The sequence below is a fragment of the Parahoeflea olei genome (assembly GCF_001703635.1).
Classification (GTDB): Bacteria; Pseudomonadota; Alphaproteobacteria; order Rhizobiales; family Rhizobiaceae; genus Hoeflea; species Hoeflea olei.
The window spans coordinates 96140-209691 of record NZ_LQZT01000049.1; the positions used below are offsets into that span (position 1 = coordinate 96140).

The 113552-nt window shown below is 66.2% G+C and carries 102 protein-coding genes and 1 pseudogene (1 of these 103 cut by a window edge); 51 read left to right on the top strand and 52 right to left on the bottom strand.

Features of this window, described 5'->3' with window-relative positions:
- Positions 1 to 47: 47 nt before the first annotated feature.
- Positions 48 to 455, bottom strand: coding sequence for a hypothetical protein (locus tag AWJ14_RS20310; protein ID WP_139112726.1), 408 nt, complete (start codon positions 453 to 455; stop codon positions 48 to 50).
- Between the two features lie 272 nt (positions 456 to 727).
- On the opposite strand from AWJ14_RS20310, the gene AWJ14_RS20315 reads away from it, so the two are divergent.
- From AWJ14_RS20315 to AWJ14_RS20435, 25 genes and pseudogenes are all read left to right on the top strand, one after another.
- Positions 728 to 1294, top strand: a complete 567-nt coding sequence (locus tag AWJ14_RS20315; RefSeq protein ID WP_066183864.1) for a head-tail connector protein — start codon at positions 728 to 730, stop codon at positions 1292 to 1294.
- A complete protein-coding gene (locus AWJ14_RS20320; protein WP_066183866.1) occupies positions 1294 to 1629 on the top strand; it encodes a phage head closure protein in 336 nt (111 codons plus the stop codon). The genes AWJ14_RS20315 and AWJ14_RS20320 overlap by 1 nt, the downstream gene beginning before the upstream one ends.
- Positions 1626 to 2024: a DUF3168 domain-containing protein gene (locus AWJ14_RS20325; protein ID WP_066183870.1), complete on the top strand. Its 399-nt coding sequence runs from the start codon at positions 1626 to 1628 to the stop codon at positions 2022 to 2024. Before AWJ14_RS20320 ends, AWJ14_RS20325 begins: the two co-directional genes overlap by 4 nt.
- A 44-nt stretch (positions 2025 to 2068) precedes the next feature.
- Entirely contained in the window at positions 2069 to 2476 is a 408-nt protein-coding gene (locus tag AWJ14_RS20330) for a phage major tail protein, TP901-1 family (protein WP_066183875.1), read from the top strand.
- A 7-nt stretch (positions 2477 to 2483) separates the two neighbouring features.
- Positions 2484 to 2897, top strand: a complete 414-nt coding sequence (locus AWJ14_RS20335) for a gene transfer agent family protein (protein WP_083220397.1) — start codon at positions 2484 to 2486, stop codon at positions 2895 to 2897.
- Positions 2894 to 3127 carry a rcc01693 family protein gene (locus AWJ14_RS20340; protein WP_066183878.1) on the top strand — a complete coding sequence of 78 codons (234 nt, stop codon included), beginning with the start codon at positions 2894 to 2896 and terminating at the stop codon, positions 3125 to 3127. Before AWJ14_RS20335 ends, AWJ14_RS20340 begins: the two co-directional genes overlap by 4 nt.
- Positions 3120 to 3704, top strand: a complete 585-nt coding sequence (locus AWJ14_RS20345) for a phage tail tape measure protein (RefSeq protein WP_066183887.1) — start codon at positions 3120 to 3122, stop codon at positions 3702 to 3704. Before AWJ14_RS20340 ends, AWJ14_RS20345 begins: the two co-directional genes overlap by 8 nt.
- A gap of 13 nt (positions 3705 to 3717) precedes the next feature.
- On the top strand, positions 3718 to 4359 hold the full coding sequence (locus AWJ14_RS20350) for a DUF2460 domain-containing protein (protein WP_066183891.1): 642 nt from the start codon (positions 3718 to 3720) through the stop codon (positions 4357 to 4359).
- A complete protein-coding gene (locus tag AWJ14_RS20355; protein ID WP_066183894.1) occupies positions 4356 to 5246 on the top strand; it encodes a DUF2163 domain-containing protein in 891 nt (296 codons plus the stop codon). Before AWJ14_RS20350 ends, AWJ14_RS20355 begins: the two co-directional genes overlap by 4 nt.
- The gene (locus AWJ14_RS20360; RefSeq protein WP_066183897.1) at positions 5243 to 5737 is read left to right on the top strand and encodes an NlpC/P60 family protein; all 495 of its coding nucleotides are present in this window, start codon (positions 5243 to 5245) and stop codon (positions 5735 to 5737) included. Before AWJ14_RS20355 ends, AWJ14_RS20360 begins: the two co-directional genes overlap by 4 nt.
- Before the next feature lie 2 nt (positions 5738 to 5739).
- Positions 5740 to 9588: a baseplate multidomain protein megatron gene (locus AWJ14_RS20365; protein ID WP_066183900.1), complete on the top strand. Its 3849-nt coding sequence runs from the start codon at positions 5740 to 5742 to the stop codon at positions 9586 to 9588.
- A gap of 39 nt (positions 9589 to 9627) precedes the next feature.
- On the top strand, positions 9628 to 9834 hold the full coding sequence (locus AWJ14_RS20370) for a hypothetical protein (RefSeq protein WP_066183903.1): 207 nt from the start codon (positions 9628 to 9630) through the stop codon (positions 9832 to 9834).
- A gap of 108 nt (positions 9835 to 9942) precedes the next feature.
- A complete protein-coding gene (locus AWJ14_RS20375; RefSeq protein ID WP_083220398.1) occupies positions 9943 to 10227 on the top strand; it encodes a hypothetical protein in 285 nt (94 codons plus the stop codon).
- 60 nt (positions 10228 to 10287) lie between these two features.
- The gene (locus AWJ14_RS20380) at positions 10288 to 10983 is read left to right on the top strand and encodes a response regulator transcription factor (RefSeq protein WP_066183906.1); all 696 of its coding nucleotides are present in this window, start codon (positions 10288 to 10290) and stop codon (positions 10981 to 10983) included.
- A complete protein-coding gene (locus tag AWJ14_RS20385; protein WP_066183908.1) occupies positions 10980 to 12362 on the top strand; it encodes a sensor histidine kinase in 1383 nt (460 codons plus the stop codon). The genes AWJ14_RS20380 and AWJ14_RS20385 overlap by 4 nt, the downstream gene beginning before the upstream one ends.
- A gap of 142 nt (positions 12363 to 12504) precedes the next feature.
- Complete coding sequence (locus AWJ14_RS20390; RefSeq protein WP_245304392.1) at positions 12505 to 12948, top strand: hypothetical protein; 444 nt, start codon at positions 12505 to 12507, stop codon at positions 12946 to 12948.
- Positions 12949 to 13111: 163 nt separating this feature from the next.
- Entirely contained in the window at positions 13112 to 14701 is a 1590-nt protein-coding gene (ccmI, locus tag AWJ14_RS20395; RefSeq protein ID WP_066183915.1) for a c-type cytochrome biogenesis protein CcmI, read from the top strand.
- Complete coding sequence (gene ccmE, locus AWJ14_RS20400) at positions 14698 to 15168, top strand: cytochrome c maturation protein CcmE (RefSeq protein ID WP_066183918.1); 471 nt, start codon at positions 14698 to 14700, stop codon at positions 15166 to 15168. The genes ccmI and ccmE overlap by 4 nt, the downstream gene beginning before the upstream one ends.
- A gap of 48 nt (positions 15169 to 15216) precedes the next feature.
- Positions 15217 to 17211, top strand: coding sequence for a heme lyase CcmF/NrfE family subunit (locus AWJ14_RS20405; RefSeq protein WP_066183923.1), 1995 nt, complete (start codon positions 15217 to 15219; stop codon positions 17209 to 17211).
- Positions 17208 to 17696 carry a cytochrome c-type biogenesis protein gene (locus AWJ14_RS20410; protein WP_066183926.1) on the top strand — a complete coding sequence of 163 codons (489 nt, stop codon included), beginning with the start codon at positions 17208 to 17210 and terminating at the stop codon, positions 17694 to 17696. Before AWJ14_RS20405 ends, AWJ14_RS20410 begins: the two co-directional genes overlap by 4 nt.
- 37 nt (positions 17697 to 17733) lie before the next feature.
- The gene (locus AWJ14_RS20415; protein WP_066183929.1) at positions 17734 to 18963 is read left to right on the top strand and encodes a bifunctional alpha/beta hydrolase/OsmC family protein; all 1230 of its coding nucleotides are present in this window, start codon (positions 17734 to 17736) and stop codon (positions 18961 to 18963) included.
- Positions 18964 to 19109: 146 nt separating this feature from the next.
- The gene (locus AWJ14_RS20420; protein ID WP_066183932.1) at positions 19110 to 20672 is read left to right on the top strand and encodes a Do family serine endopeptidase; all 1563 of its coding nucleotides are present in this window, start codon (positions 19110 to 19112) and stop codon (positions 20670 to 20672) included.
- 128 nt (positions 20673 to 20800) lie between these two features.
- Positions 20801 to 21538: a response regulator transcription factor gene (locus AWJ14_RS20425; protein WP_066183935.1), complete on the top strand. Its 738-nt coding sequence runs from the start codon at positions 20801 to 20803 to the stop codon at positions 21536 to 21538.
- 7 nt (positions 21539 to 21545) lie between these two features.
- Positions 21546 to 22981: pseudogene (locus AWJ14_RS20430) on the top strand (sensor histidine kinase).
- Complete coding sequence (locus AWJ14_RS20435) at positions 22978 to 26001, top strand: bifunctional [glutamine synthetase] adenylyltransferase/[glutamine synthetase]-adenylyl-L-tyrosine phosphorylase (protein ID WP_066183938.1); 3024 nt, start codon at positions 22978 to 22980, stop codon at positions 25999 to 26001. Before AWJ14_RS20430 ends, AWJ14_RS20435 begins: the two are co-directional and overlap by 4 nt.
- A gap of 116 nt (positions 26002 to 26117) precedes the next feature.
- On the opposite strand, the gene AWJ14_RS20440 is transcribed toward AWJ14_RS20435, so the two are convergent.
- The 4 genes from AWJ14_RS20440 to AWJ14_RS20455 form a co-directional block, all read right to left on the bottom strand.
- Entirely contained in the window at positions 26118 to 27170 is a 1053-nt protein-coding gene (locus tag AWJ14_RS20440) for a type I restriction endonuclease (RefSeq protein ID WP_066183941.1), read from the bottom strand.
- 469 nt (positions 27171 to 27639) lie between these two features.
- Positions 27640 to 28635 carry a hypothetical protein gene (locus tag AWJ14_RS20445; protein ID WP_139112728.1) on the bottom strand — a complete coding sequence of 332 codons (996 nt, stop codon included), beginning with the start codon at positions 28633 to 28635 and terminating at the stop codon, positions 27640 to 27642.
- A 36-nt stretch (positions 28636 to 28671) separates the two neighbouring features.
- On the bottom strand, positions 28672 to 29508 hold the full coding sequence (locus AWJ14_RS20450) for an esterase/lipase family protein (protein WP_171904915.1): 837 nt from the start codon (positions 29506 to 29508) through the stop codon (positions 28672 to 28674).
- A 433-nt stretch (positions 29509 to 29941) separates the two neighbouring features.
- On the bottom strand, positions 29942 to 30481 hold the full coding sequence (locus tag AWJ14_RS20455) for a cytochrome b (RefSeq protein ID WP_139112729.1): 540 nt from the start codon (positions 30479 to 30481) through the stop codon (positions 29942 to 29944).
- A gap of 181 nt (positions 30482 to 30662) precedes the next feature.
- On the opposite strand from AWJ14_RS20455, the gene AWJ14_RS20460 reads away from it, so the two are divergent.
- Positions 30663 to 31121, top strand: coding sequence for a MarR family winged helix-turn-helix transcriptional regulator (locus tag AWJ14_RS20460; protein WP_066183949.1), 459 nt, complete (start codon positions 30663 to 30665; stop codon positions 31119 to 31121).
- Positions 31122 to 31282: 161 nt separating this feature from the next.
- On the opposite strand, the gene AWJ14_RS20465 is transcribed toward AWJ14_RS20460, so the two are convergent.
- A complete protein-coding gene (locus tag AWJ14_RS20465; RefSeq protein WP_066183954.1) occupies positions 31283 to 33451 on the bottom strand; it encodes a methyl-accepting chemotaxis protein in 2169 nt (722 codons plus the stop codon).
- Between the two features lie 279 nt (positions 33452 to 33730).
- Here AWJ14_RS20465 and AWJ14_RS20470 point away from each other — a divergent pair, with 279 nt between their 5' ends.
- A complete protein-coding gene (locus AWJ14_RS20470) occupies positions 33731 to 34822 on the top strand; it encodes a zinc-binding metallopeptidase family protein (RefSeq protein ID WP_066183958.1) in 1092 nt (363 codons plus the stop codon).
- A 43-nt stretch (positions 34823 to 34865) separates the two neighbouring features.
- Here the strand turns inward: AWJ14_RS20470 and AWJ14_RS20475 are convergent, their stop codons facing one another.
- A complete protein-coding gene (locus AWJ14_RS20475; protein WP_066183964.1) occupies positions 34866 to 37205 on the bottom strand; it encodes a PAS domain-containing sensor histidine kinase in 2340 nt (779 codons plus the stop codon).
- 289 nt (positions 37206 to 37494) lie between these two features.
- Complete coding sequence (gene pepN, locus AWJ14_RS20480) at positions 37495 to 40137, bottom strand: aminopeptidase N (protein ID WP_066183966.1); 2643 nt, start codon at positions 40135 to 40137, stop codon at positions 37495 to 37497.
- A 272-nt stretch (positions 40138 to 40409) separates the two neighbouring features.
- Between pepN and AWJ14_RS20485 the strand changes: the two genes are divergently transcribed.
- Positions 40410 to 42707, top strand: coding sequence for a xanthine dehydrogenase family protein molybdopterin-binding subunit (locus AWJ14_RS20485; RefSeq protein WP_066183972.1), 2298 nt, complete (start codon positions 40410 to 40412; stop codon positions 42705 to 42707).
- Between the two features lie 267 nt (positions 42708 to 42974).
- Positions 42975 to 43886 carry a DMT family transporter gene (locus AWJ14_RS20490; RefSeq protein ID WP_066183975.1) on the top strand — a complete coding sequence of 304 codons (912 nt, stop codon included), beginning with the start codon at positions 42975 to 42977 and terminating at the stop codon, positions 43884 to 43886.
- Positions 43887 to 44002: 116 nt separating this feature from the next.
- Here the strand turns inward: AWJ14_RS20490 and AWJ14_RS20495 are convergent, their stop codons facing one another.
- The 6 genes from AWJ14_RS20495 to rpsF all read right to left on the bottom strand — a co-directional run bounded on the left by AWJ14_RS20495 (position 44003) and on the right by rpsF (position 48959).
- Positions 44003 to 45289 carry an MFS transporter gene (locus tag AWJ14_RS20495; RefSeq protein ID WP_066183978.1) on the bottom strand — a complete coding sequence of 429 codons (1287 nt, stop codon included), beginning with the start codon at positions 45287 to 45289 and terminating at the stop codon, positions 44003 to 44005.
- Positions 45290 to 45478: 189 nt separating this feature from the next.
- Positions 45479 to 46429 carry a uracil-DNA glycosylase gene (locus AWJ14_RS20500; protein ID WP_066183981.1) on the bottom strand — a complete coding sequence of 317 codons (951 nt, stop codon included), beginning with the start codon at positions 46427 to 46429 and terminating at the stop codon, positions 45479 to 45481.
- A 134-nt stretch (positions 46430 to 46563) separates the two neighbouring features.
- The gene (rplI, locus tag AWJ14_RS20505) at positions 46564 to 47154 is read right to left on the bottom strand and encodes a 50S ribosomal protein L9 (protein WP_066183984.1); all 591 of its coding nucleotides are present in this window, start codon (positions 47152 to 47154) and stop codon (positions 46564 to 46566) included.
- A gap of 39 nt (positions 47155 to 47193) precedes the next feature.
- Positions 47194 to 48153 carry a DUF2232 domain-containing protein gene (locus AWJ14_RS20510; RefSeq protein WP_066183987.1) on the bottom strand — a complete coding sequence of 320 codons (960 nt, stop codon included), beginning with the start codon at positions 48151 to 48153 and terminating at the stop codon, positions 47194 to 47196.
- A gap of 131 nt (positions 48154 to 48284) precedes the next feature.
- The gene (gene rpsR / locus AWJ14_RS20515) at positions 48285 to 48533 is read right to left on the bottom strand and encodes a 30S ribosomal protein S18 (protein ID WP_007196805.1); all 249 of its coding nucleotides are present in this window, start codon (positions 48531 to 48533) and stop codon (positions 48285 to 48287) included.
- A 12-nt stretch (positions 48534 to 48545) separates the two neighbouring features.
- On the bottom strand, positions 48546 to 48959 hold the full coding sequence (gene rpsF / locus AWJ14_RS20520) for a 30S ribosomal protein S6 (RefSeq protein ID WP_066184193.1): 414 nt from the start codon (positions 48957 to 48959) through the stop codon (positions 48546 to 48548).
- A gap of 449 nt (positions 48960 to 49408) precedes the next feature.
- Here rpsF and AWJ14_RS20525 point away from each other — a divergent pair, with 449 nt between their 5' ends.
- The 4 genes from AWJ14_RS20525 (at position 49409) to AWJ14_RS20540 (ending at position 53903) form a co-directional block, all read left to right on the top strand.
- Positions 49409 to 49891, top strand: a complete 483-nt coding sequence (locus tag AWJ14_RS20525) for a putative pterin-binding protein (RefSeq protein WP_066183990.1) — start codon at positions 49409 to 49411, stop codon at positions 49889 to 49891.
- A 1-nt stretch (position 49892) separates the two neighbouring features.
- A complete protein-coding gene (locus tag AWJ14_RS20530) occupies positions 49893 to 51923 on the top strand; it encodes a putative bifunctional diguanylate cyclase/phosphodiesterase (protein WP_066183993.1) in 2031 nt (676 codons plus the stop codon).
- A 104-nt stretch (positions 51924 to 52027) separates the two neighbouring features.
- A complete protein-coding gene (locus AWJ14_RS20535) occupies positions 52028 to 52504 on the top strand; it encodes a pyridoxamine 5'-phosphate oxidase family protein (protein ID WP_066183996.1) in 477 nt (158 codons plus the stop codon).
- 247 nt (positions 52505 to 52751) lie between these two features.
- The gene (locus AWJ14_RS20540) at positions 52752 to 53903 is read left to right on the top strand and encodes an MFS transporter (protein WP_210183574.1); all 1152 of its coding nucleotides are present in this window, start codon (positions 52752 to 52754) and stop codon (positions 53901 to 53903) included.
- Positions 53904 to 53942: 39 nt separating this feature from the next.
- Here the strand turns inward: AWJ14_RS20540 and AWJ14_RS20545 are convergent, their stop codons facing one another.
- The 3 genes from AWJ14_RS20545 to AWJ14_RS20555 all read right to left on the bottom strand — a co-directional run bounded on the left by AWJ14_RS20545 (position 53943) and on the right by AWJ14_RS20555 (position 56493).
- Entirely contained in the window at positions 53943 to 54983 is a 1041-nt protein-coding gene (locus tag AWJ14_RS20545) for an aldo/keto reductase (protein WP_066184006.1), read from the bottom strand.
- 108 nt (positions 54984 to 55091) lie between these two features.
- On the bottom strand, positions 55092 to 56018 hold the full coding sequence (locus AWJ14_RS20550; RefSeq protein WP_066184009.1) for a calcium/sodium antiporter: 927 nt from the start codon (positions 56016 to 56018) through the stop codon (positions 55092 to 55094).
- A 193-nt stretch (positions 56019 to 56211) separates the two neighbouring features.
- Positions 56212 to 56493 carry a hypothetical protein gene (locus AWJ14_RS20555; protein ID WP_066184012.1) on the bottom strand — a complete coding sequence of 94 codons (282 nt, stop codon included), beginning with the start codon at positions 56491 to 56493 and terminating at the stop codon, positions 56212 to 56214.
- 230 nt (positions 56494 to 56723) lie between these two features.
- Here AWJ14_RS20555 and fabD point away from each other — a divergent pair, with 230 nt between their 5' ends.
- From fabD to gmk, 7 genes are all read left to right on the top strand, one after another.
- Positions 56724 to 57677 carry an ACP S-malonyltransferase gene (gene fabD, locus AWJ14_RS20560; protein WP_066184015.1) on the top strand — a complete coding sequence of 318 codons (954 nt, stop codon included), beginning with the start codon at positions 56724 to 56726 and terminating at the stop codon, positions 57675 to 57677.
- A 63-nt stretch (positions 57678 to 57740) separates the two neighbouring features.
- Positions 57741 to 58478 (top strand): 3-oxoacyl-[acyl-carrier-protein] reductase, encoded by a 738-nt coding sequence (fabG, locus tag AWJ14_RS20565; protein ID WP_066184018.1) that lies wholly within the window; start codon positions 57741 to 57743, stop codon positions 58476 to 58478.
- Between the two features lie 257 nt (positions 58479 to 58735).
- The gene (locus AWJ14_RS20570) at positions 58736 to 58972 is read left to right on the top strand and encodes an acyl carrier protein (RefSeq protein ID WP_047032512.1); all 237 of its coding nucleotides are present in this window, start codon (positions 58736 to 58738) and stop codon (positions 58970 to 58972) included.
- A gap of 99 nt (positions 58973 to 59071) precedes the next feature.
- Positions 59072 to 60334 (top strand): beta-ketoacyl-ACP synthase II, encoded by a 1263-nt coding sequence (gene fabF, locus AWJ14_RS20575; RefSeq protein ID WP_066184020.1) that lies wholly within the window; start codon positions 59072 to 59074, stop codon positions 60332 to 60334.
- Positions 60335 to 60451: 117 nt separating this feature from the next.
- Positions 60452 to 61672: an endolytic transglycosylase MltG gene (gene mltG, locus AWJ14_RS20580; protein ID WP_066184023.1), complete on the top strand. Its 1221-nt coding sequence runs from the start codon at positions 60452 to 60454 to the stop codon at positions 61670 to 61672.
- A 129-nt stretch (positions 61673 to 61801) separates the two neighbouring features.
- On the top strand, positions 61802 to 62689 hold the full coding sequence (locus AWJ14_RS20585) for a YicC/YloC family endoribonuclease (RefSeq protein WP_066184027.1): 888 nt from the start codon (positions 61802 to 61804) through the stop codon (positions 62687 to 62689).
- Positions 62690 to 62691: 2 nt separating this feature from the next.
- The gene (gene gmk / locus AWJ14_RS20590; RefSeq protein WP_066184029.1) at positions 62692 to 63348 is read left to right on the top strand and encodes a guanylate kinase; all 657 of its coding nucleotides are present in this window, start codon (positions 62692 to 62694) and stop codon (positions 63346 to 63348) included.
- 149 nt (positions 63349 to 63497) lie between these two features.
- On the opposite strand, the gene AWJ14_RS20595 is transcribed toward gmk, so the two are convergent.
- The 7 genes from AWJ14_RS20595 to AWJ14_RS20625 all read right to left on the bottom strand — a co-directional run bounded on the left by AWJ14_RS20595 (position 63498) and on the right by AWJ14_RS20625 (position 72214).
- Positions 63498 to 64466: a threonine dehydratase gene (locus AWJ14_RS20595; protein WP_066184032.1), complete on the bottom strand. Its 969-nt coding sequence runs from the start codon at positions 64464 to 64466 to the stop codon at positions 63498 to 63500.
- A gap of 136 nt (positions 64467 to 64602) precedes the next feature.
- Complete coding sequence (gene rsmA / locus AWJ14_RS20600; RefSeq protein ID WP_066184035.1) at positions 64603 to 65436, bottom strand: 16S rRNA (adenine(1518)-N(6)/adenine(1519)-N(6))-dimethyltransferase RsmA; 834 nt, start codon at positions 65434 to 65436, stop codon at positions 64603 to 64605.
- Positions 65436 to 66479 carry a 4-hydroxythreonine-4-phosphate dehydrogenase PdxA gene (pdxA, locus tag AWJ14_RS20605; RefSeq protein ID WP_066184195.1) on the bottom strand — a complete coding sequence of 348 codons (1044 nt, stop codon included), beginning with the start codon at positions 66477 to 66479 and terminating at the stop codon, positions 65436 to 65438. Before pdxA ends, rsmA begins: the two co-directional genes overlap by 1 nt.
- 13 nt (positions 66480 to 66492) lie before the next feature.
- Positions 66493 to 67434: a SurA N-terminal domain-containing protein gene (locus tag AWJ14_RS20610; RefSeq protein WP_066184038.1), complete on the bottom strand. Its 942-nt coding sequence runs from the start codon at positions 67432 to 67434 to the stop codon at positions 66493 to 66495.
- A 131-nt stretch (positions 67435 to 67565) separates the two neighbouring features.
- Complete coding sequence (locus tag AWJ14_RS20615) at positions 67566 to 69866, bottom strand: LPS-assembly protein LptD (protein ID WP_083220400.1); 2301 nt, start codon at positions 69864 to 69866, stop codon at positions 67566 to 67568.
- Between the two features lie 63 nt (positions 69867 to 69929).
- Positions 69930 to 71018 (bottom strand): LPS export ABC transporter permease LptG, encoded by a 1089-nt coding sequence (gene lptG / locus AWJ14_RS20620; RefSeq protein ID WP_066184044.1) that lies wholly within the window; start codon positions 71016 to 71018, stop codon positions 69930 to 69932.
- Entirely contained in the window at positions 71015 to 72214 is a 1200-nt protein-coding gene (locus AWJ14_RS20625) for an LptF/LptG family permease (protein ID WP_066184047.1), read from the bottom strand. Before AWJ14_RS20625 ends, lptG begins: the two co-directional genes overlap by 4 nt.
- A gap of 349 nt (positions 72215 to 72563) precedes the next feature.
- Here AWJ14_RS20625 and AWJ14_RS20630 point away from each other — a divergent pair, with 349 nt between their 5' ends.
- Positions 72564 to 74054 (top strand): leucyl aminopeptidase, encoded by a 1491-nt coding sequence (locus tag AWJ14_RS20630; protein ID WP_066184050.1) that lies wholly within the window; start codon positions 72564 to 72566, stop codon positions 74052 to 74054.
- A gap of 5 nt (positions 74055 to 74059) precedes the next feature.
- Positions 74060 to 74509 (top strand): DNA polymerase III subunit chi, encoded by a 450-nt coding sequence (locus tag AWJ14_RS20635; protein ID WP_066184053.1) that lies wholly within the window; start codon positions 74060 to 74062, stop codon positions 74507 to 74509.
- 92 nt (positions 74510 to 74601) lie between these two features.
- Here AWJ14_RS20635 and AWJ14_RS20640 read toward each other — a convergent pair whose 3' ends face one another.
- From AWJ14_RS20640 to AWJ14_RS20670, 7 genes are all read right to left on the bottom strand, one after another.
- Positions 74602 to 76422, bottom strand: coding sequence for a methyl-accepting chemotaxis protein (locus AWJ14_RS20640; RefSeq protein WP_066184056.1), 1821 nt, complete (start codon positions 76420 to 76422; stop codon positions 74602 to 74604).
- A 439-nt stretch (positions 76423 to 76861) separates the two neighbouring features.
- Positions 76862 to 78655 (bottom strand): methyl-accepting chemotaxis protein, encoded by a 1794-nt coding sequence (locus tag AWJ14_RS20645; protein WP_066184059.1) that lies wholly within the window; start codon positions 78653 to 78655, stop codon positions 76862 to 76864.
- Positions 78656 to 79154: 499 nt separating this feature from the next.
- Entirely contained in the window at positions 79155 to 80369 is a 1215-nt protein-coding gene (locus AWJ14_RS20650) for an ABC transporter permease (RefSeq protein WP_066184061.1), read from the bottom strand.
- Positions 80359 to 81114 carry an ABC transporter ATP-binding protein gene (locus AWJ14_RS20655; protein ID WP_066184063.1) on the bottom strand — a complete coding sequence of 252 codons (756 nt, stop codon included), beginning with the start codon at positions 81112 to 81114 and terminating at the stop codon, positions 80359 to 80361. The genes AWJ14_RS20650 and AWJ14_RS20655 overlap by 11 nt, the downstream gene beginning before the upstream one ends.
- The gene (locus AWJ14_RS20660) at positions 81111 to 82364 is read right to left on the bottom strand and encodes an efflux RND transporter periplasmic adaptor subunit (RefSeq protein WP_066184066.1); all 1254 of its coding nucleotides are present in this window, start codon (positions 82362 to 82364) and stop codon (positions 81111 to 81113) included. Before AWJ14_RS20660 ends, AWJ14_RS20655 begins: the two co-directional genes overlap by 4 nt.
- Before the next feature lie 97 nt (positions 82365 to 82461).
- Positions 82462 to 84342 (bottom strand): ABC-F family ATP-binding cassette domain-containing protein, encoded by a 1881-nt coding sequence (locus AWJ14_RS20665; protein ID WP_066184198.1) that lies wholly within the window; start codon positions 84340 to 84342, stop codon positions 82462 to 82464.
- 141 nt (positions 84343 to 84483) lie between these two features.
- Positions 84484 to 85050 carry a hypothetical protein gene (locus tag AWJ14_RS20670; RefSeq protein ID WP_083220401.1) on the bottom strand — a complete coding sequence of 189 codons (567 nt, stop codon included), beginning with the start codon at positions 85048 to 85050 and terminating at the stop codon, positions 84484 to 84486.
- Between the two features lie 588 nt (positions 85051 to 85638).
- Between AWJ14_RS20670 and AWJ14_RS20675 the strand changes: the two genes are divergently transcribed.
- Positions 85639 to 86331 carry a glutathione S-transferase family protein gene (locus tag AWJ14_RS20675; protein WP_066184071.1) on the top strand — a complete coding sequence of 231 codons (693 nt, stop codon included), beginning with the start codon at positions 85639 to 85641 and terminating at the stop codon, positions 86329 to 86331.
- Positions 86332 to 86344: 13 nt separating this feature from the next.
- Here the strand turns inward: AWJ14_RS20675 and AWJ14_RS20680 are convergent, their stop codons facing one another.
- Positions 86345 to 86914 (bottom strand): hypothetical protein, encoded by a 570-nt coding sequence (locus AWJ14_RS20680; protein WP_066184073.1) that lies wholly within the window; start codon positions 86912 to 86914, stop codon positions 86345 to 86347.
- Positions 86915 to 87159: 245 nt separating this feature from the next.
- Here AWJ14_RS20680 and ndk point away from each other — a divergent pair, with 245 nt between their 5' ends.
- Positions 87160 to 87582 (top strand): nucleoside-diphosphate kinase, encoded by a 423-nt coding sequence (ndk, locus tag AWJ14_RS20685; RefSeq protein ID WP_066184076.1) that lies wholly within the window; start codon positions 87160 to 87162, stop codon positions 87580 to 87582.
- A 99-nt stretch (positions 87583 to 87681) separates the two neighbouring features.
- Here ndk and AWJ14_RS20690 read toward each other — a convergent pair whose 3' ends face one another.
- On the bottom strand, positions 87682 to 89094 hold the full coding sequence (locus tag AWJ14_RS20690; RefSeq protein ID WP_139112730.1) for a hypothetical protein: 1413 nt from the start codon (positions 89092 to 89094) through the stop codon (positions 87682 to 87684).
- 402 nt (positions 89095 to 89496) lie between these two features.
- The gene (locus AWJ14_RS20695; protein WP_210183575.1) at positions 89497 to 90720 is read right to left on the bottom strand and encodes an alpha/beta hydrolase family protein; all 1224 of its coding nucleotides are present in this window, start codon (positions 90718 to 90720) and stop codon (positions 89497 to 89499) included.
- On the opposite strand from AWJ14_RS20695, the gene AWJ14_RS20700 reads away from it, so the two are divergent.
- Positions 90659 to 91702, top strand: coding sequence for a helix-turn-helix domain-containing protein (locus tag AWJ14_RS20700; protein ID WP_066184084.1), 1044 nt, complete (start codon positions 90659 to 90661; stop codon positions 91700 to 91702). The genes AWJ14_RS20695 and AWJ14_RS20700 overlap by 62 nt on opposite strands.
- A 48-nt stretch (positions 91703 to 91750) precedes the next feature.
- Here the strand turns inward: AWJ14_RS20700 and AWJ14_RS20705 are convergent, their stop codons facing one another.
- The 6 genes from AWJ14_RS20705 to uvrC all read right to left on the bottom strand — a co-directional run bounded on the left by AWJ14_RS20705 (position 91751) and on the right by uvrC (position 96518).
- Positions 91751 to 92209: a GFA family protein gene (locus tag AWJ14_RS20705; protein ID WP_066184086.1), complete on the bottom strand. Its 459-nt coding sequence runs from the start codon at positions 92207 to 92209 to the stop codon at positions 91751 to 91753.
- Between the two features lie 85 nt (positions 92210 to 92294).
- The gene (ung, locus tag AWJ14_RS20710; RefSeq protein WP_066184204.1) at positions 92295 to 92975 is read right to left on the bottom strand and encodes a uracil-DNA glycosylase; all 681 of its coding nucleotides are present in this window, start codon (positions 92973 to 92975) and stop codon (positions 92295 to 92297) included.
- Between the two features lie 5 nt (positions 92976 to 92980).
- Complete coding sequence (locus tag AWJ14_RS20715; RefSeq protein WP_066184202.1) at positions 92981 to 93463, bottom strand: molybdenum cofactor biosynthesis protein MoaE; 483 nt, start codon at positions 93461 to 93463, stop codon at positions 92981 to 92983.
- 19 nt (positions 93464 to 93482) lie between these two features.
- Complete coding sequence (gene moaD / locus AWJ14_RS20720; protein WP_066184090.1) at positions 93483 to 93740, bottom strand: molybdopterin converting factor subunit 1; 258 nt, start codon at positions 93738 to 93740, stop codon at positions 93483 to 93485.
- Complete coding sequence (pgsA, locus tag AWJ14_RS20725; protein ID WP_066184093.1) at positions 93737 to 94321, bottom strand: CDP-diacylglycerol--glycerol-3-phosphate 3-phosphatidyltransferase; 585 nt, start codon at positions 94319 to 94321, stop codon at positions 93737 to 93739. The genes moaD and pgsA overlap by 4 nt, the downstream gene beginning before the upstream one ends.
- 115 nt (positions 94322 to 94436) lie before the next feature.
- Complete coding sequence (gene uvrC, locus AWJ14_RS20730; RefSeq protein ID WP_066184096.1) at positions 94437 to 96518, bottom strand: excinuclease ABC subunit UvrC; 2082 nt, start codon at positions 96516 to 96518, stop codon at positions 94437 to 94439.
- A 226-nt stretch (positions 96519 to 96744) separates the two neighbouring features.
- Here uvrC and AWJ14_RS20735 point away from each other — a divergent pair, with 226 nt between their 5' ends.
- Positions 96745 to 97263 (top strand): cupin domain-containing protein, encoded by a 519-nt coding sequence (locus AWJ14_RS20735; protein ID WP_066184099.1) that lies wholly within the window; start codon positions 96745 to 96747, stop codon positions 97261 to 97263.
- Positions 97264 to 97310: 47 nt separating this feature from the next.
- Here AWJ14_RS20735 and AWJ14_RS20740 read toward each other — a convergent pair whose 3' ends face one another.
- Both AWJ14_RS20740 and AWJ14_RS20745 read right to left on the bottom strand, forming a co-directional pair.
- Positions 97311 to 98075 (bottom strand): SDR family oxidoreductase, encoded by a 765-nt coding sequence (locus AWJ14_RS20740; protein ID WP_066184207.1) that lies wholly within the window; start codon positions 98073 to 98075, stop codon positions 97311 to 97313.
- A gap of 49 nt (positions 98076 to 98124) precedes the next feature.
- Complete coding sequence (locus AWJ14_RS20745; protein ID WP_066184102.1) at positions 98125 to 99063, bottom strand: calcium/sodium antiporter; 939 nt, start codon at positions 99061 to 99063, stop codon at positions 98125 to 98127.
- A 349-nt stretch (positions 99064 to 99412) separates the two neighbouring features.
- Between AWJ14_RS20745 and AWJ14_RS20750 the strand changes: the two genes are divergently transcribed.
- Positions 99413 to 100048 (top strand): outer membrane protein, encoded by a 636-nt coding sequence (locus AWJ14_RS20750; protein ID WP_066184106.1) that lies wholly within the window; start codon positions 99413 to 99415, stop codon positions 100046 to 100048.
- Between the two features lie 57 nt (positions 100049 to 100105).
- Here AWJ14_RS20750 and AWJ14_RS20755 read toward each other — a convergent pair whose 3' ends face one another.
- From AWJ14_RS20755 to AWJ14_RS22060, 4 genes are read right to left on the bottom strand one after another with little or no spacing between them, the layout of a single operon-like run.
- The gene (locus AWJ14_RS20755) at positions 100106 to 100486 is read right to left on the bottom strand and encodes a diacylglycerol kinase (protein WP_066184108.1); all 381 of its coding nucleotides are present in this window, start codon (positions 100484 to 100486) and stop codon (positions 100106 to 100108) included.
- Positions 100486 to 101082, bottom strand: coding sequence for a glutathione S-transferase (locus tag AWJ14_RS20760; protein WP_066184111.1), 597 nt, complete (start codon positions 101080 to 101082; stop codon positions 100486 to 100488). Before AWJ14_RS20760 ends, AWJ14_RS20755 begins: the two co-directional genes overlap by 1 nt.
- A 41-nt stretch (positions 101083 to 101123) precedes the next feature.
- Positions 101124 to 101822: a ribonuclease T2 family protein gene (locus AWJ14_RS20765; protein ID WP_083220402.1), complete on the bottom strand. Its 699-nt coding sequence runs from the start codon at positions 101820 to 101822 to the stop codon at positions 101124 to 101126.
- A 9-nt stretch (positions 101823 to 101831) separates the two neighbouring features.
- Positions 101832 to 102254, bottom strand: coding sequence for a hypothetical protein (locus AWJ14_RS22060; protein WP_066184114.1), 423 nt, complete (start codon positions 102252 to 102254; stop codon positions 101832 to 101834).
- Positions 102255 to 102554: 300 nt separating this feature from the next.
- Here AWJ14_RS22060 and AWJ14_RS20775 point away from each other — a divergent pair, with 300 nt between their 5' ends.
- Positions 102555 to 103952 (top strand): GGDEF domain-containing protein, encoded by a 1398-nt coding sequence (locus AWJ14_RS20775; protein ID WP_066184120.1) that lies wholly within the window; start codon positions 102555 to 102557, stop codon positions 103950 to 103952.
- 77 nt (positions 103953 to 104029) lie between these two features.
- Here AWJ14_RS20775 and AWJ14_RS20780 read toward each other — a convergent pair whose 3' ends face one another.
- The gene (locus tag AWJ14_RS20780) at positions 104030 to 104905 is read right to left on the bottom strand and encodes a 23S rRNA (adenine(2030)-N(6))-methyltransferase RlmJ (protein ID WP_066184123.1); all 876 of its coding nucleotides are present in this window, start codon (positions 104903 to 104905) and stop codon (positions 104030 to 104032) included.
- An 87-nt stretch (positions 104906 to 104992) separates the two neighbouring features.
- Here AWJ14_RS20780 and AWJ14_RS20785 point away from each other — a divergent pair, with 87 nt between their 5' ends.
- On the top strand, positions 104993 to 107143 hold the full coding sequence (locus AWJ14_RS20785) for a molybdopterin-containing oxidoreductase family protein (protein WP_083220405.1): 2151 nt from the start codon (positions 104993 to 104995) through the stop codon (positions 107141 to 107143).
- A gap of 3 nt (positions 107144 to 107146) precedes the next feature.
- Complete coding sequence (locus AWJ14_RS20790; RefSeq protein ID WP_083220406.1) at positions 107147 to 107743, top strand: class IV adenylate cyclase; 597 nt, start codon at positions 107147 to 107149, stop codon at positions 107741 to 107743.
- A gap of 168 nt (positions 107744 to 107911) precedes the next feature.
- Here AWJ14_RS20790 and AWJ14_RS20795 read toward each other — a convergent pair whose 3' ends face one another.
- Together AWJ14_RS20795 and AWJ14_RS20800 are read right to left on the bottom strand one after the other, a co-directional pair.
- Positions 107912 to 108664, bottom strand: a complete 753-nt coding sequence (locus AWJ14_RS20795) for an SDR family oxidoreductase (RefSeq protein ID WP_066184126.1) — start codon at positions 108662 to 108664, stop codon at positions 107912 to 107914.
- 116 nt (positions 108665 to 108780) lie between these two features.
- On the bottom strand, positions 108781 to 109251 hold the full coding sequence (locus AWJ14_RS20800; protein WP_066184129.1) for a MarR family winged helix-turn-helix transcriptional regulator: 471 nt from the start codon (positions 109249 to 109251) through the stop codon (positions 108781 to 108783).
- A gap of 154 nt (positions 109252 to 109405) precedes the next feature.
- On the opposite strand from AWJ14_RS20800, the gene AWJ14_RS20805 reads away from it, so the two are divergent.
- Positions 109406 to 109828, top strand: a complete 423-nt coding sequence (locus tag AWJ14_RS20805) for an organic hydroperoxide resistance protein (RefSeq protein ID WP_066184132.1) — start codon at positions 109406 to 109408, stop codon at positions 109826 to 109828.
- Between the two features lie 81 nt (positions 109829 to 109909).
- On the opposite strand, the gene AWJ14_RS20810 is transcribed toward AWJ14_RS20805, so the two are convergent.
- The 3 genes from AWJ14_RS20810 to AWJ14_RS20820 all read right to left on the bottom strand — a co-directional run.
- A complete protein-coding gene (locus AWJ14_RS20810; RefSeq protein ID WP_066184135.1) occupies positions 109910 to 111181 on the bottom strand; it encodes an SAM-dependent methyltransferase in 1272 nt (423 codons plus the stop codon).
- A gap of 195 nt (positions 111182 to 111376) precedes the next feature.
- Entirely contained in the window at positions 111377 to 112645 is a 1269-nt protein-coding gene (locus AWJ14_RS20815) for an aminotransferase class III-fold pyridoxal phosphate-dependent enzyme (protein ID WP_210183576.1), read from the bottom strand.
- A gap of 2 nt (positions 112646 to 112647) precedes the next feature.
- Positions 112648 to 113552, bottom strand: the 3' portion of a protein-coding gene (locus AWJ14_RS20820) for a cupin-like domain-containing protein (RefSeq protein WP_210183577.1). Its footprint extends 97 nt past the window's final position; only the last 905 of its 1002 coding nucleotides appear in the window; its start codon lies off the right edge, out of view; the stop codon is at positions 112648 to 112650.

The following is a 113552-nucleotide window of genomic DNA, read 5'->3' on the forward strand; positions in this document are numbered from 1 at the left end:
TGTGCGGCATCGAGAGTTCACGGCCCGTGGCCGGGTTGTGGATGCATCTAGGAGGCGAGCAGGCCGATACCCAAACCGATGGCGATGCCCACGACCGGGCCGGCCAGGGTGAGTTGCTTCCTGATCTTTTCGCAGATCAGGCAGCGCTTCGGCTCCTCGTCCTTGTCCTCTTCGAGCGCCTGACCGCCGCCGCCGGGCGCGCCGGCCTGGACGTCGGCCCGTCGGCCGTCGGCTCGCACGCAGGCGAGGACCAGCGAGATGAAGACGACGGCGCCGAAGATGCCGGCGGCGACAAGCGCCAGCGGCAGGGCGGCCGCAACGGCAATGACGTCGCCCGGGCCAGTGACGGCGCCGAGGATCGCGATCGTAACTATTGTGAAAATGAAACTCATGAGCGCCATGCCGAATGCACTTGCAATGGCGCCGCGAAGGCAGTTGCCCAGAAACTCCGACATGCCTTCCTCCATCTATTTCCGGAAACAGTATTTTGGAATTTGGCTTTGTCAACAGAATTTCCATGCTGTTCCATAGTAGAAAATCTATGTGTATTGAAAATACTGGATGAACATGAAGTCTAATCGGTGTTGAAGACTTGTGTCGCGCGCCGATGGCGGTCGGCCTCGGCATCGTTCAGGCCATGCCGGGTCAAACGGCCCATCCCACGGCGTCGCGCCCCGGTCAGCCGGGGCGGGCGCCTGTCCCAGACACCCCATCCCGGGAGATTGCCATGACTTTGATCGAGACGGATCCGCCGTTGGCGGAGCCGGTGACGCTTGCCGAATTGAAAGCGCATCTGCGCATCGATGTGGGCGACGAGGACGAGTTGCTCGAAAGCCTGATCCGCGTCGCCCGCGCGCATCTCGAAGCCGTGACCGGCGTGGCGCTGATGAGCCGCGGTTGCCGGCTGGTGCTCGACGACTGGCCGAAGGCAAACGTGATTCCGCTGATGAGAACGCCGGTGCAAAGCATTGATGCGATTCTGGTTTACGACGCGGAGGGCGAGCCGCAGACGCTTCCGCTCACCGGCATGCTGCTCGACGCGAGCGCGCGGCCTGCGCGGCTGCTGTTGCGCGAGCGGCCCACGCCCGGCCAGCCGATCAACGGCATCGAGATCGAGTTCACCGCGGGCTTTGCCGCGGCCAACGAGATCCCGCCGGAACTCACCCGCGCGGTGCTGCTGCATGCGGCCTATCTCTACGAATTCCGCGGCGCGGTGTCGCCGGACATGCAGCCGGCGGCGATCCCCGCGGGCTATGACCGGCTGATTTCGCCCTGGATGAGGCGGGGGCTGTGATGGGCGCGCTGTTTTTGGATCCGGGCCGGCTCGATGCGCGGCTGGCGCTGGAAGCGCCGCCGGTTACCGCTGACGGGCAGGGTGGGGTTGAAGGCGGCTGGACCGCGGTCGCGGTGCTGTGGGGGCGGATCGAGCCGCTCAGCGCGCGTGCCGAGGAGATCGGCGGCGCGGCGGTCGCGGTGATCAGCCACCGCGTGACCATCCGCCACCGTAGCGGCGTGACCCATGGCATGCGCTTCGTGCACCGGGGCCGGCGGCTCCTGATCCGCGCGCTGAGCGATCCCGACGAAAGCCGCCGCTATCTGATCTGCGACTGCGAGGAGGTGATCCCATGAGCGCCAATTTGCTGCTCAAGGCGGTGGTCGCGCGCCTTGCTGCGGATGCGGAGCTGACCGCGATCACCGGACCGGGACGGATCTTCGACCGGCCCGTGACCCGCGCCGAGCCGCCTTACCTGGTTCTGGGCGAGATGACATCGAGCGATTTCGGAACCGGTGATGGCGCCATGAGCGAGCACCGCTTCGAGATCGATGCCTGGTGCGGGCAGAACGGCCGCAGGCAGGCGGCGGAGCTGGCCGAGGCGGTGCGCGCGGCGCTGCATGACGCTGACATCGCGCTCGAGGGCGCGGTGCTCGTCACTCTCAGACACGAACGCACGCTCACGCGGCGGGTGCCGAAGAGCGGCTTTCACGTCGCGCGGGTCCGGTTCCGCGCGGTGACGGAACCGTAAGCGCATCCGGTTTTGCATTTCCATCGAGAGGAAAGGACACCTCCATGACGGCCCAGAAAGGCAAGGACCTGCTCGTCAAGATCGACGACGGCGGGAATTTCGTGACGATCGCCGGCCTGCGCGCGCGCCGGCTCGCCTTCAATGCGGAAGCGGTCGACATCACCGACGCGGAATCGGCGGGGCGCTGGCGCGAACTCTTGGCGGGCGCGGGCATGCAGCGCGCCTCGCTCTCGGGCGGCGGGCTGTTCAAGGACCAGGCGAGCGATGCGCTGACGCGCGCGGTGTTCTTCGCCGGCGAGATCCGCGCCTGGCAGGTGGCGATCCCCGATTTCGGCACCGTGACCGGCCCGTTCCAGATCACCGCGCTCGAATATGCCGGCCGGCACGACGGCGAAATGACCTTCGAGATCGCGCTGGAATCGGCCGGCGCGCTCAGCTTTGCGGCGCTGTGAGGCGGGCATGCGCACGCACCCGAACCGCCGTCGCGGCGAGATCGCGGCCGTGCTCAACGGCGAACCCCGGCTTTTGTGCCTGACGCTCGGGGCGCTGGCCGAACTCGAAAGCGCCTTCGGCGTCGGCAACCTGGCGGATCTCGCAAGCCGGTTCGAGGCGGGGCGGCTTTCGGCGGGCGACGTGATCCGGATCCTCGGCGCGGGCCTGCGCGGAGCCGGCAACCGGATAAGCGACGAGGACGTGGCCTGCCTGTCGGTTGACGGCGGGGCGGCGGGCTTCGCGCGGATCGCCACAGAACTTTTGTGGGTGAGTTTCGCGGGCGCCGAGCCGCCGGGCAGAAACACACCGGATCCGGATCGGGAGGGCGCCGAGTTGTCTCGGCCGGAAAACCCTTCCGGGCCGCAGGCGGCAGAGAGGTGACGGAGACGGAGCGGACGTTTTTCCCCTGGGCGTCCGTGCTCCGCTTCGGCCTCGGCCGCCTGCGGCTGAACCCTGAAAGCTTCTGGCGGCTGACGCTGGTCGAACTCGCAGCGCTGCTCGATGCCGGCGCCGCGCCGGCGATGACGACCCGCCAGACGCTCGAAACGCTGATGCGCCGGTTTCCCGACCGGGTGAACCGGGATCTTTCAAAGGAGCCCCATGATGGCTGACGAGCCCAATCTCAATGTGAGCGTCGAGCTCGACCTGAACGGCGCCGACCGCGCGCTCGACGAATTGCGCGACAAGGCCGATGCCTTCGGCGGCGCGCTCTCAGGCGCGCTCAAGGCCGCGACCGTGGACGGCCGCTCGCTCGACGACGTGCTGCGCACTCTCGGCACCCGCATGGTCGGCATCGCGCTCGACGCCGGAACGCGACCGCTCGACCGGCTGATCAGCGGCTCGATCGCGGGGCTGACGGGAAGTCTCGCGCGGGCCTTGCCGTTCCGGCAGGGCGGCGTGCCGGGGAGGGTGACGCCCTTTGCCGGCGGTGGCGTGGTCGGCGATCCCTCCTATTTCGCGATGCCGGGCGGCGAGTTCGGGCTGATGGGGGAGGCAGGTCCCGAGGCGATCCTGCCCCTGAGCCGCGGACCCGACGGCCGGCTCGGGGTGGCGACCGGCGGGGCCGCGCAGAGCCTGCAGGTGACCTTCAACGTGACGACGCCGGATGCGGCCAGTTTTTCGCGCTCCGAGGCGCAGGTGACGGCGATGCTCGCCCGCGCGGTCGGCCGCGGCCGGCGCGGGCTGTGAGAGGGGCAGGACCATGACCCACGGCTTTCACGAGGTGCGGTTTCCGCTGCGGCTCTCGCTCGGCGCGAGCGGCGGGCCGGGACGGCGCACCGACATTGTCGCGCTATCGAATGGCGGGGAGACCCGCAACGCCCGCTGGGCCGATGCGCGGCGGCGCTATGACGCCGGCACCGGTCTGCGCGGGCTTTCCGACCTGTATGAGCTGACCGCGTTTTTCGAGGCGCGGCGGGGTCAGCTCTACGGTTTCCGGTTTCGCGATCCGGTGGATCATGCCTCCGCGGGGCCGGGCGCGGCGATCGATGCCCTGGACCAGCCGCTTGGAACAGGCGACGGGCTGCGCAGGGAGTTCGAACTGATCAAGACCTATGCGGACCAGGGCGGGGCGACCGTGCGGCGGATCGCAAAGCCGGTCGAGGGCAGCGTGCGGGTCGCGGTCGGCGGCGTGGTGCTCGATCCGGGCGACTACACGGTCGATCCGGCAACCGGTGTGGTGACGATCGCCTCGGGGTCGGTGCCCGCCGCGGGCGCGCTGGTGAGCGCCGGCTACGAATTCGACATCCCGGTGCGGTTCGACACCGACCGCATCGAAATCAGCCTGGCCGCCTTCAAGGCCGGCTCCGTGCCCTCCGTTCCGCTGATCGAGATCAAGCCATGAGACAATTTCCCGACGGCCTGACGGCCCATCTGGACCAGACCGCGACGACCGTCTGCCACGCCTGGCGGCTCACGCGCACCGATGGCGTGGTGATGGGCTTCACCGAGCACGACCGCGATCTCGAATTCGCCGGCACGCTGTTTTCCGCCGCCACCGGGTTTCGCGCGAGCGAGGTGCAATCGGGCCTCGGGCTCGAGGCCGATGCGGCGGATGTGGCGGGCGCGTTTTCCGATGCGGCGATCAGCGCCGACGACCTGGCGCTCGGCCGCTATGACGGCGCGCGGGTGGAGGCGTTCCTGGTCAACTGGCAAAACCCGAACGATCATGCGCGACTGTGGATCCGGGAACTGGGCGAGGTGCGGATGGCAGGCCCGGCCTTCGCGGTGGAGCTGCGCAGCCTTGCCGCCCGGCTCGACCGGCCGCAGGGCCGGCTTTACGGGCGGCGCTGCGACGCGGGTCTCGGCGATGCCCGCTGCGGCAAGAATATTGCCGCGCCGCCGTTCAGACTCGAAGGCGCGCTCGCGGCGGTGAGCGGCGACACGGCGCTGACGGTGAGCGGTCTCGGCGACCGGCCGTCGGGCTGGTTCAGCAATGGCCGCCTGCGCTTTCTCACGGGACTGCTGTCGGGGCTGACGGTCGACATCTCCGCGCACCGGAGCGAGGCCGGCGTGGCCCGGCTCGAGCTGTGGACGCCGCTGGCGCGGCTGCCGTCGGCCGGTGACGCGGTGGCGGTGACCGCCGGCTGCGACAAGGGCTTCGAGACCTGTCGAACGCGATTCCACAACAGTTTGAACTTTCAGGGCTTTCCTTATCTGCCGGGCAGCGATTTCGCCTATGGCTATGCGGATGCCGACACCGTCCATGACGGCCGGCCGGTGGTGCCGTGAGCGGGGATGGCGAGGACGACCGGCAAGGCGCGCGGGTGGTGGCCGCGGCCCGGGCCTGGATCGGCACGCCCTACCGCCACCAGGGCGGGCGCAAGGGCGTGGGCTGCGATTGCCTCGGGCTCGTGCGCGGGGTCTGGGTCGAGATCATGGGCCGGGAGGCCGAGAGCCCCGGCACTTACGCCCCGGACTGGGCCGAGCGCGCGGGCACCGACCGGCTGATCGAGGCGGCGCGGCGCCATTGCGGCGCGGCGGTCCCGATTGGCGAGGCGCGTCCGGGCGACATCCTGCTGTTTCGCTGGCGCGAGGGCATGGCCGCCAAACATGCCGGCATCCTCACCGGGCCCGACCGCTTCATCCATGCCTACGAGGCGGCGGGCGTGATCGAGAGCCCGCTGGTGCCCGCCTGGCGACGGCGGATCGCAGCGGTGCACCGGTTTCCGTGTCCGCCGGCGGGCGGGCAGATATCCACGGGTTTTGAAAGCGAGGCCTGAGCATGGCGACAATCCTCTTGCAGGTGGCGGGCGCGGCCCTTGGCGGCGTGTTCGGCCCGGTCGGCACCGCGATCGGCTCGGCGATCGGGGCGACGGTCGGCAGCATGCTCGACACGAGCCTTCTCAACTCCACCCGCACGATCCGCGGCCGCGGGTTGAGCGGGGCGCGGATTCCCTCCGCCGACGAAGGCTCGCCGATCCTCAAGGTGCATGGCACCATGCGGGTCGCCGGGGCGCTGATCTGGGCCACGCGGTTTGTCGAGACGATGACGCGCGAGCGCCAGGGCGGCAAGGGTGGCGGCGCCCGGGTCGAAAACTATCACTATCACGCCAATTTCGCGCTCGGCCTGTGCGAGGGGCCGATCGCCTCGATCCGCCGGGTCTGGGCCGACGGGCGCGAACTCGACCTCGACACGCTCGAGATGCGAATCTATCGCGGCACCGCCACCCAGCTGCCGGACCCCCTGATCGAGGCCAAGCAGGGGGCGGGCCGTGCGCCGGCCTGGCGGGGGCTTGCCTATGTGGTGTTCGAGAACCTGCCGCTCGACACCTTCGGCAACCGCATTCCGACACTGCAGTTCGAGGTGGTGCGACCGGTCGGCCGGCTCGAGAGCGATATCACCGCCGTGGCACTGATTCCCGGCGCGACCGAGCATGGTTATGCGACCACCCAGGTTCGCGAGACGCTCGGCCCCGGCAAGGTGCGCGTGATCAACCGCAACATGCGCCAGGCGGCGACCGACTGGACCGGCTCGATCGACGAATTGCAGGCGCTGTGCCCGAACCTGACCTCGGTGGCGTTGGTCTGCTCCTGGTTCGGCGACGACCTGCGCGCCGGTCATTGCCGGTTCCGGCCCGGGGTCGAGGTGGCCGCGCGGGCGGGCGAGACGCGGCCCTGGACCGTAGGCGGCTACGGGCGCGCCACGGCGCACTTGATAAGCCGCCATGACGGCGGGCCGGCCTATGGCGGGACGCCCGACGACCGGGCGGTGATCGAGGCGATCACGGACCTGAAGGCGCGCGGGCTCAAGGTGGTGCTCTATCCCTTCGTGCTGATGGATGTGCCGCAGGGCAATGGCTTGCCCGATCCCGGCGGCGGCGCAGAACAGCCGGCCTATCCCTGGCGCGGGCGGATCACCGCGCATCCGGCGCCGGGCCGGCCCGGCTCGCCCGACGGCACGGGGGCAATGCGGGCCACGGTCGGGAGCCTGTGCGGGTCCACCGGCGTGGCCGATATTCTCGTGAACGGCGCGAGCGTGAGCTGGGCCGGAGGCGACGATGGTTATCGCCGCTTTGTCCTGCATCACGCGGGTCTGGCGCGCGCCGCCGGCGGGGTCGACGGCTTCCTGATCGGCTCGGAAATGATCGGGCTCACGCGGCTCCGGGACGAGACCGGCGCGTTTCCCTTTGTCGAGCAGTTGATGACGCTCGCCGCCGACGTCAAGGCGATGCTGGGGCCGGCCACCACCGTGACCTATGCCGCCGACTGGAGCGAATACGCGTCCTATCGCCCCGACGACGGCTCGGGCGATGTGTATTTCAACCTCGATCCGCTCTGGGCGCATCCGGCGATCGGCGCGGTCGGCATCGACAATTACATGCCGCTGAGCGACTGGCGCGACGAGGATCTGGCTGCGGGCAATCCCGACGGTGCGGCGTTTGCCAATGATGCGGGCGCGCTCGGGCGGGCGATTGCCGGCGGGGAGGGGCATGACTGGTACTATGCCGACAGGGCCGGCCGCGACGCCCGCACCCGGCTGCCGATCAGCGACGGGCTTGCGGGCAAGCACTGGGTCTACCGGATCAAGGATCTGCGCGGCTGGTGGCAGAACCCGCATTTCGACCGGACCGGCGGCACCGAGGCGCCGGCGCCGAGCCCGTGGGTGCCGGGATCGAAGCCGATCTGGTTCACGGAACTCGGCTGTCCCGCGGTCGACAAGGGCGCCAACCAGCCCAACCTGTTTCCCGACCCGAAATCCGCTGAAGGCGCGCTGCCCTGGTATTCGAGCGGCGCGCGCGACGATCTTGCCCAGCGGGCTTTCCTGGAGGCGCATTTTGCGCATTGGACGGGGCCGGCCAATGCCGACGGCATGGTGGCCCCCGACCGGATCTATCTCTGGACCTGGGACGCGCGGCCCTATCCGGCCTTTCCGCTGAGTTCAAATCTCTGGTCGGATGGCGACAACTGGCGCACCGGGCACTGGCTCAACGGCCGGCTCGGCACGGTGGCGCTGGCGGACCTGATCGCAGTCGTGCTCAAGCAGGCGGGCCTGACGGATTTCGACGTCTCGCGCGTCGACGGCCTCGTCACCGGTCATGTGGTCTCGAACCCGGCCTCGCCGCGCGCGGTGCTGGAGCCGTTGCTGGAGGCCTTTGCGATCGATGTGCGCGAGGGGGCGGACGGGCTCGAATTCGTCTCTCGGCTCAAATGCGGCGCGGCGCCGATGATGCTCGATGCGGTCGCCGAGCCGGGCGAAGGCGCCTCGATCACCGAAATCCGCGGCGAAGCGGGCGAATACGCCAACGAGGTGGTGGTGATGTCTGCCGATCCGCTCACTGACTTCGCGCCGGCCGCGGCCCGCTCGCGCCGGATCGAGGGGGAGGCGGTGCGGCAGCAGGATCTGCCGCTGAGCCTGGCGCTCGATCCGGGACTTGCACGCGCGACCGCCGACCAGTGGCTGCACGATCACCGGCTGCAGCGGCTGAGGCTGCGATTCGAACTGCCGCCGCAGGCCGCGCGGGCGCAGTCGGGCGATATCATCCGTTTCGGCATCGGCGGTGCGCCGCGGGGCCGCTATCGCATCATCCGCATCGAAGACGGCGACACCCGCCGCATCGAGGCGGTGGCGCATGCCGGCGCTGTGGCAGGGGAGGCGGCGGAAGCGCTTCCGCGTCGGGCGGAGACGGACGCCAGCGCCTATTTCGCCCCGGAGATCGTCCTTCTCGACCTGCCGGCCATCACCGGCACGGAGGAAACCGGATGGGCACGCGCAGCGGCGATGGGCAGTCCGTGGCGGCCGGTGACGCTGTCGAGTTCTGTGGAAGCGGAAGGCTTTGCCGCAAGGGTGACACTCGAGGCGCCCGCCCGGATCGGCGTGCTTGCCGCCCCTCTGGGACCGGGCCTGGTCGAAGGAAGGTTCGACCGCACCGCGGCCATCGAGGTGGATCTCGGCTTTAGCGGCCTGTCGAGCGCGAGCCGGCTGTCGGTGCTGAACGGCGCCAATGCCGCCGCGATCCTTGCCGCAAACGGTGTCTGGGAGATCGTGCAATTCGAGAGTGCCGAGGAGATCGCGCCCGGCCGCTGGCGGCTCGAAAGCCTCTTGCGCGGACAGGCGGGCACCGACGATGCCATGCGCGCCGGAGCCGCCGCGGGGGCCGGATTCGTGGCGCTGGAGGCGACCCTCAAGCCGCTCGGGCTGTCGCTCGAGGACGCCGGGCGTGTGTTCAACTGGGTGGCCGACACCGCGGGCGGCCCGGTCGGCGGCTCCGGCATCGTCCCGTTCGCGGGCGGGGAGAGGGCGCTGACACCGCTGTCGCCGGTGCATCTGCGTGCCCGGCGCGGCGCGGGCGGCGTGACCTTCTCCTGGATCCGGCGCGGCCGGCTCGCGGCCGACAGCTGGACGCCGGCCGAGATCGGCAATGACGAAGGTATCGAGCGCTACCGCGTCGAGCTTCTCGACGACGGCGCCGTGATCAGGTCGGTCACGGTCGAGGCCGCGTCCTGGCTCTATGCCACGGTCGACGAGATTGCCGATTTCGGCTCCGCGCAGGCCGCATTCACGCTGCGCGTGGCGCAGGCCGGACGGCGCATTCCCTGGGGCGTGGCCCGGACGGCGACGCTTCTTCCGTGACCATTCCTGCTTCCCGACCCTCTTGAAAGGAGACGAACCATGACAGACATCAAACCCTGGTGGCAATCCAAGACGCTGTGGGGCGCCATCGTTACGCTCGGTTCCGCCGTCATCGGCCTGGTCGGCATCGATGTCGGCGATGCCGACCAGGAGGCGCTGATCGAACTGCTGACCGCCTTCGGTGCAGCGGCCGGCGGCGTGATCACGATCATCGGCCGGATTTCGGCCAAAAGCCGGATCGGTTGAGTTTTTGCCGCGGCGCGGCTGTCCGGGCGGTATTCATTCATTTGCGGTTCAGGCAGGATCTTGTATCACTGGCGCCACGATGAAATACCAACCGTGTCAGGGCTGACCATGAATATCCTCAGTATAGGGTTGATTGCCGCACAGGCCGCGACGCTGTCGCCGGACTTCGGCACGCGTGCGCCCGCCGGCACTGCGCCCGACGGCACCGCGATCATCCGCGCCGCGGCCGACTGCTCGGGCGCGGCCGCCCAGGTGGTGGGCCAGACCGGCGGGCAGTTGCTGTCCGCCTCGCCCAAGAACCAGGGCGGCCAGACCGTCTGCGAAATCACCGTGCTGGTGCCCGGAAGCGGCAACGAGCGGCCGAAGAAGGTCACCGTCAGGGTGCCGCTCTGATGTGCCGGGCAACGGATGGCGCTGCGGCGATGAATTTACCAACAGGCGGGACCCTGTGACATGCGCATACTGATCGTCGAGGACGACAAGGATCTCAACCGCCAGCTCGCCGACGCGCTGGTCGAGCAAGGCTACGTGGTCGATCGCGCCTATGACGGCGAGGAAGGTCATTTCCTCGGCGATACCGAGCCTTATGACGCGGTTATCCTCGATATCGGCCTGCCGGAAATGGACGGCGTGACGGTGCTCGAGAACTGGCGTGCCGCGCAGCGCACCATGCCGGTGCTGATTCTCACCGCGCGCGACCGCTGGAGCGACAAGGTGGCCGGCATCGACGCCGGCGCCGACGATTACGTCACCAAGCCGTTTCATGTCGAGGAAGTGCTCGCCCGCATCCGCGCGCTGATTCGCCGCGCCTCGGGCCATGCCTCCTCGGAACTCGTCTGCGGCCCGGTCCGGCTCGACACCAAGGCCTCGAAGGCGAGCGTCGACGGGGTGACGCTGAAGCTCACGAGCCACGAATTCCGGCTCCTGTCCTATCTCATGCACCACATGGACGAGGTGGTCTCGCGTACCGAACTGGTCGAACACATGTACGACCAGGATTTCGACCGCGATTCCAACACCATCGAGGTGTTTGTCGGACGGTTGCGGAAGAAGATCGGCGTCGAGCTGATCGAGACCGTGCGCGGCCTCGGCTACCGCATGGTTCCGCCCGCGGGCGCCGGGACAGAAAAAACCGGCAAGGCCGGATGAAGGGCAGTTCGCTCACCGCGCGGGTTCTGCTGCTGGCCTCGGTCTGGGCGGTGATCGCGCTGGTCGCCATCGCCATCGTCATTTCCCAGTTGTACCGCTCCGGCAGCGAACGCGCCTTCAACGAACTGCTGCGCGCCCATTTGAACAGCGTCATCAATGCGGTCTCCGTCAATGACGCGGGGCGGCTTGCCGGCAACCCGCAACTGGGCGATCTGGTGTTCGACCAGCCCGGCAGCGGCTGGATCTGGCTGGTGGAGCCGCTCGGCATGCTCGGCGGGCCGCGGCTGGCCTCGATCTCGGCGGGCGACCTCACGATTCCGCCGCCCGGCACCGATGCCCTGCCGTTCAACGACCGCTACCAGCGCAGCTATTCCGCCACCGACGATGCCGGCAATCGCATGGAGATCATCGAGACCGAGGTCGAGCTCGACAGCGAGGGGCACGCCGCCCGCTTTCGCGTGGGCGGCAACCGGGCGGTGCTCGAGGACGACATCGCCGCGTTTTCCCACAATCTCTATCTGGCGCTGGCGCTGTTCGGCATCGGCAGCCTGCTGGTCAATGCGGTGGCGATCCTCTACGGGCTCAAGCCGCTCGACCAGGCGCGCCAGGCGCTGGGCCGGATCCGCGCGGGCGAAGCACAAAAACTCGATGGCGCGTTTCCGCGCGAGATCGCGCCGCTCGCCGGCGAGATCAACGCGCTGATCGAGGCCAATCATCGGGTGGTCGAGCGCGCGCGGATGCAGGTTGGCAATCTCGCGCATTCGCTCAAGACCCCGATCGCCGTTCTCATCAACGAATCCCGCGACATGGGGCCGGCCCATGCCAAGCTGGTGCGCACCCAGGCCGAGACCATGCAGGCGCAGGTGCAGACCTATCTCGACCGCGCCCGCATTGCCGCCCAGCGCGGCAGCGTGCTGGCCCGCACCGAGGCGGCGCCGGTGATCGAGCGGCTGGTGCGGGTGATGGCCAAGCTCAACCGCGATCTCGATTTTTCCACCGACATCGACCCGAAGGACGCGGTTCTCGCCATGGAGAGCCAGGACCTCGAGGAGGCGCTCGGAAATCTCGTCGAAAACGCGGCCAAGTTCGCGCGCAGCCACGTCGTGGTGCGGTTGCGCCCGGCGCCCGATGCCGCCGCGCCGCGGGGGATGATGCGCATTGATATCGAGGACGACGGTCCCGGCCTCGACGAGGCGGGCATGGCCGAGGCCATGAAGCGCGGGCGCAGGCTCGACGAATCCAAGCCCGGAACCGGGCTCGGGCTGTCGATCGTGGCCGAGATCGCCTCGGAATACAAAGGCGGCTTCGCGCTGGCACGGGCGCAGGCGGGCGGGTTGTCCGCGCAACTGACGCTGCCTGCCGTGGCGACGGCGGAATGATGTCCACGGGCCGGTTGGCGGCATCCTATGTCACAATGCGGCCACAGGAACACGGCACAAACATGGTAATCTCGCTCGCCCGGCACGATCGGCGGTCGATTCGACGCAGGAGAGCTGAGGCAGGAACGGAAACGGCATGGGCATGAGATCTTCAAGCATCGCGAAATTTGCCTTTCTGGCAGCCCTTTCTGCCGCGGTTGCCGGCTGTGCCGGAAGCGGCGGCACACGGCCGATGGCCTTCGGGCCGATCGCGGCGCCGAAGATCGGCGGCGGCGATGCGCTGCTGGTTTCGCTCAATGGCGGCATCCTGCCGAAGTCCGCGGTCACCGGCCTGAGCAAGCCCGACCAGGTGCGGGCGCTGCAGGCGGAATACCAGGCGCTCGAGAAAGCCCCGCTGGGGCAGAAGGTAGCCTGGAAAAGCCAGCTCGGCGGCAATTCCGGCGAGGTGAGTGCCGGAACACCCTATCAGGTGGGCGAGCAGAACTGCCGCCAGTACACCCATGCCGCCACCATCAACGGCGTTCCCGTCAAGGGCCAGGGCGCCGCCTGCCGCAATCAGGACGGCAGCTGGACGCCACTTGGCTGATTAGCGGAGGCAATTTGACCTGCATCATAGTGGCCCGGCCCGGGCTGCTGTTTGTAGGGGCAATGCCTCGGTTTTTTTGGGTGCCACGCGACCAAACGCCCCAATAATTCTGCAGGCGTCGAATGATGTTGGAAAAAGACCAGTGCTCGGATATTGAGACCTCATGTTGTTTTGGGTAATCGCCGCCGTCATGACCGCCGCCGCGACCCTGGCCCTTCTCGGGCCGGTGGCGCGCGCCCGCAAATCAGCCCCGGATGCGCCGGAGGCCCATGACGTCGAGGTCTATCGCGACCAGTTGTCGGAGATCGATCGCGATCTCGCCGACGGGCTGGTTGATTCGGCCCAGGCCGACGTGGCACGCACCGAGATTTCGCGCCGGCTCCTGACAGCCGCGCGCAAGGCCGAAGCCGCCGAAACCGGCGGTCCGCGCAAGGCGAGCCCGGGGCTTCGCCGCGGCGTGGCCCTGGCGGTGGCGGTTTTCATGCCGGTGGCGGCGCTGTCGGCCTATATCGGGCTCGGACGGCCGGACCTGCCGCAGCTGCCGCTGTCGGCGCGGATTTCCGCCGAGCCGGAAGCCACCGACATTTCCATGCTGGTCGCCCGCGCCGAGGAGCATCTGGCCAGCAATCCCGACGACGGCCGCGGCTGGGACGTGCTGGGCCCGATCTACATGCGCATCGGCCGGTTCGATGATGCCGCCAATGCCTTCCAGAAGGCGATCTCGATTCTCGGCCCGTCGCCCGCGCGGCAGGCGAGTCTGGGCGAGGCGCTGTTCTCCGCTGCGGGCGGCATCGTCACCGAAGAGGCGAGCCTGGCGTTCCAGACCGCGCGCGAACTCGATCCGACCGATCCGCGCCCGCGTTTCTATCTGGCGATCGGGCTCGCGCAGTCCGGCAAGACGGACGAGGCCAAGGCCGCGCTGACCAGCCTGCTCGAAAGCGCGCCACCCGGTGCGCCCTGGATCCCCGCCGTCGAAAACCAGATCGCGATGCTTCAGGCGGACGGACAGGACGACGCGCCGCGCAACCCCACCGCCGCCGATATCGCCGCAGCGCAGAACATGAGCGCCGAAGACCGTCAGGCCATGATCGGCTCGATGATCGAGAGCCTCGCGGCGAAACTGGCGGAAAACCCCAACAATATCGACGGCTGGCTGCGGCTGGTGCGCTCCTATATGGTGTCGGGAGACCGCGAAAAGGCGCAGGAAGCGCTTGACCGCGCCTTTGCCGTCTTCACCCCGTCGGGGCCCGAGAACCGGGCGCTGACGGCGCTTGCCAACGATCTGGGCCTGATTGCCGCGCCCACGCTCGGCGGGGTGCCGATGGCGCCCGCGACCGGGCCGCAGGGAACGTCGGCAGGCAAGACCACGGGCACCGCCAAGACCCCGTTCATCCTGCCCGGCGCAGCCGGCGGCGCGGCAGGTGCCGCATCCCAGGACGCGGCCACCGCAGAGGCGCCGCGCGATCCCTCGGAAGCGGAAATGGCCGCGGCGGCGACCATGTCGCCCGGCGACCGCATGGCGATGATCCGCGACATGGTGGCCTCGCTTGACGAAAAGCTCACCGCGGATCCGAACAATCTCGACGGCTGGCTGCGGCTGATCCGGTCCTATGCCGTGCTTGGCGACCGCGCGGCCGCCGACCAGGCGCTTGCCCGCGCAAGCCTCACGTTCCCCGGCGACAGCGACGGCGGCCAGGCGCTGGCCGGCCTTGCCGCCGAACTCGGTCTCGAACCCGTGGTGGAGGGCCAATGAACCGCAAACAGAAACGCTTGACGATCATCGCCGCAGGCGCGGTGTTCCTCGTCGGTGCCGCAGTCCTGGTGACATCGGCGCTGCGCGACCAGATCGTCTTCTTCAATTCGCCGACCGACGTGCTGGCCCAGCATGTGGCGCCGGGCACGCGGGTGCGGCTTGGCGGCCTCGTGGAAGAGGGCTCGGTCGAGCGTGGCGCGAATTCCGAGGTCGTCTTCAAGGTGACCGACACCGCCGCCTCGGTGAAGGTGCGCTATGTCGGGATCCTGCCGGATCTGTTCCGCGAAGGGCAGGGCGTGGTCACCGAAGGCGTCTTCTCCGCCGACGAGGGCACTTTCCTGGCGGACTCGGTGCTCGCCAAGCACGACGAGAACTACATGCCGAAGGAAGTCGCCGATGCGCTCAAGGCGCAAGGGGTGTGGCAGGAAGGCGACCCGACGCCGGGCGCCGGCACGCAAACCCAGTAGTCAGACGGCCGCGCCTTCGCCGGTCTTTCCCATCGAGGAGTGGACGCCATGATCACAGAAATCGGCCATTTCGCCCTGGTGCTTGCGCTGGCCACGGCCATCGTCCAGTCGATCGCGCCGCTGATCGGCGCGCGCCGCCGCGACCCCGGCCTGATGGCGATCGGCCCGGTGGCGGCGCTGACCTCGACGGTGCTGGTGTCGATCTCGTTCGCGGCGCTGACCTATGCCTATGTGGTGTCGGATTTTTCGGTGCTCAACGTCGTCGAGAACTCGCACTCGCTCAAGCCGATGCTCTACAAGATCACCGGCGTGTGGGGCAACCACGAGGGCTCGATGCTCCTGTGGGTGCTGATTCTTGCGCTGTTTTCGGGCCTGGTGGCGCTGTTCGGGCGCAACCTGCCCGATACGCTCCGCGCCAATGTGCTGGCGGTGCAGGCCTGGGTGACGGTGGCGTTCCTGCTGTTCGTGCTCCTGACCTCGAACCCGTTCCTGAGGCTCGACCCGGCGCCCGCCGAGGGCAACGACCTCAATCCGATCCTGCAGGACATCGGCCTCGCCATCCACCCGCCGCTTCTCTATCTCGGCTATGTCGGCTTCTCGATCTCGTTCGCCTTCGCCATCGCCGCGCTGATCGAGGGTCGCATCGATGCAGCCTGGGCACGCTGGGTGCGGCCCTGGACGCTGACGGCCTGGGTGTTCCTGACCGCCGGCATCTCGATGGGCAGCTACTGGGCCTATTACGAACTCGGCTGGGGCGGCTGGTGGTTCTGGGATCCGGTCGAAAACGCCTCCTTCATGCCCTGGCTGGTGGGCACGGCACTGTTGCATTCGGCGCTGGTGATGGAAAAGCGCGACGCGCTGAAAATCTGGACGGTGCTGCTCGCGATCCTGACCTTCTCGTTCTCGCTGCTGGGCACCTTCCTGGTGCGCTCCGGCGTGCTCACCTCGGTGCATGCCTTTGCCACCGACCCGGCGCGCGGCGTGTTCATCCTGGGCATTCTCGTGGTCTTCATCGGCGGCGCGCTGGCGCTGTTCGGGCTGCGCGCGGGCACGCTCAAGGCCGGCGGCATGTTCGCGCCGGTGTCGCGCGAGGGCTCGCTCGTGCTCAACAACCTGTTCCTGACGACGGCGGCGGCGACCGTGCTGATCGGCACGCTTTATCCGCTGCTGCTCGAAGCCACCACCGGCGAAAAGATCTCGGTGGGGCCGCCTTTCTTCAATCTCACCTTCGGCCCGCTGATGGTGCCGTTGCTGATGGCCGTGCCGTTCGGGCCGCTGCTGGCCTGGAAGCGGGCGGACCTTGCGGGCGCGGCGCAGCGTCTGATGACCGCCATCGGCCTGTCGCTGCTGGTGGGGCTGGGCGTCGTCTACATGACCACCGGCGCGCCGGTTCTCGCCGCGCTCGGCCTCGCGCTCGGCGTCTATCTCATCCTCGGTGCGCTCACCGATCTGGTGCTGCGTGCGGGTCTGGGCCGGGTTAGCGCCGGGGTCGCCTGGGCGCGGTTTGCGGGCCTGCCGCGCTCGGCCTTCGGCACCGCGCTCGGGCATATGGGGCTCGGCGTGACCGTGATCGGCGTGGTCGCGGCCAGCGTGTTCTCGACCGAAACCGTCCAGTCCATGCGGCCCGGCGATACGGTCGAGGCCGGCGGCTACCAGCTGCATTTCGACGGCGTGCGCCAGGGGCACGGTCCCAACTATACCTATATGTCGGGCGAGTTCACGGTCTTCAAGGGCGGCGCGGAAGTGGCCAAGATCGCCTCGGCCAAGCGCATGTACCAGGCCCGCGGCATGCCCACCACCGAGGCAGGCATCCTCACCTTCGGCGCAAGCCAGCTCTACATCGCGCTCGGCGATCCCGAGTCCAATGGCGGCCTGGTGGTCAGGGTGTGGTGGAAATCCTGGGTGACCTTCATCTGGTACGGCACCGTGCTGATGATGATCGGTGGTGCGCTGTCGCTCTCCGACCGGCGCCTGCGGGTCGGCGCGCCCAACCGCGCGCGGGCCGTCAAGCGACCCGCCAAGACCGCGGAGGCCGCGGCATGAGCCGGATTGCTTCGCTGCTGGCAGCGCTGTGGCTCGGTCTCGCCACGGCAGGCGCGGCCTTCGCCTTCAATCCCGACGAGGTGCTCGACGATCCGGCGCTCGAGGCGCGGGCGCGCACGCTCTCGCTCGAATTCCGATGCCTCGTCTGCCAGAACCAGTCGATCGACGATTCCAATGCCGAGCTTGCCCGCGACCTGAGGCTTCTGGTGCGCGAGCGGCTTGTGGCCGGCGACACCGACCAGCAGGTGATCGACTATGTCGTCTCCCGCTATGGTGAATTCGTGCTGCTCAAGCCGCGGTTCTCGGTGCGCACGGTGCTGCTCTGGGGCGCGCCGGTGGCGATTCTCCTGATCGGCGCGGGGGTGATGGTGGCCGCCAGCCGCAAACGCGCGGGCGCAGCCGCCGCGACCTCGGCCGACGGTCTCTCCGACGCCGAACGCGCCGAGCTCGCGAAACTGTTGAAAGACCGTGACCGCCAAGCCTGATAGGATCCTCTCCAGTCGGTAACGAGAGGGAGAGATCATGACGGCACGGACGATCAAGGCGGAATTCGACGGCCATTCCGGCGCCAAACTCGCAGCCCGGCTCGATATCCCGGCGGGCGAGACCCGGGCCTGGGCGCTGTTTGCCCATTGCTTCACCTGCTCGAAGGATTCGCTTGCGGCCAGGCGCATCTCGGGCGAACTGGCGCGCGCCGGCATCGCCGTGATGCGCTTCGACTTCACCGGGCTCGGCTCGAGCGAGGGCGAATTCGCCTCGACCAATTTCTCCTCCAATGTCGAAGACCTGCGCGCCGCAGCCCAGTGGCTGGAGGCGCATCACGAGGCACCGCAGATCCTTGTCGGGCATTCGCTCGGCGGCGCCGCGGTGCTGTCGGTGGCGGGCGACCTGGCCTCGGTGAAGGCGGTGGTCACAATCGGCGCGCCGTCCGAGCCTGACCACGTGATCCGTCATTTCCGCGCGCAGGCAGACGAAATCGAGGCGCGCGGCGAGGCCGAGGTCGATCTCGCCGGCCGCACCTTCACCATCCGGCGGCAGTTCGTGGAGGACCTTGACGCCACGCGCCTGGCCGGGCGCATCCGCGCGATGAGGAAGGCGCTGCTGGTCATGCACGCGCCGCGCGACGAACTGGTCGGCATCGACAATGCCTCCGCCATCTTTCTTGCGGCCAGACACCCGAAGAGCTTCGTCTCGCTCGATGACGCCGATCATCTGCTCACGCGCGCCGACGACGCCAATTACGTGGCCGGCGTCATCGCCTCCTGGGCCGCGCGCTATCTGCCGGCCGATCCGCCGCGCAGCGAGGCCGACACGGTCGAAGACGTCGTGGTGGGCGAAACCGGGCAGGGGCGCTTCCAGGTCGCGATCCAGGCCGGCCGCCACCGGCTGATGGGGGATGAACCCGTCGATGTGGGCGGCGCCGACACCGGACCCTCGCCCTATGACCTGCTCTCGGCCGCGCTCGGCGCCTGCACCGCCATGACGCTCAGGATGTATGCGCAGCACAAGCAGATCGATCTTGGCAGGGTCACCGTGACCGTGCGCCACGCCAAGGTGCATGCGAAGGACTGTCTCGACTGCACCGAGGCGGAGCGGGCGGGCGGCAGCAAGATCGACCGCTTCGAGCGGGTGATCGCGGTGGATGGCGGCGTGCCGGAAGGGCTGTCGGACAAGATCACCGAAATTGCCGGAAAATGCCCGGTTCACAAGACGATGGCGCATGGCGCCAAGGTGGTCACCAGGCTCGCCTGACGCGCCGAAATTTCCAATTATGGCAAGGACATGACGGGGATTATTACAAAGGTTTAATGATCCGGAAAGCTTGCAGTAAGACGCGACGCCCTATCTCTACCTCCAGAGCCGCTGAGCCGGCCGACGCAAACAACAGAGGTTGAGACATGTCGAACACCCCCCGCAAGTTTCCCAAGCGCTTCCTGACCACGACCGCGATCGCGGGCGTTGCCGCTGCCTTGCTCGCCACCGGCGTGCCCGCGCCGATTTCCAACGCGTTTGCCGATGCCGTGCGCGTCGAGGCCCCGCAGGCGCCGAGCTTCGCTGATGTGGTCGCGGCGGTTTCGCCCGCCGTGGTTTCGGTGCGCGTCCAGGCCGAGACCCAGCCGGTCTCCAATGACGGCCCGTTCAGCTTCGATTTCAACGGCCGCGGCTTCGACGACCTGCCCGACGACCATCCGATGAAGAAGTTTTTCGACCAGTTCAGCCGTGGTTTCGGCGACAAGCGCGGCCACGACGACCGCCGCGCCGAGCGCGACCGCCGCGGTCCGGACAGCAAGCGTCACGGCCGGGTGCGCCCGGTCAGCCAGGGATCCGGCTTTTTCATCTCCGAGGACGGATACCTGGTGACCAACAACCACGTGGTGGAAGACGGCTCGGCTTTCACCGTGATCATGGATGACGGCACCGAACTCGACGCCAAGCTCGTCGGCCGCGACAGCCGCACCGACCTGGCCCTGCTCAAGGTCGAGGAAGCGCGCAAGTTCGTCTATGTCGATTTCGCCGACGACTCCAAGGTGCGTGTCGGCGACTGGGTGGTTGCCGTGGGCAACCCGTTCGGCCTCGGCGGCAGCGTGACCGCAGGCATCGTCTCCGCCCGTGGCCGCGACATCGGCGCCGGTCCCTATGACGACTTCATCCAGGTGGACGCCGCCGTCAACCGCGGCAATTCGGGCGGCCCGACCTTCAACCTCAACGGCGAAGTGATCGGCATCAACACCGCCATCTTCTCGCCGTCGGGCGGCAATGTCGGCATCGCCTTTGCCATCCCGGCTTCGACCGCCCGCACGGTGATCGCCGACCTGATGAAGAACGGTTCGGTCGAACGCGGCTGGCTCGGCGTGCAGATCCAGCCGGTGACGGCGGACATCGCCGAATCGCTCGGCCTGTCGGGAGAGAACGGCGCGATCGTGGCCGAACCGCAGAAGGACACGCCTGCCGAGAAGGCCGGCATCAAGGCCGGTGACGTGGTGACCGCCGTCAATAGCGACACCGTCAAGGGGCCGCGTGAACTCGCCAAGATGATCGCGGGCTTCGACCCCGGCGAGAAGGTGGACATCACCGTGTGGCGCAACGGCAAGAGCGAGACCATCAAGGTCGAACTCGGCGCGCTGCCGACCGAAACCGCCGCAGTCTCGCAGGACGGGGAGCAGGCGCCCTCGACGCCCCAGGCTGAAGACACGCTCGACAGCTTCGGCCTGACCGTGGTGCCGGCCGAAACCGGCGACGGGCTGGTGATCACCGCGGTCGAGCCCGACAGCGCCGCCGACGAGCGCGGCCTGCGTGCCGGCGACGTGATCATCGCGGTCAACAACCAGGACGTGAAGAATGCCGCCGATGTGGTGAGCATCATCGACAATGCCGCCAAGGATGGCCGCAAGGCCGCCCTGTTCCAGGTGGAAAACGACAACCGTTCGCGGTTCGTCGCGCTGCCGATCGACCAGGGCTGAGGACGGCCTGAGCGAACACTTCCGGATCGTGCCTGTCACGATCCGGGTGTAAAGACGCGGCGGACTTACCCCCAGTCCGCCGCGTTTGCATATCCGGATGGCAAGACTTGCGAGTGGAGTTGGAAAGGATGCATGGTCAGGACATACATGGCGGGTCTGCACCCGCACCGGGCATCAGGAATGCATCCATGAAGATTCTCATCATCGAAGACGATCTGGAGACCGCCGCCTATCTCTCCAAGGCGTTTCGCGAGGCGGGCATCACCGTCGATCACGCCAGCGACGGCGACTCGGGCTTCTTCCTCGCTTCCGAAAACAGTTACGACGCGCTGGTGGTGGACCGGATGCTGCCCAAGCGCGACGGCTTGTCGATCATCGCCGAATTGCGTGCCAAGGGCGACGACACGCCGGCGCTGATCCTGTCGGCGCTCGGCCAGGTCGACGACCGGGTGACCGGCCTGCGCGCTGGCGGCGACGATTATCTCACCAAACCCTACGCCTTCTCGGAGCTTCTGGCCCGGATCGAGGTGCTCGGCCGCCGCAAGGGCGGACGCGAGCAGGAAACCACCTACCGGGTCGGCGACCTCGAACTCGACCGCCTGAGCCACGAGGTGCGCCGCGCCGGCCAGCCGATTCCGCTGCAGCCGCGCGAATACCGTCTGCTCGAATATCTGATGAAGAATGCCGGCCAGGTGGTGACCCGCACCATGCTGCTCGAGCATGTCTGGGACTATCATTTCGATCCGCAGACCAATGTCATCGACGTGCATATCTCGCGGCTCAGGTCGAAGATCGAGAAGGATTTCGGCGAGCCGCTGCTCAGGACCGTGCGCGGTGCGGGCTACATGATGAAAGCCGGAGGATAAGGCCTCCATGTCCCGCCTGCGCGCCATGCTGTCGACGACCGCCGTCAGGCTGTCGGCCCTCTATCTCGTGCTGTTCGCGCTCTGCGCCGTGGCGCTGGTGTTCTATGTCACCGCGATTTCCGAAGGCATGCAGCGCGACCGCACCCAGAGCGCCATTGCCGACGAATTGCGCATCGTCGCCGGCGCCTATCGCGGCGGCGGCGTGGCGGGGCTGGTGCGCATCATCGAGCGGCGATCGCGCCAGCCCGGCGCCAATCTCTACGCCATTGCCTCGCCGGTGGGCGACCTGATCGCCGGCAATATCTCCTCGCTGCAACCCGGCGTGCTCGACGAGCAGGGCTGGACGCTTGTGCCGTTCCGCTACCAGCGCATCGGCGATGTCGAGGCGGAGGATCACCGCGCGCTGGCCCAGGTGGTGTTCCTGCCCAACGGCATGCGGCTGATGGTGGGCCGCGACATCGGCGAGCGCGAGCAGGTGCGCGGCCTGGTGCGCCAGGCGCTGGTGATTGCGCTCGCGATCATGTTGGCGGGTCACATGGCGGGGGAAGCCGATCCGCTTGACCGGCTGCGCGCCTATGGTTCTTCGTCGGCCGCCGCGCGCTCAAGCGCATCGACCACATGTCGAATGCCAGCAAGAAGATCCTGGCCGGCGATCTCTCGCAACGCCTGCCGGTCAATGGCTCGGGCGATGAGTTCGACCGGCTGAGCCTGTCGCTCAACACCATGCTCGGCCGCATCGAGCGGCTGAACGAGGGGCTTCGCCAGGTCTCCGACAACATCGCCCACGACCTCAAGACGCCGCTCACGCGCCTCAGGAACCGCGCGGAAGCCGCGCTTGCCGACGATGGCGGGCCGGACGCCCAGCGCCAGGCGCTTGAGCAGATGATCGCCGACAGCGACCAGCTGATCCGCACCTTCAACGCGCTTCTGATGATCAGTCGGGTGGAGGCGGGCTCCTCGACCGCGCAGATGAGCGATGTCGATCTCTCGGGCCTTGCCGCCGATGCCGCCGAACTCTATGAACCGCTGGCCGAGGAAGAGGGGATTTCGCTCGTCTCCCGGATCGAACCTGGCCTGTCGATGCGCGGCAACCGCGAGCTTCTGGCCCAGGCGCTCTCGAACCTGATCGACAATGCCGTCAAATATGCCGATTGCGGGCAGGAGCCGCAGATCGCCGTCACGCTTGCGCGCGTGCGCGACGAACTGCACCTCTCGGTCACCGATACCGGCCCCGGCATTCCCGCCGACCGGCGCGAGGATGTGGTCAAGCGCTTCGTAAGATTGGATGAAAGCCGTTCAAAACCCGGCACGGGGCTCGGGTTGAGCCTTGTGCAGGCGGTGGCGGCGCTGCATGGTGGGCGTCTGGAACTAGCGGACGCCCGGCCCGGGACCGGGGAACACCCCGGGCTTGCCGTGACCATGGTGCTGCCGGGGGGGACATGACCGAAACCACACAACCCGGATCGCTTGCGGCGCTTGCCGAATGCCCGATCCGCGCGCCGTCGGCCACTGCCGCCAAATCGGCCGCCGCCGACCTGAAGCCGCTTGCCGGCGAGTATCCCGAAATTGCCGCCGTGCTCGGTGCGGATGGCCCGGCGCGCGAGTTCGTGCTTGCGGCATTGGCGCTGTCGCCGTTCCTGCGCGAGACCGCGATGGCCGATCCGGCTGCGCTGGCGCTGGCGCTGAGCCGGCCCTGCGCCGACATCCTTGCGGACACCGTCGCCGCCGCCCGCGGCGCCTGGCGCACCGCCGAGGGCGGGCTTGCCAGCGAAGCCGAGCTGATGCGCACGCTGCGCCAGGCCAAGCGCCGGGCTTCGCTGACACTGGCGCTCAACGATCTCGCCCGGCTGACAAGCGGTCGCGAGACCACGGCGGCGCTCAGCGATCTCGCCGATGCGGCGCTGGGGGCTGCCTTCGACCACCTGCTGCGGGCGGGCCATGACGCGGGCAAGCTCAAGCTCGCCGATCCCGAGGCGCCGGGGGAGGGCTCGGGCCTGATCGTGCTCGGCATGGGCAAGCACGGCGCGCGCGAGCTCAACTATTCTTCCGACATCGACATCGTCGTGTTCTTCGATCCGGAGGCCGGCGTCGTTACCGACCGCGACGAGGTGACCGACGTGTTCGCGCGCATGGTGCGGCGGCTGGTGCGGATCATGCAGGAGCGCACCGGCGACGGCTATGTGTTCCGCACCGATCTGAGGCTGAGGCCCGACCCGGGCTCGACGCCGCTCGCCTTTCCGGTGGAAGCCGCGCTCAACTATTATGAAAGCCGCGGCCAGAACTGGGAGCGTGCTGCCTTCATCAAGGCGCGGCCGGTGGCGGGCGACCTTTTGGCGGGGGAGCGGTTCCTGAAGGACCTGGTGCCTTTCGTGTTTCGCAAATATCTCGATTTTGCGGCGATCGCGGACATCCATTCGATCAAGCGGCAGATCCACGCCCATCGCGGCTTCGGCGACATCGCGGTCAAGGGCCACAATGTCAAGCTCGGCCGCGGCGGCATCCGCGAGATCGAATTCTTCGTCCAGACCCAGCAATTGATCGGCGGCGGGCGGTTGCCGCGGCTGAGGCTGCGCCGCACCGACGAGATGCTGGTGGCGCTTGCGCGCGCCCGCTGGATCGATCCCGCCACCGCGCGCACGCTCGCCGAAAGCTACTGGTACCTGCGCGATGTCGAGCACCGCATCCAGATGGTGCGCGACGAGCAGACCCACACGCTGCCCGAGACCGAAAGCGAACTCGCCCGCATCGCGCTGATGATGGGCGAGCCCGACACCAAGAGCTTCGGCGCCACCTATGTGCGCGTGCTGGCGGGCGTCGAACAATGCTACGCCGAGCTGTTCGAAAAGGAAGCCGGGCTGTCGGGCGGCATGGGCAATCTCGTCTTCACCGGCGAGGACGACGATCCGGGCACGCTCAAGACGCTGGCCGAACTCGGCTTCGAACGTCCGGCCGATATCTCCCGCATCATCCGCACCTGGCATTACGGCCGCTACCGCGCCACCCAGTCGGTGGAGGCGCGCGAGCGGCTCACCGAACTCACGCCGGAACTTCTGAAGGTGTTCGGCGCCACCAAGCGCGCCGACGAGGCGCTGATCCGCTTCGACGCCTTCATCTCCGGCCTGCCGGCGGGCATCCAGCTGTTCTCGCTGATCGGCACCAATCCGGGGCTCCTGTCGCTGATGGTGACGATCATGGCGGCAGCCCCGCGGCTCGCCGAAACAATCGCCCGCAAGCCGCATGTGTTCGACGGCATGCTCGATCCCGGGCTGATGGCGGAACTGCCCACGCGCGACTATCTCTCCGAACGCCTCAAGGCCTTCCTCGAAGGCGCTGTCGCCTATGAGGACATTCTCGACCGGCTCCGGATCGTCGCGCTCGAGCAGAAATTCCTGATCGGGGTTCGGCTGCTGACCGGCGCGATCTCGCCGAGCCGGGCGGCGCGCAGCTTCTCGCATCTGGCCGATCTCATCATCTCCGAGGCGCTCGACGCGGTGCGCGCCGGCATGGAGGAGGCCCATGGCAAGGTGCCCGGCGGCCGCGCCGCGGTGATCGGCATGGGCAAGCTCGGCAGCTACGAGCTGACCGCCGGCTCCGATGTCGACATCATCCTGCTGTACGACCACGACCCGGACGCCGAGGAATCCGACGGCCCCAAGCCGCTCGATCCGGTGCGCTACTACACCCGCATGACGCAGCGGCTGGTGACCGCGCTGTCGGCGCCCACGGCGGAGGGCGTTCTCTACGAGGTCGATCTGAGGCTCCGGCCGTCCGGCAACAAGGGGCCGGTGGCGACCTCGATCCGCGCCTTCTCGAAATACCAGAGCGAGGAAGCCTGGACCTGGGAGCACATGGCGCTCACCCGGGCGCGCACGGTGGCGGGCGAGGAGAGCCTGCGCGCGGAAGCCCGCGCGCTGATTGACCAGGTGCTGGCCCGCCCGCGCGACGAGGCCAAGCTGATCGCCGATCTCACCGAGATGCGCGCGCTGATCGAGGAGGAAAAGCCGCCGCGCGACATCTGGGACGTCAAACTGATCCCGGGCGGGCTGATCGACATCGAATTCATCGCCCAGTATCTCTCGCTGAAAGCGCGCGCCGCGGGCTGGCTGCCGGCCAGCGAGGACGACGAGGCCGCGGGCCTGCTCGCCGGCTCCGAGCCGGCACAGACGCCCCGCGCCAGCCAGGGCGAATGCACCTCCACCGACGCCACGCTCAGGATCCTGGGGCCGGCCGAACTCGGCGAGGAGACGACCGAGGAACTCAGCCGCGCCCTCGACCTCTGGAGCGGCCACGCCCAGATCGTGCGGCTGTGCACCGAAGGCCCCTTCGACCCCAAACAGGCCCCCGCCGGCCTGATCGACCTTTTGACCCGCACCGGCCAGGCGCCGGACTTCCCGAGCCTCGAAGCGGATTTCAAGGCGACGTCCAAGCGGGCGCGGGGGATATTCAAGAGGGTGACGGGGTAGGGCTCCTGTCTCTCACAACCTGCCATGCTGTTGTGCCGAAGCAGCGCAAGCAGCGTCGAAACGGTGGCGCGCTTTGACCGGCTTGGGCCAGGGTGAAGGGCGTGGAGCGGTTCGGCTCAGTCCGACACGTATTTTTGCGCTGTTGCTCTGATGCGGTCGCTGAACCCGTATATTTCGTCCAGGGATTGGATGATGACGCGATCTTCGACATCGCCATCGAACAGGCCGACATATTTGACCGATCTGTTGAAGTGAAGCCGCGCCAGAGGCTTCCTGTTGTTGTCGACCAAGACCGCGCAATAAGACTTGGCATCTCGCATCTGAATGCGCTTGGCCGGCACGATTTCACGAGCGATCGCTTTGACGATCATGAAGCCTTCGCGCTCTTCTTCCGTGGTTACAATGTCCGGTTCCTCTGCCGTCGGCTCATCTATCGTCCGGATCGTTTCTTGCGTGTCCGCCAATGCGCTGGAGAGCCGGCTCTTCACCTGATCCATGATGACATCGCGGAAGGCTGCGCGTACGACGCCTGTCAGCATCTCCTTCGCCTGTGCGCGCATCTGCCCCTCGTAGACATTCCTTGATACCAACCTTACAAACTCTTCCGTTGGCTCTTCGATCAGATTGGCGATTTCCTGCTTGACGCCAGAAGTGTATTTCAGGCGTTCTGCCGTTGCGAGTATTGCGTCGACGTCAAACGAACTCTTTTCGAATTTGCGAAGTTCGGACAGGATGTTGGCATTGAAATCCGTGATGTCGAACACAAGAAACGGTCGAGAATCGAGTTTGTTGGTTTCTTCGAGGTCGGTGTAGAAATTGAAGGTTCGGCCATTCGTGAGAATGGCAAACCTCGCCTTTGTGACCGTGAAATATCGGAAAAGTTGATCAAGGTGCTTTTTCTCGAGCGTCACGGAAATGGGTTTGCATTCGATGAGGATGCGAATGTCGCCTTCAATGTTGATGGCGTAGTCAACTTTCTCACCTTTCTTGCCGACGGCGTCCGCTGTGAATTCCGGAACCACTTCGGTGGGGTCGAAAACATCGTACCCCAAGGCACGCAGAAAAGGTAACACCACTGCAGTTTTGACGGCTTCTTCGGTTGCCATTGTACTTGAATGCGACTTCACCCTTTCCGAGATCGACCGCAGGTTTTCTTCGATTGTGCTCATTTTTCACCCCGCCCGTTAAGGGTGTAGATTTGCCGATGCTTTTGGCGCCGTCAAGGATCATGTTTCCCGAACTAATGGCGTCTATTTCTGCATTTATTGCGGGTCTTTCAGTGTAGGTTCTGTCTGAGACCGGATTTTAGTAATATTTGGTGTTGCCATTGGTCGTGGCTTCTTGAAACTGTCCTATTTCAATTGAATGCTGTCCAGCGCCGGGGATCTGGCCTTACCTCAGCGCGCAAATATCCGGCTTGGAGCCGCGGCTTGGCGGTTTCCAGCCTCGGCGTTTGTCCCCTACACCTTCCCCCCGAACCACATCCGCGAGACCGTCGCGTCGCGTTTGGCGAAAGGTGGTAGAGGGCGGCGAGTGTGTGGGCGGCGAGGAGCGCGATCAGGAGCTTGGCGCGCCGATGCCGTGGGCCGGGCGCGGGGCGTGGGCGTCGAAGCCGGGCAGCGGCCTGAATCGCCAAATTCAAGTGCCGTTGCCAGGCACTCCAAGAATGTTCGTTGGCAACGTGGCATATCCCTCAAGAGCTCCGCCGTTGAAGATGCTGGTGTCGTAGTTTTGGCTTTCAGCGATAATGTCACGGGCCATAGAATTTTCATCCGAACTCAAGGTGGATGAGATGATGCTCTTCCACCCCTGTTCCACATTGGAAAATTCTTTCAAGTATTTTTTCTCATAGGTGGTGTTGGGCTGATTGACGAACTGGGCAGTGACTTCACCAGTCCGAATTGCAGTCGCCGCCGCAAGCGGTTGATTGCCGACTTTAAGCAGAGATATTGCCGCGTTCTGGTTCGCCCAGGCTTTTGAGATATCGTTCAGGCCTGTTCCAACCTCTGAAGCCAACGCATATGCGACTGCTCGATAGTTGTTGGCGTCACTTCCTTCGTAAGCCTTCGCGCCACGATAGATGTCCAGGCCGGAAATGCCCACCGGTTGAGCCTTGCTGGACAAGAATGAGATCAGGCCAGCATAAACTTCCGGCGCCATTCGATCCAAAGGCAATGATGACGCCTGTCTTGCCGCATCGAGCCATTGCTCCCGGTTCTCAATTTCGGTGTCGAACGGCTGGTCGCCTAACAGCGCAACATCGTAAGCGGCATCCTCGAGGACACGCTGGAGATGCGCAATGATCGACGCATCGTCCAGTATTTCGGCGTGATGCCTGTTCGAAGGGTAGGGAAATTTCGCCCGGCCGAAGAGGGACATTCCACCAGGTTCCCCTGACCAGTAGGGTACGGTTCCATCACCCTTTCCAAAGGCCTCGTGCACGGCCACAGGCTTGCCAGGCTTCCCAACGAGATTCACCGAATCCACGGTTGAGAGGCTGAATTCACCTCTTTTATCCTTCAGTTCTCCAACAATGAAGGCCATTTTGGCGGATACAGCGGGAGGTATTTGGTACTTTTGAAGTTCACACACGACTTGCGACGCAGCGGATATCCTCTTCTCGATAAGGGCCATGGCATCTTCGAAGCGCCATCCGTGTCGAGAACCTAGCTATCCTGCAGCCGCTTTTGGGGAGCGCCAATTCTCGATATCATCGAGGAAAACCGGGAGCGATTTGCCCGTTCCAATATCCATCGACAGGCGCAGGGCTGTTGATTCATCCTGGACGCACTCAGCGCCGCCTATGCTTGTCGCTGGGAGCAACTCGTATGCACTCTCAAAGGTTATGGCGTCCGAAGCCATCCTTTTGGTGAACAGAAATGAGTAAATCGGATTGTCGTCAAGAGATGTCTTTCCGTTGAAGATCGTGCGAATTGGTTCCAGCGAACCCGCATGAGGGGTGCCGGCGAATGTGAAGCTGTTGATGTTCTCAATTCCGAGATTTTGGCACCCGGTGCGCGCTCTGCCCATGTGATCCTTGATCCAATGTCTCAGCACAAGTCCACCCATGGAGTGGGCAACGAAAACCAGGCGCTCATCTTTTTTTATCTGAGGGAACTCTTCACAAAGGAATTTCGCGAGCTCTTCGGCGCTCTTCTTGTTCGACCGACGCCAGTCATAAGGAAAGACCAATACTTTTTGACCGAGCATTTGCAGGTTCTGGCGAATTCCGGAGTATCCTTGAATTGTCTTTCCAAACAGGCCAATTGAAAACCTAACGTCCTCAAACAAATATGGTTTCAGTTTCGGGAATCGTTCCAGTGACAATCCCTCTTTGCCGATGCCATTTTCACCCCAGAATATGTTCTTGTCCTCGTCCTCCAGGATTGAGCCATATATTCCCGGAATGAAAACAACCGTGACTTTGCTATAGCCTTTAAGGTAACCGGCGCTGGTCTTGGTCGCGCTGGCAGTCAATACCAACGAAACGGTCAGCAGAAAAAGCATCCAAAATCGCAAGAACCCCATTCTCCCGCCCTCTGATGCAAGCAAGCCAGCTGATGATGGTCTATGCAAGCTATAGTGGACCAATCTCTCTGCATGGGCAATTGTAGGAATGCGTCCATTGCTCTCAAAGTTGCAAGGCAAGTAAGCTCTGTGAAGTTGGCGCTCTCAGGCAACAGGCCGGTACGCGTGTACCTGCTGCATCTCGTCGATCCGACATGTCTGCATGTCGGAGACATCGCGGCCACGCGATTTGGCGGGTTCATGGCCCCCTTTCAGGGGCCGATGTCTCCGTGCTTGTGTACTGCCGCTGCCGTCACCATTCCCCACCCGGCCTGGCCGTCGTCGGTCCAATTCTTCCCGAGAAAGCGGAATAGTCGGAGGGGAAGCGGGTCTCAGGTCACGCGTGATCCGTTTGCCGCGCATCCTGGAGAGGTTACACCTTCCCACCGAACCACATTCGCGAAACCGTCGCGTCGCGTTTGACGAAATGGTGGTAGAGCGCGGCGAGCACATGGGCGGCGAGGAGGGCGATCAGGAGATTGGCGCCGATGCCGTGGGCCGGGCGCGGGGCGTAGTCGCCGAAATCGGGCAGCGGCCCGGGCGCGCCGAAGAAGACGATGTCGCCCGCGCCCGAAAGCGCGAACAGGGCGATGCCGCTTGCGCCCATCACCAGCACGACGAGATAGAGCAGCCCGTGCACGCCCTTGGCGGCGAGCTTCTGAAGCGCGGTGTCGTCACCGAGCGGTTCAGGGCGGATGTCGAACCGCCACCAGGCGATGCGGGCGAGCGTCAGCACCAGCACGAGAATGCCGAAAGGCGCATGCATGGACAGGATCGAGGCCTTGGCGGCCGGGTCGGCGGTCTCGTCGGCGATCGTGCCGGAGACAAGGAGCCCCACGATCAGGAGGGCGCTCAGCCAGTGCAGGCCCACGGCGACGGCGCCATAGGCGGTGGGGGTGCTTTTCAGGGTCATCTTCGGTTATGTCCTTCTCGACAACAAGGCTGCGGCCGGGGCGGGCTTGGGTGTCCGGGCGGGATCGGGCGTGGTGCGCCCCAAGCCTTCGGACCGCGCCTTTTCCGTCAATCGGAGGCGGCGGCCTGGCGGACTTGCTTTCCCTGCCGGTGCGCGATAAAGTTTACACGGAAATATTTACATGGCAACCAAAAAGCAGCTCGAACGCCCCCGCTCCCTGGGGCAGGTCCTCACCTTCGCCACCGCCGCCACCGGGGCGATGTGCCAGGAGATGCTGGCCGCCCACGACCTCACGCTGGCGCAATGGGTGATCCTGTCGGCGCTGTGGCGCCGCGACGGCATGCTGGTGAGCGAGATTGCCGACTACAGCGGCAACAATGCGCCCGCCGCCTCGCGCATCATCGACCGGATGGCCGAGCGCGGGCTCGTCACCCGGAACGCCTCCGCCGATGACAGGCGGGCGGTGCGGGTGCATGTCACGCCGCTCGGGCGCGGCCTGAGCCATCTCGCGGACTTTCACGAGCGCGTCAATGCGCGCCTGCTCGAGGGCATTGCGCCCGACGAGGCCGAAACCCTGTTCCGGCTGCTGCGCAAGGTCGACGCCAATGCCCGGCGCGCAACCGGCCCAGCCCCGAGTTGACTGTGCCGGCCTGGCAGCGCCGGCCTCGCAGGGCAGCCCCGGCAGGGCAGGACGGGGGGCTCCGGTCCGCACCCTGCAAGCCCCCTGCGGAGGCTGACCGGCACACACGACAAGGGGGCGGACACCCCGGCGTCCGCCCCCTTGTCGTGTGTCGGGTCGGATCAGGCCGCGGCGGTGAGGCGCGTGGCCTGCATGCCGATCTTGAAGCGGCCGACCTCGTTTGCCAGCACTTCGGCCTCGCGCGAGAGCGAATGGGTGGCGGCGGTGGATTCCTCGACCATCGCCACGTTCTGCTGCGTCACGCCGTTCATTTCCGAAAGGGTGCGGTTGATCTCGGCCACCGCATCGGCCTGTTCGCGCGCGGCGGTGACGATGGCGATCACCTCCGCGGCGACGCCGTCGATATGGCCGGCAATGCCCTGCAGCGCCTCGCCGGTCTCGTTGACCAGTTCGACGCCATGGCGGACCTGGCCTTCCGAGGTGGTGATCAGCGTATGGATCTGCTTGGCGGCCTGCGCCGAGCGCTGCGCGAGTTCCCGTACTTCCTGCGCCACCACCGCGAACCCGCGTCCGGCTTCCCCGGCGCGCGCGGCCTCGACGCCGGCGTTGAGCGCCAGAAGATTGGTCTGGAAGGCGATCTCGTCGATCACGCCGATGATCGCCGAGATCTCCCTGGACGAGGCTTCGATCGCGGTCATGGCGGCGATGGTCTCGCTCACCACTTCGCTCGACCTGCCGGCATGCTGGGAGGTCTCGCGCACCAGGGTGCCGGCGACATCGGCGCGCCGTGAGGTATTCTGCACGGTGGCCGAAACCTGCTCCAGCGCGGCCGCGGTGCGCTCCAGAGATCCGGCCTGGCGCTCGGTGCGTCCCGCCAGGTCGTCGGCGGCGCTGCGCAGTTCCGTCGCCCCCTGCTTGATGTGGGTCGACACCTCCTTGACCGACCCCATCGCCGCCTTGAGCGACTCTACCGAGGAATTGAAATCGGTCCTCAGCCCCTCGAACCGCTCCGCGAACCGGGTGTTGATCGAGATGTTGAGATTGCCGGCCGCAAGCTCGCGCATGGCCTGGCCGAGCGACGTCACCGCCTGCTCGGTCTCGGCCGCGCGGGTCCTTTCGGCCGCTTCGGTGCGCAGGCGCTCGGCTTCTTTGGCGGCCGCGGCGCGGGCATCCTCCTCGCGCTGGCGCACCAGGTTTTCGCGGGTGATGGTGATGAACCGCTCCACCGCTTGCCCCATCAGCCCGATCTCGTCGCGGCCGCCCGACTGTGCCACCACCATCTCGGTGTTGCCCTTGGCGAGTTCGCGCATGCAGTCGGCCAGTCCGCGCAGCGGCTTGGTCACGCTGCGCGCGAGCAGGCCGCCGATCAGCAGCGCGCCAAGCACCACCGCCGCGGCGAACACCGTGAGCTGGACAAAGGCAGTCCAGCTGCGGTTCGCAATTTCGCTCGCGTTGAGGGCCAGCGCCCCCACGGTTTCATCCTCGATCTGCTTCATGGTTTCGATATGCTTGGTCGCGAGCGCGAACCAGTCCGCCGTGTCGAAGGCCGAAAGGTCGGTGGCAATGCCGTTTTCGAGCATGCCAAGGCGCATCGCCTCGAGCGCCTCTTCACCCGAGGCCGCCAGGCGGGCACGGATATCGGCCTGCACCCCCTCGGGCTGTGCGGCGAGAAATTCCTCGATCAGCGTGCTCTGCGCCCCGCCCATGCGCAGGAAGCTCTTGTAGCGGGCAGGATCGAACGCCCCCGCGCCGAGCACGCCCGCGCCGATGCCGCGCTCCTGGCCAGCCAGCTCCTTGGCCATCATCAGTTCCTGATAGGCGATCAGCTTGGCACGCAGCTTCGGATCCGAGCTTTCGCGCGTTTCAGACCGGGCCAGATCCATCAGCGCCGCGATACTCGAGGTGTAATAGGCAAAGGCTTCGCCGCCGGGCAGCGTCAGGCCTGAAACGGCGGAACGGATCTCGCCGAGCCGGGCAAGCTTCTCGCTGATCCGGGTCCGGAGCTCCGCGTCCGGAGCGAGAGTGTCGAGCACCGGGGTGAAGCCGGCGATCCTCTCGTCTGTCTTCGCGCGCGCCGTGGCCAACGCATCGCCAAGTTTCGCGCCCTTGCTGCCGAGATAGCCGGCGGTGGTGCCGCGTTCGACTTGCAGCGTATGCATCAGATCGCTTGTCAGTCGCACATTGCCGGTCATTTCGATGAGCTGCGACATGGCCTGGTAGTCTGCACGGCTCTCGATCACCTCTTCCCCGGCCAGGACAACCAGCATCGCCAAGGGAGCCAGGACCGCGGCACCGATACGGAACTTGATGGGTATGTTGTTGAGCTTCATGGCGAATTACTTTCCGTTATATCAGAAAAAGAGCGCATCACGGCCCGTATTGCTTGTCGTGATTAAATAGATTCACTTTTAAGCAAATGTGAATGCAACCCTGCGAGATGCTGTAATCTCCTCATCGCGCCCAGCGGGTAACGGGGCCGGTCCCGGGCTGCCCGTCGCATCAGCGGCGCTCCGGCGTGGCGGCGGGGGGAACAAGCGCGCCGCTCGGGCGTTCTGACAGGAGCCCCGGCGTCTCGTGCCGGCGACCATCCCTGCCACCGGATCGATCCCATGCGTCGCTTTTCCTGCCCGACCTGCGCCAATGAAGTGCATTTTCGCAACAGCCATTGCATCACCTGCGGCTCGGAACTCGGCTATCTGAGCGAGAGCGACCGGATCATGGCCGCGCCGTCGGGCAGCGGTCGCTGGGAGGATGAGGGGGCCGTCTGGCACGCCTGCGCCAACCGGCAGGCGATCGGCTGCAACTGGCTGGTGGAAGGGGGGCGCCTCGGCGCGGCGGAGGCCGACGTCCCGCTGGCCGGCAGCTTGTGTCTGAGCTGCCGCCACACGCTGGTCATTCCCGATCTGTCGCGCCCCGAAAACGCCGAGCGCTGGGCCATGCTCGAGGAAGCCAAGCGCCGGCTGTTCTATTCGCTCGTCAAGTTCCGGCTCGATGTCGGGGACCTGCAAGCCGGGCCGGACACGGCGCTGCGATTCGAGTTCAAGGCCGACGAGCTGTCAGCGGATGGAAGCAAACGCCGCGTGCTGACCGGTCACGAGAACGGGCTCATCACCATCAATGTGGCCGAGGCCGACGATCCCACGCGCGAGAAGCACCGCAAGGCGATGGGCGAACCCTATCGCACGCTGATCGGCCATTTCCGCCACGAGATCGGCCATTACTACTGGGACCGGCTGGTGGCCGATGGCCCCGCGCTCGCCGAGTGTCGCAGGCTGTTCGGCGATGAGCGCGCCGACTACGCCGATGCGCTCGCCCGCCATTACGATGAGGGCGCGCCGCCGCAGTGGCAGGCGACCCATGTCAGCGCCTATGCCTGTGCGCACCCCTGGGAGGATTTCGCCGAAACCTGGGCGCATTACTTCCACATTGTCGACGGGCTGGAAACGGCGGGCTGGTATGGCCTCGAAGGGCTCGGGCAGGGGGTCGATCCGATGGACCGAGCGGCGCCGGGCTGGGCGGAGGCGGGTCCCTATGGCGCCGACGAGTTCACGCCATTGGCCAAGGCCTGGGTGCCGCTGACGGTCGCCATGAACGCCATGAACCGGTCGATCGGGCTCAGCGACTTCTACCCCTTCGTGCTCTCGGATGTGATCCTCGGCAAGCTCGCCTTCATCCACCGTCTGATCCACGCCCCGCGCTGACCGGCCTGCCGCGTGATGCGCGGGATGGCAAAGGCGGCTTGTCTTATGCGGCTTGGACAAGCTCCTGCGTCGCGGTGGGGATCCGCACGCTCACGATCGTTCCCACGCCCTCCACCGACCGCACCTTCATCGCGCCGCCATGCAGCTCGGTGAGGCTGCGCGAGATCGCAAGCCCGAGGCCGGAGCCGCCGGTGGATTTCGAGAACTGGTTCTGGACCTGCTCGAACGGCTGGCCGATGCGGCCCATCAGCGCCTTCGGAATGCCGATGCCGGTGTCCTCGATCGTCAGCAGCACCGCGTTCGAGGTCTTGCGGGCGCGCACCAGGATGCGTCCGCCGGGCTCGGTGAACTTGACCGCGTTCGACACGAGGTTGAGCAGGATCTGCTTCATGGCGCGGCGGTCGCCATCGAGCGACAGCGCAGGCTCGATCTGCTGGCGCACCTCGATCCCCTTGTTCTCCGCCTGGATCGCCATCAGCCGCAGCGTTTCCTCGACCAGCGGCGCCAGGTCGATGCCCTCGCGGTTGATCTGCATCTGGCCGGCCTCGATCTTGGCCATGTCGAGAATGTCGTTGATCACGGTGAGCAGGTGGATGCCGGAATTGTGGATGTCGTCGGCATATTCGGAATATTTGTCGGAGCCGAGCGGGCCGAACATGCGCGCCTGCAAGACTTCGGAAAAGCCGATGATGGCGTTGAGCGGCGTCCTGAGCTCATGGCTCATATTGGCGAGGAATTCGGACTTGGCGCGGCTTCCCGCTTCCGCCCGTTCCTTCTCGATCTGGTAGTCGCGGTTCAGTTCCGACAGTTCCGCGGCCTTGCGCTTGAGTTCGGACTGCGAGGCGGTGAGGTCGCCGATGGTCGCCATCAGGCGCTTCTCGCTGTCGCGCAGCCGCTCCTGGTTGCGCTTGAGCGGGGTGATGTCGGTGCCGACCGAGACCTGGCCGCCGTCGCGGGTCGGGCGTTCGTTGATCTGCAGCCAGCGGCCGTCGGCGAGTTGCACTTCGTAGGTCTGGGCGAGCCCCTGGGCGCAGGGCACGGCGAGCCGCCGCGCCACCACCGGCCGCGTCGCCGCCGCCTCGACATGCTCGCGCGGGGTGCCGGGCTCGAGGATTTCGGCCGGCAGGCCGTGGATCTGCTGGTAGTGCTTGTTCCACAGCACCAGCCGGTCGTCGCGATCCCACAGCACGAAGGCTTCGGACGTGCTTTCGATGGCGTCGAACAGGCGCTGGTCGGCTTCCGCCGTGCGCTGCTGCAGCCGGTGCTGTTCGGTCACGTCCATGGCGATGCCGATCAGGTGGGTCTGGGCCGAGCTCGGATCGATCACCTGCGCGCGGGTGCGCATCCACACGTAATGGCCCTTGGCGTGGCGCATGCGGAACAGGTGGTCCACCTGCTTGATGTCGCCGCTGGCGACCTTCTGGGCGATCTCGTAGAGGTCGCCGTCATCGGGATGCATCAGCCGCGAGGCTTCGCCGAAGGAGATCACGCTGTCGCGCGGCGGCAGGCCGAGGATCTCGTACATCGAACGCGACCAGTAGAGCCGGCCGCGGGCCATGTCCCAGTCCCACAATCCGCAGCGACCGCGCGACAGCGCCATGTCGACGCGGCGCTGGCTTTCGAGATAGATGCCGTCGGCGCGCTGGGCGCGGCCGGCCTGGCTGAAATAGGCGTAGAGGATGACGAGCAGGATCGAGGAGGTGGCGATGAACAGGGTCACGTTGACCGACACCGACTGCCGCCAGACGGCGTTCATGCCGGCGACCGGCGTGAAGGCGAGAATGGCGCCCGCGCCCTTGGGCAGCCGCGACATCGCCGCCAGATAGTCCTGCCCGTCCATGGCGACGTGCTGCACGCCGGCGCGCTCGTCGAACAGCCACAGCGGCGAGGTCTCGGCCACGAAGGCCGTGGCGAGGCTGCCGACCAGATGCTGTCCGCCTGCGGTGGCGGCAAAGATCCGGTCCTTCCCGTCCACCACCAGCATGTAGCGGCCGCCGGTATTGGGCATGGCGCTGAGCACGCGGTTGAGCCGGGCTTCGGTCTCCCGGCGCAAACCGCGCTCGACCGGTTCCGGATCGGAAACGAACAGCGAGGTCGCCGCGGCGAGGGTGAGCGCGGTCATCTGCTCGGCGGCGGAAAACAGCTGGTCGCGCCCCTCGCTCATGTTGATGTAGCGCGCCGCGGCCACCACGACCAGGAAGGCCACGATCAGGACGGGAATGAGACGCTTGAGGAAGGGCTCCGCGCCAGCGAGGCGCTCATAGGCAGGTTGGGCGAACACTTTCGCGTGCCCCGACAGCTCTCTGTACCCCCAGCGACCGCCGTCGGTTTTTTGAGCATGAATCGACCTTTCGGCCGCAGAAAAGTCCTGCGCATCCGCCATGATTTCTGTGTATCCCCGTTGATATCCGGACAACCGCATTTCCGAATCTGACCTAATGAATCAAAGGTGATTCGGCTTGTCCAGTCCAAAAAGATAGGTTTTGTTAACCATTTGAAATAACGGGGTTTAATTGGGATTCGAGTCGGCTGCTGCGAGGCCGGAGCGGCCGGCCGTCGCACCGGGCGCGCAAATCACCCGACAGGCGCGATCCGGCGACCCGCCGCACCCCGTTTCACGGGGTGAACCGGGTGCCGCGGATGCGGGGCAAAAGAGGTCGAAGCAGGGGGTGTCAGGCCGCCAGCATGCGGTCGACGATGTCGCTGACATCGGCCGACAGGTTGCCCGCCGAGCGGATCGACACCAGCGCCAGCCGGGCCTGTTCCTGACGCTCCGCCTCCAGCGAGCGCCAGGACCGCATGGCGGTCAGCAGCCGGGCGGCAAGCTGCGGATTGCGCTTGTCGATATCGACCACCTCGCGCGCGAGCAACCGGTATCCTCCGCCGTCGGCGGCATTGAAGCCGGTCGGGTTGCCCGACGTGAAGGCGCCGACCAGCGCGCGCATGCGGTTGGGGTTGGTGCGGTCGAAATCCTTGCCGGCCAGCAGTTCCTCGACCCGGGCGCGGGTGCCGGCGCCGGGTGCGAGCGCCTGCAGCGAATACCATTTGTCGAGCACCAGCGGATCGTCGGCAAAGCGCGTCCGGAACGTGTCGAGCGCCTGGCGGGTTTCCGCGGCCGCGGGGAAATTCTGGGTCATCACCTGCAGCGCCTGCGACAGGGTGGTCATGTTGTCGGCCGCGTCGAAGGCTGCCTTGGCGCGGGCAGGGGAGCCTTCGGCGATCGCCGCATAATTCATGGCGATGCCGGCGAGCGCGCGCCTGCCGGCGTCCGCCGCGCCGGGGCTGTAGGGGCCTTTCGGCGCGCCGTCGGCGAGGTCGGAAAACACCGCGAGGCCCGCACGGGCGATTTCCGACAACACCGCCTCCCGCGCCGCGTGGATCGCATCAGGATCGATATTGCTGCCGATTTCGCGGGCGATGTCGCTTTCGGCGGGCAGGGTCAGCGCCTGGGCGCGGAACGCCGGCTCTAGGCTGTCGTCGGCCGCCGTGGCGACCAGGATATCGGCGAGGTCGCGCGCGGAAGGCAGGTTGCGGCCGTCGCGGGCGAGGCGGGAGGCCTCCACCAGATGGCGCGTGGCCTGTTCGCTGATCGCCTGCCAGCGCGCCACGCCGTCGCTGTCATGGCGCGCGATATGGGCGAGATCGGCCGTGCTCTGCTCCATGGCGATGTTGACGGGGGCCGAGAAGCCGCGATTGATCGACAGCACCGGCCGTCCCGGCACGCCGGTGAAGGTGAAGACCTGCCGCCGCCGGGTCAGGTGCAACACGCCGTCGGCGGCCTCCTTGCCGGTGGGGTGGCCCGCAAATTCGGATCCGTCGGGCAGGATCAGCCCATAGGCCAGCGGAATGTGCATCGGCGCCTTGCGGGACTGGCCGGGGGTGGGCGCCAGCGATTGCTCGAGCGTGACCTTGAAGGTCTTCTTCGCCTCGTTCCAGTCGGTCGACACCGTCACCGAAGGGGTGCCGGCCTGGCTGTACCACAGCGAGAACTGCTTGAAGTCGCGTCCGCTCGCCTCGGCGAAACAGGCCAGGAAATCCTCGATCGTGGCCGCGTCCCCGTCATGGCGCTCGAAATAGAGATCCATGCCCTTGCGGAAATCCTCCGCCCCCACCACGGTGCGGATCATGCGCACCACCTCGGAGCCTTTTTCATACACGGTCGTCGTGTAGAAGTTGTTGATTTCGCGGTAGGATTCCGGGCGGACCGGATGCGCGAGCGGGCCCGCGTCCTCGGGGAACTGGTGTGCCTTCAGCAGCCGGATCTCGGCGATCCGCTTGACCGGGGCCGAGCGCTGGTCGGCGGAGAACGCATGGTCGCGATAGACAGTCAGCCCTTCCTTGAGGCACAGCTGGAACCAGTCGCGGCAGGTGATGCGGTTGCCGGTCCAGTTGTGGAAATATTCGTGGGCGATGATCGCCTCGATATTGGCGAAGTCGGCGTCGGTCGCGGTCGCCGGGTCGGCCAGCACATATTTGTCGTTGAAGACGTTGAGGCCCTTGTTCTCCATCGCCCCCATGTTGAAGTCGGAGACGGCGACGATCTGGAAGATGTCGAGGTCGTATTCGCGGCCATAGACCTCCTCGTCCCACCGCATCGAGCGCTTGAGTGCGTCCATGGCATAGCCGGCGCGCGGTTCCTTGCCGTGCTCGACATAGATCTTGAGCGCCACCTCGCGGCCGCTCATGGTGGTGAACGTGTCCTCGATCAGGCCGAGATCGCCGGCCACCAGCGCGAACAGGTAGGAGGGTTTCGGGTGCGGGTCGAACCAGGCGGCGAAGTGCCGGCCCTCGTCGTAATTGCCGCCGCCGAGATAGTTGCCGTTCGACAAAAGGTATTTGGCCTCGTCCTTCGAAGCGATGATGGTGACCGTGTAGACCGCCAGCACATCCGGCCGGTCGTAGAAATAGGTGATGCGGCGGAAGCCCTCGGCCTCGCACTGGGTGCAGTAGACCCCGTTGGTGCGGTAAAGCCCCATCAGCGCGGTGTTGGTCTCGGGCGAGATCGTGGTGCTGACGGTCACCTCGAACGGCGCGCTTTCGGGCAGGCCGCGGATGACGAGCGTATCTGGCGTCACGTCATAAAGCGCAGGATCGATGTCGCTGCCGTCGAGCTGCAGGCCGTCGAGCGTGAGCTCGTCGCCATCGAAAACCAGCGGCACGTCCTTCGCCACGCCCTCGCGCCGGTGCAGGATCACGCGCGAGATCACCTTGGTCTCCCGGGGGTCAAGCTCGAAGGTCAGGTCGATGCGCTCGACCACGAAATCGGTCGGCTTGTAGTCCTTGAGCTTGAAAACCTGTCCGGTCTCAGTTCGCATGCATGCCCCCTCAGAATCCCATAATGGGACACAACGCTATCATAACGGTTCCTGACACGGGGTTAAGACGGTTTGCCAATAAGGGTGGGGCTCCGGTCCGGCTGCGAAACCGGCTGGGCTGTGCGTCGGGGGGGGCGGTTTGCCGCCGCGGGCGAGGTGGCGCGGACGCCGGGAAAGCGCGGATTCCGGACGGTCCTCTCGACATTCGGGGCGACGCGGCTAACTATGGTTGACAGATTGACGCACCAGCCAGGCAAGCAGCGGGACCAGCCATGACCATCGCGATACCCAAATTCGGCGTGGGCGCCTCCGCGCTGCGCAAGGAAGATCCCAGGCTTCTGCGCGGGGAGGGCGCCTTTACGGACGACGTGCGCGCCGAAGGCGAACTCCGCGCCTATGTGCTGCGATCTCCCTATGCCGCGGCCCGCTTCGTCATCAACGATGTCGAGACGGCGCGCGGCAGCGAGGGCGTGCATCTGGTGCTGACGGCCGCCGATGTCGCCCATCTCGGCCCCGTCACCTGCCAGACCCCGCTCAAGCAGCCCGACGGCTCCCGCCATGCGCTCAAGCATACGCCGCTGTTGTGCGACGGCGAGGTGCGCCATGTCGGCGACGCGGTCGCCTTCATCGTCGCCGACACGCTGGCCCAGGCGCAGGATGCGGCGGAACTGATCGACATCGACTGGGAGATCGGCGACGCCCATGTCGATCCAGGAACCGCGCTCGACGAGGGCAGCCCGCTGGTCTGGCCCGATCTCGGCAGCAACCAGGCCTTCCTCTACCGGGTCGGCGACGCAGCGGCGACCGACAAGGCCTTCGCGGATGCCGCGCATGTCACCTCCATCCGCTTCGTCAACAACCGGCTGGTCTCGAACTACATGGAAACCCGGGCGTGCCTTGCCGAATGGGATGCGGCGGCGGAGAAATTCACCCTGACGCTCGGCTCGCAGGGCGTGCACGGCATTCGCCGGACGCTCGCCAATGACGTCTTCCGCATGGAACTCGACCGGTTCCGCGTCGTCACCCGCGATGTCGGCGGCGGCTTCGGCACCAAGGCCTTCAACTACCGCGAATACCCGCTGTCGCTCGAAGCCGCGCGGCGCACCGGCCGTCCGGTCAAATGGGTGTGCGACCGCACCGAGCATTTTCTGGCCGACTCGCATGGCCGCGACCACCGCACCGCCGCGTCGCTCGCCCTGGACGCGGACGGGCGTATCCTCGGGCTGAAGATCGACATCCTCGCCAATATGGGCGGCTATCTTGGCCAGTTCGGCCCCTATGTGCCAACCTTCGGCGCCGCCATGGCGACCGGCGTCTACGACATCCGCGCTCTCGATTTCACATTGCGCGGGGTCTACACCCACACCACCCCGGTCGACGCCTATCGCGGCGCGGGCCGGCCGGAGGCGGCCTTCCTGATCGAACGGCTGATCGATGCGGCGGCGCGCGAAATCGGGCTTCCTGTCACCGAACTCAGGCGCCGCAACTTCATCCGCCCCGAGCAGTTTCCCTATCTCACCCGGGGCGGGCGCAATTACGATGTCGGCGAATTCGACGGGCATATGACGCGTGCGCTCGAAAAGGCGGATTTCGCGGGCTTTGCCGATCGCGCGAAGGAAGCCGAAAGCCGCGGGCGCCTGCGCGGCTTCGGCACGGCGGTCTATATCGAGGCCTGCGCCTTTGCCGGCTCGGAACCCGCCAAGCTCACGCTCGACGCGGATGGCGGCATCACGCTCTATATCGGCACCCAAACCAATGGCCAGGGCCACGCCACCGCCTACAGCCAGTTCGTGGCCGATCATATCGGCATCGATTTCGAGCGGATCACCGTGCGCCAGGGCGACACGAACGAACTCGCCAAGGGCGGCGGCACCGGCGGGTCGCGCTCGATCCCGCTCGGCGGGGTCTCGGTCTCCGCCGCCTCACGGGTATTGGCCGACAAGATGAAGAAGATCGCCGCCGACGAACTCGAAGCCGCCCCCGGTGACATCGAACTCGTCGACGGCGAGGCGCGCATCGTCGGTACCGACCGGGTGATCACCTATGCCGACATTGCCCGCGCCGCCGGGAGCGAAGCCGACCGCACCGGCGACGCCGACGTGGTGCAGAACGAGGCTACTTATCCCAACGGCACCCATGTCTGCGAGCTCGAGGTGGACCCCGACACGGGGCAGGTCGAGATCGTGGCCTACACCATCGTCGACGATTTCGGCCACACGGTGAACCCGGTGCTGCTCCTGGGCCAGGTGCATGGCGGCGTGGTGCAGGGCATCGGCCAGTGCCTGAGCGAGGGCGTGGTCTATTCCGAGGACGGGCAGTTGCTGACGGCGAGCTTCATGGATTACGCCGTGCCGCGCGCCGACTCTGTGCCCTCGTTCTCGTTCGAAACCCGCAACGTGCCTTCGACGACCAATGCCATGGGCATCAAGGGGGCGGGCGAGGCCGGCACCATCGGCGCCTGTCCGGCGGTGATGAACGCGCTGATCGACGCGCTCGACCGCGCCCGCGGCATCCGCCACATCGACATGCCGGCGACGCCGCAACGGGTCTGGGAGGCGCTCAATGCCTGAGCCGGCCCTAGGCGACGGCCGCCTGCGCGAGCCCCGTCGCATCAGCGCGACGCGGGTCTTCCATCAGCTTAATTGATCGGACGAAGCCTGGCGAACAGGTTACCGTAGGTCATTGCCCTTGTTATATCTGCCTGTGCCCCAACCGGAATCGCTGTCCCGAGCCTGTGGGGCCCGGTTCACGAAAGAATGGTTTTGACGGATCCCCTGCCAGTCTCCAGTTCCGAGACATCCCCCGCCCCCACGCCCCCCACGCTGTCCGGATCCCCGATGATCGGGATCGCCCTCAAGGTCGCATCGGTTGCGGTTTTCGTCACCATGTCGACGCTGATCAAGGCTTCCGGGGAAGGCATGCCCGCCGGCCAGATCGTGTTCCTGCGCTCGGCGTTCGCGATCGTGCCGATCCTGGTCTTCCTGGCGCTGCGCGGGCAGCTCGACACCGCCTGGCGCACGAAGAACCCGCTGTCGCATGTGCGCCGGGGGCTGGTCGGCGTGGTCTCGATGGTGCTGAGCTTCTACGGCATCATGCGGCTGCCGCTGCCCGACGCCATCGCCATCGGTTACGCCATGCCGCTGCTCGCGGTCGTGTTCGCCGCACTGTTCCTGGGCGAGACCGTGCGCATCTTCCGCTGGACGGCGGTGGCTATCGGGCTCGGCGGCGTGCTGATCATCACCTGGCCGCGGCTCAGCCTGTTCGGCGACGGCTTCGGCTCGCAGGAGGCGCTGGGCGCGGCCGCGGTGCTCGCCTCCGCCGCCCTCGGCGCCACGGCGATGATTCTCGTGCGCAAGCTGGTGCTGAGCGAACGCACGCCGACGATCGTGCTCTATTTCTCGCTGACGGCGACCTTGCTGTCGCTGCTGACGCTGCCCTTCGGCTGGATCGTGCCGGACTGGCAGACGCTCTCGCTGATGGCGATGGCCGGGTTCTGCGGCGGGCTGGGGCAGATCCTGCTGACCCAGAGCTACCGGCATGCCGATGTCTCCACCATCGCGCCGTTCGAATACACCTCGATCGTGCTCGGCATCGTCATCGGCTATTTCCTGTTCGGCGACGTGCCGACCTGGTCGATGCTGCTCGGCACCACCATCGTCGTCGGCGCCGGCCTGTTCGTGATCCTGCGCGAACATCGCCTCGGCCTCGAACGCAAGGCCCAGCGCAAGCTCGTCACCCCGCAGGGCTGATTTTCCGAGCCATCAGCCGCCACCGGCGTGGGGCGGTGCGGCCCCTCAGGCAGCAGGCCCGTGCAAAGATCCTTGCATTCAAGGATCGTCGCGCGGCGAGCTGAGCGCTCGTGGCCTCAGCTTCCGGCCGCCACCTCTTCTTCCGCCTCCTCCTCGTCCGTGCCCCAGGCGGGGTCCGAGCGCGGGTCGAGTTCGGCGGTCTGCGGCGTGAGATCGGGCAGGGCGGCCATCGGCAGGAAGTCCGAGCGCATCTCGGCCGAGGGCTGTTCGCGGCGGCTGATGCGCCAGGCGGCATGGGCGGAATAGATCGCGAAGCACAGCGCGATGGTGACGAACAGCGCCCGCGGGCCGAACCAGTCCATGGCCGCGCCGGTGATCAGCGGACCCAGCATGGTGGCGCAGCCATAGGTCAGCATCAGCCCGCTCGAGACTTCGACGAATTCGTCGGCATGGGCGTGGTCATTGGCATGGGCGACATTGAGTGAGTAGATCGGAAACAGCACCGTGCCGAGGCAGAGCATGCAGGCGAAGAACAGGATCCGGTTGTCGACGCCGAGCAGCACCGTTGCCATGCAGGCGAAAATGCCGATGAAGCCCGCGAAGATCATCACCTTGCGCCGGTCCATGCGGTCGGACGCCCGGCCCAGCGGATACTGGAAGATCGCGCCGCCGATCATGGCGATGGCGAGCATCGACGCGCCCTCGGTGGTCGATAGCCCGAGCTGGGTCGCGTAGACCGGCCCGAGCCCGCCCCAGGCGCTGGCGATCAGGCCCGCAAGCAGGGTGCCGATCACCGCCGCAGGCGAGTTGCGGTAGAGCTTGGGAATGTCGAACTTGACCTGGGTGAGCGGTTGCGGCGACTGCGCGCTCGACAGTGCGGTCGGCATCACCGCCATCGAACAGACCAGCGCGCAGATCATGAACAGCACCGGCCCGGTCGGATCGCCGAACGGCACGATATACTGGCCGACCATGACCGCGGTCATGGTCACCACCATGTAGACCGAGAACAGCGCGCCGCGGTTTTCGTTGCTGACCCGCTCGTTGAGCCAGCTTTCGATGATCATGTAGGCGCCGGCGATCGAAAAGCCGGCGAGCGCCCGGGTGAGCACCCAGGCCGCCGGATGCACGATCAGCGAATGCAACAGATAGGACATCGCCATGACCGTGGTCAGCGCGCCGAACACGCGCACATGGCCGACCCTGAGCACCAGCCGCGGCGTGATCACGCAACTGGCCGTGAAGGCGATGGCGTAGCCGGTGGCAATCAGCGAGATCGTGAAGGTCGACCAGCCTTCCTCGACCGCCCGGACCGGGATCAGGTAGCCCGACAGGCCCATGGCGGTGAGCAGGAAGAAGGTTGAAGTCAGCAACGCCGCCACCGATCGAATGGACTGGATCATGGCGGCATCCTTGACGTCTTGGCGTGGCCCTCGCGCCCCCCGCCGGACGCGGATGGACGAACAGCCCCTCGGGCATGATGATTCTGCGGCAACAATGCCACGGCCGATGGTCGCGGGTAAGCCCGATTGCGACGCAGGCGGTCTGGTTCACGCCGCGACCTGCGGTCGCACCCGGACGGCGCCGGCCGCTCAGTCTCCGCTTGGGGCGGGGGCGTCGGTGCTGGTGCCGCCGGGACCGGCGCTGAGAGCATCGAGCCGTTCCCTGAGCGACAGCAGATCCGCCCAGGCCAGCCGCTTCTGCGCCGGGTTGCGCAACAGATAGGCCGGATGCAGCGTCGGCAGTGCCGGGATCGCGGTCTCGCCGACCTTGTACTCCATCCAGGTGCCGCGGAGCGACAGGATGCCTTTTTCGGTGCCGAGCAGCGACTTGCTCGCGACATTGCCGAGCATCACCACGATCTTCGGCGCCGCGAGCGTGACGTGGCGCTCGATGAAGGGGCGGCAGAGCTCGATTTCATGCGGCGCCGGCGTGCGGTTGCCCGGCGGCCGCCAGGGGATCATGTTGGTGATATAGGCGCTGTCACGGTCAAGCCCGATGGCGGCGAGCATCCGGTCGAGCAGCTGCCCGGCGCGGCCGACGAAGGGCGCGCCCTGGATGTCCTCCTCGCGCCCCGGGGCCTCGCCGATGAACATCACCTCGGCTTCCGGGTTGCCGTCGGCAAACACCAGCGTCTTGGCGCTGTGCCTGAGATTGCAGCCGGTAAAGCCGTCGAGCGCGGCGCGCAGGTCGGCGATGGTCGCGGCGCCGGCGGCGCGGACCCGCGAATCCTCGAAGGCGGCTTCGCCCGGAATGGTCAGTTGCGAGGCCTGCGGGATCGGCGTCGCCGGCGCGGCGGAGGCTTGCCCGGGGCGCTCGACGCGCGGCGGGGCGGGGCGCTGCATCTCTGCGCCGCCCGTCGCGGGCGCGCTCGCGGGTGGTGCCTGCCGTGGCCCGCGGGCCCGCGCCCGTGCGATCTCCGCCGACTGCACGAACCGGTCGATCGCCTGCTCCTCGCACAGTTCCTCGACGCCGCTGTCGGCATAGAAGCTCAACAGCGCCGCCAGCGCCTGCGGGGACATGTCGGTCGCGGAAAGGGCCATGCCCCGGGTGTTACCCCAAAACGCGTGCGGGCGGAAGCGCACAGATGCCCGGCGCAACGAAAACGCCCGGGGCCTTGCGGTCCCGGGCGCGTGCAGGTCTGTCCGTGCCGGCGCCCATAGGCGCGGCAGCGAAATCAGGCGTTGGCTTCGTCTTCGTCGTCGTTGAAGTCCGGGTCGTTGGCAGCGGCTTCGGCGGCCTCGGCAGCGGCTTCCTCGTCGATGCCGTAGATCGCGTCGGCCGACGACAGGTCTTCGCCCTTGAGCTGGCGCTCGGCTTCATCGGCCGAACGGGCGACGTTGAAGGTGACGGTCACGTTGACGTCCGCATGCAGCGCCAGCGGCACTTCGTGCAGGCCGATGGTCTTGATCGGGTTGTTCATGTCGACCTGGTTGCGGCCGATGTTGAAGCCGTTCTCGGACAGCACGGCCACCACGTCGCGGGCCGCGACCGAACCGTAGAGCTGGCCGGTTTCGCCGGCGGAGCGGACCACCACGAAGGTCTTGCCGTCGAGCTTCTCGGCGACCTGCTCGGCTTCCGACTTGCGCTCGAGGTTGCGGGCTTCCAGCACCGCACGCTCGGCTTCGAAGCGGGCCTTGTTGGCGGCATTGGCGCGCAGCGCCTTGCCCTGGGGCAGCAGGAAGTTGCGGGCGTAGCCGTCGCGGACCTTCACGGTCTCGCCCATCTGGCCGAGCTTGGCGATGCGTTCAAGCAGAATGACGTCCATTTCAGTGTTCCTTTCGAGTGGGTGTCAGGTGTGTCTGTGTCAGGGTTTGGTATCGGGACCGGACGGGGTCACGGTCAGGGTGCGGGCGGTGTCGAACAGCCCGAGGAAGAGGAAGAAGAGGAGCGGGATGGTGAAGATCAGCGTCCCCAGATAGCAGATCCACAACATCAGCCCGCGCGCGGGCTTGCCGCGGGTGCGGTGATGCACGATCGCGAAGCCGGCGACCACGAAGCCCATGCCGAAGGCGCCGATCAGGGTCCAGCCGATCAGGCCGATGCCGCCGCCGAAAAAGCTCAGCGTCCCGCCGACGGCGAGCGCGATCACGCCGGTGCGCGGCATCCTGAGCTGCGAGGGCAGGTCGTCCTGCGGGCGCTTCGAACGGCCCGACAGGCGCACGATCGCCGAAGCGGCATACCAGCCGGTGAACAGGATGACGACCCACATCGCGGCCTGTACCGCGGGCAGCGCGAACAGGAAGAACTGCTTCATCTCGGCGATCGCCTCGGCCGAGGGCTGGTAATCGGCATTGCCCTCCCGAAGCGTGGAGACGAAAATCTCCACCAGTTGCGAGACGAAGTCCGGGCCGTAGCCCATGGCAAGCCCGATGGCGATGAGGCCGACGCAGACGCAGCCGGCGAGATTGAGGAAGATGTCCGAGAGCGGATACCAGGCCACCCCGCCTTCGGGGCCGCCGATCTCCTCGGCGGGACGCGCGAGGTTCGACAGATGCGCGATCCAGGCGGCGGGCGCGAGCGTGGTGACGGCGGAGACGAGGGCGGCCTGCGGCGTGGTAATCAGCGCGATCGCCGCCATCGCCAGGGCAACGGCCACGATCGAGGCGAGATTGGACCAGCCAAGCCCGGCGATCAGGATCGGCAGGGCGGCGGCGGCAAACAGCAGGAAGGAGAGGCTCGAGGGCGAGCCGGCGCTGACAAGCATGACGGCGGCTGCGATGCCGGCGAGCAGGCCCACGAGGAGCGATGTGCTTTGCTGTGTCATCTGTCGCTGTCCTGCGTTCAAGCAGTTAGGGGCGGTGGTGCCCCAACCCGGGATTTGGCGGCCCAGACCCCGCGCCCGTCGCGGGATGGGAACACGGGCCGGCGGCGTCCGCCGGCCCGCATGTCAAAAGCTTACTTCAGCACATAGGGCAGCAGGCCCAGGAAACGGGCGCGCTTGATCGCCTTGGCGAGTTCGCGCTGCTTCTTCTGGCTCACGGCCGTGATGCGGGAGGGAACGATCTTGCCGCGCTCGGAAATGTAGCGCTGCAGCAGGCGAACGTCCTTGTAATCGATCTTCGGCGCATTGGCGCCCGAGAACGGGCAGGTCTTGCGGCGGCGATGGAACGGACGGCGCGTCGGGATCTGGTTGATGTCGACCATTGTCAGTTCTCCTTATTCGCGGTCTTCGCGCGGACGGCGCGGGCCACGGTCACGGTCGCCACGGGGGCGGTCGTCACGGTCGCCGCGCGGGCGGTCGTCGCGGTCGCGCTTCTGAAGCATGGCCGAGGGGCCTTCCTCATGGGCTTCGACGGAGACGGTCATGAAGCGAAGGATGTCTTCGTTGAAGCGCATCTGGCGCTCCATTTCCTTCACGGCGTCTGCCGGTGCATCGATGTCCATCAGCGCGTAATGCGCCTTGCGGTTCTTGTTGATGCGGTAGGTGAGGGACTTCAGGCCCCAGTGTTCAATGCGCCCGACTTTGCCGCCATTTGCCTCGATCACGCCCTTGTAGAGTTCCACAAGGCCTTCGACCTGCTGGCTGGAGACATCCTGCCGGGCAAGGAATACATGTTCATAAAGAGCCATGATTGACTTGCCTTTCTTGCTTTTCACTTCACCCGGATCCGGCGCTAAGCCCCAGCGACTTGTCCTGGCGGCATGAGCCGGGCAAGAAAGACGTGGTTTCGAGACGGTCGTGAGCGGAGACACGGGAGGCCGGGGCGCTGTTGCCCCTAGGACCCCGCAAGGGATCGCACCCTCCGTTCAGCCACCAGCCGGAATGACCGGGTGTTCGAACAGCCGCGCTTATACGCGCTTTTACGGCCATTGCAAGCCATCGGGCCGATTTCCCGCGCCCGATGGCCGGAACGGGCCTTGGCCGGGGTCCTGCGGGTGCAGCCGGGCGGCCGGCATTCAAGAATATGACAGATTAGGAAAATTGCATCGAACTCCTTAAACCGGCCTTAGCGCAGCCGGGCTAGGACTGGTGTGACGCCGCGGCAGCTTTGGCCCGGCAGCCTTGAGGAGGTTCCGTCATGTTCGATCGCCTTCGCGTCCTGGTACTCGCTGCCGTCCTGGCCGTGCTGCCTGCATCCCTTGCACTCGCCGGCGACGTGATTCTCACCGTCGACGGCAAGATCGCCGGCGGCAAGCCGGTTGACCTGACGCGCGCGGATCTCGAGGCGCTCGGTTCGGCCACCATCGTCACCGCCACGCCGTGGCGCGACAAGCCCGTGAGCTTCGAGGGGGTGCCGTTCAAGGCGCTGCTCGAAAAGCTCGGCGCCACCGGGGACACGCTCTATGTGGTCGCGCTCAATCACTACAGGTCGGAGCTACCGGTGGCCGATATCGAGACATACGACCTCATTCTCGCGCTCAAGCAGGACGGCGCCTACATGCCGGTGAGCGACAAGGGGCCGCTGTTCATCGTCTATCCGTTCGATTCCCACCCGGAGCTCAAAAACGAGGTCTACTATGCCCGTTCGGCCTGGCAGGTCCGCTCGATCACGGTCGAATGACATGAGCCCCGCCCGCCCGGACCTGCCTCCGATCTGCCGGGTGACCGGCATCTTCAACGTGCTCGCCGCGCTGATGACGATCGCGCTGTTGATCATCATCGCCGTGCACGCCAATCTGGTCACCGAGACCGAGCGGACCATGCAGCGCTCGTCCCGTTATGACAGCGCCTGGGTGGGAGCGGCGGGGCGCATCGAAATCCTCAACCTGCAGAAGGCGCTGGCCGGCTTCGCGCTGTCGCGCAGCGAGGAGGATGCCGACCAGGTGGTGCTCTTTACGGAGATTCTCGCCAACCGCTTCTCGATCTATCGCGCGCCGGGGTTCCAGGCCTTTCTCGACGCCAAGCCGCGGCGCCGGCAGCTGCTCGTCGAAGCCGAGAGCCGGTTCGCGATGGCGAGGCCGCAGCTGGCCGCGGTGCGCGACCTCAATGCCGCGGCCCTTGCCGCACTCGGCGCGGAGCTCGAACGGGTGTTTGCCGCCGTCGACCGTGTCGGGGCGGAAGGGCAGGCCGATTCGGTCAACGAAGCCGCCCAGATCCGCGCGGAAATGCGGGCCAGGCAGACCTTGCAGACCTGGCTCGTCAGCGGGCTGTTCGGGTCGATCGCGCTGCTTCTGGCGATGTCGACGGTGCAGAACCGCTTCCTGCGCTCGGCCACCCGCTCGGCACAGCGCTCGGCAATGGACTTCTCCTATCTCGCCCACCACGACAGCCTGACGGGGCTTCCGAACCGGATGGCCTTCACCGACGCCTTTGCCCGTGCCGCGGCTGCCTGCAGCGAAGGCAGAACCCGGAAAATTGCGGTTCTCGCGCTCGATCTCGATGGTTTCAAGAACATCAACGACCGGCTTGGCCACGGCGTCGGCGATGCCCTGCTCAGACAGGTGGCCGAGCGGCTGGCCGGCTGCTGCGCGGCGTTCGACAACTGCATGCTGACCGCCCGTGTCGGCGGCGACGAATTCGTCGTCATGCTGGATGCGTCGGACGGCGCGCAGGACGTACTCGCCCAGGCCGAGCAGCTCCGCGCGGCACTGTCGGAGTCCTATGTCGCGGCGGGCGGGTCGCTGCTCGTCGGCGCCTCGGGCGGCATTGCGGTCAGCGACGCAGACGGCGATCCCGACGCGCTCCTCGTCAATGCCGACATCGCGCTCGCGCAGGCCAAGCTGTCGGGCAAGGGCCGGGTGGTGGCGTTCGACCCGGCGACGCGCGAGGCCTTCCTGCGCCGCGCCCTGATCGAGGCCGAACTCGGCGAGGCCATCGCCACCGGCCAGATCGTGCCGCATTACCAGATCAAGATGGATGTCGGCAGCGGTCGGGTGTGCGGGGTGGAGGCGCTGGCGCGCTGGACCCATCCGACGCTCGGCGCCATCTCGACGGCCGAATTCACCCCGATCGCCGAAGGTTCCGGCCTGATTCTCTCGCTCGGGCGCTCGATTCTCGAACGCGCCTGCCGCGATGCGCGCAGCTTCCCCGAGGGCATCGGCGTCGCCGTCAATCTGTCGGCGATCCAGTTCATGCGCGACGATGTGGTCGATGCCATCGAGCAGGTGCTGCGCGCGACCGGACTGCCCGCCCACCGGCTCACGCTGGAAGTCACCGAAACGCTGATGCTGTCGGAATCCGAGCGCGCCATCGACACCCTGACGCGGCTTCGGGACATGGGCGTCGCCATCGCGCTCGACGATTTCGGCACCGGCTATTCGGCGCTGTCCTATCTGAGGCAGTTTCCCTGGGACGAGCTCAAGATCGACCGTTCCTTCATCGTCGAGATGGAAACGGACGCGCGCGCCCGGGCGATCGTCGGCTCGATCACGGCGATGGCGCACGAACTCGGCATCGACGTGACCGCCGAAGGGGTGGAGACCCGCGGCCAGGTCGAGGCGCTGCGCGCGGTCGGCTGCGAGACGCTGCAGGGCTATTTCCTGGGCCGTCCGGTCGCCGTGGCCGATCTTCCCTGGGCCATGCTCGAGGGTGTCGCCGCGGTCGCGCGGATCGGAAGCGGTGTGGCCGCGCCCGCGCAGAGCCGCAGCGCCTGACCCGGCCTGCGCCGCGAGGGAAGAAAAGAAGGGCCGGAAAGTGACGCAACCAATCCGGCCATGCCGCGTTCTCCTGCTGACACACCAATAGACAGGAGCACGTGATGACACAGATCGACCGGAACCATGTATGGGACATGATCGAGGACATGCGGGTCTGCATGCTGGTGACCTGGGACGGCAGCCGCCAGAGCGCCCGTCCGATGGGGCCGATGCCGATCCGCGACGAGAACGCGATCTATTTCTTCACCGACGTGAAGGCGGAGAAGGACGACCAGATCCGCGAATTTCCGATCGTCACGCTGGCCTATGTCGACACCTCCAACAATGATTACGTCTCGCTCACCGGCACGGCGACGCTGACCAATGACCGGCGCAAGATCGAGCAGTTGTGGTCGCCGGTGATGAAGACCTGGTGGGAAGACGCGCATGACGAGAACATCCGCCTGATCAAGGTCGTGCCCGAGGATGCCCAGGCCTGGGACGGCCCGGGCGGGCTGGTCGCCTCCGTCAAGATGGCCGCCGCCGCGGCCGGCATGGGCGAGGTCGATCTCGGCGAGTCCGCCAAGGTCAAGATGTAGGCAAGGTCAAGATGTAGGCAAGGACCAGATGGAAGGCGGCGCTCACCCGCTTTCGCCCGCGACCCTTTGGCCGGCGCGCCCCGATTGGCGGCGCGCCGGCATCGTTGCGGGGGTGTCTTGCCAGAATCGAAAATCGGGATGAAGCTGGGGGCATAGGGCAGTTTCGCCCCCCATCCTCTTGCGTTTGCCCTGAAAATTGCTCCGAAACCGTCTTCCGCTCCTCGAGTTTCCTCCGCCCCGGCCCGGCGTGAATGCCTTCGCGACGCTCGCCGCCTGCGAGGCCTCGGCGCGGGCGACGCTGATCTCGGTCTATCCGGTGCTGATGTTCCGGGCGCTCGGCAGTGCCGCGGCGGTCTCGGAGATCTATGTGCTGATCGGATGCTCCGCGCTGGCCTGCGCGCTCGGGGTGCCGCTGCTCGCCCGCCATGTGCCGCGGCGCTGGCTCTACACGCTCGGCATCCTGATCCTGATCGCCGGAAGCGTGATCGGTGGGTTCTTCCCGGCGCGCTTCGTGCCGTTGGCGGTCGCTGCCAATTCCATCGGGCTGGTGATCGTGGCGGTCTGCTTCAATGCCTATGTGATGGATTATGTCGAGCGCGCCTCGATGGGGCGCAACGAAAGCCGCCGGCTTCTGTTCAGCGGCATCCCCTGGAGCGTCGGTCCGTTCCTGGGCGTGCTGCTGATGGACATTCACCCGCAGATCCCGTTCCTGATTTCGATCGCGGCCTGCCTGGTGATGCTGGCCTTCTTCTGGCACCTGCGGCTTGGTAACGGCAAGGCGATCACCAAGGCGCGGCGTCCGCCCGCCAATCCGCTGCGCTACGTGCCGCGTTTCTTCCGCCAGCCGACGCTGCTGGCAGGCTGGTTCTACGCCACGCTCCGCTCGGTCGGATGGTCGATCTACATCATCTATCTGCCGATCTTCGCGGTCAAATCCGGGCTCAGCGACCAGATCGGCGGGCTGGCGCTGTCGATTTCCAACGGCTTCCTGTTCCTGACGCCGCTGATGCTCGGCTATCTGCAGAAAACCGGCGTGCGCACCGCGCTCGTCACCGGCTTTGCCGGCAGCGGCGCGCTGTTCGTGGTCGCCACGCTGGTATCGGATTATCCATGGCCGGCGATCGCCATCCTGCTGTCGGGCACGCTGTTCCTGATCCTGCTCGACATCTGCGGCGGGCTGCCGTTCCTGCTCACCGTCAAGCCCTCCGAGCGCACCGAGATGGCGGCGGTCTACTCGACCTTCCGCGATGTCGCCTCGGTCGGATCGCCGGTCTTCGTGCGGCTGGTGCTCGCCTTCGTGCCGGTGCAGGGCGTCTTCGCCGCAACCGGCGTGCTTCTGCTCGGCTGCGCGCTGATCGCACGCCGCACCCATCCCGGCCTCGGCCTGCGCCGCCACTGACCGTCGCCCGGCCCCAGCGCCCGGAAGCGGGCGCCAGGCTCAGATCGGCAGCGGATGCTCCCGCCGGGCGGCGGCGATGTCGTCGAGCACCTCCGCGGACAGAAGCAGGTCCTTGGCGTCGATCGCGGTCCTGAGCTGGTCCATCGTGGTGGCGCCGATGATCGCCGATGTCATGAAGGCCCGCGTCAGGCAGAAGGCGATCGCCATTTGCGCGGGGTCGAGCCCGTGTTTTGCCGCCACGTCGAGATAGGCCGCGGTGGCGGCCTCGGTGCGCGGCCCCCAGCGTCCGCCGAGCTCCGGCGTAAGCGTCCGGCGCGAGCCCTCGGGAATGACGTCGCCCTGGTACTTGCCCGTCAGGATGCCCGCCGCCAGCGGGGAGAAGGCGAGCAGGCCGACATCCTCGTGATGGGAGAGTTCGGCGAGGTCTGTGTCGAACATCCGGCAGATCAGGTTGTATTCGTTCTGGATCGAGGCCACGCGCGGCAGCCCGTGCTCTTCCGACAGGCGCAGGAACTGCATGGTGCCCCAGGCGCTTTCGTTGGAAAGCCCGATGGCCCGGATCTTGCCGGCGCGGACGGCATCGCCGAGGCCTTCGAGCGTGGCGTGCAGGTCGGCGACGGTCGTGTGCTTGTCCTGCTGCTCCGGCGCGAAGCTCCAGTGCTTGCGGAAATGGTAGGAGCCGCGATTCGGCCAGTGCAGCTGGTAGAGGTCGATGTGATCGACGCCGAGCCGCTTCAGGCTGCCGTCGACCGCCTCCATCACCGAGGCGCGGGTGAACCCCTCTCCGTCGCGGATCCAGCTGTTGCCGTTGCCGGTCATCTTTGTGGCCAGCACCACGTCGCCGCGCCGGCCCGAGGCGCGGAACCAGGAGCCGGTGATCTCCTCGGTGCGGCCTTGCGTCTCCTTGCGCGGCGGGGTCGGGTACATTTCCGCCGCATCGAAGAAATTGACGCCTTCGCCGAGCGCGTAATCCATCTGCGCGTGCGCCTCGGCCTCGGTGTTCTGCTGTCCCCAGGTCATCGTGCCGAGGCAGATTTCGCTCACCATGATGCCGGTGCGTCCGAGCTGGTTGAATTTCATGAGGCCGGTTCCTTCCGTTCGACTTTGCGCCGCACAATAGTCATGGGAGCCTCGCGCGCAAGCTGCGGCACGCGTGGCCCGCAGGACTGACCGGTGCGCTGCGCCGTCTTACAGAAGCCAGGCGACGTAACCGCCATAGACGGCAAGCATTGCAATCCCCGCGCCGCGGCCGATCCGCCCGGCCAGCATGATCAAGGCGCTGAGCGCCACCGAGACGGCGAGCATGAACGGGATGTCGAAGGTGGCGATCGACGGGTCGACCGGCACCGGCGTGACGATCGCGGTCACGCCGAGAATGCCCAGGATATTGAAGATGTTGGAGCCCACCACATTGCCGAGCGCCACATCGGCGTGGCGGCGGAAGGCGGCGACCACCGAGGTCGCCAGTTCCGGCAGGCTGGTGCCGACGGCGACGATGGTGAGCCCGATCACCGCCTCGGAAATACCAAAGCCCTGGGCGATGGCGATGGCCGCGTCGATCAGCAGTTCCGCGCCGAAGAACAGGCCGCCAAGGCCGCCCACGATATAGACCGCTTCCCACAGGCCGCCGACATGGATCGCGGTGGTTTCGTCATCCGCGTCCGCGCGGTTGCGGTCGGTGAGGGTCACGAAGACCAGGTAGCCCAGCAGCGCCGCGACCATCACCACGCCGAATTTGAGGTCGATCACGCCCCAGAAGCCCAGACCCAGCATCACCACGGCGGCAACCAGCATCATGACGAGATCGCGCCCCAGATTGCGAATGCGCGCATTGATCGGCGAGATCGCCGCGGCGAGGCCGAGAATCAACAGGATGTTGGCGGTGTTGGAGCCCACCACATTGCCCACCGCAATTGCCGGCGCATTGTCGAGCGCGGCCTGGAGCGAGACCAGAAGCTCCGGCAGCGAGGTGCCGAACCCCACCACCGTGAGCCCGATCAGCAGCGGCGGCATGCCGAGCCGGTTGGCGAGCGAGACCGCGCCGCGCACCAGGAATTCCGCACCGGCGGTCAGCAGCACAAGCCCGGCTGCAAGCATCAGCACATTGGACAGCATCCGTGTTTCCTTCGCCTGCCGGGGCCATGCCCGGGCAAATCACATGAGCGACGCGCGGCAGTGCCGGTAGAGGATCGGCCCCGACCGGCACGCGAGCGGCGCGGCACCGGCCCGGTCCCGGGCCCGGGGCGGTTCTGGGCCGGCATCGTACTTGGCTGCGCCCGGCGCCTATGCTCCGGGGTCCCCGATCCGGTCAATCCGCGTTTTCGGGATTCAGTTCGGCAGCGATCGCAAGCTTGGTGATCATCCAGGTGGCCCACAGCGCCGCCGGCACGAACAGGGCCAGCAAGACGATGTCGCCGGTGGTGCCAAGGCCGAAGACGCCATCAAGTGCCCAGACCGCGGCGGCGGTGCCGAGCCAGATTTCCGTGCCGATCAGCACAATGGCGCCGATGGCGGTAAGAAATGCGGCAATCTTGGTCTTGGTCGGGGCGGAGGAAGCAAGCGGGGCGGCGTGCGACGCGGTGTGCGACATCGTGGTGTTTCCAATGGAGCGCTGCGGGAGTCGAGCGCGACGGCGAAGATGTGATCGCAAGCCATGGCGAATTCAAGGCTCCAGCATGCCCGGAGCGCAAAAATATTGGCAGTCGCAGTACCGGCCCGGCGGAACCGGGACAGGGGGGGCTGGCGGGGTCGAACCTTGACACACGCCGCGCGAATGTGAATTGAAGCGGCAAACGACACGACAGGATCGGAGCGCGCGACATGGCCACAGCATTCACTTTCCCGGGACAGGGCAGCCAGGCAGTCGGCATGGGCAAGGATCTGGCGGAGGCCTTTGCCGAAGCCCGGGCCGTCTTCGACGAGGTTGACGAGGCGCTCGGCGAAAAGCTCTCAGCGGTGATCTTCGAAGGTCCGGAAGAGACGCTGACGCTGACGGCGAACGCCCAGCCGGCGCTGATGGCGGTGTCGATGGCGCTGGTCCGGGTGCTCGAAGCGCGCGGGCTCGACCTGAAAAAGACCGCGAGCTACGTGGCCGGCCACTCGCTCGGCGAATATTCCGCGCTGTGTGCCGCAGGCATGTTCTCGATCGCCGACACCGCGCGGTTGCTCAGGATTCGCGGCAACGCCATGCAGGCCGCGGTTCCTGCGGGCGAGGGCGCGATGGCCGCGATCATCGGTCTCGAAGCCGGCGATGTCGAAGCCGCCTGCGAAGAGGGCCGCGCACTCGGCCCGGTGCAGGTCGCCAATGACAATGGCGGGGGCCAGCTGGTGATTTCCGGGCTCAAGCCCGCCGTCGAGGCGGCGGCAGCGGCCGCCACCGGCAAGGGCGCCAAGCGCGCGCTGATGCTGCCGGTCTCCGCGCCGTTCCATTCCTCGCTGATGCAGCCCGCGGCCGAGGCCATGCGCGAAGCGCTCGCCGGCGTCGCCCGCTCGGCCCCGGTCGTCCCGCTCGTCGCCAATGTGCGCGCAGCGCCCGTCACCGATCCCGACGAGATCGTCGGCCTGCTGGTCGAGCAGGTGACCGGCCAGGTGCGCTGGCGCGAGACGGTCGAATGGTTTGCCGCAAACGGAGTGACGACGCTCGCCGAAATCGGCTCGGGCAAGGTGCTCACGGGGTTGGCCCGCCGCATCGACCGGACCGTGACCGGCCTGAACGTGGCCGGCGCCGCCGACATCGACCCGTTTCTGGCCGCAATCTCCGGCCAGACCGGCTGAACCGCAGATACCATCCTGGCCTCCAAGCAGGCGGAACCGAAAACGACCCCGAAAGGACTTCCCATGTTCGACCTGACCGGCCGCAAGGCCCTGGTGACCGGCGCAACCGGCGGAATCGGCGAGGCGATCGCGCGCCAGCTCCATGCCCGCGGCGCGACCGTCGGCATCCACGGAACCCGCGTCGAGCGGCTTGAGGCGCTGGCCGCCGATCTGGGCGAGCGGGTGCTGATGCTGCCCGCCGACCTGTCCGACCGCGAGGCGGTCTCCGCGCTCGGCAAGAAGGCCGAAGCCGATCTCGAGGGCGTCGACATCCTCGTCAACAATGCCGGAATCACCCAGGACGGGCTGTTCGTGCGCATGAGCGACGAGGCCTGGGACAAGGTGATGGAGGTCAACCTGACCGCCGTGTTCCGCCTCACCCGTGAACTCGCCCATCCGATGATGAAGCGCCGCCACGGCCGCATCATCAACATCACCTCCGTGGTCGGCGTGGCCGGCAACCCGGGGCAGGCGAACTATTGCGCCGCCAAGGCCGGGATGATCGGCTTTTCCAAGAGCCTCGCCCAGGAGATCGCCCCGCGCAACGTCACCGTCAACTGCGTCGCCCCGGGCTTTGTCGAAAGTGCCATGACCGAAAAGCTCAACGACAAGCAGAAAGAGACGATCATGGGCGCGATTCCGATGCGCCGCATGGGCTCGGGCGCGGAAATCGCCTCGGCGGTCACCTGGCTTGCCTGCGACGAAGCCGCCTATGTCACCGGCCAGACCATCCATGTCAACGGCGGCATGCTGATGGTTTGAGGCGGGGCCGGGCAGGGTGGGCAATTCGCCGCTGCGGCGCATTTTCCGGCTTTGCCCGATTGCCAAACCGTGGTACTTCGCCCGCGCCGGATGCGTGATGCGCATCGGCTTCGGGCCGGGAAAAACTGCTGAAATCCACAGCTTCGGCTTTGACGGAACCGGGGCCAGCGCATAAAAAAGCGTTACGAGCTTGATTACCCATGCTTGCGCAGGTAACGAAGCGCAACACCAATTTGAAACAGGTCGAGGAAACCGACATGAGCGACATCGCAGACCGCGTAAAAAAAATCGTCATCGAACATCTGGGCGTTGACGCTGAGAAGGTGAACGAAGGCGCAAGCTTCATTGATGATCTTGGTGCGGACTCGCTCGACACCGTCGAACTGGTGATGGCATTCGAAGAAGAATTCGGCGTCGAGATCCCCGATGACGCGGCCGACACCATCCTGACCGTCGGCGACGCGGTCAAGTTCATCACCAAGGCCCAGGCCTGAGTGGATGTGAGACGACGGGCGGCCTCTTCGCTGCCTTCAGGACCGGCGCAGCACCTGCGCCGGTTCGTTGCTTTTCTGGTATGACTGGGGATTAGGACGATGCGAAGAGTCGTCATTACCGGAACAGGTGTGGTTTCTCCGCTCGGCTGCGGCACCGAGATCACGTGGACCCGGCTGATAGCCGGCCACAACGCGGCTTCGCGCGTCACGGCATTCGACGTCAGCGACATCGCCGCCCAGATTGCCTGTTCCGTCCCCACCGATCCCTCGCTGGAAGGCAGCTTCAATCCCGATGACTGGATGGAGCCCAAGGAACAGCGCAAGATCGACAAATTCATCCTGTTCGGCGTGGCAGCCGCCGACATGGCGCTGAAAGATGCCGGCTGGCACCCCGAAAGCCGCGAGGACCAGATCGCCACCGGCGTGATGATCGGTTCCGGCGTGGGCGGCCTCGAAGGCATCGTCGAAGCGGGCTACACGCTGCGCGACAAGGGCCCGCGGCGGGTCTCTCCCTTCTTCATTCCGGGACGCCTGATCAACCTGGTCTCGGGCCAGGTGTCGATTCGCCACGGCTTGCGCGGCCCCAACCACGCGGTCGTCACCGCCTGCTCGACCGGCGCGCACGCGATCGGCGATGCCGCCCGGCTGATCGCGCTCGGCGATGCCGATGTGATGGTGGCTGGCGGCGCGGAAGCCGCGATCTGCCGCATCGGCCTCGCGGGCTTTGCCGCCTGCAAGGCGCTCTCGACCGCCTTCAACGACACGCCCGAAAAGGCTTCGCGCCCCTATGACCGTGACCGCGACGGGTTCGTCATGGGCGAGGGGGCGGCCACCGTCGTGCTCGAAGAGCTCGAGCATGCGAAAGCGCGTGGCGCCAACATCATCGCCGAAGTGGTGGGGTACGGCCTGTCGGGCGACGCCTATCACATCACCGCCCCCGCCGAGGACGGCGACGGCGCCTATCGCTGCATGCAGATGGCGCTCAAGCGCGCGGGCCTCACCCCCGCCGACGTCGATTACATCAATGCCCACGGCACCTCGACCATGGCCGACACGATCGAGCTCGGCGCGGTCGAACGGCTGGTGGGCGAGGCCGCGTCGGGGATTTCGATGTCCTCGACCAAATCGGCCATCGGCCATCTGCTCGGCGCCGCCGGGGCGATGGAAGCGGTGTTCGCAGCGCTGGCGATCCGCGACAATGTCGCCCCGCCAACCCTCAATCTCGACAATCCCGACGTCGAGACCAAGATCGACCTGGTGCCCAAGGCCGCGCGCAAGCGGCAGATCGACGTGGCCCTGTCCAATTCCTTCGGCTTCGGCGGCACCAACGCCTCGCTGGTTCTCAAGCGGTTTGCGGAATAGGGCGCCGGCGCGATACCGGCGCCTGCACCTTGTCCAAAACCGGCATTTCGCCACATTGAGCGGTAAAGACACAGTTCAGGGTTCTGCCCTGTTTCAATTCGAGCGGAGATTGACCTCGTGACCGACCGCGATACTGAAAACAAGGGATTCTTCGGCCGCGCAGGCGACAAGAAGGCCGGCTCTTCCGGCCCGATCGTGCCGGTCTCTCCCTCCCAGGCATTGAAACCCGAAAAGCCGCCGCAGCCGCCCAAGCGCTCGCGCCGCGCGCGCAGCCAGGTCGTGGTGTTCCTGAACTTCCTCTTGTCCCTGGTCATCTTCGTCGCCATCATCGGCATCGGCGTGTTCTGGTACGGCAAGACCGAGTTCGAAGGCCCGGGCCCGCTCGACCAGACCACCGATTTCATGGTGCGCGAGGGTGCCGGTCTCAACCAGATCGCGGCCGGGCTCGAACGCCAGGGCATCATCGCCAACCAGCGCATCTTCTCGCTCGGCGCCAAGAGCATGCTGGGCGAAGACACGCTCAAGGCCGGCGAATACGAGATCAAGGCGCATGCCTCGATGCGCGACATCGTCGACCTGATGCAGTCGGGCAAGTCGATCCTGCATTCCTTCACCGTGCCCGAAGGCCAGACCGTGGAACAGGTGTTCGCCCGCCTGCGCGCCGATCCGATGCTCGAAGGCGACCTGCCCGAGGAAATGCCCGCCGAAGGCGCGCTGCTGCCGGAAACCTACAAGTTCTCGCGCGGCACCACCCGCGCCGAAATCCTCGAACAGATGATCAAGGCGCAGACCCGGGCGCTCGCCGGCATCTGGCAACGGCGCGACCCCGACCTGCCGCTGGAAACGCCCGAGGAGCTGGTCATTCTCGCCTCGATCGTCGAGAAGGAGACCGCCCGCGCCGACGAGCGGCCGCGCGTGGCCGGCGTCTTTATCAACCGGCTCAATCGCGGCATGCGCCTGCAATCCGACCCGACCATCATCTACGGCCTGTTCGGCGGCGCCGGAAAGCCGGCCGACCGGCCGATCTACAAGTCCGACGTGGACAAGGCGACGCCCTACAACACCTATATCATCAACGGGCTTCCGCCGACGCCGATCGCCAATCCCGGCCGCGAGGCGATGGAGGCGGTGGCCAATCCGTCGCGCACCAAGGATCTCTACTTCGTCGCCGACGGCACCGGCGGGCACGCCTTCGCCGAAACGCTCGACGACCACAATACCAATGTCGCCCGCTGGCGCAGGCTCGAGGCCGAGCAGCAGAAGGCGGCCCGCGAAGCCGAGGCAAAGGCCGCCGCGGAAGCGGCCGCAGCCAGCGAAAAGCCTGCGACGGACAACTGACCGGGGGAGGCGCGGGACACAAGACCCGCGCCGTGGCAAGACCGGCCGGCCGCTTGGCCGGCTGAAGAACGCAAAGGGTCCCGTCGGGCGCGCCATCTTGGCATGCGCGGGACACCACAAGGGGGTGGCATGGCTGTTCAGTCGATGACGGGGTTCGCGCGCCATGAGGGCGAGGTGCAGGGCTGCCGGTTTGTCTGGGAACTCCGCTCGGTCAACGGCAAGAATCTCGACGTGCGGCTGCGGCTGCCGCAGGGCTTCGAGGCGCTGGAGCAGCCGGTGCGCAAGGCCGCGGCAGCCGCCTTCGCCCGCGGCAATATCCAGGTGTCTTTGTCGGTCAGCGCCGTGGCCTCGGCGGTGGAGGCGGTGGTCAACGAGGCGGCGCTCGAGGCGGTGATCGATCTCGTCGCCCGGCTGGCGGACCGCGTCGATGCGCGCAAGCCGGCGCTCGACGGTCTGCTGAACATCAAGGGCGTGCTCGAATTCCGCGATCCCGAACTGAGCGAGACCGACCGCGAGGGGCGCGACCGCGCGGTGCTGGGCGGGTTTCTCGCCGCCGTCGAAGGGCTCAAGGCGATGCGGCAGGCCGAGGGCGCAGCCCTTGCCGCGGTGCTTGGCCGGCAGGTGAACGAGATCGAGCGGCTTACGCTCAAGGTCGAGGCCGATCCGTCGCGCTCGCCGGAGGCGATCCGCGCGCGGCTGGCCCAGCAGGTGGCGGCGCTGATGGACACCGGCGCCGGGCTCGACCGCGACCGGCTGCACATGGAGGCGGCGCTGCTTGCCACCAAGGCCGACCTGAGAGAGGAAATCGACCGCCTCAAGGCCCATGTCGCGGCCGCCCGGTCGCTGCTTGCGGGCGAGGGCGGCGCGGGCCGCAGGCTGGATTTCCTCGCGCAGGAATTCAATCGCGAAACCAATACCATATGCTCGAAATCGAATGCCGCGTCGGTCACCGCAATAGGTCTTGATTTGAAGGTCCTGATAGACCAGTTTCGCGAGCAAGTTCAAAATCTGGAGTAGCGATGAGTCAGCCGCCCGCCCATCTTCCCTCGTCCCGCATCAAGCGGCGCGGCCTCATGCTGGTGATCTCCTCACCCTCGGGCGCCGGCAAGTCCACCATCGCCCGAAACCTGCTAGAACATGACGACGGGCTCAGCCTGTCGGTGAGCGTGACCACCCGCCCGCGCCGCGGCAGCGAGATCGGGGGCGTGCACTACCATTTCAAGACGCAGAAGGAATTCGAGCGCATGCGCGATTCCGAATCGCTGCTGGAATGGGCCGAGGTGCACGGCAATTTCTACGGCACGCCGCGCGAGGCCGCCGAAGTGGCGATGGCCGAAGGGCGCGACATGCTGTTCGACATCGACTGGCAGGGCGCGCAGCAGCTGCAGGAAAAGATGAGCGCCGACGTGGTCTCGATCTTCATCCTGCCGCCGTCGATGGAGGAACTGCGCGCGCGCCTGCACCGCCGCGCCGAAGATTCCGACGAGGTGATCGAACAGCGCCTCGCCAATGCCCGCTCGGAAATCGAGCACTGGCGCGAATATGATTACGTCGTCGTCAATGACGATCTCGACCGCGCCTTCTCCGCCGTGCGCGCCATCGTTCAGGCCGAACGCCTGCGCCGCGACCGCCGCCCCGGCCTGTTCGATTTCGTCCAGGGCCTGCTCGACGGCTAACGCGGCCCTGCCGTCTTGGCACTACCGGGTGATGCTTCAGCCTTGAGGCGAGGCGTGTGCGCTCGCTGGCGCGCCACGTCTGTGCGGCGGGCCCGGTGTTCCGGCTGATGCGGCAGTCCGCGCGCGACCGGTGCGGGACGCCTCCGCCTTCAGGGCGCCGGGGTGCCGCCCTGCAGGACCGTCACGAACTTGTCGGTGTCGATATTGCCGCCGCACAGGATCACGCCCACGCGCTTGCCCTGCATCCGTTCCTTTTCCTGAAGGAGCGCCGCCAGCGGTGCTGCACCCGCACCTTCGGCCAAATTGTGCGAAGAGCGGAAATAGATGCGGATTGCCTCCGCCACCTCGGCGTCGCTGACGGCGACGATCCGTTCCGCGCCGGCCGCATAGATCTCGAAAGCTTCCCGGACCGGCACCCGCACGGCCATGCCGTCGGCGAAGGTGCGCGCGCTCCCGGTCTCGACCAGCCGCCCGGCCTCGACCGAGAGTTTTGCGGCCTGGGCCTCTGTCGAAACCACGCCGACGACCCTGGTCTTGAGGCCCAGCGCATCGCGCACGGAGATCACGCCGCAGATCCCGGAGCCGCAGCCGATCGGCACATAGACGGTGTCGAGGTTCTGGACTGCGGAGAAGAGCTCAAAGGCATAGCTTGCCACACCGCGCACCAGTTCGCGGTGGAACGGCGGCACGACGGCCAGGCCTTCCGCCTCGGCCACCCGCATCGCCTCGACCCGCGCCTCGTCGAAATCCTGGCCGAACACGATCACCTCGGCGCCAAAAGCGCGCATCGCCGCGTTCTTTTCTGCCGAATTGCCTTCGGGCACATAGATCTTCGCCGCAAGGCCCGCGGCGGTGGCCGCCCGCGCCTGGCTCTGGCCGTGATTGCCGCGGGTGGCTGTGCAGATGCCGCGGATCGCCGGGCGCTCCCGCCTGAGCCAGTCGATGAAGGTGATGCCGCCGCGCACCTTGAAGGCGCCGGTCGGCGTGTGGTTCTCGTGCTTGACGAAGGTCTCGACGCCGAGTTCGCGGTTGATCAGCGGCCAGCTGTATTGCGGTGTCGCCGGCATGTGCCGGTGCACAAGCGCCGTGGCGGCTTCGATTTCGTCAAGGCTGAACATCTGTCGCGCACTCCTTTTGCCGGCGTCGAGACTAACCGGGTCTGGCGCGATTTCCTATGCGGATTCCCGGCAGACTGTCGCAAATTTCAGCGGACCAAGCCCTGAAGCGTGGCGGGGCAGACCCGCCTCGGGCGCGCTACAGCGCCTGCGCCAGCGCGCAGAATTCGGCGACGCTCAGCGTCTCGGCGCGGCGGGTGGGATCGATCCCGACGCGATCGAGCAGGGCTTCCCCGCCGAGCGGCTTGAGGCTCTGGCGCAGCATCTTGCGGCGCTGGCCGAAGGCAGCGTGGGTCACGCGTTCGAGGCGGTCGAGATCGCAGGCGAGCCGCTCGGCAAGCGGCGTGAGCTGCACCACGCTGGAGGTGACCTTGGGCGGCGGCGTAAAGGCCTGCGGCGGCACGTCGAACAGGATCTCGCTGCGGGTGAGCCAGCCGGCCAGCACGCCGAGCCGGCCGTAATGGTTCGATCCCGGGGCGGCGACGATGCGTTGGCCCACTTCCTTCTGGAACATCAGCGTCATCGAGGTCCAGAACGGGGCGTCCGGGTTTGCCGTGAGCCAGTTGATCAGAAGCTGGGTGCCGACATTGTAGGGCAGGTTGGCGACGATCTTGGCGGGCGTGCCCCGGGCGCGTGCGGCAAGATCGGTTTCGAGTGCGTCGCCCTCGACCACCTCGAGCCGGCCGGGATAGCGCGCCGAAATCTCCGAAAGGATCGGCAGGCAGCGCGGATCACGTTCGACGGCGATCACGCGTTCCGCCCCCTGCGCCAGCAGCGCCCGCGTGAGCCCGCCTGGGCCGGGGCCGATCTCGAACACGGTGAAGCCGTCGAGCGGACCGGCGGAGCGGGCGATCTTGGCGGTCAGGTTCAGGTCGAACAGGAAGTTCTGCCCGAGCGCCTTGCGCGGCGCGAGCCCGTGCGCCTCGACCACGGCGCGCAGCGGCGGCAGATCGTCGGCGGGGGGCAGGGCCATCAGGCGGCGCTCGCGCGGCTGGCCGCTTCGGTCTGCGCCATCCGGTCGGCGAGCTTCAGCGCCGCCACCAGGCTGTCGGCCCGCGCTTCCCCCTTGCCGGCAAGCGCGAAGGCGGTGCCGTGGTCGGGCGAGGTGCGGATGAAGGGCAGCCCCAGCGTGGCGTTGACCGAATCGTGGAACCCGAGCGTTTTTGCCGGGATCAGTGCCTGGTCGTGATACATGCAGATCGCCGCATCGTAGCCGGCGCGCGCCTCGGCATGGAACATGGTGTCGGCGGGCAGCGGGCCGAAGGCATCGATACCCTCCGCCCGCAACGCCGCAACCGCAGGCGCGACGATGGCCGCGTCTTCCGAACCGAGCGCGCCGTCCTCGCCCGCATGCGGATTGAGGCCGGAGACCGCGATGCGCGGGGCGGCAAGGCCGAAACGGCTGATGAGGTCACGCGCCATGATCCGGCCGGTCTCAACGATCGCCTCGGTGGTGAGCACCTTGGGCACGGTGCTGAGCGGAATGTGGATCGTCACCGGCGCCACCCGGAGTTCGGGCCCGGCAAGCAGCATCACCGGCAGCGGCGGTTCGTTCGGCGTGCCGGCGGCCTCGCCCGCCAGATGGGCGAGATATTCGGTATGGCCGGGAAAGCCGAAACCGGAAGCATAAAGCACCGATTTGGCGATCGGATTGGTCACCACCGCGCGGGCGCGCCCGCCAAGCGTAAACTCCACCGCAAGCCGGATCGCCTCGATGATGGCACTGGCATTGGCGGGATCGGGGGCGCCGGGGCGGGCCGGGGCGGCGAGCGGAACCGGGACGACGGGCAGGGCGGTGGCGAAGCGGGCGGCGGCCGCTTCGGGCGCCGTCTCCGTGAGCGCCACGTCGAGGCCGAGCAGGGCCGCGCGCTCGGCGAGCATCTGCATGTCGCCGATCACGAAGAAGGCGGGCAGGTCGAGCCGGACGCGATGGCTCCAGGCCCAGAGGGCGAGGTCCGGCCCGATCCCGGCGGGATCGCCCATGCTCAGGGCCAGGGCGCGGCCGTTCCCGCTCATGTCGGAGGACATCCTATTTGTTGGCAATGACGGCGCGCCGGCGAAGCTCCTCGAGGTGCTTCTTGGCGGCTTCGGATTCGCCGGCACTGTCGTTCTCGGAGCGGAACACCATCTCGGCGGCCTTGTCGTCGGAGACCGTCTTGGCCGAGCAGATGACGATGAACTCGACGCCGCGCTCGGTGATCCGGGCGGGGGTCGCCGAGCCGGCCTTGGTCTTCTCGATCAGCGACTTCCATTCTGCCGGCAATTGCGGCTGCATGATGCGGCCGAGCTGGCGCAGCGTCACGTCGCGCAGGCCGCCGATCACCGACGCGGCGTTGTCGCAGCCCTGATAGCGTCCGCGCAGCTGGTCGGCCTCGCGCTTGCGGGCGTTGAGCGTGGCGTTCGACCGCTTGTTGGCGGGCACCACGAAGATCACCTGCTGGAGAATGTATTCGGTGGTGGTGGGCTTGTCCTGGCCGCGTTCGAGCATCTTCGAGACCAGGTCCTGGGTCGACATGCCGCTGCCGCCGCGTCCGCCCAGCGCCTGCGCAACCCGGCCCCAGCTCATCTGCACCTGGATGTAGCGCTTGAAGTGCTTCGGGGTCACGCCGGCCTGGTTGAGGATCTGGGTGAGCTGGCTGGTGGAGAGATTGTTGGAGCGGGCGAACCGCTCGAAGGCGGCCTCGACCTCGCCATCGGAGGCAAGCAGGCGCACGCGGGCGGCTTCCTGGCCCTTGATCGCTTCCTCGACCAGCTGGTCGCGGGCCTTCGTGTTCAGGTCACCACCGGCGCGCTGCAGCCTGAGGAAGGCGACACGGCGGGCGATATCGACGCTGGTGATGGCCTGGTTGTTGACCACGATCTTGATTTCGCTCGCGGCCTGGGCGGGCTGCGCCGAAAACGGCGCCGGCGCAAAAGCGAGGGCCGCAACGATCAGCAAACCGGTGAAGCGAAAGATCGCGGGAAAATGCATGCGTCCAGATCCTCTGGTTCAGGTGAAGGCGATGTCGCCAGTTTCTCAAATCCGAAGCCGTCCGTAAATGCCAGCCCGATACGGCGAAATAGAGGCACCACCGGGCTGGCGGCGCCTTGACGGGCCGTGTGTCAGAAGCTGGGCTTGAGCAGCGGGCTGGAGACGTCTCCCTGTTCGAACCCGGCAAGCGTGCGGAAACTCAGGCGGGCGCCGACCTTCCAGTCCCGGGCATTGACATCGTAATCGTCGCGGGTGTGCTCGTAGGCCAGGGAGAAGGCGAAGCAATCGTCTTCGTAGAGCAGGGCAAACGCGCTGCGATTGAACTTCTCGTCTTCGAGGTCATAGCTCGCCGATCCCGCCACGCTCCAGTATTCATGCAGCTTCACGGTGGCCCGCCCGGTGACCTCGCGGCGGTCGAGCTCGGAAAATGTATTGGGCCGCGGCGCCTTGATCTCGCTGTAGGTCATCGAGGTCGTCACCCGGCCGAGATTGAGCCCGGCGCGCACATCGGAGCGCTCCAGCCGGAAATCGTCCTTGTCGAAGCGCGCGGAGGTGGCGAGGGAGAAGCCCTTGTAGGCACCGCCCACCATGCCGACCACGTCGGAGACGTCCTCTTCGAGCCCGGAATGGCGCGTCGCCTGCGACAGGTCCGGGGTGGCGAAGGAGTTGAGGCCGGCGAGATGGTAGCTCTGGCCGAACACCGCCTGGGTGGTGAAGCCGCTGTCGAAACGGCCGGTATAGCGCAGTCCGACATTGGCGCGCACGCCGCCTTCGGCGCGGTCGTAGCCGCTGAACTTGTCACGCTCGAACAGCGAGGTCGCGTCGAACACGAAGCTTTGCGCGTCCTCGTTGGGAATGCCGCCCGCCAACTGCTCGTCGGGGCGCACGAACACCTGCGCCACCGGTTCGAACACGTGGGTCGAGCCGGCGCCCGTCACCAGCACCGGGTAGCTCGTCTCCAGGCCGGCGGTGACCATGCCGCGGGCATGGGTGCCGTTTCCGGCGAAGGTGCCGTTGTAGTCGGTGGGAGCGGTGTCGACATCGACCGAATTGACGTCGCCGCGTGCCGCCAGGATCGGGGTCACTCGCAGGCCGTTCATCGCGGTGAAGGTGCGCTTCCATTCGAGTTCGGCGCTCAGCCGGGAATTCGAGCCGGCAAAACCCTTGTACCGATCCGGGTATGACAGATCATCTCCGGCAAGTATTCGCTTGCCGATATCGTCGGCCTTGCGCGACAGCGCATAGCCGTTCATGCCGAATGTCAGTTCACCGCCGGCCACCGGTTCGCTGAAGGTGCGGCGATAGTCGAGCGAGGGGTGAACCTCGGCCTGCTGGCGCTCGGCGATCTTGGATCCGTTGGCGGTCTGGATATCGAACCGGTAGGCACGCAGGTCGAACAGGCTGCGGTTGGAGGTTCCCGACAGATAGACCTCGGACTTGACCGTGCTCGCGCCGTAGCCTTCGATGCCGTAGGTCCGCGAGAAATTGTTGTCGGACTGGATCATGGCGTTCCAGCCGAAGACCCAGCGCGGATTGATCCGGAAGCGGCCGGTCGAGCCGATCATGCCGCGCCGGGTTGCGAGCGCGTCGGCCGTGCCTGCCTTGAATTCTCTCGGGTCGCTCTGGGAGATGCCGGCCATCCGCAGGGTCACTTCGCCATTGGCGAAATTGCGCCGGAACTCGGCTTCGCCGAGAAAGCCCTGCTTGGTGTAGCCGGTCGCGGAGAAGGTGGCGTCCATATAGGGCGAAATGACGAGGTAGTAGGGCACCTTGACGCTGTGGCCGAGCGTGTCGGACGAACTGTAGCTCGGCGTCAGGAAGCCTGATTTGCGCTTCGCGGTGGAATCGGGAACCTCGAGATAGGGCAGGTAGGCGATCGGCATGCCGAACAGCTCGAAGGTCGCCTGTTCCATCCGGATCGTCTTGGTCTCGCCGTTCTGGATCACGCGCTTGGCCTTGACCTGCCAGAACGGCGCCTTCTCGGGATTTTTCGCGCAAGGCTCGCAGGCCGTGTAGACGCCGTTGTTGAAGGTCGTCATCGTGGCGCTGCTGCGCTCGGCGCTTTCGGCGGCGAGGCGGGTGTTGTCGGTGGTCTCGATCCTGAGCGCGTTGAGGAAGCCGTCGGAGAACGTGTCGGTGACATCGAGGTCGTCGGCATAGATGCGGTTGCCGGTGGGCTCGAGCATCTCCACCGAGCCGCTGGCTTTGACGCGGCCGCTGGTCTGGTCGTATTCGACGCGGTCGGCGACGAGCTTGTAATTGCCGTAATCGATCTGCACGCCGCCGGTGGCGACCACGACGCCGGTGTCGTTGTTGTAGGTCAGTTCGTCGGCCGCCAGCAGCATCTTCGCGCCCTCGGGCACGCTCACGTCGCTCGGCACCGCGATCTGCGCGGCGGCCTGCGGGGTTGCAAAGACCAACATCGCGCACATTGCCGCGCCAGCGCTCAAGACGCTAGCCAACGCATAAACTCTCGACCGGCGCACACCTGCCAACTACCCATCCTCCTTGTGGAGAAGCACTGTCGTCCCCAACGCCGATGCGACCACGACCGGAAGCCAGGCCGCGACCACAGGCGGAATGGTCCCGGCATTCGCAAATGCCTGGATCAATTCGGATACGACATAAAGCACGAAGCCCGCGAGGATGCCACCCAGAATGGCCGTCAAAGATTGGCCAAAGCGAACAAATTTGAGCGAAACCATGGCCGCGATCAGCGTCATCGCCGCCAAAAGCGCCGGCTGGGCCAGCAAACGGTGGAATTGCATCTCGTAACTGGTCGCCGGAAGCCCAAAAGACTTCGCTGTGGCAATTTTCCCACCAAGCTCGAAAAACGGAACGGTCTCGGCGGAAGTCAGTGATTCGCCAACGAATTCAGCCTTCAGATTGGTCGGAACCGTGGCCGAATCGAGGCTCTCGACCGGCTCCGAGCGGCGGATCCGCTTGACCCCGGTCAGCTCCCACACGCCGTCGCCCAGGACCGCGCTCTCGGCCTCCAGCCGTTCGCGGATCCGCTGGTCCTTGTCGAACAGGAAGAAGGTCGCGTCCGACAGCCGCGTGCCGCCGTCCGAGGTCGCCCGGGCGCCGAGCACGGTATCGCCCTCGGCGGTCCGCTGCCGCAGCCACGGCGCGCCCGAATCCGTCTGCCGAGAGCCCAGATTGCGCTCGACAACGATGCTTTCGGCCGTCTGCAGCGCATAGGCGGCGAAGGTGTTGAGCGCGGTGATCGACAGCGCGCCGATCAGCAGGTTGGCGGCGATCAGCGGCGCCAGGAACTGCCAGGCCGACACGCCAGCCGCGCGGGTGACCACGAGCTCGTATTTGCGATTGAGCTGCAGAAGCGTGGCGATCGAGGCGATCAGCACCACGAAGGGAATCAGCGCCTGCAGAACGGTCGGCACCCGCAGCAGCGAGATCAGCAGTCCGAGCGCAACCGTGTAGTCCTCCGACACCGACAGCCGCCGGCCGGATTCGTTGAAATCCACCAGAAAGATCAGGAACAGGATCGCCAGGCAGTAGGAGGCGAAGGTCACCATGTAGCGCCGGAAAAAATAGCGCGAAAGCGTCTGGACCAGGAAGCTCATGCCGGCGGACCGTCCGGTGCGGCATCATTGTCGCCCCGCCGGCGCTGGAACTGGGCGGCGACGAGATCGAACAGCCGGGCATTGACCCGCGCCCAGCCGCGCGGAATCGTCAGCGCCTTGCCGGTCAGGGCAAGATAGCCGAACACCACGATCATCGTCAGCGGGATGCCGTAGGTCAGGTATTCGAGCAGTTTGCTGGAGCCCGCCTCGTCGGCGCTGTAGAATCCGAAGCCGCGCGCGCTGATGGTGATCGCCGCGACGATGGCGATGTTCTGGAACTGCTCGTTGCGGTTGGAGCGCGCCTTGCCGAGAAAGACGAAGGAGACCAGGCCGAAGGAGAGCGGATAGAGCCAGGTGGAAAACCGCTCCGTCAGCTCCTGCTTGATGATGAAGGGCGCGTTCTTGACGTAGTAGTCGTCGGCGTCCGGGGCGAGCAGATAGGAGGTCTCGCGCTCCTTGGGCCGTCGCACGGCCGCCTGGCCGGCGGGCACGAAGGCAGCCATGTCGAGCGCATAGGAGGTGAAGGTGACGACCGAGATCTGGTTGTTGGTGAGGTTGCGCTGCTGCAGTTCTCCATCGACCAGGTAGAGAATGCGCTTGTCGCCGGAGGTCCGGATCACGCCGCTGCGGGCGTAATAGATGGTCTCGTTGCCCTCGGTGCGGGAATCGGCGAGGAAGATGCCGCCGAGTTCACCGCCGGGCAGCTTCTCGTTGACCTGCACATAGAGCCCGTCCTCGAGCTGCATGAAGGTGCCCGAGCGCACCGCGACCGAAAACAGGTCGGATTGCGCCTGCGCGAGCACGTCGTAGAGCTTGCGGTTCGACCACGGTTCGACGAAATGGCTCAGCAGCAGCACCATGATCGAGCCGACCACCGACAGGACCATCACCGGCTTGAGCACGGTGGCGGGCGTGACGCCAGCGGCTTCCACCACCACGAGCTCGCTGTCGGCATTCATGCCCGACAGCACCTGGCTCACGCCGATCAGCACCGCAAAGGGCGTGACGATCGCCAGCACCGAGGGGATCAGCGTGGCCGCGAGCATCATGAAGGCGCCGAGCGCCTGCCCGGTGGTGGTCAGAACGTCGACGCGGATCAGCACCTGCGTGGTCATCACCAGCAGCGTGACCGAGGTCAGCGACCAGAACGACAACAGGCACATGCGGCGCAGGATGTAACGTTCGATTTGCTTCATTGCGCCTTTCCGGGGGCAACTGGCGGATCACGCCGGGGCTTGCGTGATGCGGTGGGTGCTCTTGGAACACGGGCAGCATGCACGGAGCTTACTAAAACACAAATTGGATAATCTGTGGCAAACAAACGCGGTTAACCGATTCTTGCGAGCCTGTCCCGCAAATGCCATAGTGCCCGCCGCGCAAGGGTTGCCGCACACGGGCCTGTCCGCGCGATGTGCCGCGGGTGACCCGTTTCGGGTCGGGCAGATCGCCCTTTCTCGTCACCAAACGCATATGGGCGCTTGCCTTCCGCCGCGAAAACGAGAACATCGGCGGCACAGAAAACCATGCCAATCCAGTGGAGCCGTCATGTCGATCAGCATTGAAATCAGTTTTTCCAAATCCGTGAAAGTCTCAGGAGGACTGGTTGTCGCCATGGGTTCGGCAGCCGCACCGGTTTCGGAGGCGGCAAAGACTGTGGATCCCGGCGGGCGTCTCGAAAAGGCGGCCCGGGTCGGCGAATTTGCCGGCAAGGCGTTCTCGACCCTCGACGTGGTGGCGCCGGCCGACGCGCCGGCCGACCGGATTGCGCTGGTGGGAACCGGCGACCCCGCCAAGCTTTCGGCCCATGACTGGCTGCGCATCGGCGGCAAGGTCTTCGCGCTTTCCGGCAAGGCAAGGAAGCTCACCGTGCTTCTGGGCGAGGGTGACGTGCCGTCGGTCGAGGCGGTGGCCGACATCGCGCTCGGGCTGTTGCTGCGCTCCTACAGCTTCGACGCCTACAAGACCAAGAAGGGCGACGATGACGAGAAGGAGCCGCGCAGCCTCGAGGTGGTGATCCAGCATGCCGACGCGGCCGGCTGCAAGAAGGCCTTCGCGTCCCGTCAGGCCGTGGCGGAGGGGGTGACGCTGGCGCGCAACCTCGTCAACGAGCCCGCCAATGTGCTCGGCCCGGTGGAGTTCGCGGCCCGTGCCAAGGAACTCGAGGCGCTGGGCGTGACCGTCGAGATCCTGACCGAGAAGGAAATGAAGAAGCTCAGGATGGAGGCGCTGCTCGGCGTCTCGCTCGGTTCGGTCAGGCCGCCGCGGCTCGCGGTGATGCGCTGGCAGGGCGCCAAGGCCAAGGACAAGCCGGTGGCCTTCGTCGGCAAGGGCGTGGTGTTCGACACCGGCGGCATCTCGATCAAGCCCGCCGCCGGCATGGAAGACATGAAGGGCGACATGGGCGGCGCCGCCGCGGTCACCGGGCTCATGCATGTGCTCGCCGCGCGCAAGGCCAAGGTCAATGCCGTGGGCATCATCGGGCTCGTTGAAAACATGCCCGACGGCGCCGCCCAGCGGCCCGGCGACATCGTCCGCTCGATGTCGGGCCAGACAATCGAGGTCATCAACACCGACGCCGAAGGCCGGCTGGTGCTGTGCGACGCGCTCACCTATTGCCAGGAAAAGTTCGATCCGGCGATCATGATCAACCTGGCGACGCTGACCGGCGCGGTCATGGTCGCGCTCGGCCAGCACCATGCCGGCCTGTTCTCCAACAATGACGAGCTTTCCCAGGCCCTGACAAGGGCGGGGGAGGTGACCGAGGAGCGGGTCTGGCGGCTGCCGCTCAGCGCCGATTACGACAAGATGATCGATTCCAAGTTCGCCGACATGAAGAACACCGGCGGCCGCTATGCCGGCTCGATCACCGCCGCGCAGTTCCTCAAGCGCTTCGTCAAGGATACGACCCCCTGGGCGCATCTCGACATCGCCGGCACCGCCATGGGCTCGCCCTCGACCGACATCAACCAGTCCTGGGCCTCCGGTTACGGTGTCCGGCTGCTCGACGAGCTGGTGCGCGCCAACTACGAAGGCTAGCTCCGGTGGCCGAGGTCCTGTTCTACCACCTGACGGAATCGCGGCTCGAGGACGCGTTGCCGCCGTTGCTCGAGAAGAGCCTCGAGCGCGGCTGGCGCGTGTCGGTGCATCTGGGCAGCGAGGAGCGCTGTTCCGCCCTCGACAATCATCTGTGGACCTATCGCGAGGACAGTTTCCTGCCGCATGGCGTGGCGCAGGGGCCGCATGCGACGCGCCAGCCGGTGCTTCTGACGCAAGCGCCGGAGGCCGCCAACGGCGCCACCGTGCGCTTCGTGGCCGACAGCGCCGAGATCCCCGATCTCGACGGGGTCGAGCGCCTGGTGATGATGTTCGACGGCCATGACCAGATCCAGCTCGACGCCGCCCGGCGGCAGTGGAAGGAGCTCAAGTCCGGCGGCCACACGCTCACCTACTGGCAGCAGACCCCCGACCGGCGCTGGCAGAAGAAGGCCTGAGCCGCGTCCCCGTTTCGCTCATGAAGAAGCCCGCGGAACCGGTGTTCCGCGGGCTTCTTTCTTCAGAACATGCCGTGCCGACGGCACGAGGATCAGAACTCTTCCCAGTCCGACATGTCGACGGCGGCATTGCCCTGGACGGCCGCGCGCTGCGGTGTGCGGGCCTGGGCCGGAACGGGGGCAGGGGGCGTCTGCCGGGGCGCGCGTGCGGCGCCGTTGGCGACCGCGACCGCGTGCCCGGCGGAACGGTCGGCGGTGCGGGCGGTGCTGCTGCCGGTCTTGAACCGCGACAGCAGCGAAAACAGCGAAGCCGCCTCCTGGGCCAGGTTGTGGCTCGCGGCGGTCGACTGTTCCACCATCGCCGCATTCTGCTGGTTGCCCTGGTCCATGGCGCCGATCGCGGTGTTGATCTCGTTGATTCCGGTCGCCTGTTCGCGCGAGCCGGTGACGATCGCCTGCACATTGGCATTGATCATCTGCACCTGCTCAACGATTTTGGCGAGCGCCTGTCCGGTTTCGCCGACCAGGGCCACGCCGCTTCTGACCTGGCCGCCCGAGGCGGTGATCAGGCCCTTGATTTCCTTGGCGGCGGTGGCGGTGCGCTGCGCCAGTTCCCGCACTTCCTGCGCGACCACGGCAAATCCGCGGCCGGCTTCGCCCGCGCGCGCCGCCTCGACCCCGGCATTGAGCGCGAGCAGGTTGGTCTGGAAGGCGATTTCGTCGATGACGTTGATGATGCTGGTGATGGATTTCGAGGAGGTCTCGATCTCGGCCATGGCTTGCACGGCGCGCTCGACCACCACGCCCGAATTCTCCGCGTCGCCTTTGGTCTTGGCGACCAGTTGGCCCGCTTCCTCGGCGCGCTGGCTCGAAGATGCGATCGCGCCGGTGATGTGCTCGATCGCCGCCGCCGATTCCTCGACCGAGGCCGCCTGGCTCTCCGTCCGCTTGGCAAGATCGTCCGCGGCCGTGCGGATTTCCTCCGCGCTCGCCGAAATGGTGCGCGCGTTCTCGGACACGGTCTCCATCGCGTCGCAGAGCTGGCGGTTGGCCTTGTTGAAATTGACCCTGAGCGGCTCCAGTGCGGGCAGGAACGACGTGCCGATCTGGATGGAGAGATCGCCGTCGGCCATCAGTTCGAGGCCGGTCGAAAGCTCTTCGACATTCTGGACCCGCTCGCTCACGTCGGTGGCGAACTTGACCACCTTGAAGACCCGGCCATTGACATCGAAGATCGGATTGTAGGTGGCCTGGATATGCACCTTGCGACCGCCCTTGCCGATGCGCAGGCATTCGGCGGAGACGAACTCGCCGGAGCCGAGCTTCCTCCATAAATCCTGATAGTCGCGGCTTTGCGCATAGGACGCTTCGCAGAACATCCGGTGGTGCTTGCCGACAATCTCGTCCGCGCTGTAGCCCATGGTCTGAAGGAAATTCTCGTTTGCCTTGATGATGCTGCCGTCCAGGTCGAATTCGATGACGGCCTGTGCGCGGTGAACGGCGGCCATGTTGCCGCGGTCCTCCGCCGACTTCCGCGTCTGGGCGGTGACGTCGGTCGCAAACTTCACCACCTTGTAGGGCTTGCCCCTGCGCATCACCGGATTGTAGGTCGCCTCGATCCAGATTTCCTTTCCGCTCTTGCCGATGCGCTTGTATTGCGACCGGTCGAATTCGCCCCGGCCGAGCTTCTTCCAGAAATCGGAATAGGCCTTTGTCCTGGCTTCATCCGGATCGACGAAAATGCTGTGATGCTTGCCCCTGATCTCCTCGAGCGAATAGCCGACCAGGTGACAGAAGCTGTCGGTGGCGGTGAGAATGTTGCCCTGGATGTCGAACTCGATGACGGCGAGCGACTTTCGCAGCGCATTGAGGATGTTGGCGTCGTCGGACGTGGGAAGAAAGTTGAGGTTCATGGTTTCGGCTCCAGCGATCGGTCAGGACGCGCATTTTCCCTCATGCCGCAAAGCCCATGCCCAACCTTCGGGTAACGGCAATCACGTTCCGGTGCCCGTTGGCACAGACGATCGCGATATGGATCGAAGCTCGCAGAACCGGGTGTCGGAAACGTTAATGGGAAATGCTAAAATACTGCGATTTCTGATGGTTAGGTGTCGGAAGTCAAGTTTCTGCGGCACTATGGTTTACGGTTTGCTTGGCGGCTATGGCAGCTTCTGGGTGCTGTGCTTTCCGGAAGGGGCATGGTGAGGCTCAGGGCCCTGCGGGTGGTGATCGTCCGTCCGCCGTCCGCATCGGAAAGCCCCGCGGGCGCGATGGCCTGCGGGGCTTCTCATGAGCGAGGTCGGGAGAGCCCGGGGCGGCCGCTTCAGGCCATCCGGCGGACGCTGCCGGGTCTCAGAACTCTTCCCAGTCAGACATGTCGACGGCGGCATTGCCCTGAACGGCGGCCCTTTGCGGGCGCGCCTGGGGTGCCTTGCGCTGGGCAACGGACGGAGCGTGCTGCGCCGAGCTTGCGACGAGCGCGGGTGCGGGTGCGCGGCCACTGCCGTTGGTCTTGAACTGCGAGACCAGCCTGAACAGCGAATCGGTCTGTTGCGCCAGGCTGTGGCTGGCGGCGGTGGATTGCTCGACCATCGCCGCATTTTGTTGCGTGCCCTGGTCCATGGCGTTGATGGCGGTGTTGATTTCGCCGAGCCCGGTCGACTGTTCGCGCGCGCCGGTGACGATGGCCGCGACATTGGTGTTGATCAACTGGACCTGCTCGACGATGTTGGCGAGCGCCTTGCCGGTTTCGTCGACCAGTCCCACGCCGCTCTTGACCTGGTTGCCCGACGCGGTGATCAGGCCCTTGATCTCCTTGGCGGCGGTGGCGGTGCGCTGCGCGAGTTCGCGCACTTCCTGGGCGACCACGGCAAAGCCGCGACCGGCTTCGCCCGCCCGCGCCGCCTCGACGCCGGCATTGAGCGCGAGCAGGTTGGTCTGGAAGGCGATCTCGTCGATCACGTTGATGATGTTGGTGATCGCCTTCGAGGAGTTTTCGATCTCGGCCATGGCGATGACGGCGCGTTCGACCACTTCCCCCGAGATTTCGGCGTCCTTCCTGGTCTTGGCGACCAGTTGGCCGGCTTCTTCCGCTCGCTGGCTGGAAGAGGTGATGGCGCCGGTGATTTCCTCGAGCGCTGCGGCGGATTCTTCGACCGAAGCGGCCTGGCGCTCCGTCCGCTTGGCCAGATCATCCGCGGCCGAGCGGATTTCGTCCGCATTGGCCGAAATGGTCCGGGCGTTCTCGGATACGGCTTCCATGGCATCGCAAAGCTGCTGGTTGGCCTTGTTGAAATGCACCCTGAGCGGCTCCAGCGCCTGCAGGAAGGGTTCATCGATGTGGACGGTCAGGTCGCCTCCGGCCATGCGCTCGAGGCCGCCCGAGAGCGTTTCGACATTGTTCACGCGCGCGGTCACGTCGGTGGCGAACTTGACCACCTTGAACACCCGGCCGTCGGCGTCGAAGATCGGATTGTAGGTTGCCTGGATGTAGACCTTGCGGCCACCCTTGCCGATGCGCAGGAATTCGTCGGATATGAATTCGCCCGAGCTCAGCTTCTTCCAGAATTGCTCGTACTCGGCGGTCTGCGTGTAAGTGCTGTTGCAGAACATGCGGTGGTGCTTTCCCGCGATTTCAGCCGCAGTGTAGCCGAGCGCGTTCAGGAAGTTCTCGTTGGCCGTGATGATGCTGCCATCGGGCCGAAACTCGATGATGGCCTGGGCGCGGTTGAGCGCGTTCATCTTCCCGCCATCTTCCATGGCCTTGATCTTCTGGGCGGTGATGTCGGTCGCGAACTTGACGACCTTGTAGGGTTTTCCGCCCCGCAGGATCGGATTGTAGGTGGCCTCGATCCAGACCTCCTTGCCACCCTTGCCGATCCGTTTGTACTGGGCCTTTTCGAAATTGCCATCGCCAAGCCGTTTCCAGAACGCCGTATAGGCGGGGGAGGCGGCCTCGGTCGGATCGACAAAGATGCGATGGTGCTTGCCTTTGATGTCGGCGAGGTCATAGCCCATGGCCTGGCAGAACGCCTCGTTGGCGGTCAGGACCGTCCCGCTCATGTCGAATTCGATCACGGCAAGGGATTTGCGCAGCGCGGTGACGATGTTGCGGTCGTCGGACGTCATGATGGTCTTGAAGCTCATTCTGGTTTCTCCGGCTTCGTGGCGACCACCTGTGCGTTGAAGACCGTTCTTCATTGCGCAGCGGTCCTTCGCGCCCGTCAGAATCGCCGGGCAAATCAACACTTTGTTCGAGATCAAAATTGCAAGCCCGGGTGTGTGAAACGTTAACGCGGGAACTGAAATGGCACTATGAGAAATCGGTAAAGTACCCCCAAATACTAGTAGTTTGCCAAGAAAACAGGCATTGCACGCGCTGGTTATGAAGCTTCTGGTTGAGTGTGTGAATAAAACCGTTAAAAAAAGACGCTGGCGTGTTTGGGAAATGTTAACCATACCACCGGGAACATCAACATCTCGGACGTATCCAGGCCGCCGATACGGACGTTTCCGGGCATCCGCAGGGGCTCAAACAGCGCAGGACCGGGGCGAAGCAAGGCTTTCGGGCGCCATGCGGGTGGCAATGAGTCGCCACTCTGGCGTGCGGGTGACGACCCGCGGCAGCCCGCGGGCGCTTCGGCCGCTACTGGTGCCGCAGCGCCTCGATCGGGTCCATGCGGGCGGCGCGCAGCGCGGGAAAATAGCCGAACACGATCCCGACCACGGCGGAAAACAGGAAGGCGGCGAGGATCAGCGTGGCGTTCGGCGCGAAGGGCACCGACAGCAGTTTTGTGCCGAGCAATCCGAGCGCCAATCCAAGCATGATGCCGAGCAGCCCGCCGATCAGCGACAAGACGATGGATTCGACCAGGAACTGCAACAGCACCTGGCCTTCGGTGGCGCCGACGGCGAGCCTTATCCCGATCTCGCGGGTGCGCTCGGTGACCGAGACCAACATGATGTTCATGATGCCGATGCCGCCGACCAAGAGGCTGACGGCGGCGACCGCCGACAGCAGCCCGGTCAGCACGCTGGTGATGCCGGTCAGCATCGACGAGATCTGCTTCATGTCGAAGACGTTGAAATCGTCCTCCTCGAACGGGCCGACATGCCGGCGTTCGCGCATCAGCCGTTCGATGTCGCCCTTGGCCTTGTCGGTGGAGATGCCGTTGCGGATCGAGGCATAGATCATCGACACGTCCTGGCTGCCGCCGATGCGCCGCTGGAAGGCGCGGATCGGGATCAGCACGATGTCGTCCTGGTCGGAGCCGAAGCTCGACGCACCCTTGACCGACAGCACCCCGATCACCCGGCAGGAAATCTGCTTGAGGCGGATGTTGACGCCCACGGGATCGCTGTGCCCGAACAGCTTCTGGCGCACCGTTTCGCCAAGGATGCAGGCCGAGGCGCCGCTGCGCAGCTCGCTTTCATAGAATTCGCGCCCGCTTGCGAGCGACCAGTCGCGGGCGACGAGGAAGCGGTTGTCGGTGCCGGTCACGGTGGTGGTGTAGTTGACATTGCCGGCAATCGCCGTGATCGCGCGCGAATTGCTCGGCGTCGCCACCGCCACGCTGGGGATCTGCTCCTCGATGGCGTCCACGTCCTTGAGCGTGAGAGCCGGCGCGGTGCCGCCCACGCCGGAGCCGGGACCGTGCGAGGGCTGGCCGGGGCGCACCATCAAAAGATTGGTGCCGAGCGTGGACACGTCCGCTTGCACCTGGTCGGTCGAGCCCTGGCCGACGGTGACCATGGCGATCACCGCGGCGACGCCGATGACGATGCCGAGCACCGTCAGGAAGGACCGGAACGCATTGCGCAGGATCGCCTGCAGCGCCAGCCGCACGGTCTCATACAGCATCGCCGGCCTCCTTGCGCGGACGCTCGTCGGAGGCGATGCGGCCGTCGAGGAAGTGGACCAGACGGTCCGCATATTCGGCCATGTCCGGCTCGTGGGTGACCATCAGGATGGTGATGCCGTCGCGACGGTTGAGCTCGGTCAGAAGCTCCATGATCTCGTGGCTGCGGGCGGTGTCGAGATTGCCGGTCGGCTCATCGGCGAGGATCACGTTGGGATTGGTCACGATCGCCCGCGCGATCGCCACCCGCTGCTGCTGCCCGCCCGAAAGCTCGGAGGGCTGATGGTCCTCGCGGCCCGTGAGCCCGACCCGCGCCAGCGCGTCCCGGGCGAGTTGCCGGCGCTCGGCCCGCGCCATGCCCTGGTAGATCAGCGGCAGTTCGACATTCTCGAGCGCCGTGGTCCGCGCAAGCAGGTTGTAGCCCTGGAACACGAAGCCGAGGAAATTGCGCCTCAGCAGGGCAAGCTGGTTGCGGCCCAGATGCTCGACCTCGGCGCCGGAGAAGAAATAGGTGCCGCTGCTCGGCTTGTCGAGAAAGCCGAGGATGTTCATCGCCGTCGATTTGCCCGATCCGCTCGGCCCCATGATGGCGACGAAGTCGCCGGGGGCGATGTCGAGATCGATGCCGGAGAGCGCCCGCACCTCGGCATCGCCGGTGCCGTAGATCTTGGTGACGCCGCGCAGGGAGATGAGGGGCGGGACCGGGGCCGCGGCCGCGGCCGGGGCGGGATGCCCGGCGGCACTCATGGCGTGGACAGATCGGTGATCACCAGATCGCCCTGTTCGACCTCGCCGGTGATCGCCGTCTTCGAGCCGTCCGTTTCTCCCGGGATCACCGGCACCGCCACGGCCACGCCGTTGCGCAGCACCCAGATGTCGCGATGGCCGTCGACGCCCGGCTTGGAAATCGGCGCGGCCGACATCGAGGGCGGCCCCTTGAAAACGACACCCAGCAGCCCGCTGCCGCTGCGGCCCTCGACCTTGGCCGGCGGCGCATAGCGCAGCGCCGCATTGGGGATCACCAGCGTGTCCCTGACTTCCGCGACCTTGATGTCGGCGGTTGCCGTCATGCCCGGGCGCAGCAGCAGCTCGGCATTGTCGATCGACAGGATCGCCTCGTAGGTGACCACGCCCTCCACCGTCTTCGGCGCGTAGCGCAATTGCGAGATGACGGCGGGGAACGACTGGCCCTGATAGGCCTCGACCGTGAACATCGCCGCGTTGCCGACCTTGACCTTGCCAATATCGGCCTCGTCGATGTCGACCCTGAGCTCCATCTTGGTCAGGTCGGCGGCGAGCGTGAACAGAACCGGCGCCTGCAGCGACGAGGCGACGATCTGGCCGACCTCGACATTGCGGTCGAGCACGACGCCATCGATGGAGGAGCAGATGCAGGCCTTGCCGAGATTGGTCTCGTTGATCTTGAGATTGGCGTCCGCCACGCGGATATCGGCTTCCGCGCTCTTCACCGCCGCTTCGGCGCGCTCGTAGTCGGCCTTGGCGCTCGTCAGGTTCTCTTCCGAGGCGACATTGCGTTGCTTGAGCATCACCGCGCGGTCATAGGCGTCCTTGCGCTGGGCGAGCGTGGCGCGCGCATCGGCGAGGCGGGCCTGGGCGGCGACCAGCGAGGCGCGGCTCAACTCGACATTGGCCTCGAGCTTGTCGGTGTCGAGCAGGGCCAGCACCTGGCCCTTGTGCACGGTGTCGTTGAAATCCACCTCGACGGCGCGCACGGTGCCTGACAGTTCGGAGGAAATCTCCACCTGGCCGGTGGGCTCGACCGTGCCGGTCGCGGTCACCTGCACGACAATGTCGGCGCGCTCGACCGGGGCGGTCACATAGCTGGGCTGGGCCTGTCGCGCGTCCGCCGCGCGCCAGTACCAGAGCGCGCCGGCGAGCACCAGAAGCAGCACCAGCCAGACCGGCCAGGAGCGGAGCGGCGAGCGCTTTTTCGAGGTCTTGACGATGGCTTCGATGTCGGACTTGGAGGGGGGCATGGCATGATCCAATCAATGCGTACTGGCTAGCACACCGCCCAGGCCGGGTGATTGACATGCATCAACCGGGACTGCGCCCGACCGACGCGGCCGGCGCCTATTCGGCCGCTTCCGCGTCGTCCACCTTGCTCGTGAGCTCGATCCATTCCTCTTCGGCCTTGGCGAGTTCCGCGGCGCGGTCAGCCCGCTGCTTGGACTTCTGCGCGATCTTGTAGGGCGCGTCAGCGAACTGGTCCGGATCCGAAAGCTCTGCATCAAGAGACTGAATCTGTTTGGTAAGACGGGCCACCAAGGACTCGATATCGCTGATCTTTTTCTTCAGCGGCGCAAGGCCGGCGCGCTGCTGGGCGGCCTGCTTGCGCTTCTCCGCCTTGGAGCCGCCGTCGCTGTCCGACGACTTCTTGCCCCGGGATGAGCTGCCCACCACTTCCTGGCGGTAATCCTCGAGGTCGCCGTCGAAGGTCTTGACGGTGCCGTCGCGGACGATCCAGAGCCGGTCCACCGTCGCCTCGATCAGGTGGCGGTCATGCGAGATCAGGATCACGGCGCCCGGGAAATCGTTGAGGGCGCGGATCAGCGCCGCACGGCTGTCGATGTCGAGGTGGTTGGTCGGTTCGTCGAGGATCATCAGGTTCGGCGCGTGAAACGCCGACAGGCCCATCAGCAGCCGCGCCTTCTCGCCGCCCGACAGGTCCTTGGCGGCCGTGTTCATCTTGTCCGCCGACAGACCCATCTGCGCGACGCGGGCGCGCACCCGTGCTTCCGCCGCATCGGGCATCAGCTTGCGCACATGGGCAACCGCGCTCTCGCCGGGAACCAGATCGTCGAGCTGGTGCTGGGCGAAGAAGCCGACCTTCAGCTGCGGCGCGATCCTGAGCCGCCCGGCCTCGGCCTCGAGCCGTCCGGCGATGAACTTGGCGAAGGTCGACTTGCCGTTGCCGTTCGAGCCCAGAAGCGCGATGCGGTCGTCGGCGTCGATCCTCAGATCCAGCCCCTTGAGCACCGGCGCGCCGGGCGTGTAGCCCACCGCACCGTCCTCGATGGCGATGATCGGGGAGGCCACGCCGCGATCGGGCCGGGGGAAAGAGAAGCCGCGCACATTGCTTTCGACCACCGCGTCGATGGTGCCCATGCGCTCGAGCGCCTTGAGCCGGGACTGCGCCTGCCGCGCCTTCGAGGCCTTGGCGCGAAAGCGCTCGACAAAGGCTTCCATGTGCTTGCGGGCGGCGAGGTTCTTCTCGCGCGCCTTCATCTGGTGCTCGTCGCGCTCGGCCTTCTGCCGCTCGAATTCGTCGAAGCCGCCGCGATAGAAGGTGAGCTTCTTCTGGTCGAGATGGACGATGGCATTGGCGGCGGTGTTGAGCAGGTCGCGGTCGTGGCTGATGATCAGCACCGTGTGCGGGTAACGCCGCACATACTCCTCGAGCCACAGCGTGCCTTCGAGGTCGAGATAGTTGGTGGGCTCGTCGAGCAGCAGGAGGTCGGGCTCGGAAAACAGCACCGAGGCCAGCGCCACGCGCATGCGCCAGCCGCCCGAGAACGACGAGGCCGGACGCTGCTGCGCGGCCTGGTCGAAGCCGAGGCCGGCGAGGATCGAGGCGGCGCGCGCTTCCGCCGAATGGGCGTCGATATCGACCAGCCGGGTCTGGATCTCGGCGATGCGGTTCGGATCGGTGGCGGTCTCCGCCTCCTTCATCAGCCGGGTGCGCTCGAGATCGGCCCTGAGCACGATGTCGATCAGGGGCGTGTCTTCCGAGGGCGCTTCCTGTGCCACCTGGCCGATGCGGGTGTTCTTCGGGATCGAGACATGGCCGGTCTCGCTTGCCATCTCGCCGGTGATCACCCGGAACAGCGTCGATTTGCCGGCGCCGTTGGGGCCCACGAGCCCGGCCTTGATGCCCGCGGGCAGCGCCAGCGAGGCATTGTCGATCAGGAGGCGCCCGGCAATGCGCGCGGAAAGGTCTGTTATCGTCAGCATGCCCGCGCTTCTGGCCGGAAACGCGCCGCATTGCAAGCCGGCAAACGCGAATTCGCGGCGCTGTGGCAAGGCCGCGAGAAACCGGCGACCCGTTCTCCAGGCCGCCGGAACCGTATTGCGGGAGGGTGTGTGCCGCCGGCGTTACCGGGCCGCGGCCTCGCGGACCAGCCTGCACAGATCCACCAGGTCGCTGTCGAAGCTGGCCGGCGCGCGAAGGATGTTGACGCACTTCTTCTTGTAGGCGGCGACTTCGGCGTCGCTCATCGAGCTGATCGCGCCGGTCATGCCCGGATCGATCCCGGGCGTTCCGGTCCCGGGCGTTGCCGCGCCCGCGGTGTCGTCGTCACCCGTAAATCCGAGCGCCGCGGCGATGCCCGGCTCGTTGCCGGCATTGATGTCTACGTCGCCGGTCACAGCGCCGATATTGGCATCGACATTGGCCGCCGGCTCGCCATTGGCGCCGACGCTGGCGCTGGCATTGGCACCATCGGCGCCGCCGACGCTGGCATCGACATCCGCAACCGAGCCGCCGCCGATGCTGGCCGAAGCATCGACGCCGCCGACATCGGCCGACACGCCGAGGCCGCCGGTGCCGTTTCCGCCAACACTGACGCCGCCGGCCTGCTGCGCATGGGTGGCAAGGGGGACGGCGAAGGCAAAGGCGCCGGCCGCAAGTCCGATCACGATCTTGGTCCTGAAGTCTTTCATAACGCTGCTCCTGTCCTGGTTATCCATGGGCGCTCCCGGCCGCATGCCGGGGAACTGGAGAAGCAATGCCGACGGGCACGAAATCGTTCTCCCCGCTCTGCCGGAACGGTTAAGGAACGGTTCAGGGCCTTTTCGGCGAGCCGGGCCACGGCACTGCTGCATGGGCCGCGTTGCCGACCGGGGGTTCTTCGGGGCGGCACATCCGCGGTCATCCGACTTGCGCCCGGTATTGGAATGGAGTGCGTCCCACCGGAGGGTCGCGGAAGGGCGAATGGGATGAACTGAACACCGGCCGCTCCCGCTCCTCCTGGACGAGGAGCCTGGATGAAGAGCCGGGACGAAGGGATGGTGCGACGTGAAGACAGCGGGCGAGTGTTGCTGGCGACACGCCCCGTTTTCTCTTGTATCAACACCCTTGCATCCGAACGGGAGATCGCTGCAACGACAGGCCCTGGAATTTGCCGTTCGGAGCAGCCGGGAGACAGGGAGTGATGTAGGATCTCCGTCGGCTGCTACGCTTGAAACCCGCCAGGCGAAGGGGTCAACCGCTCGCCTCCTGAAACAATCGATCCATCGAAAGCGCCCGCCATGACCATCCTTCTTCACGACCTCGTCGGCGCCGATCCCGCGCGTCCCTTCAGCCCGCATTGCTGGAAGGTGGCGATGGCGCTCGCGCACAAGGGCCTGCCCTTCGCGTGCAACAGCGTCACGTTCACACAGGTGCCCTTGATCGAGGATGGCGCGTCCAGGACCGTGCCGGTGATCCGCGATGGCTCCCGGGTGGTGGCCGACAGTTTTCTCATCGCCGCCTATCTCGACGAGACCTATCCCGACCGCCCGTCGCTGTTTGGCGGGGAAGGCGGGGAGGCAATGGCCCGCTTCGTCGAAGCCTGGTCGCAGTCGGTGCTGCATGCGGGGCTCAACATGATCGTGCTCGAGGAGATCGCAAATCTGCTTTCGCCGGAGGACCAGGCCTATTTCCGGCCGAGCCGGGAGGCCCGGCTGGGCATGACCTTCGGCGAGGTGGCGGAGCGCCGCGCGGCGGAGATCGCGGGCTTTTCCGCCCGGCTCACGCCGCTCAGGATGATGCTGAGATCGCAGCCCTTCATCGGCGGGGCCTCGCCGCTGTTTTGCGACTACATCGTGTTCGGGGCGCTGCAATGGGCGCGGATCACCTCGTCTGCGAAGATCCTCGAAGCGGGCGATCCGGTGACGGACTGGTTCGAACGCTGCCTTGACCTCCATGACGGTCTTGGCCGCTCGGTGCCGGCGGCCGCCTGAACCGCCGGAGCCGTCAAGCTTCTGCTATCAGCGAGGCCGTCGCCGCCACGAACATCAGCATGCCGAGCGCCCAGTCGAGGTGCCGGCGGTGCCAGCCGGAGACGAGATGGCCGCAGCCGGACCAGCCGGCGAGTGCCCACATCCCGAGCCCGACCGCGGCCATCAGCGTGAGCGCCGCGAAGGCGGTCGCCAGCGTCAGCGATCCGGTGAGCGCCGACCCGGCAAGGAACATCGCCACGGCCCAGCTTTCGGGGCTGCCCAGGTGCTCGAAAGGCGGTGGCGGAGAGTGGCGCCGCGGCGGGGCAGGGGCGTCGGGGTCGGCGACGTAACGCGCGAGGCCGGCGAGCGCCAGGAACAGAAGCGCGAGAATGCTTGTCGCGCCGGCCGCCCAGGGCGGGAGCAGCAGCAGCACGCCGAGTGCCACGCCGAACGGCAGCAACCAGCCGAACAGGCTTGCCAGCAGGCAGTCGAGAACCGCCCGCAGCGTCCGTTCCGCTCCAGCCGCCAGCATCGCCCTGTTCTGGGGTGCAAACCCGAACACCGCGACTGCCACGACCCCCGATGCGATGACCGCGTTGGACATGGACGAATGCTACACCGCTGCGCCCGGGCGTCAATCCGGTTCGGCGTGTCCGTTGCGGCGCGCGGGAGGGGCTGAATGCAGCCCGCCTGCGCGGGGTCCGCCGCGCGCTTGCGGCGAACGCCCCTTGCGGATGACAGGCCATGCGGCTATTTAGGCCGCAATTTCCGGGCCGGATCGTTTCTGCCCGGATTTTTGCACCCCATTCGTCCCGCTCTCCCGCGGGCAAACCGCTGAAGGAACAGACCATGGCGATTGAACGCACGTTTTCGATGATCAAGCCCGATGCCACCAAGCGCAACCTGACCGGCGCCATCACCAAGATGTTTGAAGACAACGGCCTGCGCGTCGTCGCCTCCAAGCGCGTCTGGATGAGCAAGCGCGAAGCCGAAGGCTTCTACGCCGTGCACAAGGAGCGCCCCTTCTTCGGCGAACTGGTGGAAGGCATGACCTCCGGCCCGACCGTGGTCCAGGTGCTCGAAGGCGAAAACGCCATCCTCAAGAACCGCGAGCTGATGGGCGCCACCAACCCGGCCAATGCCGATGAAGGCACCATCCGCAAGACCTATGCGCTGTCGATCGGCGAAAACTCGGTGCACGGCTCGGACGCCCCCGAAACCGCTGCCGAAGAAATTGCCTACTGGTTCTCCGGCACCGAAATCGTCGGCTGAACAGCCTCGAATTCGCGAACTGCGAAACGGCTCCCTCACGGGGGCCGTTTTCGCATGCGCAATCACCCCGACATCCGACTCCGCGCCAGAAACCGATTGCTACTTCGACCCGAAGCGGTAGAGCGGTATCGACGTGTGCAGGAAATTGCCTCCCGGGCGTTGGAGCCACCCGTCGCAGTTCCGGTCGAGACGGATGGCGAAATCATTGGCAAGCCGGATCATGAGTTCGGAAGGCTGTGATGTCTCGAACAGGGAAATCAGGCGCGAATCCATCTCGCTGTTGAAAAGAATTTCGGCATATATCGCTGTCTCAAACGGTTCCATCGCGTCGGGATCAAAAGCCTCGCCGGACTTAATCTTGTCGACGGTCTCTTTCCACTGCGGCCATGTCTTCGAGAATTCGCCGGACAGCGAGATCGGCGGGACCGGCTGCCGGTCGGGGCCGTCGCCGATTATCTGTTGCGCAACGGCCGAGGCGAGCAGCCAGTCCAGTTCGTCCCGGAGGTTGTCCCTGAAAGCTTGCCCGTTGATCGAGCCAGTCCGCTCAAGTGCTCCAAGGAGCCGGCTGCCATCCATTTCAACCACCAGGGCATCGAACATGTCGAGCCGCGCCCAGTCGATGCGTTCGCTGGCGTAGGATTGTTCGTTGTGGGCAAAGGCGTCTTCGAAGCGCAAGGCCGCATAGAGCATGCCCGTGCCTCCGGTGTAGTTCAGGACCCTGGCCAGAATGGGTGACAAGAACAGCTTGGAATCTGCGGCATGCATGGCACGGAGGGTTTCATTCCATGCAGCGCCATCACCGGAGCTGGCAGGTTCGTCGTCGAACAGGCGCGTGATGACCGGAAACGCGTGCTCGAAGAATGCGACCTGATACCGACTGTCAAGCCGCGTCACAAAAGTCCGCCATTCACTTCGGTCCTGCCGCGCGAGCAGCATCCCTCCAGCAAGCTCGTAAACGCCTTTTCCTTCCGCTTCGCGGGCGATGGCAAGCTTGACGTCATCGGGCTGGTCCAGCATCGCCGCCACTGCGTCCTGCGCCGCCTGGAACCCGGCCCGGATGTCGAGTTTCGCCAACCCGTCGAGGAACATCCCGCGATCGTTGGACATGAGAAAGGCGCGGGCGAGCGATATGTTGGACGTCGTTGCAAAGAACTTCGGCGCAAACTCGGGCCCGAGCATTTCGCTGGCCTTCCGGTAGCCATAGCGCGAGAGAAGATAGGTCGAGGCCAGTTGGTCGGCGTCTTTCACGCCGGCTTTGAAGAATTCGAGCACGGCATCGGTGGCTTCCGCTTCCGGCATGTCGCCATAAGTAATTTTCAGGTACAGCGCCGTGCTGCCGAAATGCCGGACCTGAAACCGCGAAAGTGCCTTCGTGCGCGCGGTGAGCACATAGTCGGCAAGCGTGACGATCGCCTCCCGATTGCAGGCCTTTTCACTTGCTTGCGCCGGCCCCAATCCCGCCACCAGCACGAAAACTGCAGTTATCGCTTTTCTGAGCACTTGCTGATCCACTCCCGGCGCCGGTTATACTGCCGGTACGGAGACTAGGCACAATAACCGGTCCACTCAAGATTGTACCTGCAGTTGCTTCTGCGGCACGAACGCTTGCGAAGATCCGCAGGCCAGGAAATCGCCTACTGGTTCTCGGAAACCGAAATCGTCGGCTGAATCACATTCTCGATGAAAGTGCATAAAATATTGAAATAATTTATGAAAACTGTCCCTAAAGGGCTCGGCTTTTCTGTTCGGGCGTCGCCGATGCGTGCGCCTGCGTTTGCGATGGGAACTGACCAACCCCGAGCCAATCCCGTCTCAGGATCTGCGGTGTCGCAGGTCAAGTCGCCCGGCTTCTCCATCTTCCAGGCGACTGGACTTTTGTTCACGGGACCAATGCCCGCCGGCGCGGGGAAGCGCTTACTGGGCCGCGAAAAACGTCGCAACCGCATCGGCGATCATCGCGTGGAGGGCGCGCCGCTCTGTCGTCCCGTCGATGCAGACAAACCTGTCCGCCGGTTCCTCTTCGGCAAGGATCGCGAGGCCGTTTTCGGTGCATTCGCCGAGAAAATCGAAATGCGCCAGTCCGGCAGGCTCAAGATAGGTGACCGAGGATTTGGGCAGGGCCGCCACAAGCGCACGCGATTCCACATCGAGATCGAGACCGTGGATGTCCTCCGGCGCGCCGATCACCAGAAGCGGCGTCTTGATCTCATTCAGGCTCGCAGGCGAGAACGCCTGCGTTCCGCCAAGGTCGAACACGGCGATGCCCCGGAGTCTCGGATCGGAGAGATCCGCCTGCATTGCCGCCCGGTCTTCCGGCGTCTTGCCGATGTTCCATCTGTCGAAGATGTCACAGGTCAATTCATCGGGATGGGCGGCGCAATAGGTCTTGAACGTTTCCCGGTCGTAGCGTCCGCCCGCCAGTTCCACGGCGGTGAACCCGCCCAGCGAATGCCCGGCCATGAAAATGCGGTCCGGGTCGATGGTACCGCTCAGGCTTGAGCTCGCCAAAAGGTGGTCGATCAGCCGCGAGATGTCTTTGGGCCGCTCCCACATCTGCCGGGCGTCGTCCGCATCGCGCAACCAGGTCGAGGTTCCGGGATGGCTGATCGCCGCCACGACATAGCCCCGCCGGGCGAGGTCTGCCGCAAGCCAGGACTGGTTCATCGCGTTGCCATACATGCCGTGCGACACCACCACGAGCGGAAAGCGCCCGGGTGCCACCGGTGCCTCCGCGATGGCCTCGATCCCGGCCCAGACCGGATTTGCATGATGGGTCGCCAGGCCCTCGGTCTGAGATGTCGGATACCAGACATAGCCCTTGAGATCGCGGTGCCCGGTCCGGTCGGTGATCTTCAGGTCCGCAAGTCCGGTTTGATAGTCCTGGGCCTGTGCGCTAAAGGTCAGCGTCAGGATGGCGAGCGCCGCGATTTTCAGAAGATGGTTCATAGCTTGCTCCTTTTTGGAAGGGTCGGTCCCTCCGAAATCATCCAGGCGCATCGCAAAAACAATGGGATAGGTGAGCCATCGGTGTCCTTGATCACGTTCGAGGACAGCGCCGCGAGAAAGAGGACAGTTCATGCAGGATACGGTGCTGGCCTTGCCGCTGCCGCTTCTATCGGCGCTGTTGTGCGCGGTCATTGCCGTGCTGGTGCTGCGGCTCGATCTCGGCAGCGACAAGGCGCCGGTTCTGTTTTCAGCCCTGTTTGCGCTGTTTGCCCTGCAGGCGCTGCTGGTCGGTGTCCGCTTCGGCTACGGCATCGATCACTTTGTCGGCCTGCAACGGGTGTTGCCGCTGTTCACCGGCCCGCTGATCTATCTGGCATTCTCAGCCCTTGCGGTGCCTGCGGCGCCATTCCGGAAAATGCTTGTTTGGCATCTGGGCGCCGTGATTGCGGTCATTCTGGCCCTGCAGGCTCTGCCCGACAGGATCGGTCCCGGCGACTGGGCGATCGGCATCAGCTATGTTTTCTACGTGATTGCGCTGCTGCGGCTGTGGCGCACAGGTCCCGATGGCCTCATTCATGCGCGGCTCGATGTGGCGCGCGATGTCAACCGCTGGATGCTGTGGGCGGCAGGATTGCTGATGGTCACGCTCGCGCTCGATATCGCGATTGCGGCAAGCTTCGCCATGCAGATGAGCGCGCAGGTGTCTGCGATCATCTCCTATGGTACGGCGATGCTGATCCTGTTCCTCCTGGGGGTTGTTCTGGTTCTGCCGCGGTTCCTGAAGGAGCGCGCTGCCAGGCCACGGACTTCGACCACAGTCGATGCCGAGGCCGCCAGGCTTGAGGCGGCCGCCTGTGAATTGCTACGCTCGACCGAGCTCTATCTCGATCCGGACCTGTCGGTCCAGAGGCTGGCAAAACGCCTGCATGTGCCGGTGCGAAACCTGTCTCTCGCCATCAATGAGAGCAAGGGCATGAATGTGTCGCAATATGTCAACGGCTTCAGGCTGTCCCATGCCGCGGACCTGCTCGTGAGCAGTGACGACAGCGTTGCAGCGATCATGGTTCGGTCCGGTTTTCTCACGCGCTCGAACTTCTACCGCGAGTTCCAGCGGGTCTATGGCCAGACGCCTGCGGCCTACCGCCAAGCCAGGCTGCAAGCGGTGGACCGGTGACGCTGCATCCGTTTTGGAGCGGCGCTCACATCACCGTGCTACCGCCGCTTAATCTCCGGCAGCCTCATATTCGGCCATCAGCTTCGGCAGTTCCTCCATGGCAGGAAAGCCCTCGTAGCTGTGCCGGGCAGGGGTGGTGGCCCAGGGCAGCTTTTCGGCGGTTACCGTTTCGATGAAGGGTGTGAACCAGCTCGAATCCTCAAGAAGCGTCGGGCGCACATTGACCATCGCCTCGTAGCCTTCGATGCGCGTGAACATCCAGGTCATGCAGTCGGGGCAGAAATGGTGGTGCAACTCAGGCCCCTTGAGGCCGCCGATCACGGTGTCGCCTTCGGTGACGCGGAAGCCCTCGGCCGGCATTATTGCGGTCAGCGAATAGGCGCTGCTGCTCATGCGCTGGCAGCCGCTGCAATGACAGGCGGCCGTCATCATCGGCGGTTGCGAGATCTCGAACTTGACCCGACCGCACCGGCAAGAGCCGGACATGGGCAATTTCTTTGGCTTCATGGCATTGGTCTCCTGTGCTTGACCGGCGGCGCTTATATCGGCCGACCGGTCTTCCGCTTGTGCATCGCCGCGTCCGAAACCGATATCACGCCGCCGCCGGCAACCGCCAATCGATCGGCGTTAAGCCGTTCTTCTCCAGAAACGCATTCGCCTTCGAGAAATGCCGGCAGCCGAGGAAGCCGCGATGGGCCGACAGCGGCGAGGGGTGGGAGGCTTCGAGCACCAGATGGCGCCCGCGGTCGACGAAGCCGGCCTTCTTTTGCGCATGCGACCCCCACAGCAGGAAGACCACCGGATGATCGAGCGCGTTGACGCTTTCGATCACCGCGTCGGTGAACGGCTCCCAGCCGCGGCCCTGGTGCGAGCCGGCAAGGCCTCGCTCGACGCTGAGCACGCTGTTGAGCAAGAGCACGCCCTGCCGCGCCCAGGTCTCAAGACAGCCGTGGCGGGGCGGGGCGATGCCGAGATCGGCCTCGATCTCCTTGTAGATGTTTTTGAGCGACGGCGGCACGCGCGTGCCGGGCCGGACCGAAAAGCTCAAGCCATGCGCCTGGCCCTCGCCGTGATAGGGGTCCTGGCCGAGGATCACGACCTTGACCTTGTCGAGCGGGGTGAGCTCAAGCGCGGCGAAATAATTGGCTTCTGCGGGAAAGATCTCTTTTCCGGCGGCGATTTCCGATGCCAGGAAGGCCTGGAGCGCAGCCATCGACGGGCTTGCGACGGCATCCGACAGCGCCGCCGTCCAGCTCCCGTCGAGCCGCTCCATGCCCTTCACTGCGCCGAGGTCCAGCGCGCCTTGGCCGCGTCGTCGGCATCCTTGGCCGAAACCCACTCGCCGGTGCCGCCGTCCTTCAGGTGTTCCTTCTTCCAGAACGGCGCATCGGTCTTGAGATAGTCCATCAGGAACGCGGCGCCGTCGAAGGCGGCCTGGCGGTGCGGCGCGGCGGCCACCACCAGCACGATATTGCCGCCGGGCGCGATCTTGCCATGGCGGTGGATCGCGAGAATGCCCTGCAGCGAGAACCGGGCGACCGCCTCGGTTGCGATCGCGCGGATCGCGCGCTCGGCCATGCCCGGATAGTGCTCGAGTTCGAGCGCTGCGAGCCGGCCGCCCTCGTCGCGGCAGAGCCCCGTGAAGGTGACCACCGCGCCGATGTCGGCGCGGCCGGCGGTGAGCGCGGCGATCTCTGCGGCGCTGTCGAAATCATGTGCCTGGATGCGCACGTCGACCCGGTGCGCCGCCTCGTCGGGCATGCGAGCGGCCACGGTCACGTCAGCCTCCCGTCATCGGTGGAAACAGCGCGATTTCGCGCGCGCCGCCGATGGGTTCGTCATGGTCGGCATGTTCCTCGTCGAGCGCCGCGCGAATCACACCGGGCACCTGGAGCGCCGCCTCGTATTCCTCGCCGAGCGTGGCGAGATGCGCGATCAGCTCCCCCACGGTCTTCACCTCCGGGGGAAGGTCGATCTCCTCGGACCCCTTGCCGATGCGCTCGCGCACCCAGGCGAAATACACAAGTCTCACGCTCATTCGTCCACCACATGTCTCAGCCCGGCCTTGAAATAGTCGTAGCCGGTGTAAATCGTAATCAGCGCGGACAGCCACAGCATGCCGATGCCGATCTCGGTCGTATAGGGAAGTACCTTGTCGCCCGCAGGGCCGGCAAGCAGGAAGCCGAGCGCGATCATCTGCAGCGTGGTTTTCCACTTGGCGATGCGGGTGACCGGTACCGAGACCTTGAGCGCGGCGAGATACTCGCGCAGGCCCGACACCAGGATTTCGCGGCACAGGATGATGATCGCCGCCCAGATCGACCAGCCGGCGATGGTGCCGTCGGCGGCGATCAGCAGCAGGATCGAGGACACCAGCAGCTTGTCGGCGATCGGATCGAGCATGCGGCCGATATTCGAGGTCTGGTCCCAGATGCGGGCGAGGTAGCCATCGAAGAAATCCGTCACCGATGCGAGGGCGAAGATCGCGAGCGCGCTCCAGCGTGCGAAATCCGAGCCGTGCAGCTTGCCTTCGATGAAAAAACACAACACGATCAACGGGACGGCCAGGATCCGCCCGTAGGTCAGCATATTCGGTATGTTAAGCGCGCGCGACGCCATGGAGCACCCCGTTTCAGGATTTTGCGCAAGATGCGCGGGAGCGGCCCCAAAGGTCAACCGCTGCCGCATGGCTTCGCGCGCAAATGCCGCAAATATGATGGAATTCCGGTACCTGCTACCGGTTCTCCTCGTGAAAATGGTTGTAGATGAGTTCGGCCACAGCCTCGGAAATGCCTTCGACCTTGATCAGGTCATCCACGCCTGCGCGTGAAACCGCCTTGGCGGTGCCGAAATGGTGCAGCAGCGCGCGCTTGCGCGCAGGCCCGATTCCCGCGATTTCGTCGAGCGGATTGGCGACCATCTCCTTCTTGCGCCGCGCCCGGTGCGAGCCGATGGCGAAGCGGTGCGCCTCGTCGCGCAGGCGCTGGACGAAATAGAGCACCGGGTCGCGCGGCGGCAGGGTGAAATCGGGCTTGCCGTCGACGAAGAAGCGCTCGCGGCCCGCCTCGCGGTGCATGCCCTTGGCGACGCCGATGGCGGTCACCTTGTCGGCGATGCCGAGCTCGTCGAGGATCGCCCGGACCGCACTCATCTGGCCCTTGCCGCCGTCGATCAGCACCAGATCCGGCCAGGCGGGCATGCCGGCCGAGGGCGTCGCATCGGTGTCGTCCGCCTCGTCGGGCCTGACCGGCCCCTCGCCATGCTCCTTGATCAGCCGCGAGAAGCGCCGCGTCATGACCTCGCGCATCATGCCGAAATCGTCGCCCGGGGTGATGTCGGTCGATTTGATGTTGAACTTGCGGTACTGGCTCTTGGCGAAGCCTTCCGGCCCGGCCACGATCATGCCGCCGACCGCATTGGTGCCCATGATGTGGGAGTTGTCGTAGACCTCGATTCGCCGCGGCGGGAAGGGCAGGTTGAAGGTCTCGGCCAGCCCCTGCAGCAGCCGCGCCTGCGAGGCGGTCTCGGCCAGGTTGCGGCCATGGGCCTCGCGCGCGTTCGACAGCACCTGGTCCACCAGTTCGCGCTTTTCGCCGCGCTGCGGCACGCTGATCGACACCTTCCGGTCCATGCGCACGCCGAGCGCCTCCTGCAGCAGTTCCCGGTCCTCGAAATCGTCCGAGACCAGGATCATCCGCGGGGTCGGCTTGTCGTCGTAGAACTGGCTGATGAAGGCGCCGAGGATTTCGCCGGGCGCCAGCGACGGGTCGGCCTTGGGGAAATAGGCGCGGTTGCCCCAGTTCTGCCCGGTGCGGAAGAAGAACACCTGGATGCAGGCCATGCCGGCATCGTGGTGGATGGCGAAGACGTCCGCCTCCTCGACCGTGCGCGGGTTGATGCCCTGGTGGCTCTGCACATGGCTCAAGGCGGCCAGGCGGTCGCGGTAGACCGCGGCGCGCTCGAAATCGAGGTCTTCGGAGGCTGCCTGCATGGCGCCCGCAAGCTGCGCCTTCACCGCCTGGCTGCGCCCGGACAGGAAATCCTTGGCTTCGCCCACCAGCCGTCCATAGCCCTCGGCGTCGATCTCGCCGGTGCAGGGGCCCGAGCAGCGCTTGATCTGGTAGAGCAGGCACGGCCGGGTGCGGCTGTCATAGACGCTGTCGGTGCAGGTCCTCAAGAGAAACGCGCGCTGCAGCGCGTTGATGGTGCGGCCGACCGCGCCGGCGGAGGCGAAGGGGCCGAAATAGCTGCCCTTGCGGGCGCGCGCGCCGCGATGCTTGAAGATCGCCGGCGCCGCGTGGTCGCCGGTGATCAGGATATAGGGGAACGACTTGTCGTCGCGCATCAGCACGTTGAAGCGCGGCTTCAGGCGCTTGATCAGGTTGGCCTCGAGCAGCAGCGCCTCGGTTTCGGTGCGCGTGGTGACGAACTCCATGTTGACCGTCTGCGCGATCATGCGGGTGATGCGGTTGGAATGGCCGCGCCCCTGCGCGTAGTTCGTCACCCGTTTCTTCAGGCTGCGCGCCTTGCCCACATAGAGCACGTCGCCGGCCTCGTTCATCATCCGGTAGACGCCGGGCTGGTTGGGCAGGTGCCTGACGAAGGCCTGGATCACGGCCGCGCCCTTCAGGCCGTCTTCGCGGACCGGGCTCTCGTTCCATTCTATGCCCGCGACATTGGCGACATCGGCGGGCGAGGGGATATCGGCCTCCTGAGCGTCGTCCTCGTCGGCATCCGTCTCCGCATAGATCACGCCGCCGTCATCGGGCTTTGCGTGTGCGGGCTTTTGTGGAGAAGGGGCGTGCTGGCGAGTCATGGCGCGATCTTATCAGCCCTGGGGCCGAAACGGGCAAGGGGGAGGTGCGTCTCATGCCGTTATCTGGCGTGGGGAGACCGAATTATCAAGCGCAGGCCGGGCTGCTGACAGAATCTGTCCTACCGTTCCTGAAAAATCGGTTGCAGGACGCGCGGCCGGCCGCCAGGCTTCAGGCCGACCACGCTGCCGTCCCGCGCAGATCACCCCTCGCACAGGATTTCTCCTCATGCCCTCCAAACGCCCCGCCTGCATTGCCCACTGGTCCGACGTCGAGGGCCCGGACGACGCGCGCTACCGCGATGACGACGAACTCCTGGGGATCGGCGCGGCGCTCGGCCGGCACTTTGGCCTCGATCGGCTCGGCATTCACCACGTGCGGCTGCCGCCCGGCCGGCGCACCTCTTTTCCCCATGCCGAAAGCCATGAGGAAGAGTTCGTCTATGTGCTGGAAGGCGCGCCGGATGTCTGGCTCGACGGCGTGCTGCACCGGCTTGCACCGGGAGATTCGGTCGGCTTTCCCGCCGGAACCGGCCAGTCCCACAGTTTTCTCAACAACAGCGACGCCGAGGTGCGGCTCCTGGTGGTGGGGGAAACCTCCAAGGCGGAAAACCGGGTCGTCTACCCCGTCAATCCCGATCGCAAGCCGCTGCGCCCGGACTGGTGGGACGATGCGCCGTTGCGCGAGATGGGCGACCATGACGGCATGACCGATATCGAGCGCGCCCGCCGGGCAGCCAAGGCCTGAGCGAGGCCGATGGCGATGCCTGGCTTCGGGGCTGCCCGAAGGCCGGGCTATTCACCCACGTTCACCACGTCCGGGGTTTTCCAGGCCATGTGCTGGCCGCCGTCGAGTGCGATCATCTGCCCGGTGACCGAGCGCGCCTGGTGCAGGTAGCGGATGGTGGCGCCGAATTCGCCAAGCGCCGGTCCGCGTTCGAGCGGCACGGCATCGACCTGGCGGGCGAAATCCTCCGCGCTCTGGCGCTCGTTGGCAAGCGTCGGGCCGGGGCCGATGGCATTGACGCGAATGCGCGGGGCGAGGGCCAGCGCCATGGTCTGCGTCGCCGTCCACAGCGCCGATTTCGACAGCGTGTAGGAGAAGAAGCGCGGCGTGAGCCGCCACACCCGCTGGTCGATGATGTTGACGATCAGGCCGTCAGCCGCATCGGGGAGGCTTGCCGCCATGCATTCGGCGAGGATCGCCGGCGCCTTGACGTGGATGGCGAAGTTCTTGTCGAAGGCGGCCTCGTCGAAGCTGCGGATGTCGTCGTCCTCGAACACGGAAGCGTTGTTGATGATGATGCCGGGCGCCCCGAGCCGTTCCGAAATCTCGGCATGCAGCCGCCGCACCGCCGCGCCGTCGGACAGATCCGCCAGAAACACCTCCGCCCGGCCGCCTGAGCCGGTGATGCTGGCGGCCACCGCTTCGGCCCCGTCGCGGCTGCGGTTGGCGTGGACGGCGACGCGAAAGCCATGCGCGCCGAGATCGAGCGCGATGGCCTTGCCGATCCGGCGCGCAGCGCCCGTGACCAGTACCGTTGGCATGTCGGTCGTCATCACTTCCCCCCGGCCGGCCCGCATTTCGGGCTGCGGTCCGCCTCAGTGCCTAGAATATCGAGACGATATAGATCGCGAAGGCCACAAGCATAGCGGTGCCGCCCAATTTTCTCAGCGGCAGGTTCCAGTGCGCAAGCGCCAGCAGCAACAGGCCGCAGGCGAACATCACCCACATGTCGATCGAAATGATGCGTTGGTCGACGTCGAGCGGCAGGATCACGGAGGTGCCGCCGAGAATGAGGCCGATATTGAAGATGTTGGAGCCGACAACATTGCCGATCATCACCGCGCCGGACTTGCGCCACGCGGCCATCACCGATGTCACCAGTTCCGGCAGCGACGTGCCGACGGCGACGATGGTCAGCCCGATGGCGGTCTCGGTGGCGCCGAGCATGCGCGCGATGTGGGAGGCGCCTTCGACCGTGAGCCAGGCCCCGACCGGCAGGCCGACCAGCCCGCCGCCGATGAACAGAAGCGTCTTCCAGGTCCCCTGCGGCAGGCCGTCGACTTCGTCGTGGTAGTCGGGCACGTCGGCCATCTGGTGCCGGCGCGCCACCCTGATCTGCCAGACGAGGTAGCCGCCGATCAGCACCATCAGGATGGTTCCATCGAGCCGGCTCAGCGGTTCGAACCACATCATCACCATCAGCACCAGCGTCAGCACCATCATCATCACCAGCGAGACGCCGAGCCCGTCCTCGCGGCAGCGGATGCTCGACAGCAGCGCCGGCGCGCCGAGCACCAGCAGCACATTGGCGATGTTGGAGCCGACGATGTTGCCGATGGCGATGCCGGACACGCCGTCGAAGGCCGCCTGCAGCGACACGAACAGTTCCGGCGCGGACGTGCCGAAGGCGACGACGGTCAAGCCGATGATCAGGGGATCGATGGAAAGCTTTTCGGCGAGGGCGACCGCACCGCGGACCAGATAGTCACCTGCGAAGACAAGCAGGACCAGGCCCGCTATCAGGGTCACAATGCTCAACATGCCTGGGAATCAACGCTCGCGGGTTTGTGGTCGGGTGGCTGACATATAGGTGCTGTCCCCCGATGCGCAATGGCCGGCAGACGCGGGCCGATCCGGGTCGGAATCCCTGATTTCCGGCTTTCACGCCGTTTTTGTTGCTGATCGGCAACAGTGAAGCCTGCCCTTTTTCTGCCTTCGTGTTTCCACATTCCCGCTTCGTGCCCGCCGCAATCGGCCTCCATCTTCCAGTCTGCCGGGGCGGACTTCCCACCTGCCCCTCACATTTCGCGCCCGTCGGTTGGTTCGGGCCGGAACAACTCGGCCCGTCCTTCGTTTGCAGTTGGGGCGGGAACAAACAAGGAGATTACTCATGCGTACTCGTAAACTGGCATTGCTGGCCGCAGCCCTTACCTTGCCGCTCGCCGGTCCCGTGCTGGCCGCGGACGCGATCATGGAACAGCCGCCGGAGCCCCCGGTTGCCGAAGTCCTGCCCCAGACCTTCGTTTGGGCCGGTGGCTACGTCGGTGGATACGGTGAATACAAGTGGGGCAAGTTCGACGTACTGCCCGGCGACGCCGACGGCTTCGGCGGCGGTCTGTACGGCGGCTACAACTGGCAGTCCGACAACATCGTCTACGGTCTGGAAGCCGATATCGGCTATTCCGGCGCCGACGTGACCTCGGCCGGCTTCACCGGTGAACAGGGTGTCAACGGCTCGCTGCGTGCGCGCCTCGGTCTCGACGTGAACCCGTTCCTGCTCTACGCAACCGGCGGTATCGCCGCGACCAATGCCGAGCTGTCGAGCCTGGCCGGGTCGGACAAGAACACCCACCTCGGCTGGACCGTGGGCGCCGGTGCGGAAGCTTTCGTGACCGACACCATCACCACCCGGCTCGAATACCGCTACACCGATTACGGTTCGGAAGACTACAACATCGGCGGCACCAATGTGTCGACGGGCTTCGACGACCATTCGGTCCGTCTCGGTATCGGCATGAAGTTCTAATCGCGCCATCCGCGATTGGTGGAAAGGGCCCGGTGCGCAGCACCGGGCCTTTTTCGTTCAGGCCGCCCAGCCCCAGGTGGCGGCCAGCACATAGGCGACCCAGATGCCATTGGCGATGAGCAGGCAGAACACCGCAAACGAGCCCAGGTCCTTGGCGTAGCCGGCCATCTGCGAATAGCCGGGCGAGGCGTGGTCGGTCAGCACTTCCACCGCCGTGTTAAGCGCTTCCACGGCCACGGTGACGAGAAAGAGAAGTGCGGCCCCGACAAGGCCCCACAGCGGCGCGCCGACACCCAGGAACAGCACCAGGATGCCGGCGAAAGCCAGGGTTTCGTGCCGGAAGGCGGTCTCGCGCCACAGCCGCCTGGCCCCGCCCAGCGAATAGCGGGCGGCAGCGAGGACGTGGCCGAGCCCTTCCTCTCTGGGTGGCCGCTCCATCACTGCTTCGGACGCAGCGTATCGAGTTCGGGGAAGCTGGCCGCGAATTTCGCGCTCCAGCGCTTGAGCTTCGGGCGGCCGCGTTCCCACTGTCCGGGGAACCTCAGCGCCAGGTAGCCGGTCAGCGCCGCAAGCGCCAGATGGCCGCCATTGAGCGCCTTGGTGCTGCGCGGAAGGTTGGCTTCGAGATGGTCGAGCGCGCGCGTGACCTTGGTCCACTGCTTGTCGATCCAGCCCTGGTGCACCTTGTCCTCGGGCCGGAACCGGCGCTCATACATGATCGCGAGCAGGCAGTCGCAGATGCCGTCGCACAACGCCTCAAGCACCTCCACTTCGGTGCGCTTGGCGGCGTTGCGGGGATAAAGCCGCTTGTTGCCGGTCCGGTCGATGAACTGCATGATGGCGCGGCTGTCATAGACCGACAGACCGTCGTCGGTCACGAGAACGGGAATCTTGCCGAGCGGATTGTTGTCGACCAGTTCGGCCGGCGCTGCCGTGGTGTCGGTCAGAACGCCCTCGGCGTCGAGGCCTGCGAGCTGCGCAGCCATCCGCACCTTGGCGGAATAGGGCGACGCGGGGGAATAGAGGATCTTCATCGGATCAGCCTTTCATATTCGGGTGGGGGCACATGCCCCTTTCAGTCAGAGTCGGGAACTTCAAGATCGGGGAGCATGCAGCCCGCCTGATCGACTTCCGGGCAGTCGCGCAGCCGAAGCGTTAGGGTCATGCAGATCCTGACCTCGCGCAACAGCCCGCTCTGGCACGAGACGGCGATGCCGTCGCGCGTCATGCCGGGATTGGCGGCGATGAAGGCGTCTTCCACCTCGACCGCGTCGATGCGGGCCGGCGGATTGTCGGGGGTGAAGGCCGGCGGCACAGTGATCCGCTCGCGCGCGGCGCGGGTCACGCGGAAATAATCCGAGTGCGACAGGCGCGAACAGGTGCCGTGCTTGCGCCATTGATGTCCGATCAGGCCGAGGGACGGCATGATGTCGGTGTATCTCCGGCCGACCCAGTCCGGAACGCGCTCGGACAGGCGCGAGGGGCAGTATTGCGGATAGCCGGTCTCGAATTGCGGCCACAGGCCGTGCACCACGAAGCCCAGGTCGCGGTTGGCGCATTGGTCGCGATTGGCGTTGGCGCCCTCGAGCCGGCAATAGGCTGGCGACCAGGACAGCGACAGCACGTAGAAATCGAAGCCACCGCCGAGGGGGAGGTCAGGGACGGGCTCGTCTGCGGCGGCCCATGCGCGGGGCGTCATGGCGTTGACGCAGAGCACCAGCAGCGCGGCCAGTGCCAGCGCCAGGCCTATTCTGGGGGGCAGGGCGGCAGTCATCGGGTCCGCTCAGCGGACCGAGCGGCACCAGGCGCCATGCACCTTCCAGGGGTCTAGCCCGTCGATGCAGAATTCGAGATTGTCGCCCAGCCCGGCAAAGCCCATGCCGCCTTCGATCAGCCACCAGATCGTGCGCTTGTGGCCGTCGTTCATGTGCGCCGTGCCGTGGCAGTAGAGCCGGGGAACGGACCAGTATTCGTTGCCGTATTTGACCCGGGTGTGGTGCGCTTCGGTGATGGCGTTGATGGCAAGGCCGCGCTTGAGCACATTCCGGTCGGTCCAGGTGAACCGGTTCTGGATATGGCTCAACACCTGCGGCGCGTCACAGGACGGAAAAAGCCCGCCGGTGAAGGCCAGTGCCGGGCTCGCATAGCTCGAAAGCGAGACGCTGAAACACGTGGCCGCTGCCAGGATCAAGCTCTTAAGGGACATGGGCGGTTCTCCAAAACGATGCGAGTCCCGGTATATGGCCTGCCCTATGCTTGGGCAAGCGCGAAGGCGCGGCCGACGCCGGTTTGGCCGCGAGATCGGTGGGCGGGTCTGCGATTGGTTCGACTTCATATCAAATTTAGCAGTTCCGCTTTCGCCTGTTGCAAACCTTTTCTGCCAGTCTTGCGGCCGGAACCGGTCTCAGCCGGCCATGAACGAGGGATACTGGTGAGGAAACATTCCCTGTTTGCCCGCTGCAGACGCGGCGCGACAAAGGACGAGGGCGGTCGCGGCGCACGCCGGATGCGCCGGAAGGCCGGCTGCGCGCGCTCGCTCCTGCGCGGGCTGGTCTCCCTGGCTGCCTATCCGATGCAAAGGTCGATCCACACCCGGTTCCGCTTTGCCTTCGGCGTGTCTGTGGCCTGCCTGGCGCTGATGGCGCTGCTCGGCATCACCTCCAGCCGCGCCATTCTGACGGCCTACCAGTACAGCGTCGACCAGTTGCGCGACGAGATGAGCCCGGTTCTGCAATTGCAGCTCGATCTGCGCAATGCCGATCATGTGGCCTATCACTATGCGGTCGAGGGCGATGCTTCCGCACAGGCGCGTTTCGTCGATCTCGCGTTGAAGGTGGAATCGCGCTTCTTCCAGCTTGCCGAGGCGCCCGTGACCGGTTCCGATGGCCGGCGCCAGAAGAGCTATGCGCTGATCAAGGAGACCCAGTATCGCTGGCAGGCGACCCGTGCCGTTCTGGACGAGGTGTTTCTTTATCCTCCCGGCTCGGCGGACGCGTTGCAGGCCTTCAAGCATGCGCATTTCGCGATCGAGCCGATCTATGACGGCATCCACAACATCGAGAACCAGGCGCTCGATGAGCTGGAGCTGCGGATGGCGAACGCGAGCACCGTGGGCGAGGAGAGTGTGTTCGCCCTGATCTGCGCCATCCTGATCGGCGTTTGCGTGTTCATCGCCATGGTCAGCGTGATCGGCCGCTCCATGCTGCAGCCCATCGAGGAACTGCACAAGGCGGCCGGCAAGCTCGGCGAGAAGGACTTTTCCCACAGGGTGCGGCTGCGCAACACCACCGATGAGCTGGGCCAGCTCGCCACCGCGATCAACCTCGCTTCCGCCACCCTCGACAATCTGTACCGGGAGCTCGAGCGACGGTCGACCCATGACGGCCTGACCGGCGTGTACAACCGTGCGGCGTTCGACAAGCGGATCGAGGCCGAGTTGAAGGGCGCGGACCGTCGCAAGCGGCCGGTGTCGCTGCTGATGGTCGATATCGACCACTTCAAGCGGATCAACGACAGCCACGGACACCCCGCCGGCGATGCGGTGCTGCGCGAGGTCGCGGCCCTGTTCCAGGAGCGCACCCGCCCCGCCGATATCGTCACCCGCTATGGCGGAGAGGAGTTCGCGGTGATCCTGCCCGAAACCGGTCGGGCCGCAGCCGCGGCGCTGGCCGAGCGGCTGCGCACTGCGGTCGAGGCCATGACCGTCCATTGTGGAGACGGTGTCGAGATCCGCCTGACCGTCTCGATCGGCTGCGCGACCCGGATGCCGCTCGGCGGCCTGCCCGAAGCCCTGGTCAAGGCTGCCGATTCCGCGCTGTACGAGGCCAAGAAGACCGGCCGCAACAAGATCGTGCTGTCGAAAGTGTTGCCGTCCCGGGGCGCACCGGCCTGGCAGGCCGCCTGACGCGCGGCCCCGGCGCAAGAGACCCGGCGCAAGGCATCCGGGCGCTGAGCGCGGGGGCGGCGGCAGGAGCGGAAAGCTCAGCTCTCGCCCACCAGCATGCGAACCTCCGCGCCGGCGCCGGGCGCTTGCGCGAGCAGGTCCGCGAGTTCGGGCAGCACCGCCTTGAGCTCGGCTTCCAGCGTGAACGGCGGGTTGACGATCGCCAGCCCCGAGCCATTGAGGCCCGTGGCGGTCGCGTTGGAGCGCGTCAGCAGCCGCACGGTGAGCGTGCGCGGCCGCCCCAGCGCGACCAGCTTGCTGTCGAAGCCGGAAAGCGGGCTCGTCGCCTTGATCGGATGCCACAGCATGTAGGTTCCGCCCGGAAAGCGCCGGGTGGCGCGGGCGAGCCCATCGACCATGCGGTCGAATTCGCCATCGAGTTCGAACGGCGGATCGATCAGCACCAGCCCGCGCTTTTCCTTGGGCGGCAGATGGCCGCCGAGCGCGAGCCAGCCGTCGAGTTCGATCACGCGGGCCTGGTAATCGCCGTCAAACAGCGCCCGCAGCGCGCTCACGTCCTCGGGATGCAGCTCGATCGCGGTCAGCCGGTCCTGCTTGCGCAGCAGCATGCGGGTGATCAACGGCGAGCCCGGATAGCGGCGAATCGCGGCGGAAGGGCCTTCCGCAGCGCCGTTCCCGTCGTTGAGCGCACGCACCGTTTCGAGCCACGGCGACAGGAAGGCCGCCAGCGCCGGCGACAGCGGGGCCGCCATCACCCGGCCCACGCCTTCGTGCCACTCTCCGGTCTTCTGCGCCTCGGTCGAGGACAAATCGTAGCTGCCGATTCCCGCATGGGTGTCGATCACCCGGAAGGCGGCGTCCTTGCGCTTGAGATAGGCGATGACCTGCGCCAGCACCGCATGTTTGAGCACATCGGCGAAATTGCCCGCGTGGTAGCTGTGACGGTAGTTCATCGGCTCGTTGCGTCTTCTGGTTCCGGGATCGCTCTGGTCGTCGCGCGCGGCGTGGCGCGGCTCCGCGAATTCTCATATAGAGAAAGGATGACAGACGCGACACCCCTTGATTCCGCCGGCCCCGATCCGGTCTCCGCCCTCGCGCAGCCCGCGGTCATCGGCCATTCCGCCTGTCCGCATGACTGCCCTTCGACCTGCGCGCTCGAGGTGGATCTGCTGCCCGGCAACCGCATCGGCCGGGTGCGCGGCGATGCCGCCAACAGCTACACCGCGGGCGTGATCTGCGCCAAGGTGGCGCGCTATGCCGAGCGCATCGGCCATCCCGGGCGTCTGCTCACGCCGCTCGTGCGCGACGGCGCCAAGGGCGAGGGCCGCTGGAAGGAAGCGAGCTTCGAGGCGGCGCTCGACCTAATCGCCGAAAAATTCGAACGCGCCGAGGCCGCCCACGGCGCCGAAACCGTGTGGCTCAACTACTATGCCGGCACCATGGGCCTGGTGCAGCGCGACGGCATCAACCGGTTGCGCCATGCCAAAGGTTATTCCAATCAGTTCGACAGTTTCTGCACCAATCTGGCCTGGACCGGCTTCACCATGGGCACGGGCGCGCTGCGCGGACCCGACCCGCGCGAGATGGCCAAGTCCGATTGTGTGGTGATCTGGGGCACCAATGCGGTCTCGACCCAGGTCAATGTCATGACCCACGCGATCCGCGCGCGAAAGGAACGCGGCGCCAAGATCGCGGTGATCGACATCTACGACACGCCCACCATGAAGCAGGCCGACATCAAGATCCTGCTCCGACCCGGCACCGACGGCGCCTTCGCCTGCGCGGTGATGCATGTGCTGTTCCGCGAAGGTCTCGCCGATCGCGACTATCTCAATGAATTCAGCGACGACCCGGCGGGGCTTGAATCACATTTGAAGGAGCGGACGCCGCAATGGGCGGAAGCGATCTGCGGCGTGCCGGTGGCCGAGATCGAAGCCTTCGCGCGGCTCGTGGGCACCACCAAACGCACCTTTTTCCGCCTCGGCTACGGTTTCACCCGCCAGCGCAACGGCGCGGTCAACATGCATGCGGCGCTGTCGCTGGCTGTGGTGACCGGCTGCTATAGGCACGAGGGCGGCGGCGCGTTTCATTCCAATTCCGATATTTTCCGGCTCGACAAGAGCCTGGTCGAAGGCCGCAGCGGCTTCGATCCCCGGCTCAGATGGCTCGACCAGTCGCGGATCGGCCGGGCATTGACGGGCGAGGCCGAGGCGCTCAATGGCGGCCCCCCGGTCACCGCCATGCTGATCCAGAACACCAATCCCGCCAATGTGGCGCCCGAGCAGCGCAAGGTGGTGGCGGGCCTCAGGCGCGAGGATCTGTTCGTGGCCGTCCACGAGCAGTTCATGACCGATACCGCGCAGCTTGCCGACGTGGTGCTGCCGGCCACCATGTTCCTCGAGCACGACGACATCTATCGCGGCGGCGGCCATCAGCACATCGTGCTCGGCCCCAGGCTGGTCGACCCGCCCGAGGGGCCGCGCTCCAATCACGAGGTGATCGAGGCCCTGGGCCAGCGGCTCGGCGTTGCCGACAAGCCGGGCTTCGGCATGACGCCGCGCGCCCATATCGACTGGATGCTCGGAAAGCGCGGCCTGGGCGATTTCAAGAGCTTCCGGGCGGAGAAATGGGCCGACCTGCAGCCCGATTTCGAGACCGCGCATTTCCTCAAGGGGTTTGCGCACCAGGACGGAAGGTTCCGCTTCCGCCCCGACTGGACCGGCACGCCCGCCGCCAACAAGCCGCCCGAGCGGATGGGGCCGCAGGGGCCGGTCGAGCAGTTGCCGGAGTTCCCCGACCATGTCGAACTGATCGAGAGCGCCGACGCGGAGCACCCGTTCCGGCTCGCCACCTCGCCGTCGCGCTCGTTCCTGAATTCGAGTTTCGCGGAGACCCCGTCCTCGCGGGCGAAAGAAGGCCGGCCAGTGCTGATGATCCATCCGGAGGATGCGCAGGCGCTCGGGATCGCCGAGGGCGAGCGGGTGAAACTCGGCAACCAGCGCGGAGACCTCTGCATGCATGCCCGGCTCGACGCCGGCCAGCGCCGCGGCGTGGTCATCCACGAAGGGCTCTGGCCCAACTCCGCCTTCGAGGGCGGGGAGGGGATCAACACGCTCACGGGCGCGGATTCCTGCGCGCCCTATGGCGGCGCCGCGTTCCACGACACCCGCGTCTGGGTCCGGAAGGCCTGAGCGATGAGCGAGACTGTTTCGGCGCCGGGGTCGCTTGAGACCAAAGGCATGCTGTGCGATCCGGGCGATCATTTTCGCGGGCGCTACGAGGTCGAGAACAAGTATCGCGTCGGAACGCTCGATCCGGTCCGGGCACGGCTCGAGGCAATGAACGCCGTGCCGTTCACCCTCGGCAATCTCGAAACCGACATCTTTCTCGATCTGCCCGATGGCCGCCTCGCGTCCAATGATCAGCAGCAGGTGATGCGCGTGATGGAGCCTTCGGGCCGGGTTCTGTGGATCTGCAAGGGGCCGGGACCTGACCGCTGCGTGGCCATGGATCTCGACGGATCGGACAAGGCGCTCGCCATGCTTTCGGCGCTCGGCTTCGTCGAGACCGGACGGCTTGCCAAGAGCCGCGACATCTATTTTGCCGGCGCGTTTCACGTCACGCTCGACCGGCTCGACGGACTCGGATGCTTTGTCGAGGTCGCGGTGATGACCGACGATGCCGACAGCCTGCCCGACTGGGAGGCACGCATCGCGGCTTTCGCCGCCGATCTGGGGCTCGACGCAACGCAGCGGGAGACCCGCTCCTACCGCGCCATGATGGGGCAGTAGGCGCCGCCGGCGCGGGTATGCCGGCCCCAAGCTTTGCGCCGTGAGGCCGGCGCGGAGTCTTGGGTGCTCCCTGGCGGGGCAGCTTTCCACGAGACGCGCGCGGCGATGGGGAAAGCATGGCCCGCAAGCGAGGCAAAGGCCTGCCGCCGGGGCCGGCAGGCTTTCAGGTTAGGTCTTGCAGATGGAATTGCCGCCGTCGGCCAGCAGTGCGCTGCCTGTCACGAAGGACGAGTCGTCGGAGACGAGGAACAGTGCCGCCCGGGCGATTTCCTGCGGTTCCGCCATCCGCTTCAAGGCATGCAGACCTTTCACCCAGTCGTGATGGGCGTCGTTGTCGCCCGCCATTGGGGTACGGGTGCCGCCCGGCAGCAGGGCGTTTGCGCGGATGCCGTCCGCGCCGTGCTCGGCAGCCAGCACCTGCACCAGGCCGATGAGCCCGGCCTTGGAGGCGGCGTAGGCGCCCATTCCGGGCAGTCCGATGGTGTGGCCGACGAAGGATGAGGTGAAGACGATCGAACCGCCGCCACGCTGCGTCATGGCCGGGATCTGGTGGCGTGCGGCGTGAAACCCGCTCGTCAGGTTGGTGGCAATCACCTTGTCCCAGCTCTCGGCCGTCATGTCCGGGATCGGTCCCATGTCTCCGGTCGTCCCGGCATTGTTGAAGGCGCCGTCGAGGCCACCGAAGGCGGAGGCCGCAAGATCGACCAGCGCCTTGTGGTAGCCGGCTTCGGCCACGTCGCCCGCCAGCCATGTGGCCTTGCGGCCGGTTTCGCCGATCTTGCCGGCAATGCAGGCAAGTTCGGTCTCCCGGCGCGCGCCAAGGACCAGATTGGCGCCTTCGGCCGCGAACAGTTCGGCCGCGCATGCGCCGATTCCGCTGCTGGCGCCGGTGATGATGATTGTCTTTCCCTCAAGTCGCATGGTGCTCTCCTTTTGTGCGAGAGCAACGGCTTAGGCAGGCAGGCGCGGGCGGGCCACCCGATTTGAGCACCCGAAACCAGCCGCCCGGCGCGCGCGCAAGGCGCTGACGTAAGCTGTCAGGCAGGCCGGCTTCCGGCATGGGCCTTGAGCGCGCGGCGCAACTGGCCGAGCAGGGCGTGGACCTCCTCAAGCCGCGCCTGCGGCAGGCCGAAGGCTTCGGCCACGCAGTCGGGAATATGCCGCGCCGCCGCCTCGAGATCCCTGCCGGTCGCGGTCAACCGGACCCGGACCTTGCGCTCGTCGCGCGTGTCGCGCTGGCGCAACACCAGGCCCTGGCTTTCGAGCCGCTTGATCAGCGGCGTGAGCGTGGAGGAGGTCAGGTCGAGCCGCGCGCCGAGATCGCCCACGGTGATTCCGTCCATTTCCCAAAGCACGATCATCACCAGATATTGCGGGTAGGTCAGGCCCAGCCCGGCCAGAAGCGGCTGGTAGACCTGACCGACCGCGTGATGGGTCGCGTAAAGGTCGAAACAGAGCATCGCCTCGGGGCGCAACATGAACTTATCGGGCGAAACTTCGTTGTCCATTGCAGTCGTCTCCTGTCGCTCAAATCTATGCTGCGGCGCGCGCCGCTGCAATCGCCGGTAAGGCTCGCGGCTTCGTGAAGGCCGAATGGGTTGCGAAAGCCGGCGGAAACTCGTATATATCGCACACGATTAAATCGTACGAAAGGAATACATCATGCCGACCAAAATTGTCTACTCCGCTTCGGCCACCGCGACCGGCGGCCGCGATGGTCATTCCGCCACCCATGACGGTGCGCTCGACGTCAATCTCGCCGTTCCCAAGGAAATGGGCGGCCCCGGCGGCGGTGTGAACCCCGAGCAGCTGTTCGCCACGGGCTATGCCGCCTGCTTCCTGGGTGCCCTGAAATTCTATGCCGGTCAAAAGAAGGTGAAGGTGCCCGACGACGCCAAGGTGACCGTGACTGTCGGCATCGGCCCGCGCGAGGACCCGGGCTTCGGCCTCGACGTCAAGGTCAAGGTCAACCTGCCGGGCATCGACAAGGATGTGGCCGAGGACCTGATCGCCGGTGGCCACAAGGTCTGCCCCTATTCGCACGCCACCTCCGGCACGCTCAAGATCACGCCGGAACTCGCCTGATCGCGGGTACCGGTTCGAAGGAAAGCAAGGCGGGCGGTTGAAAGGCCGCCCGCCTTGCCGTTTGCCAATGGGGCAGGGAGCCTATCGGTCGAGCGCCTGCGCCGCGCTCGCCACCACCCGGTCGAGAAAGTCGCGCTCCCGTTCGGCTATCCGCGCCTCTTCCTGTGCGATGTAATCGCGCGTCAGCGGCACCGCATCGCGTTCCCGGCCCAGCTGGATCTGGAACACATTGGCCGCACCCTGCATGAAGGCGCATTCGCACATCGACAGATACAGCTCCCACATCCGGCAGAAGCGTTCGTCCATCGCCTCCGCCGCGCGTTCGCGGTTGGCCGCGAACCGTTCGCGCCAGTGCCGGAGCGTGTGGCCGTAATGCACGCGCCAGATCTCGCAGTCGAGCACCCACAGCCCCGACAGTTCGATCGCCGACACCGCTTCGGACAGCGACGGCGCGTAGCCGCCCGGAAAGATGTGCTTGCGCAGGAACGGCCCGGTCACGCCGGGCGGCGCCTTGCTCGAGATCGAATGAATGAGCGCCACGCCGTCGGGCGCGAGCCGGTCGCGCACGGTGAGGAAATAGGGTTTGAGGTAATGGACCCCCACATGTTCGAGCATGCCCACCGAGACGATACGGTCGAACTTGCCCTGTACCTCGCGATAATCGATGAGCTCGAATGTGACGCGGTCACTGACGCCGAGGATCTCGGCCCGCCTGCGGGCGACCGCCAGTTGCCGCTCCGACAGCGTCACCCCCACCACCTCGATATCGGCGAGATGGGCGAGATAGAGCCCGAGCCCGCCCCAGCCGCAGCCGATGTCGAGAATCCGCTGGCCGTCGGCGATCCGGAGCTTGGCGGCGATGTGGCGCTTCTTGAGCGTCTGCGCCTGTTCGAGCGTCTCGGTTCCGTCAGGGAAATAGGCGCAGGAATATTGCATGTCGGCGTCGAGAAACAGCCGGTAGATCTCCTCGCCGATGTCGTAATGCGCCTGCACATGGCCGCGGGCGCGCGCGAGCGCGTTGTTCTGCTGGAAGCGCTTGAACCCGCGGGCGACGCCGCGCCAGAAGATCTGGCTCGGCGAGAGATCGAACTGCCGCTTGTTGGCGAAGAACAGCCGCATCAGGTCGTGGATCGAGCCTTCCGTCATCACCAGCTCGCCATCCATATAGGCTTCGCCGGCCTTGAGTTCGGGATTGAGGAAGATCTTGCGGGCGACGCTGGGCGTGGTGAAGCGGATGCCGACCTCCGGTCCCGGCGCCTTGCCGCCATAGCTTCGGGTCCGCCCCTTGGCGTCGGTCACCGTCAGGCGCCCATGGCTGATCGCGGTGTCGAGAAGTCCGTGCAGGGATGGCATGGCGTCTCCGATCGAAAGTTGCGGCGGGGTGCATGCTTTGGCTCCGCCACGGGCAGCGCAACCGCCGCGGCGGGCGGCTGGCGACCCTGGCGGGGGCAGGATGAGCGGTTCCGCGCCGCCTGTCAAAGTGCAAGACGGGGCGCGCATCACGCGGGCGCAAACAGGGGCGCACGACAGTGCAAGGCTCGCCAGCCGTCAGATCGTCCCCGCAATGTCGCGCAGTGTCGCTTCGGCAGCCCGGACGGTCCTGTCGATATCGTCTTCGGTCATGGCGGCGCACAGGAACCAGTGATGGGCCGGGGTCATCAGGTGGCCGCGCGCGAGCATGCCGTTGCAGAACAGGCGCAGGGCGCGCTCGCGGTCCGAAATCCGCTCATGGTCGAAGCGGATGAACGGCGTCGCCTCGAACCCGACCGTGCGCGCCGGAACGCCGGCGCTGTGCGCGGCCTGGTCGAGACCGTCCATCAGCCGCCGGCCCAGCCGCCTCAGTCGCCCGGGCACGTCCTCCCGTTCCAGGATGGCAAGCGTGGCAAGCGCGGCCGCCATCGCGTCGGGCGAGCGGAAATAGGTCACCGTCAGGCCGAGTTCGAGGATCCTGGCCATGATCTCGCGACGGCCCGCCAGCGCCGAGATCGCATGGCCATTGGCCATCGCCTTGCCGAAGGCGGCGATGTCCGGTTCGACGCCGAACACATCCTGCGCGCCCTTGAGCGAGATGCGGAAGCCCGAGCGGATCTCGTCGAGCACGAACAGCGCCCCATGGTCGTGCGCCATGTCCCGGACGGCCGCGAGATAGCCCGGTTGCGGCGGGTCGATTTCATAGGGCATCATCACCACGCAGGCGACGGCCCCGGGCAGGGCGTCGAACATGGACCGCAGGCCATCGAGATCGTTGAAGGCGAAGCGGTGCAGCAGCGCCCGCGAAGCCTCGGGCACGCCAGGGGAGGGCGAGCACCAGTCATGCCAGCCGTGATGGCCCCAATGCAGCACGTGCGCGCGCCCGGTCACCGCCCGTGCAAGCCGGACGGCGGCATCGACCGCATCCGAGCCGGTCTTGAGGAAGGTGACGAGCTCGGCAGCGGGAATGAGGTCGACGATCCGTTCGGCCAATTCGAGATGGGCGATGTCGAGCAGCGTCGGGTTGACGCCGCGCTGCAGCGCGGCGGTGACGGCCCGGTTCACCTCGGCTTCGGCATGGCCGAGCACCACGGAGCCGAAGCCCAGCAGGTAATCGAGATAGATGTTGCCGTCGATGTCGCGCAGCCGGGCGCCCTCGGCGCGCTCGATGAACACCGGGTTGCCGCCGATCCGCTCGTAACCGGTGAAATACATCCCCGGCCGGGCGGCGAGAAGCGCCTCGCTCTGCCGCATGCGCGCGAGCAAGGCCTGCGACCGGCTGACGTCGAGCCGGGGCGGGCCGTCTTGCCGGGTCCGGGCGGGATCAGGCGGATCGCGGCCGCCCAAGGCTAGAAGATATCCGCGAAGACATTCGGGAAACGGAAATTGTTGCCGGTCACGGTGATGCTGACGTCCAGCGACCTGACCGCGTGCCACCAGCCGATCGGGATGAACAGCAGCTCTCCCGGGGCGATGACGACATCGATGATATGGGCGCCCTCAAGCAGCGGGTAGTCCGCCAGATTGTCGTTCTCGAAGTCGATCTCGCTGTGATAGCCGGTCTGGTTGTAGACCTTGTGCAACTGCTTGGACGGGATCAGCGTCACCCGCTTGCGGCCCATGACCTGGGCGAAGAACACGTTGCCGAGGTCCCGGTGCATCGGCGTCGCCGACCCCTTCGGACCGAGCCAGAAGAACACCCGGCCGGGCTGGCTGACCGGGTCGAAATAGCGCGTGTCGAACACGATGTCGTCGATCAGCGGCTTGAAATCGGGCCGATCGAGAATCTTGTCATGGGCGATGAGGTAATAGTCATTGGTCTCCTCGCCGCTCCGGATGAGCTCGATATAGGCCGCCAGCGTCGCCTCCGTGCTGTGATCGACAAAGGAATCGCGGTGGTCGCGCCGCGAGCGGCCGCTCTGGTAAGTGATCCGGCACTGGCCGAAGCGGTCGGCCAGGAAATCGAGCGTCCATTTCTGCGAGGCGGGCCAGGTCGCCACCACATCGGTGATGATCACGGGCCGGTTGAGCGCATAATAGTCGCGCAGGAAATTGTCCGACGACAGGCCCGAAACCCGCGGCACGCTGTCATAGTCGTGGGTCAGGCCCTCGAGTGCCAGCAGCGCGTCGCTGAGCATGGTCCATTTGCGCACGTCCTCGCCCAGCCGCCGCGCCGCGCGAAACACCGGGCTGCCCTCGATGCCGGCAAGCAAGCGGTTCGCATCGGCCACGGACAGGCCGGCCTTGCCCAGCT

Coding starts and splice junctions, on each gene's coding strand:
- rpsR (WP_007196805.1), bottom strand. CDS start 48,533: ATGGTCGACATCAACCAGATCCCGACGCGCCGTCCGTTCCATCGCCGC.
- pgsA (WP_066184093.1), bottom strand. CDS start 94,321: ATGGCGTCGCGCGCGCTTAACATACCGAATATGCTGACCTACGGGCGG.
- AWJ14_RS20465 (WP_066183954.1), bottom strand. CDS start 33,451: ATGAAGCTCAACAACATACCCATCAAGTTCCGTATCGGTGCCGCGGTC.
- AWJ14_RS20630 (WP_066184050.1), top strand. CDS start 72,564: ATGTCGATCAGCATTGAAATCAGTTTTTCCAAATCCGTGAAAGTCTCA.
- ndk (WP_066184076.1), top strand. CDS start 87,160: ATGGCGATTGAACGCACGTTTTCGATGATCAAGCCCGATGCCACCAAG.
- AWJ14_RS20615 (WP_083220400.1), bottom strand. CDS start 69,866: ATGTGCGCGATGTTGGTCTTTGCAACCCCGCAGGCCGCCGCGCAGATC.
- AWJ14_RS20375 (WP_083220398.1), top strand. CDS start 9,943: ATGAATATCCTCAGTATAGGGTTGATTGCCGCACAGGCCGCGACGCTG.
- AWJ14_RS20705 (WP_066184086.1), bottom strand. CDS start 92,209: ATGAAGCCAAAGAAATTGCCCATGTCCGGCTCTTGCCGGTGCGGTCGG.
- AWJ14_RS20670 (WP_083220401.1), bottom strand. CDS start 85,050: ATGAAAGACTTCAGGACCAAGATCGTGATCGGACTTGCGGCCGGCGCC.
- AWJ14_RS20345 (WP_066183887.1), top strand. CDS start 3,120: ATGGCTGACGAGCCCAATCTCAATGTGAGCGTCGAGCTCGACCTGAAC.
- rsmA (WP_066184035.1), bottom strand. CDS start 65,436: ATGGCCCTGCCCCCCGCCGACGATCTGCCGCCGCTGCGCGCCGTGGTC.
- AWJ14_RS20585 (WP_066184027.1), top strand. CDS start 61,802: ATGGCTGTTCAGTCGATGACGGGGTTCGCGCGCCATGAGGGCGAGGTG.
- AWJ14_RS20650 (WP_066184061.1), bottom strand. CDS start 80,369: ATGCTGTATGAGACCGTGCGGCTGGCGCTGCAGGCGATCCTGCGCAAT.
- AWJ14_RS20385 (WP_066183908.1), top strand. CDS start 10,980: ATGAAGGGCAGTTCGCTCACCGCGCGGGTTCTGCTGCTGGCCTCGGTC.
- AWJ14_RS20655 (WP_066184063.1), bottom strand. CDS start 81,114: ATGAGTGCCGCCGGGCATCCCGCCCCGGCCGCGGCCGCGGCCCCGGTC.
- fabG (WP_066184018.1), top strand. CDS start 57,741: ATGTTCGACCTGACCGGCCGCAAGGCCCTGGTGACCGGCGCAACCGGC.
- AWJ14_RS20500 (WP_066183981.1), bottom strand. CDS start 46,429: ATGGCCCTTTCCGCGACCGACATGTCCCCGCAGGCGCTGGCGGCGCTG.
- AWJ14_RS20735 (WP_066184099.1), top strand. CDS start 96,745: ATGCCCTCCAAACGCCCCGCCTGCATTGCCCACTGGTCCGACGTCGAG.
- AWJ14_RS20640 (WP_066184056.1), bottom strand. CDS start 76,422: ATGAACCTCAACTTTCTTCCCACGTCCGACGACGCCAACATCCTCAAT.
- AWJ14_RS20440 (WP_066183941.1), bottom strand. CDS start 27,170: ATGAGCACAATCGAAGAAAACCTGCGGTCGATCTCGGAAAGGGTGAAG.
- AWJ14_RS22060 (WP_066184114.1), bottom strand. CDS start 102,254: ATGTCCCTTAAGAGCTTGATCCTGGCAGCGGCCACGTGTTTCAGCGTC.
- lptG (WP_066184044.1), bottom strand. CDS start 71,018: ATGAGCTTCCTGGTCCAGACGCTTTCGCGCTATTTTTTCCGGCGCTAC.
- AWJ14_RS20445 (WP_139112728.1), bottom strand. CDS start 28,635: ATGGCCCTTATCGAGAAGAGGATATCCGCTGCGTCGCAAGTCGTGTGT.
- AWJ14_RS20680 (WP_066184073.1), bottom strand. CDS start 86,914: ATGTCCAACGCGGTCATCGCATCGGGGGTCGTGGCAGTCGCGGTGTTC.
- AWJ14_RS20805 (WP_066184132.1), top strand. CDS start 109,406: ATGCCGACCAAAATTGTCTACTCCGCTTCGGCCACCGCGACCGGCGGC.
- AWJ14_RS20740 (WP_066184207.1), bottom strand. CDS start 98,075: ATGACGACCGACATGCCAACGGTACTGGTCACGGGCGCTGCGCGCCGG.
- AWJ14_RS20665 (WP_066184198.1), bottom strand. CDS start 84,342: ATGCTGACGATAACAGACCTTTCCGCGCGCATTGCCGGGCGCCTCCTG.
- AWJ14_RS20695 (WP_210183575.1), bottom strand. CDS start 90,720: ATGACCGCGCACAACAGCGCCGATAGAAGCGGCAGCGGCAAGGCCAGC.
- rplI (WP_066183984.1), bottom strand. CDS start 47,154: ATGGACGTCATTCTGCTTGAACGCATCGCCAAGCTCGGCCAGATGGGC.
- AWJ14_RS20495 (WP_066183978.1), bottom strand. CDS start 45,289: ATGATCCAGTCCATTCGATCGGTGGCGGCGTTGCTGACTTCAACCTTC.
- AWJ14_RS20570 (WP_047032512.1), top strand. CDS start 58,736: ATGAGCGACATCGCAGACCGCGTAAAAAAAATCGTCATCGAACATCTG.
- AWJ14_RS20355 (WP_066183894.1), top strand. CDS start 4,356: ATGAGACAATTTCCCGACGGCCTGACGGCCCATCTGGACCAGACCGCG.
- rpsF (WP_066184193.1), bottom strand. CDS start 48,959: ATGGCTCTTTATGAACATGTATTCCTTGCCCGGCAGGATGTCTCCAGC.
- AWJ14_RS20700 (WP_066184084.1), top strand. CDS start 90,659: ATGCAGGATACGGTGCTGGCCTTGCCGCTGCCGCTTCTATCGGCGCTG.
- AWJ14_RS20595 (WP_066184032.1), bottom strand. CDS start 64,466: ATGTTCAGCCTTGACGAAATCGAAGCCGCCACGGCGCTTGTGCACCGG.
- AWJ14_RS20370 (WP_066183903.1), top strand. CDS start 9,628: ATGACAGACATCAAACCCTGGTGGCAATCCAAGACGCTGTGGGGCGCC.
- AWJ14_RS20625 (WP_066184047.1), bottom strand. CDS start 72,214: ATGAAGCAAATCGAACGTTACATCCTGCGCCGCATGTGCCTGTTGTCG.
- AWJ14_RS20790 (WP_083220406.1), top strand. CDS start 107,147: ATGAGCGAGACTGTTTCGGCGCCGGGGTCGCTTGAGACCAAAGGCATG.
- AWJ14_RS20530 (WP_066183993.1), top strand. CDS start 49,893: ATGAGCCCCGCCCGCCCGGACCTGCCTCCGATCTGCCGGGTGACCGGC.
- pepN (WP_066183966.1), bottom strand. CDS start 40,137: ATGCGAACTGAGACCGGACAGGTTTTCAAGCTCAAGGACTACAAGCCG.
- AWJ14_RS20325 (WP_066183870.1), top strand. CDS start 1,626: ATGAGCGCCAATTTGCTGCTCAAGGCGGTGGTCGCGCGCCTTGCTGCG.
- AWJ14_RS20415 (WP_066183929.1), top strand. CDS start 17,734: ATGACGGCACGGACGATCAAGGCGGAATTCGACGGCCATTCCGGCGCC.
- AWJ14_RS20405 (WP_066183923.1), top strand. CDS start 15,217: ATGATCACAGAAATCGGCCATTTCGCCCTGGTGCTTGCGCTGGCCACG.
- AWJ14_RS20775 (WP_066184120.1), top strand. CDS start 102,555: ATGCGCCGGAAGGCCGGCTGCGCGCGCTCGCTCCTGCGCGGGCTGGTC.
- gmk (WP_066184029.1), top strand. CDS start 62,692: ATGAGTCAGCCGCCCGCCCATCTTCCCTCGTCCCGCATCAAGCGGCGC.
- AWJ14_RS20425 (WP_066183935.1), top strand. CDS start 20,801: ATGCATGGTCAGGACATACATGGCGGGTCTGCACCCGCACCGGGCATC.
- AWJ14_RS20435 (WP_066183938.1), top strand. CDS start 22,978: ATGACCGAAACCACACAACCCGGATCGCTTGCGGCGCTTGCCGAATGC.
- AWJ14_RS20310 (WP_139112726.1), bottom strand. CDS start 455: ATGTCGGAGTTTCTGGGCAACTGCCTTCGCGGCGCCATTGCAAGTGCA.
- AWJ14_RS20760 (WP_066184111.1), bottom strand. CDS start 101,082: ATGAAGATCCTCTATTCCCCCGCGTCGCCCTATTCCGCCAAGGTGCGG.
- AWJ14_RS20785 (WP_083220405.1), top strand. CDS start 104,993: ATGACAGACGCGACACCCCTTGATTCCGCCGGCCCCGATCCGGTCTCC.
- AWJ14_RS20380 (WP_066183906.1), top strand. CDS start 10,288: ATGCGCATACTGATCGTCGAGGACGACAAGGATCTCAACCGCCAGCTC.
- AWJ14_RS20675 (WP_066184071.1), top strand. CDS start 85,639: ATGACCATCCTTCTTCACGACCTCGTCGGCGCCGATCCCGCGCGTCCC.
- ccmI (WP_066183915.1), top strand. CDS start 13,112: ATGTTGTTTTGGGTAATCGCCGCCGTCATGACCGCCGCCGCGACCCTG.
- AWJ14_RS20545 (WP_066184006.1), bottom strand. CDS start 54,983: ATGAAATTCAACCAGCTCGGACGCACCGGCATCATGGTGAGCGAAATC.
- AWJ14_RS20470 (WP_066183958.1), top strand. CDS start 33,731: ATGCGTCGCTTTTCCTGCCCGACCTGCGCCAATGAAGTGCATTTTCGC.
- AWJ14_RS20455 (WP_139112729.1), bottom strand. CDS start 30,481: ATGACCCTGAAAAGCACCCCCACCGCCTATGGCGCCGTCGCCGTGGGC.
- pdxA (WP_066184195.1), bottom strand. CDS start 66,479: ATGAGCGGGAACGGCCGCGCCCTGGCCCTGAGCATGGGCGATCCCGCC.
- AWJ14_RS20780 (WP_066184123.1), bottom strand. CDS start 104,905: ATGAACTACCGTCACAGCTACCACGCGGGCAATTTCGCCGATGTGCTC.
- AWJ14_RS20475 (WP_066183964.1), bottom strand. CDS start 37,205: ATGGCGGATGCGCAGGACTTTTCTGCGGCCGAAAGGTCGATTCATGCT.
- AWJ14_RS20715 (WP_066184202.1), bottom strand. CDS start 93,463: ATGCCCGACGAGGCGGCGCACCGGGTCGACGTGCGCATCCAGGCACAT.
- AWJ14_RS20660 (WP_066184066.1), bottom strand. CDS start 82,364: ATGCCCCCCTCCAAGTCCGACATCGAAGCCATCGTCAAGACCTCGAAA.
- AWJ14_RS20485 (WP_066183972.1), top strand. CDS start 40,410: ATGACCATCGCGATACCCAAATTCGGCGTGGGCGCCTCCGCGCTGCGC.
- ung (WP_066184204.1), bottom strand. CDS start 92,975: ATGGAGCGGCTCGACGGGAGCTGGACGGCGGCGCTGTCGGATGCCGTC.
- AWJ14_RS20535 (WP_066183996.1), top strand. CDS start 52,028: ATGACACAGATCGACCGGAACCATGTATGGGACATGATCGAGGACATG.
- moaD (WP_066184090.1), bottom strand. CDS start 93,740: ATGAGCGTGAGACTTGTGTATTTCGCCTGGGTGCGCGAGCGCATCGGC.
- AWJ14_RS20550 (WP_066184009.1), bottom strand. CDS start 56,018: ATGCTGTCCAATGTGCTGATGCTTGCAGCCGGGCTTGTGCTGCTGACC.
- AWJ14_RS20645 (WP_066184059.1), bottom strand. CDS start 78,655: ATGAGCTTCAAGACCATCATGACGTCCGACGACCGCAACATCGTCACC.
- AWJ14_RS20390 (WP_245304392.1), top strand. CDS start 12,505: ATGAGATCTTCAAGCATCGCGAAATTTGCCTTTCTGGCAGCCCTTTCT.
- AWJ14_RS20450 (WP_171904915.1), bottom strand. CDS start 29,508: ATGCTTTTTCTGCTGACCGTTTCGTTGGTATTGACTGCCAGCGCGACC.
- AWJ14_RS20800 (WP_066184129.1), bottom strand. CDS start 109,251: ATGGACAACGAAGTTTCGCCCGATAAGTTCATGTTGCGCCCCGAGGCG.
- AWJ14_RS20765 (WP_083220402.1), bottom strand. CDS start 101,822: ATGACTGCCGCCCTGCCCCCCAGAATAGGCCTGGCGCTGGCACTGGCC.
- AWJ14_RS20410 (WP_066183926.1), top strand. CDS start 17,208: ATGAGCCGGATTGCTTCGCTGCTGGCAGCGCTGTGGCTCGGTCTCGCC.
- AWJ14_RS20755 (WP_066184108.1), bottom strand. CDS start 100,486: ATGGAGCGGCCACCCAGAGAGGAAGGGCTCGGCCACGTCCTCGCTGCC.
- AWJ14_RS20810 (WP_066184135.1), bottom strand. CDS start 111,181: ATGCCATCCCTGCACGGACTTCTCGACACCGCGATCAGCCATGGGCGC.
- AWJ14_RS20350 (WP_066183891.1), top strand. CDS start 3,718: ATGACCCACGGCTTTCACGAGGTGCGGTTTCCGCTGCGGCTCTCGCTC.
- AWJ14_RS20365 (WP_066183900.1), top strand. CDS start 5,740: ATGGCGACAATCCTCTTGCAGGTGGCGGGCGCGGCCCTTGGCGGCGTG.
- AWJ14_RS20335 (WP_083220397.1), top strand. CDS start 2,484: ATGCGCACGCACCCGAACCGCCGTCGCGGCGAGATCGCGGCCGTGCTC.
- AWJ14_RS20330 (WP_066183875.1), top strand. CDS start 2,069: ATGACGGCCCAGAAAGGCAAGGACCTGCTCGTCAAGATCGACGACGGC.
- AWJ14_RS20315 (WP_066183864.1), top strand. CDS start 728: ATGACTTTGATCGAGACGGATCCGCCGTTGGCGGAGCCGGTGACGCTT.
- AWJ14_RS20745 (WP_066184102.1), bottom strand. CDS start 99,063: ATGTTGAGCATTGTGACCCTGATAGCGGGCCTGGTCCTGCTTGTCTTC.
- AWJ14_RS20750 (WP_066184106.1), top strand. CDS start 99,413: ATGCGTACTCGTAAACTGGCATTGCTGGCCGCAGCCCTTACCTTGCCG.
- AWJ14_RS20460 (WP_066183949.1), top strand. CDS start 30,663: ATGGCAACCAAAAAGCAGCTCGAACGCCCCCGCTCCCTGGGGCAGGTC.
- AWJ14_RS20490 (WP_066183975.1), top strand. CDS start 42,975: ATGATCGGGATCGCCCTCAAGGTCGCATCGGTTGCGGTTTTCGTCACC.
- AWJ14_RS20510 (WP_066183987.1), bottom strand. CDS start 48,153: ATGACACAGCAAAGCACATCGCTCCTCGTGGGCCTGCTCGCCGGCATC.
- AWJ14_RS20420 (WP_066183932.1), top strand. CDS start 19,110: ATGTCGAACACCCCCCGCAAGTTTCCCAAGCGCTTCCTGACCACGACC.
- fabD (WP_066184015.1), top strand. CDS start 56,724: ATGGCCACAGCATTCACTTTCCCGGGACAGGGCAGCCAGGCAGTCGGC.
- AWJ14_RS20795 (WP_066184126.1), bottom strand. CDS start 108,664: ATGCGACTTGAGGGAAAGACAATCATCATCACCGGCGCCAGCAGCGGA.
- AWJ14_RS20555 (WP_066184012.1), bottom strand. CDS start 56,493: ATGTCGCACACCGCGTCGCACGCCGCCCCGCTTGCTTCCTCCGCCCCG.
- AWJ14_RS20320 (WP_066183866.1), top strand. CDS start 1,294: ATGGGCGCGCTGTTTTTGGATCCGGGCCGGCTCGATGCGCGGCTGGCG.
- fabF (WP_066184020.1), top strand. CDS start 59,072: ATGCGAAGAGTCGTCATTACCGGAACAGGTGTGGTTTCTCCGCTCGGC.
- ccmE (WP_066183918.1), top strand. CDS start 14,698: ATGAACCGCAAACAGAAACGCTTGACGATCATCGCCGCAGGCGCGGTG.
- uvrC (WP_066184096.1), bottom strand. CDS start 96,518: ATGACTCGCCAGCACGCCCCTTCTCCACAAAAGCCCGCACACGCAAAG.
- AWJ14_RS20610 (WP_066184038.1), bottom strand. CDS start 67,434: ATGCATTTTCCCGCGATCTTTCGCTTCACCGGTTTGCTGATCGTTGCG.
- AWJ14_RS20525 (WP_066183990.1), top strand. CDS start 49,409: ATGTTCGATCGCCTTCGCGTCCTGGTACTCGCTGCCGTCCTGGCCGTG.